The organism is Nocardiopsis halophila DSM 44494 (assembly GCF_000341245.1).
In the GTDB taxonomy this organism is placed as follows: domain Bacteria; phylum Actinomycetota; class Actinomycetes; order Streptosporangiales; family Streptosporangiaceae; genus Nocardiopsis_A; species Nocardiopsis_A halophila.
Genome location: NZ_ANAD01000079.1, coordinates 1 through 92286, shown reverse-complemented (window position 1 = coordinate 92286; position 92286 = coordinate 1). Strand labels below are relative to the sequence as shown.

General features: G+C 74.8%; 79 protein-coding genes and 2 pseudogenes. 43 read left to right on the top strand and 38 right to left on the bottom strand.

From position 1 onward, the window contains the following. Nucleotides 1–144 precede the first annotated feature (144 nt). Nucleotides 145–1620 (top strand): cell division protein PerM, encoded by a 1476-nt coding sequence (locus tag D450_RS0110425; protein ID WP_017538610.1) that lies wholly within the window; start codon nt 145–147, stop codon nt 1618–1620. Nucleotides 1621–1926: 306 nt separating this feature from the next. Here D450_RS0110425 and D450_RS0110420 read toward each other — a convergent pair whose 3' ends face one another. Further along, nucleotides 1927–2334: a hypothetical protein gene (locus D450_RS0110420; protein ID WP_017538609.1), complete on the bottom strand. Its 408-nt coding sequence runs from the start codon at nt 2332–2334 to the stop codon at nt 1927–1929. Nucleotides 2335–2575: 241 nt separating this feature from the next. Here D450_RS0110420 and purN point away from each other — a divergent pair, with 241 nt between their 5' ends. From purN to D450_RS0110400, 3 genes are read left to right on the top strand one after another with little or no spacing between them, the layout of a single operon-like run. Next, the gene (gene purN / locus D450_RS0110410; protein WP_083932594.1) at nt 2576–3208 is read left to right on the top strand and encodes a phosphoribosylglycinamide formyltransferase; all 633 of its coding nucleotides are present in this window, start codon (nt 2576–2578) and stop codon (nt 3206–3208) included. Further along, entirely contained in the window at nt 3205–4776 is a 1572-nt protein-coding gene (gene purH, locus D450_RS0110405; RefSeq protein ID WP_017538607.1) for a bifunctional phosphoribosylaminoimidazolecarboxamide formyltransferase/IMP cyclohydrolase, read from the top strand. Before purN ends, purH begins: the two co-directional genes overlap by 4 nt. A gap of 34 nt (nt 4777–4810) precedes the next feature. After that, a complete protein-coding gene (locus D450_RS0110400) occupies nt 4811–5668 on the top strand; it encodes a bifunctional methylenetetrahydrofolate dehydrogenase/methenyltetrahydrofolate cyclohydrolase (protein ID WP_017538606.1) in 858 nt (285 codons plus the stop codon). A gap of 33 nt (nt 5669–5701) precedes the next feature. On the opposite strand, the gene D450_RS0110395 is transcribed toward D450_RS0110400, so the two are convergent. Then, nucleotides 5702–6307: an FHA domain-containing protein gene (locus tag D450_RS0110395; RefSeq protein ID WP_017538605.1), complete on the bottom strand. Its 606-nt coding sequence runs from the start codon at nt 6305–6307 to the stop codon at nt 5702–5704. A gap of 410 nt (nt 6308–6717) precedes the next feature. Here D450_RS0110395 and D450_RS0110390 point away from each other — a divergent pair, with 410 nt between their 5' ends. Together D450_RS0110390 and D450_RS0110385 are read left to right on the top strand one after the other, a co-directional pair. Next, nucleotides 6718–7050, top strand: coding sequence for a DUF3017 domain-containing protein (locus D450_RS0110390; protein ID WP_017538604.1), 333 nt, complete (start codon nt 6718–6720; stop codon nt 7048–7050). Between the two features lie 89 nt (nt 7051–7139). Continuing rightward, a complete protein-coding gene (locus D450_RS0110385; RefSeq protein ID WP_017538603.1) occupies nt 7140–8357 on the top strand; it encodes an NADP-dependent isocitrate dehydrogenase in 1218 nt (405 codons plus the stop codon). A gap of 314 nt (nt 8358–8671) precedes the next feature. Here the strand turns inward: D450_RS0110385 and D450_RS0110380 are convergent, their stop codons facing one another. Both D450_RS0110380 and D450_RS0110375 read right to left on the bottom strand, forming a co-directional pair. Further along, nucleotides 8672–9841, bottom strand: coding sequence for an LCP family protein (locus D450_RS0110380; protein ID WP_017538602.1), 1170 nt, complete (start codon nt 9839–9841; stop codon nt 8672–8674). A gap of 93 nt (nt 9842–9934) precedes the next feature. After that, nucleotides 9935–10960 (bottom strand): galactokinase family protein, encoded by a 1026-nt coding sequence (locus D450_RS0110375; RefSeq protein ID WP_017538601.1) that lies wholly within the window; start codon nt 10958–10960, stop codon nt 9935–9937. A 97-nt stretch (nt 10961–11057) separates the two neighbouring features. On the opposite strand from D450_RS0110375, the gene D450_RS0110370 reads away from it, so the two are divergent. The 4 genes from D450_RS0110370 to D450_RS0110355 all read left to right on the top strand — a co-directional run bounded on the left by D450_RS0110370 (nt 11058) and on the right by D450_RS0110355 (nt 15406). Further along, nucleotides 11058–12242, top strand: a complete 1185-nt coding sequence (locus D450_RS0110370) for a YihY/virulence factor BrkB family protein (protein ID WP_026124583.1) — start codon at nt 11058–11060, stop codon at nt 12240–12242. A gap of 89 nt (nt 12243–12331) precedes the next feature. Further along, nucleotides 12332–13474, top strand: a complete 1143-nt coding sequence (locus D450_RS0110365; protein ID WP_017538600.1) for a glutamate--cysteine ligase — start codon at nt 12332–12334, stop codon at nt 13472–13474. A gap of 54 nt (nt 13475–13528) precedes the next feature. Then, the gene (locus tag D450_RS0110360) at nt 13529–14770 is read left to right on the top strand and encodes an amidohydrolase (protein ID WP_017538599.1); all 1242 of its coding nucleotides are present in this window, start codon (nt 13529–13531) and stop codon (nt 14768–14770) included. Between the two features lie 39 nt (nt 14771–14809). Further along, nucleotides 14810–15406 (top strand): PH domain-containing protein, encoded by a 597-nt coding sequence (locus D450_RS0110355; protein ID WP_017538598.1) that lies wholly within the window; start codon nt 14810–14812, stop codon nt 15404–15406. A gap of 416 nt (nt 15407–15822) precedes the next feature. Here the strand turns inward: D450_RS0110355 and D450_RS0110350 are convergent, their stop codons facing one another. After that, entirely contained in the window at nt 15823–16626 is an 804-nt protein-coding gene (locus D450_RS0110350) for a purine-nucleoside phosphorylase (RefSeq protein WP_017538597.1), read from the bottom strand. A 301-nt stretch (nt 16627–16927) separates the two neighbouring features. On the opposite strand from D450_RS0110350, the gene D450_RS0110345 reads away from it, so the two are divergent. Next, nucleotides 16928–18304 carry an NAD(P)H-quinone dehydrogenase gene (locus D450_RS0110345; RefSeq protein WP_017538596.1) on the top strand — a complete coding sequence of 459 codons (1377 nt, stop codon included), beginning with the start codon at nt 16928–16930 and terminating at the stop codon, nt 18302–18304. A 94-nt stretch (nt 18305–18398) separates the two neighbouring features. Here D450_RS0110345 and D450_RS0110340 read toward each other — a convergent pair whose 3' ends face one another. From D450_RS0110340 to D450_RS0110320, 6 genes are all read right to left on the bottom strand, one after another. Then, nucleotides 18399–19673, bottom strand: coding sequence for a cbb3-type cytochrome c oxidase subunit 3 (locus D450_RS0110340; RefSeq protein WP_241483111.1), 1275 nt, complete (start codon nt 19671–19673; stop codon nt 18399–18401). A gap of 145 nt (nt 19674–19818) precedes the next feature. After that, complete coding sequence (locus tag D450_RS0110335; protein WP_017538594.1) at nt 19819–21282, bottom strand: dicarboxylate/amino acid:cation symporter; 1464 nt, start codon at nt 21280–21282, stop codon at nt 19819–19821. A 163-nt stretch (nt 21283–21445) separates the two neighbouring features. Beyond that, nucleotides 21446–21520 carry a putative leader peptide gene (locus tag D450_RS35610; protein WP_376769095.1) on the bottom strand — a complete coding sequence of 25 codons (75 nt, stop codon included), beginning with the start codon at nt 21518–21520 and terminating at the stop codon, nt 21446–21448. 129 nt (nt 21521–21649) lie between these two features. Next, nucleotides 21650–23419 carry an acetyl/propionyl/methylcrotonyl-CoA carboxylase subunit alpha gene (locus tag D450_RS0110330; protein WP_017538593.1) on the bottom strand — a complete coding sequence of 590 codons (1770 nt, stop codon included), beginning with the start codon at nt 23417–23419 and terminating at the stop codon, nt 21650–21652. A gap of 40 nt (nt 23420–23459) precedes the next feature. Then, on the bottom strand, nt 23460–23708 hold the full coding sequence (locus D450_RS0110325; protein ID WP_017538592.1) for an acyl-CoA carboxylase subunit epsilon: 249 nt from the start codon (nt 23706–23708) through the stop codon (nt 23460–23462). Further along, nucleotides 23705–25309, bottom strand: coding sequence for an acyl-CoA carboxylase subunit beta (locus D450_RS0110320; RefSeq protein WP_017538591.1), 1605 nt, complete (start codon nt 25307–25309; stop codon nt 23705–23707). The genes D450_RS0110325 and D450_RS0110320 overlap by 4 nt, the downstream gene beginning before the upstream one ends. Nucleotides 25310–25528: 219 nt before the next feature. Here D450_RS0110320 and D450_RS0110315 point away from each other — a divergent pair, with 219 nt between their 5' ends. From D450_RS0110315 to D450_RS0110280, 8 genes are all read left to right on the top strand, one after another. Next, on the top strand, nt 25529–26371 hold the full coding sequence (locus D450_RS0110315; RefSeq protein ID WP_017538590.1) for a nitrilase-related carbon-nitrogen hydrolase: 843 nt from the start codon (nt 25529–25531) through the stop codon (nt 26369–26371). Nucleotides 26372–26382: 11 nt separating this feature from the next. After that, nucleotides 26383–27801 carry a dihydropyrimidinase gene (hydA, locus tag D450_RS0110310; RefSeq protein ID WP_017538589.1) on the top strand — a complete coding sequence of 473 codons (1419 nt, stop codon included), beginning with the start codon at nt 26383–26385 and terminating at the stop codon, nt 27799–27801. Between the two features lie 14 nt (nt 27802–27815). Continuing rightward, entirely contained in the window at nt 27816–28829 is a 1014-nt protein-coding gene (locus tag D450_RS0110305; RefSeq protein WP_017538588.1) for a TIGR03842 family LLM class F420-dependent oxidoreductase, read from the top strand. A gap of 228 nt (nt 28830–29057) precedes the next feature. Continuing rightward, nucleotides 29058–31658, top strand: a complete 2601-nt coding sequence (locus D450_RS0110300) for a phosphoenolpyruvate carboxylase (RefSeq protein ID WP_051063569.1) — start codon at nt 29058–29060, stop codon at nt 31656–31658. Nucleotides 31659–31675: 17 nt separating this feature from the next. Continuing rightward, nucleotides 31676–32518, top strand: a complete 843-nt coding sequence (locus D450_RS0110295) for a biotin--[acetyl-CoA-carboxylase] ligase (RefSeq protein WP_017538586.1) — start codon at nt 31676–31678, stop codon at nt 32516–32518. Between the two features lie 183 nt (nt 32519–32701). Next, nucleotides 32702–33718: an adenylate/guanylate cyclase domain-containing protein gene (locus D450_RS0110290; RefSeq protein ID WP_017538585.1), complete on the top strand. Its 1017-nt coding sequence runs from the start codon at nt 32702–32704 to the stop codon at nt 33716–33718. A gap of 71 nt (nt 33719–33789) precedes the next feature. Then, nucleotides 33790–34896 carry an S-(hydroxymethyl)mycothiol dehydrogenase gene (locus D450_RS0110285; RefSeq protein WP_017538584.1) on the top strand — a complete coding sequence of 369 codons (1107 nt, stop codon included), beginning with the start codon at nt 33790–33792 and terminating at the stop codon, nt 34894–34896. Next, nucleotides 34897–35538 (top strand): MBL fold metallo-hydrolase, encoded by a 642-nt coding sequence (locus D450_RS0110280; protein WP_017538583.1) that lies wholly within the window; start codon nt 34897–34899, stop codon nt 35536–35538. Between the two features lie 244 nt (nt 35539–35782). Here the strand turns inward: D450_RS0110280 and D450_RS0110275 are convergent, their stop codons facing one another. From D450_RS0110275 to D450_RS0110265, 3 genes are all read right to left on the bottom strand, one after another. Further along, the gene (locus D450_RS0110275; RefSeq protein WP_026128474.1) at nt 35783–37069 is read right to left on the bottom strand and encodes a sensor histidine kinase; all 1287 of its coding nucleotides are present in this window, start codon (nt 37067–37069) and stop codon (nt 35783–35785) included. A 69-nt stretch (nt 37070–37138) separates the two neighbouring features. Further along, nucleotides 37139–37807: a response regulator transcription factor gene (locus D450_RS0110270; protein ID WP_017538581.1), complete on the bottom strand. Its 669-nt coding sequence runs from the start codon at nt 37805–37807 to the stop codon at nt 37139–37141. 165 nt (nt 37808–37972) lie between these two features. After that, complete coding sequence (locus D450_RS0110265) at nt 37973–38452, bottom strand: GtrA family protein (RefSeq protein WP_017538580.1); 480 nt, start codon at nt 38450–38452, stop codon at nt 37973–37975. A gap of 79 nt (nt 38453–38531) precedes the next feature. On the opposite strand from D450_RS0110265, the gene D450_RS0110260 reads away from it, so the two are divergent. Together D450_RS0110260 and purE are read left to right on the top strand one after the other, a co-directional pair. After that, nucleotides 38532–39689 carry a 5-(carboxyamino)imidazole ribonucleotide synthase gene (locus D450_RS0110260; RefSeq protein WP_039820325.1) on the top strand — a complete coding sequence of 386 codons (1158 nt, stop codon included), beginning with the start codon at nt 38532–38534 and terminating at the stop codon, nt 39687–39689. After that, on the top strand, nt 39686–40249 hold the full coding sequence (purE, locus tag D450_RS0110255) for a 5-(carboxyamino)imidazole ribonucleotide mutase (RefSeq protein WP_017538578.1): 564 nt from the start codon (nt 39686–39688) through the stop codon (nt 40247–40249). The genes D450_RS0110260 and purE overlap by 4 nt, the downstream gene beginning before the upstream one ends. A gap of 10 nt (nt 40250–40259) precedes the next feature. On the opposite strand, the gene D450_RS0110250 is transcribed toward purE, so the two are convergent. From D450_RS0110250 to D450_RS0110220, 7 genes are all read right to left on the bottom strand, one after another. Continuing rightward, the gene (locus tag D450_RS0110250; protein ID WP_017538577.1) at nt 40260–40811 is read right to left on the bottom strand and encodes a type III secretion system chaperone family protein; all 552 of its coding nucleotides are present in this window, start codon (nt 40809–40811) and stop codon (nt 40260–40262) included. A 68-nt stretch (nt 40812–40879) separates the two neighbouring features. Next, the gene (locus D450_RS29925; protein WP_017538576.1) at nt 40880–41155 is read right to left on the bottom strand and encodes a CoA-binding protein; all 276 of its coding nucleotides are present in this window, start codon (nt 41153–41155) and stop codon (nt 40880–40882) included. A 10-nt stretch (nt 41156–41165) separates the two neighbouring features. Beyond that, nucleotides 41166–42110, bottom strand: a complete 945-nt coding sequence (sph, locus tag D450_RS0110240) for a sphingomyelin phosphodiesterase (protein ID WP_017538575.1) — start codon at nt 42108–42110, stop codon at nt 41166–41168. A gap of 103 nt (nt 42111–42213) precedes the next feature. Then, a complete protein-coding gene (locus D450_RS0110235; RefSeq protein ID WP_017538574.1) occupies nt 42214–43545 on the bottom strand; it encodes a UDP-glucose dehydrogenase family protein in 1332 nt (443 codons plus the stop codon). Between the two features lie 217 nt (nt 43546–43762). Beyond that, nucleotides 43763–44239 (bottom strand): hypothetical protein, encoded by a 477-nt coding sequence (locus D450_RS0110230; RefSeq protein WP_017538573.1) that lies wholly within the window; start codon nt 44237–44239, stop codon nt 43763–43765. A gap of 58 nt (nt 44240–44297) precedes the next feature. Then, nucleotides 44298–44525, bottom strand: coding sequence for a hypothetical protein (locus tag D450_RS0110225; protein WP_017538572.1), 228 nt, complete (start codon nt 44523–44525; stop codon nt 44298–44300). 178 nt (nt 44526–44703) lie between these two features. Then, nucleotides 44704–46251: an LCP family protein gene (locus tag D450_RS0110220; RefSeq protein ID WP_017538571.1), complete on the bottom strand. Its 1548-nt coding sequence runs from the start codon at nt 46249–46251 to the stop codon at nt 44704–44706. Between the two features lie 216 nt (nt 46252–46467). Here D450_RS0110220 and D450_RS0110215 point away from each other — a divergent pair, with 216 nt between their 5' ends. Next, nucleotides 46468–47472 carry a glycosyltransferase family 2 protein gene (locus D450_RS0110215; RefSeq protein ID WP_026128473.1) on the top strand — a complete coding sequence of 335 codons (1005 nt, stop codon included), beginning with the start codon at nt 46468–46470 and terminating at the stop codon, nt 47470–47472. Here the strand turns inward: D450_RS0110215 and D450_RS0110210 are convergent. After that, nucleotides 47459–48214, bottom strand: coding sequence for a glycerophosphodiester phosphodiesterase (locus D450_RS0110210; RefSeq protein ID WP_017538569.1), 756 nt, complete (start codon nt 48212–48214; stop codon nt 47459–47461). The two genes, D450_RS0110215 and D450_RS0110210, sit on opposite strands and share 14 nt — an antisense overlap. Continuing rightward, entirely contained in the window at nt 48211–48936 is a 726-nt protein-coding gene (gene ispD, locus D450_RS0110205) for a 2-C-methyl-D-erythritol 4-phosphate cytidylyltransferase (RefSeq protein WP_017538568.1), read from the bottom strand. Before ispD ends, D450_RS0110210 begins: the two co-directional genes overlap by 4 nt. Nucleotides 48937–49200: 264 nt before the next feature. Here ispD and D450_RS0110200 point away from each other — a divergent pair, with 264 nt between their 5' ends. The 8 genes from D450_RS0110200 (at nt 49201) to D450_RS0110165 (ending at nt 55916) form a co-directional block, all read left to right on the top strand. Next, on the top strand, nt 49201–50055 hold the full coding sequence (locus D450_RS0110200; protein WP_017538567.1) for an ABC transporter permease: 855 nt from the start codon (nt 49201–49203) through the stop codon (nt 50053–50055). Continuing rightward, entirely contained in the window at nt 50055–50873 is an 819-nt protein-coding gene (locus D450_RS0110195) for an ABC transporter ATP-binding protein (RefSeq protein WP_017538566.1), read from the top strand. Before D450_RS0110200 ends, D450_RS0110195 begins: the two co-directional genes overlap by 1 nt. Before the next feature lie 48 nt (nt 50874–50921). Beyond that, entirely contained in the window at nt 50922–51632 is a 711-nt protein-coding gene (locus D450_RS0110190) for a hypothetical protein (RefSeq protein ID WP_017538565.1), read from the top strand. 59 nt (nt 51633–51691) lie between these two features. Beyond that, a complete protein-coding gene (locus tag D450_RS29920; RefSeq protein WP_241483112.1) occupies nt 51692–52282 on the top strand; it encodes a DUF5941 domain-containing protein in 591 nt (196 codons plus the stop codon). 16 nt (nt 52283–52298) lie between these two features. Further along, the gene (locus tag D450_RS0110180) at nt 52299–53030 is read left to right on the top strand and encodes a phosphocholine cytidylyltransferase family protein (protein ID WP_017538564.1); all 732 of its coding nucleotides are present in this window, start codon (nt 52299–52301) and stop codon (nt 53028–53030) included. A gap of 5 nt (nt 53031–53035) precedes the next feature. Further along, on the top strand, nt 53036–54085 hold the full coding sequence (locus D450_RS0110175; RefSeq protein ID WP_017538563.1) for an iron-containing alcohol dehydrogenase family protein: 1050 nt from the start codon (nt 53036–53038) through the stop codon (nt 54083–54085). Beyond that, on the top strand, nt 54063–54833 hold the full coding sequence (locus D450_RS0110170; protein WP_017538562.1) for a CDP-alcohol phosphatidyltransferase family protein: 771 nt from the start codon (nt 54063–54065) through the stop codon (nt 54831–54833). The genes D450_RS0110175 and D450_RS0110170 overlap by 23 nt, the downstream gene beginning before the upstream one ends. Nucleotides 54834–55058: 225 nt before the next feature. Then, the gene (locus D450_RS0110165; protein WP_017538561.1) at nt 55059–55916 is read left to right on the top strand and encodes a glycosyltransferase family 2 protein; all 858 of its coding nucleotides are present in this window, start codon (nt 55059–55061) and stop codon (nt 55914–55916) included. Nucleotides 55917–55932: 16 nt separating this feature from the next. Here the strand turns inward: D450_RS0110165 and D450_RS0110160 are convergent, their stop codons facing one another. The 4 genes from D450_RS0110160 to D450_RS0110145 form a co-directional block, all read right to left on the bottom strand. Next, entirely contained in the window at nt 55933–56541 is a 609-nt protein-coding gene (locus tag D450_RS0110160; protein WP_017538560.1) for a malonic semialdehyde reductase, read from the bottom strand. 121 nt (nt 56542–56662) lie between these two features. Next, the gene (locus tag D450_RS0110155) at nt 56663–57796 is read right to left on the bottom strand and encodes a glycosyltransferase family 4 protein (RefSeq protein ID WP_039820335.1); all 1134 of its coding nucleotides are present in this window, start codon (nt 57794–57796) and stop codon (nt 56663–56665) included. 195 nt (nt 57797–57991) lie between these two features. Continuing rightward, nucleotides 57992–59314: a nucleotide sugar dehydrogenase gene (locus D450_RS0110150; protein ID WP_017538558.1), complete on the bottom strand. Its 1323-nt coding sequence runs from the start codon at nt 59312–59314 to the stop codon at nt 57992–57994. A 559-nt stretch (nt 59315–59873) separates the two neighbouring features. Further along, nucleotides 59874–61583 carry a glycosyltransferase gene (locus D450_RS0110145; protein ID WP_017538557.1) on the bottom strand — a complete coding sequence of 570 codons (1710 nt, stop codon included), beginning with the start codon at nt 61581–61583 and terminating at the stop codon, nt 59874–59876. 122 nt (nt 61584–61705) lie between these two features. On the opposite strand from D450_RS0110145, the gene wecB reads away from it, so the two are divergent. The 3 genes from wecB to D450_RS0110130 all read left to right on the top strand — a co-directional run bounded on the left by wecB (nt 61706) and on the right by D450_RS0110130 (nt 66809). Then, nucleotides 61706–62809: a non-hydrolyzing UDP-N-acetylglucosamine 2-epimerase gene (gene wecB / locus D450_RS0110140; protein ID WP_017538556.1), complete on the top strand. Its 1104-nt coding sequence runs from the start codon at nt 61706–61708 to the stop codon at nt 62807–62809. Then, nucleotides 62806–64488 carry a hypothetical protein gene (locus D450_RS0110135; RefSeq protein WP_026128472.1) on the top strand — a complete coding sequence of 561 codons (1683 nt, stop codon included), beginning with the start codon at nt 62806–62808 and terminating at the stop codon, nt 64486–64488. The genes wecB and D450_RS0110135 overlap by 4 nt, the downstream gene beginning before the upstream one ends. A 68-nt stretch (nt 64489–64556) precedes the next feature. Next, on the top strand, nt 64557–66809 hold the full coding sequence (locus D450_RS0110130) for a glycosyltransferase (protein WP_017538555.1): 2253 nt from the start codon (nt 64557–64559) through the stop codon (nt 66807–66809). 107 nt (nt 66810–66916) lie between these two features. On the opposite strand, the gene D450_RS0110125 is transcribed toward D450_RS0110130, so the two are convergent. Both D450_RS0110125 and D450_RS0110120 read right to left on the bottom strand, forming a co-directional pair. Continuing rightward, nucleotides 66917–68365: an LCP family protein gene (locus D450_RS0110125; RefSeq protein ID WP_017538554.1), complete on the bottom strand. Its 1449-nt coding sequence runs from the start codon at nt 68363–68365 to the stop codon at nt 66917–66919. A 20-nt stretch (nt 68366–68385) separates the two neighbouring features. Then, nucleotides 68386–69198, bottom strand: a complete 813-nt coding sequence (locus D450_RS0110120; RefSeq protein ID WP_017538553.1) for a TIGR03089 family protein — start codon at nt 69196–69198, stop codon at nt 68386–68388. 163 nt (nt 69199–69361) lie between these two features. Here D450_RS0110120 and D450_RS33010 point away from each other — a divergent pair, with 163 nt between their 5' ends. The 4 genes from D450_RS33010 to D450_RS0110100 all read left to right on the top strand — a co-directional run bounded on the left by D450_RS33010 (nt 69362) and on the right by D450_RS0110100 (nt 75086). Then, complete coding sequence (locus D450_RS33010) at nt 69362–70858, top strand: serine/threonine-protein kinase (RefSeq protein ID WP_051063568.1); 1497 nt, start codon at nt 69362–69364, stop codon at nt 70856–70858. Between the two features lie 69 nt (nt 70859–70927). Further along, nucleotides 70928–72985, top strand: a complete 2058-nt coding sequence (locus D450_RS0110110; protein ID WP_017538552.1) for a hypothetical protein — start codon at nt 70928–70930, stop codon at nt 72983–72985. A gap of 29 nt (nt 72986–73014) precedes the next feature. Then, on the top strand, nt 73015–73950 hold the full coding sequence (locus tag D450_RS0110105) for a glycosyltransferase family 2 protein (RefSeq protein WP_026128470.1): 936 nt from the start codon (nt 73015–73017) through the stop codon (nt 73948–73950). Between the two features lie 11 nt (nt 73951–73961). Next, the gene (locus D450_RS0110100; protein ID WP_017538550.1) at nt 73962–75086 is read left to right on the top strand and encodes a glycosyltransferase family 4 protein; all 1125 of its coding nucleotides are present in this window, start codon (nt 73962–73964) and stop codon (nt 75084–75086) included. 458 nt (nt 75087–75544) lie between these two features. Here the strand turns inward: D450_RS0110100 and D450_RS0110095 are convergent, their stop codons facing one another. The 4 genes and pseudogenes from D450_RS0110095 to D450_RS0110080 all read right to left on the bottom strand — a co-directional run bounded on the left by D450_RS0110095 (nt 75545) and on the right by D450_RS0110080 (nt 77791). Then, a complete protein-coding gene (locus D450_RS0110095) occupies nt 75545–75940 on the bottom strand; it encodes a type II toxin-antitoxin system VapC family toxin (RefSeq protein ID WP_017538549.1) in 396 nt (131 codons plus the stop codon). After that, entirely contained in the window at nt 75937–76167 is a 231-nt protein-coding gene (locus D450_RS0110090; RefSeq protein ID WP_017538548.1) for a FitA-like ribbon-helix-helix domain-containing protein, read from the bottom strand. The genes D450_RS0110095 and D450_RS0110090 overlap by 4 nt, the downstream gene beginning before the upstream one ends. Nucleotides 76168–76202: 35 nt before the next feature. After that, a pseudogene (locus D450_RS35730) lies at nt 76203–77098 on the bottom strand (lysylphosphatidylglycerol synthase domain-containing protein). Nucleotides 77099–77119: 21 nt separating this feature from the next. Continuing rightward, nucleotides 77120–77791, bottom strand: coding sequence for a hypothetical protein (locus D450_RS0110080; protein ID WP_017538547.1), 672 nt, complete (start codon nt 77789–77791; stop codon nt 77120–77122). A gap of 117 nt (nt 77792–77908) precedes the next feature. Between D450_RS0110080 and D450_RS0110075 the strand changes: the two genes are divergently transcribed. After that, the gene (locus D450_RS0110075; RefSeq protein ID WP_017538546.1) at nt 77909–78286 is read left to right on the top strand and encodes a cyclophilin-like family protein; all 378 of its coding nucleotides are present in this window, start codon (nt 77909–77911) and stop codon (nt 78284–78286) included. Nucleotides 78287–78311: 25 nt separating this feature from the next. Here D450_RS0110075 and D450_RS0110070 read toward each other — a convergent pair whose 3' ends face one another. Further along, the gene (locus tag D450_RS0110070) at nt 78312–79298 is read right to left on the bottom strand and encodes an alpha/beta fold hydrolase (RefSeq protein WP_017538545.1); all 987 of its coding nucleotides are present in this window, start codon (nt 79296–79298) and stop codon (nt 78312–78314) included. A 93-nt stretch (nt 79299–79391) separates the two neighbouring features. Here D450_RS0110070 and D450_RS0110065 point away from each other — a divergent pair, with 93 nt between their 5' ends. From D450_RS0110065 to D450_RS0110050, 4 genes are all read left to right on the top strand, one after another. Next, nucleotides 79392–80108 carry a class I SAM-dependent methyltransferase gene (locus D450_RS0110065; protein ID WP_017538544.1) on the top strand — a complete coding sequence of 239 codons (717 nt, stop codon included), beginning with the start codon at nt 79392–79394 and terminating at the stop codon, nt 80106–80108. 391 nt (nt 80109–80499) lie between these two features. Next, nucleotides 80500–81186 (top strand): hypothetical protein, encoded by a 687-nt coding sequence (locus D450_RS29900; protein ID WP_241483113.1) that lies wholly within the window; start codon nt 80500–80502, stop codon nt 81184–81186. Next, on the top strand, nt 81183–82361 hold the full coding sequence (locus tag D450_RS0110055) for a glycosyltransferase family 4 protein (RefSeq protein ID WP_017538542.1): 1179 nt from the start codon (nt 81183–81185) through the stop codon (nt 82359–82361). Before D450_RS29900 ends, D450_RS0110055 begins: the two co-directional genes overlap by 4 nt. Nucleotides 82362–82392: 31 nt before the next feature. Continuing rightward, nucleotides 82393–84996, top strand: coding sequence for a bifunctional FO biosynthesis protein CofGH (locus D450_RS0110050; protein ID WP_083932593.1), 2604 nt, complete (start codon nt 82393–82395; stop codon nt 84994–84996). Between the two features lie 84 nt (nt 84997–85080). Here D450_RS0110050 and D450_RS0110045 read toward each other — a convergent pair whose 3' ends face one another. The 4 genes and pseudogenes from D450_RS0110045 to cofD all read right to left on the bottom strand — a co-directional run bounded on the left by D450_RS0110045 (nt 85081) and on the right by cofD (nt 90650). Beyond that, nucleotides 85081–86331: a glycosyl hydrolase family 18 protein gene (locus tag D450_RS0110045; protein ID WP_017538540.1), complete on the bottom strand. Its 1251-nt coding sequence runs from the start codon at nt 86329–86331 to the stop codon at nt 85081–85083. A 213-nt stretch (nt 86332–86544) separates the two neighbouring features. Next, a pseudogene (locus tag D450_RS29895) lies at nt 86545–88120 on the bottom strand (Na+/H+ antiporter). Nucleotides 88121–88398: 278 nt separating this feature from the next. Then, entirely contained in the window at nt 88399–89685 is a 1287-nt protein-coding gene (locus D450_RS0110035; protein WP_017538537.1) for a coenzyme F420-0:L-glutamate ligase, read from the bottom strand. Further along, a complete protein-coding gene (gene cofD / locus D450_RS0110030) occupies nt 89682–90650 on the bottom strand; it encodes a 2-phospho-L-lactate transferase (RefSeq protein WP_026128469.1) in 969 nt (322 codons plus the stop codon). Before cofD ends, D450_RS0110035 begins: the two co-directional genes overlap by 4 nt. A 232-nt stretch (nt 90651–90882) precedes the next feature. Between cofD and D450_RS29890 the strand changes: the two genes are divergently transcribed. Next, the coding region (locus D450_RS29890; RefSeq protein WP_051063567.1) for a hypothetical protein at nt 90883–92286 on the top strand (1404 nt) is incomplete at its 3' end.

Sequence of the window (92286 nt, the reverse complement as noted above, 5' to 3'; positions counted from 1 at the left end):
CGGCGTGAAGGTCGGCAAGACCCCCAGCGAGACGGCCAAGCTCGCACGGGACCTCTTCTAGTCCCCGAGCGGACCGCACGGCACCGCCCCGCCCCGGACCTCCGGGGCGGGGCGTGCTCGTTCCGGGCGCCCGGTGCTGGCAGCATGGGCGGGGTGAGCGCGCCCAAGGAACCCTCGGACCGACGCGGGACCGACCACCGCCCGCTGTACACCGCGGGCGGGCTGGCCGCGGCCTGGGCGGCCGGGGTCGGCCTCGCCGTGCTGCTGACCCTGACCCTGGCCGGGTGGGTGGCCGCCCCGCACGACGCCTTCGGCGAGGAGATCGCCGACGTGGCGCGCACCGCCGTGCAGGCCTGGCTGGTGGGCCACCTGGTCGGCTTCGGCATCCCCGGCGGCGAGGTGATGATGCTGCCGCTGGGCCTGGTGGTGCTGCCCGGGGCGCTGCTGTACCGGGCGGGCCGGTGGCTGGCGCGCACCAGCGAGCTGCCCCGGCTGCGCCACATGTTCCGCGCCGCCCTGGCACTGGCCGGGCCCTACGCCGCCGTCTCGGGCACCCTGGCCCTGGCCGCGCAGACCGAGGTGGTCCGCCCCAGCGTGGTGCAGGCGCTGGTGGCCGGGTTCTGCCTGGCCTTCGTCGCCGGCGGCCTGGGCGTGCTCCGCCAGCAGCTGCGCGACAAGGGCATCGAGCTGCGCCGCATGCTGGAGCTGATGCCCGACCGGCCGCGCTCCCTGCTGGCCGGGGCCGGCGGGGCCACCGCCGTGCTGCTGGCCGCCGGCGGGCTGCTGTTCCTGTGCGGCCTGGCGTTCGGCTTCGGCGAGGCCGCCGCGATCACCCGGGAGCTGGGCCCCGGCGCGGTGGGCGGCACCCTGCTGGTGCTGGCCCAGCTGGCCTACGCCCCCAACGCCGTGGTGTTCGGCGCCGCCTACGCGGTCGGCCCGGGGTTCGCGGTGGGCACCGGCACCATGGTCGCCCCCACCGGTGTGGCGGTGGGGCCGCTGCCCGCCTTCCCGATGCTGGCGGCGCTGCCGGACAACGGCGCCGCCCCGGTGGCCTCACTGGCGGCGCTGGCCGCCCCGTTCGCCGCCGGGGCGGTGGGCGGGGTGCTCACCCAGCGCAGCGCGCCCACCGTGGTGGGGGAGGCGGCGCCGCTGTGGGGGTTCGTCTGCGGGGTGGCCACCGGGCTGGTGTTCACCGCGCTGTCGCTGCTGGCCGGCGGGCCGATCGGGGCGGAACGGCTGGCCGACGTGGGGCCCTCGGCCTGGCAGGTCGGGCTGATCACCGCGCTGGAGGTCGGCCTGGCGGCGGCGATCGCGGCCTGGGTGGCCAACTGGCGCCACTTCCGGCGGACGGCGGCGCGGGAGCGGCCGGAGGACCGGGTGGAGGAGCGGCCGGAGGAGCGGCCGGAGGAGGAGCCGCAGGGGGGCGAGGCGCACGGCGAGGAGGCGCCGGTCGAGGAGGGGCCGCGACCGCGCGGGTTCCGCCTGCCCGCGCTGCCGCGGCCGCGGATGCCGCGGTGGCGCCGCCGGGCGGCCGAGCCCGAGGGCGAGGACCCCGAAGAGCTGTTCGGCATCACCTACGAGGCGGGCCCGGAGACCGAGCCCGCCGAGGACCGCACCTAGTACTGCAACGGCAGGTCGGTCGAGGGCCCGGCGGACGCCGGCCACACGACAGGGGCAAGCACGTCCCCGGGCCCGCCGGCCGGGCGGCGGGCCGCCTGGGGAACCGCCTTTTTTGATCTCGGGGAAGTCGGCCTTGTACCGGCCGGTACAAGGCCGACTTCCCCAAGATCAACAACGCGGCCCGTGAGCGGGGGGTACCTGCTGTTCCGTCGGACGGCGTCCGTTCGCGTCCGTTGCCGGTGTCGGCGGATACCCTGATGGGACCTGGACGTCCGCGGACTCCTCGATCGACCTGTCGTTGCAGTACTAACCGCCCAGCGAGGGCACCTGGTCCTCGGGGACGCCGGTGCGGTCGGCCACCGCCGAGCGCCAGGCCTGGTCGCACTCCTCCTGGGCGCTGACCGTCAGCGCCCGGGTCGAGCACTCCTGGTAGGCGCTGTACTCGTCCCAGAAGTAGATGTAGCCGGCGACGGCCACCACCGAGAACACCACGCCGAACCAGCCCAGCACCACGCTGAGCACGGCCCCCGGCGCCTGGGTGCTGTTCTCGCGGGCCGCGCGGCGGGCCTTGCGCCCCTGCTGGATCCCCAGCACCGACAGCAGCACCCCGAAGGGCGGCAGCATCAGCCCGGCGGCCGACAGGAAGACCCCCCACAGGCCGCCCTTCTCCACGGCGGGAGGCTGTCCGTCGGCCTGCGGCTGCTGCTCGGTCAACGCTGGTCCTTTCCTCGGTCGGGCGGCTCGGGGGGAGGCGCCGGAACAGACGCTACCGGAGGAGCGGCATGCTCACGGCCCCGGTCCCTCCGGCTCCGCGCAGGGAGGATAGGGTTGGGGCGAGCGGGAGCGCGGTGCCCTCCCGCGCATTCCGCCCTCATCGCCTTCCGTGCCCGGATGCTGCGCGTTCCCAACGCGACCCCGGGCAGGGGCGGACCCGCCTTGTCGAGGAGGAACCACACTGTCGGCGCGAGTAGTCGTCCTCATCTCCGGGACGGGGAGCACCATGGCCGCGCTCCTCGAAGCGGCACAGGACCCCGGGTACGGAGCCGCGGTCGTCGCGGTCGGATCGGACCGAGAGAGCGCGGCGGGCCTGGCCCTGGCCGAGAAGGCCGGGGTGCCGGTGTTCACCGAACCCTTCCGCGGCCGCGCCGAGCGCGCCGCCTGGAACGCGGAGCTGGCCTCCCGCATTGCCTCCTACCGACCCGACCTGGTGGTCTCGGCGGGCTTCATGCGGATCCTGGGCCGCGAGGTGCTGGACGTGGCCCCGGTGGTCAACCTGCACCCGGCCCTGCTGCCGTCCTTCCCGGGCGCGCACGCGGTGCGCGACGCCCTGGCCCACGGGGTGCGCGTCACCGGGTCCACGGTGCACTTCGTCGACGAGGGGGTGGACACCGGACCGGTCATCGACCAGGTGGCGGTCCGGGTGGAGCCCGGCGACGACGAGGAGGCGCTGCACGAGCGGATCAAGGCCGTCGAGCGCCGGCTGCTGGTGGAGACGGTGGGCCGGCTGGCCCGGGAGGGCTGGCGCCTGGAGGGCCGGCACGTGCGGCCCGGCGCGGCCGGCAACGAACGAGCAGAGGAGAACCGGTGACGCGGCAGGCCATTCGGCGCGCGCTGATCAGCGTTTACGACAAGACGGGGCTGGAGGAGCTGGGCCGGGGCCTGGCCGAGGCCGGGGTGGAGATCGTCTCCACGGGGTCCACCGCGGCCCGCCTGGCCGAGGCCGGGGTCCCGGTGGTGCCGGTGGAGGAGGTGACCGGCTTCCCCGAGTGCCTGGACGGGCGGGTCAAGACCCTGCACCCGAAGGTGCACGCGGGCCTGCTGGCCGACCGGCGCCGCGCCGAGCACCGCGCGGCGCTGGAGGAACTGGGGGTGGCCCCCTTCGACCTGGTGGTGGTCAACCTCTACCCGTTCCGGGAGACGGTGGCCTCGGGCGCCTCCGAGTCCGAGTGCATCGAGAAGATCGACATCGGCGGGCCGTCGATGGTGCGGGCCGCGGCCAAGAACCACGCGAGCGCGGCCGTGGTGGTCGACCCGGCCCGCTACGGCGAGGTGCTGGAGGCGGTGCGCGCCGACGGCTTCGAGGAGGCCGCGCGCCGGCGGCTGGCGGCGCAGGCCTTCGCCCACACCGCGGCCTACGACGCCGCCGTGGCCGGCTGGTTCGCCGAGGCCTACGCCCCCGACGACACCGCCGGGGCCACCGGCTGGCCGGACTTCCACGCCGCGGCCTACACCCGTGCGGCCACCCTGCGCTACGGCGAGAACCCGCACCAGCGGGCGGCGCTGTACACCACCGACGACCCGGCGGGGCCGGGCCTGGCCGGCGCCGAGCAGCTGCACGGCAAGGAGATGTCCTACAACAACTACGTCGACGCCGACGCGGCGCTGCGGGCCGCCTACGACTTCGACGAGCCGTGCACGGCGATCATCAAGCACGCCAATCCGTGCGGCATCGCGCTGGGCGCCGACATCGCCGAGGCGCACGCCAAGGCGCACGCCTGCGACCCGCTGTCGGCCTTCGGCGGCGTGGTGGCCGCCAACCGCCCGGTGACCGCGGCCATGGCCGAGCGGCTGGCCGACATCTTCACCGAGGTGGTGGCCGCCCCTGCGTTCGAGGAGGGGGCGCTGGAGCTGCTCACCCGCAAGAAGAACGTGCGGCTGCTGAAGGTGGCCGCGCCGGACCGGACCGCGCGCCCGGAGGCCCGGCAGATCAGCGGCGGGCTGCTGCTGCAGTCGGCGGACGCGCTGGACGCGCCCGGGGACGTCCCCGACGGGTGGGAGCTGCGTACCGGCGCCCCGGCCGACCCCGCGGTCCTGGCCGACCTGGCCTTCGCCTGGCGGGCGGTGCGCGCGGTCAAGTCCAACGCGATCCTGCTGGCCGCGGACCGGGCCACGGTCGGTGTGGGCATGGGCCAGGTCAACCGGGTGGACGCGGTGCGGCTGGCGGTGTCGCGGGCCGGCGAGGAGCGGGTGGCCGGCGCGGTGGCCGCCAGCGACGCCTTCTTCCCCTTCCCCGACGGCCTGGAGGAGCTGGCCGCGGCCGGGGTGCGGGCGGTGGTCCAGCCGGGCGGCTCGGTGCGCGACGACGCCGTGGCCGAGGCGGCCGAGCGCGCCGGGGTGGCGATGTACGTCACCGGAACCCGGCACTTCTTCCACTAGTGCAGACCCCGACCGAGGGACAGGGAGCCAGAGCATGAGCGCACAGATCCTGGACGGGAAGGCCACCGCCGCGAAGATCCGGGCGGAGCTGGCCGGGCGGGTGGCCGCCCTCAAGGACGCGGGGGTGCTTCCGGGGCTGGGCACGGTGCTGGTCGGGGACGACCCGGGCAGCCGCTCCTATGTGGGCGGCAAGCACCGCGACTGCGCCGAGGTGGGCATCGCCAGCATCCGCCGCGACCTGCCGGCCACGGCCTCCCAGGCCGAGGTGGAAGCGGCGGTGGCCGAGCTCAACGCCGACCCGGCGTGCACCGGCTACATCGTGCAGCTGCCCCTGCCCGGGGGGCTGGACGAGAACCGGGTGCTCGGCCTCATCGATCCGGTCAAGGACGCCGACGGCCTGCAGCCGGCGAATCTGGGCCGCCTGGTGCTGACGGAGCCGGCGCCGCTGCCGTGCACCCCGCGCGGGATCGTGGAGCTGCTCACCCGGTACGGGGTGGGGCTGGACGGCGCCGAGGTGGTGGTCGTGGGCCGCGGGGTGACCGTGGGCCGCCCGCTGGGGCTGCTGCTGACCCGGCGCAGCGAGAACGCGACGGTGACGCTGTGCCACACCGGCACCCGGGACCTGGCCGCGCACACCCGCCGCGCCGACGTGGTGGTGGCCGCGGCCGGGAAGCCGGGGCTGGTCACCGGCGACATGGTCAAGCCGGGGGCGGCCGTGCTCGACGTGGGCGTGAGCCGCACCGACCAGGGGATCGCCGGGGACGTGGCCGCCGACGTGTGGGACACGGCCGGCTGCGTCTCCCCGAACCCGGGCGGCGTGGGCCCGATGACGCGGGCGATGCTGCTGGTCAACGTGGTCGAGGCGGCCGAGCGCCAGGCCGGCCTGGCCTAGCGGCGGACCGGGGCCGGGGGCGTCCGGGCGGGTTCAGCCCGCCTTGCGCTCCCGGTCCCCGGCCGGCATCGGGCGCACCAGGCCCAGCGCGACGACCTCGTTGGCCAACCGGGTGCGGCGGTTGGGGCCCTCGGGGATGCGGAACTTCTGGTAGAGGCGCAGCAGGTGCTGTTTGACGGCCGCCTCGGTGACCACCAGGTCCTCGGCGATCTCGCGGGCGGTCGCGGGGGAGACGAACGCCTCGTCGGACAGCGCCGGGCGGCACAGCGAGGTGAGCACGTCCAGCTCGCGGCGGGTGAGCTCGGGGGCGGCGCCGCGGCGCAGCTCGACGTCGGGGTGGATGTCCTCGCGGGGGAGCCCGCCGATCTTGCAGCGGGCCGAGCCGAAGCTGACGACGTCGCCCTCCTCCAGGACGCGCCGGGCGATGGGGCGGCCGTTGACCCGGGTGCCGTTGCGCGACAGGCCGAGGTCGACGACGTAGAGGTAGGGGCCGCGCCGCACCAGTTCGGCGTGCAGCTGGGAGACGCTGGGGTCGCTGAGGCGGATGTCGGCGCCCTCGCCGCGGCCGACGGTGGTCACCTCGGCGGTGACGCGGCAGACGTCCCCGGTCTCCTCGACCCTGATGTAGGGCCCGTCCACGGTTCTTCCTCCCGTTGTGGGGCGTGGCCGATGGGACGGTGCGCGGTTGACGTGCTGAGTGGGGTTCATGGGGGGCTGTCCTCGCTCACCGTGGCACTCGTCTCCTGGTTGGTTACCCGGGGCCTGTCGGTTCTACGCGCTTACTCCCCCGTTAGACACCTATCGCGGGAGGTTTACGCCCATCGCCGGGGATGGGGCCACCGGGGCACGCCGGGGCCCCGGGACCGATACGGTGCGGCGTGGGACGTCCGCGCGCGCGGACTCACTAGACTGGTCCTGCGGTGGCCAGTCACGACGAGTGTTCATTGATGGTTCGCTCCACCGTGACCCCGCACCTCCTCCGGGTTTCGGTCACGCCGCCGCGGCCGGTGGCCGGAGTGCGCCACCCGGGGTCGAGCATGAGGTGATCGGTGAGCCGGAATCCACTGGAGGCGGCGGTCGCATCCCAGGAGCAGCACGAGGAGCAGCACGAGCCGCCCGGCTGGCTGGCCCAGGTCCCCTACTTCCTGGTGCTGGCGACCATGGCGGCGGGCATCGTCGTGGTGGCCGCGGCCTATTTCAAACGGGGGCCGGCGATCATCGCCGGGGCCCTTCTGCTGGCCGCCCTCCTGCGCTATGTCCTCCCCGAGGACCGGGTGGGCATGCTCGCCGTGCGCGGGCGCTGGTTCGACATCGCCACCGCGCTGGGGCTGGCCGCGGCGCTGGTGGTCTTGGCGTGGGTGGCACCCGCCCTGGGCACGTGAGCGTCTAATAAGCTTGATATCGAGATATCGCGTACGCCCTTTTTGAGCCGCGCGACGGCCAGCCGACACGAAGGGACAGCCACACAGCCATGGCCAAGATCAAGGTCGAGAACCCCGTAGTAGAGCTCGACGGCGACGAGATGACGCGGATCATCTGGTCCTTCATCAAGGACCGGCTGATCCTGCCCTACCTGGACGTCGACCTGAAGTACTACGACCTGGGCATCGAGGCGCGCGACCGCACCGACGACCAGATCACGGTCGACGCCGCCAACGCCATCAAGGAGCACGGCGTCGGCGTCAAGTGCGCCACCATCACCCCCGACGAGGCGCGGGTCGAGGAGTTCGGCCTGAAGAAGATGTGGCGCTCGCCCAACGGCACGATCCGCAACATCCTGGGCGGCGTCGTCTTCCGCGAGCCGATCATCTGCCAGAACGTCCCGCGCCTGGTGCCCGGCTGGACCCAGCCGATCATCATCGGCCGCCACGCCCACGGCGACCAGTACAAGGCCAGCGACTTCAAGGTCCCCGGCCCGGGCACGGTCACCATCACCTACACGCCCGACGAGGGCGGCGAGCCCATCGAGATGGAGGTCGCGCGCTTCCCCGAGGGCGGCGGCGTGGCCATGGGCATGTACAACTACCGCCGGTCCATCGAGGACTTCGCCCGCGCCAGCCTCAACTACGGCCTGGACCGCGGCTACCCGGTGTACATGTCCACCAAGAACACGATCCTCAAGGCCTACGACGGCATGTTCAAGGACGTGTTCCAGGAGATCTACGACACCGAGTTCAAGGAGAAGTTCGAGGCCGCCGGCCTGACCTACGAGCACCGGCTGATCGACGACATGGTCGCCGCCGCGCTCAAGTGGGAGGGCGGCTACGTCTGGGCCTGCAAGAACTACGACGGCGACGTGCAGTCCGACACGGTCGCCCAGGGCTTCGGGTCGCTGGGCCTGATGACCTCGGTGCTGCGCACCGCCGACGGCCGGACCGTCGAGGCCGAGGCCGCGCACGGCACGGTCACCCGCCACTTCCGCCAGCACCAGCAGGGCAAGCCGACCTCCACCAACCCGATCGCGTCCATCTTCGCCTGGACGCGCGGCCTGGAGCACCGCGGCAAGCTGGACTCCACCCCCAAGGTCGTGGAGTTCGCCAACACCCTGGAGCGCGTGGTCATCGACACCGTCGAGGGCGGCCAGATGACCAAGGACCTGGCGCTGCTGGTCGGCGGTGACCAGGACTGGCTCACCACCGAGCAGTTCCTGGCCGCGCTGGACGAGAACCTGCAGAAGCGCCTGGCCTGAGCCACCGGGCACGTCGGCCGTGAGCGGCCCCGCCGGGGAATCGGCGGGGCCGCTCACGCGTTCGCGCGGGGTGCGGCGGGCAGGGTGCGGCGAAGGCCACATCCGTACCGTTCGCGTAGTTTGAGAGTATTGCGTAGAGTTATGCATGTTCGGGGCGCCCGAGAGGGGCCGCGCCCGGACACCGAGGCCGACGTGCCGGCCGTGCGCCCGCTGGGGGGTAGGCGCGCGCGGTGCGGAACGTCACCAGAAGGGCCCACCGCTCTGTGAGCGGTGGGCCCTTCGCCTTGTCCGGGGGTGCCGTCCGGGCGGCCGCCTCAGTCCCGCATGGCGTCCTCGGGGATCTCCTGCCCCTCGCGCATGGCCGAGAACATCTCCTCGGAGGCGGCCTCGTCCCAGAGCACCACGCTCCCCACGTTGAGCGTGGGGGTGGAGCCCACCGGGACCGAGGTGGTGGCCGGGTCCTCGCGCATCGCCAGCGCCATGCCGCCCAGGTCCATCAGGTGGTCGTCCTGGTCCACCTCGAAGGTCTCGGTGCCCTCCCGGACCAGCGGGACCAGGCGGAAGGGGTTGGCCAGCGTCGAGGCGCCGGTCGCCTTGGAGACCAGGGCGCTGAAGAACTCCCGCTGGCGCTGGATGCGGTCCAGGTCGGCGCGGGCCGAGGCGCGGGTGCGCACGTACCCCAGCGCGGTGGCGCCGTCCATGTCCTGGCAGCCGGCCTCGATGTCCAGGCCCGCCTTGGGGTCCTCCATCGCCTCCTCGGGGCACATCTCCACCCCGCCGACCGCGTCCACGATGTCCACGAACCCGGCGAAGCCGATCTCCACGTAGTGGTCGATCCGCACCCCCGAGGCCTGCTCGAAGGTCTGGACCAGGGTGCTCGGCCCGCCGCCCAGGTTCTCGGCGAAGGCGGCGTTGATCTTGTTCTGGCCGATGCCGGGGATGTCCACGTAGGAGTCGCGCGGCACGCTGACGATGGCCGGGCGCCCGTCCTCGGGTACGTAGACGACCATGATGGTGTCGGTGCGCTTGCCCTCGGCGCGGCCGGTGCGCAGGTCCTGCAGCTCGTCGTCGCTGAGCCCCTTGCGGCTGTCGGAGCCGACCACCATGTAGGTGGTGCCGGGCTGCTCCTCGGGGCGGCCGTCGGCCGGCGGCATCGCCTCCACCCGCTCCAGCCGGCCGTCGGCCCACAGGTAGAACCCGATGCCGAAGACCAGCGGGGCCAGGACCACCAGGGCCAGCACCGCGCCGGTGGTCCGCAGCGCGCGCCTGCGCCGGAGCTCACCGCTCCGGCGCCGCTCGCGCGCGGCGCCGGTCCCGTCGTACTCGCGGCCGCGCGGCCGGTCCCGGACCGAGGGCATGCGGCGGGTGGACCCGGCCGACCGCCTCTTCGAGCGGTACAGCTTCTCGATCTCGTCGTAGCCGCCGGATCCGTCGCGGCGGAAGACCCCCGTGCGCTGGGCGTCGTCGTCTCGGCCGTGGTCCATCGTTCAGTTCGCCCGTTCCCGTCGTCTCGCCGTCTCACCCCTACAGACGCGGCTCATCGTATTCCGGTTCGATCCGGCCGCCGCCGGTCCGGGTCACGGCAGCGCCGTGCGGACCCGGGGGGAGCGCTCCGCCAGTGCGGTGCGGACGGCCTCGGCGGCCGTCCCGGCGCGCTCGGCGGGCACCAGCGCCACGACCGCGTCCCCGGCGCCGCCGGTGGCCCGGGCGCCGCGCGCGCCGGCGCCCACGGCCCGCTCCACCGCCAGGTCCTGCTCGGGGGTGGACATCGCGAAATGGTCGCGCAGGGACAGGTGGGAGGCGGTGAGCACGGTGCCGATCTCGGCCGGCGCCCCGGCCCGCAGCAGGCCCGCCACCGCGTCGAGCCGGTTCTCCTCGGTGACCGCGTGCCGCACCCGCCCGCGCAGCACCGGGTCGCGCAGCCGGGCGAGCGCCCCGGCCAGGTCCTCCACCTCCCGCAGGCGGGACACGCCCAGGCGGGAGGCGGCGCGCGCGCACTCGGCGCGGCGGCGGGCGGGGTCGGCGGCCGGGCCCGAGCGGGTGTCGGCGACGAGCAGCCGCAGCCCGGCGGCCTCCAGGTCGAAGGGCAGGGCGCGGGCGCGCCCGGTGCGCCGGTCCAGGCGCAGGACGGTGCGCTCGGCGAAGGGGAGCGCGGTCCCGGTGCCCAGGGCCGCCCCCAGCGCCTCGGCGAGCGCCTCGCGCCCGCCCAGGGACGCGGGCGCGGGGAGGTCGGTGTCGAAGAGGACGCGTGCCCCGCCGCCCGGCTCCGCGGCCGGGCGGGCGGCCAGGGGCGCGGGGAGGGGGCGCCGCTCCTGCGGTGCGCGGGCGTGCCGCAGCTCCACGGCGCCGTCGCCGGTGGGCGCCCAGGCCAGGTGGACGCCCCAGGGCAGGGCGGCCAGCAGGACCGGGCCGTCCTCCTGCGCGCCGGGGTCGCCCATCAGCGCGACGCGCCCGGGGGCGAACCGTACCCCCGCGGGCGGGGTGCCGTAGACGTCGGCGAAGGCGTCCGCCAGGGCGGTGCCGGCGACGCGTTCGGCCACGGGCCAGTGCAGGGGGCCGCCGGGGCGGCCGCGGGAGCCGAGCAGGCGTGCGAAGAGCTTCACGATGCCTTCATTGTGCCGTGCGTGGCCCGCTTCCGCGCTCTGCGGCGGTGGGGCTACGCTCGGTCCGCGGGCAGGGACGTTCCGGAAGGCGGGGGCGATGGCGGGCCGGGTCGCAGAGCGGGCGAAGGACCTGTTCCGGCGCGGCATGGACGCCTACTGGGCGATGCGCCGCCGCCGCCCCTGGTTCGACCACGCCGTGCGGGCCGCCGAGCGCTACACCGACCAGGACGGCAGCCGCCTGGCCGCCTCGGTCACCTACTTCGGGTTCCTGTCGTTCTTCCCGCTGATCGCCCTGGCCTTCGCCGTGGTGGGGTACGTGGCCGAGTTCAGCCCGGACGCCCGCGACTACCTGGAGACCGCCATCGGCGACCTGCTCCCCGGCCTGGCCGCGGAGCTGCCCATCGACCAGGTCGCCCAGGCGCGCACCGGGGCCTCGGTGGTGGGCCTGCTGGGCCTGCTCTACACCGGCCTGGGCGCCGTGGGCCAGCTGCGTGCGGCCCTGCACCGGATCTGGCTGAAGAACCCCTCCGAGGGGCCCAACGTGGTCCTGGCCAAGCTGCAGGACCTGGCGGTGATGGTGGTGCTGGGCACCGCCCTGCTGGCCTCGGTGGCCCTGACCAGCGTCTCGCAGGCCGCCACCCGCTGGGTGCTGGCCTGGGTGGAGCTGGACGGCTCGGTGGCCGCGGTGGCCGCCACCCGGCTTCTGGCGGTCGCCATCGCGGTGGCCGCCGACACGCTGATCTTCCTGGTGCTCTTCTCCCGGCTCTCCGGGACCCGGCGCCCCTGGCGGATGCTGTGGCGCGGCGCGCTGCTGGCCGCCGCGGCCTTCGAGGTGCTCAAGGCGGCGGGGGCGCTGCTGATCGCGAGCACCCTGAACAACCCGGTCTACGCCTCCTTCGCGGTGCTGGTCGGGCTGCTGGTGTGGATGAACATCGTGCTGCGCGCGGTCCTGTTCGCCGCGGCCTGGACGGCCACCTGGCTGCCGGTGCCGCCGCCCTACCAGGGCGCGGTCCCGCTGGACCTGCCGGTGGGGCTGGTGCCGGGCGCTCCCGGGCGCAGCGCGGTGCGCCCGGCCGACGGGGCCCGCGCCGCCGCGGTGCTGCCGGCCCGGCCCACCGCCGAGGGCCGGGCCCGCTCGCGGGTGCTGACCCGCCGGTGGCTGCTGCGGCGCCGGCTGCGGGCGCTGGCCCCGGCGGCCGGTGCGGCCGCGGCCGGCGCCGCGCTCTGGGCCGTGTTCCGGATTCTGCGGGCCCGGCGGGGCGGGGAGGCGTACCGTGGGTAGTACGCGGGTTGCGGAGCCGAGCCCCCGGGGGTGAAGGTGCCACATGCGCCGGCGAGCGCGCCGGCCGGACCCCTGTTCGGAGGTTGCCCGTGGCCATCCAATTCAACGCCTCTGACCGGACCACCCTGGGCGTGGAGTGGGAGCTCCAGCTCGTCGACGCCCGCACCCGCCACCTGCGCCAGGAGGCCCAGCGGGTGCTGGCCGACCTGCCCGACCTGAGCCGCGGCCCGGGGCGCCCGCCGCTGCGGCACGAGCTCATGCAGTGCACCGTGGAGGTGGTGACCGGGGTGTGCGAGACCGTGCAGGAGGCCGTCGCCGACCTGCGGGGCAGCACCGACCGCCTGCGGGAGGTGCTGGAGCCCCGCGATGCGGTCGCGCTGTGCGCGGGCACCCACCCGGTCGACGACTGGCGCGACCAGACCCTGGCCCCCGTGCAGCGCTACGGGGAGCTGATCGAGCAGATGCAGTGGCTGGCCCGGCGCATCCTCACCTTCGGCGTGCACGTCCACGTGGGGGTGCGGTCCAAGGAGAAGGCGGTGCCGATGGTCAACGCGCTGGCCGCCTACCTGCCGCACTTCCTGGCGCTGACCGCCTCCAGCCCGTACTGGAGCGGGCACGACACCGGGCTGGCCTCGTCCCGGTCGGTGGTCTTCGGCGCGCTGCCCACCGCCGGGCCGCCGCCGCTGCTGGACGATTGGCCGGCTTTCGAGGAATACATGGAGACACTGCTGCGCGCCGGTACCATCGCCAGTATCAAGGAAGTGTGGTGGGACGTCCGCCCGCACCCGGACTACGGCACCATCGAGATCCGGATGTTCGACGGGATCCCCACCCTGCGCGAGGTCGGCATGGCCGCCGCCCTCTCGCAGAGCCTCGTCCGGCTGTTCGACCAGCAGCTCGACCGGGGCTACGGGCTGCCCCGCCCGCCCGCCTGGGTGGTCACCGACAACAAGTGGCGCGCCACCCGCTACGGGCTGGACGCGCGCGTGATCACCGACGGGCGCGGGTCCACCGTCCCGCTGCGGGACGACCTGTACGAGCTCGTGCGCGAGCTCGGACCGGTGGCCGCGCGCCTGGGCTGCGCCGAGGAGCTGGACGCGGTCTCCGAAGTGCTCGACAAGGGCGCCTCCTACGAGCGGCAGCGCGCGATCGTGCGCGAGGGGGGCTCCCTCAACGACGTCGTGGACGCGCTGGCCGCGGAGTTCCGCACCGGGACCCCGGCCGCCGCGTAGCACGGCAGGACGCGACGACACGACCCACGACCGATGACGACAGGGGGCCCACGCATGCAGGGGCGAGATCTGCCGGACCAACTGGCCGCGTTCCTGGCGCGCCGCCAGAGCGGTCTCGTCGAGTTCCGGCGGGACCTGCACATGCACCCCGAGCTGGCGTTCGCCGAGACCCGGACCACCCAGCGGGTGGAGGAGCGGCTGCGCGCCGCCGGGCTGGCGCCCAAGCGGCTGCCCGAGGGGACCGGGCTGGTGTGCGACATCGGGGACGGCGGGCCCACGGTGGCGCTGCGCGGCGACATCGACGCGCTGCCGCTGACCGACGAGAAGGACGTGCCCTACCGCTCCACGGTGCCGGGAGCGGCGCACGCGTGCGGGCACGACGTGCACACCACGGCCCTGCTGGGCGCCGGGCTGTTCCTGTCCCAGCAGGCGCGGGCCGGTGCGCTGCCCGGCCGGGTGCGGCTGCTCTTCCAGCCGGCCGAGGAGCTGCCGGGCGGCGCCCGTGCGGTGGTCGACGCCGGCGGCCTGGACGGGGTGGACCGCGTCTTCGCCCTGCACTGCGACCCGCGCCTGCTGTGCGGGCAGGTGGGGCTGCGGGTGGGGCCGATCACCGCCGCCTGCGACCAGCTGGCGGTGCGGCTCTCGGGGCCGGGCGGGCACACCGCCCGGCCCCATCTGACCAGCGACCTGGTCTACGCGCTGGGCAAGGTGGTGACCGAGCTGCCGGCCGCGCTGTCCCGCCGGGTCGACCCGCGGGCCGGGTTCAGCCTGGTGTGGGGCAGGGTGAGCGCCGGCTCGGCGCCCAACGTCATCCCCGACGACGCGGTGGCCGAGGGCACCGTGCGCTGCCTGGACGACGACGCCTGGCACTCGGCGCCGGACATCGTCAAGGAGCTGGTGGAGACGGTGGTGGGCGGCTACGGGGCCACCGCCGAGGTGGACTACCGCCGGGGCGTGCCGCCCACGGTGAACGAGGCCGAGAGCGTGCGGATGCTGCGCGACGCGGTCGGCCTGGCGCTGGGCCCCGAGGCCCTCGCCCCGACCCCGCAGAGCCTGGGCGGGGAGGACTTCGCCTGGTACCTGGAGCACGTCCCCGGGGCGCTGGCCCGGCTGGGCACCCACCCGCCGGACGCCGTGGGCCCCATGCTCGACCTGCACCGCGGCACCTTCGACGTGGACGAGCGCGCGGTCGGCCACGGGGTGCGGGTGCTGGTCTCGGCGGCGCTGACCGCCCTGTGGGAGGGCGCCCGCGGCCCCGCCGCCGAGGACGCGCTGGGGGACGGCGCGCTGATGTAGGCGGCCGCGGCGGTACCGGCATGCGGTAAGACTGTTCCTGTGGGAGATGACGGAAAACCCCTGACCGCGACGCTGCCGCGGGTCCTTTCCTGGATCTGGGTCGGCGTCGCCGCGCTGCTGCTGCTGGACCTGGCGCTCAACGGCTCCGACACGGCGTCCCTGGTCGCCGCCGGGGTGCTGCTGCTGACCGTGGGCGGGGTCTACGTCCTCTGGCTCCGCCCCCGGGTGGTCCCCGGCCAGGACGGCGTGCGGGTGGTCAACCCCCTGCGCGAGACCTTCGTGCCGTGGTCGGAGTTCACCTGGGCCGACGTGACCGACGTGCTGCGCGTCCACGCGGGCGGCACCGTCGTGCGCTCCTGGGCGCTGCGCGAGACCAAGCGGGCCAAGGTCCGCGAGAACCTGCGCCGGGCCGGCGGGTACTCCGACACCGACCCGGTGGCCGAGTCCGACCCGCGCGAGCTGCGCCCGGTCGAACTGCACGCCAAGCGCCTGCGCGAGATCGCCGAGCGCCGCAAGGCGAGGCCCTCGGGGGGCACAGAGCGGGCCGAGGGCGTGGTGACCGCGGTGTCGCCGGACGCGGTGGCCGCCCTGGCCCTGCCCGTCGCGCTGCTCGCGGCGGTCGCCCTGCTGTTCTGAGACCTCGTCCCGCGGAGGACGGACACAGAGAGGGGAGCCCTTCGGGGCCCCCTCTCTTCGTGTGTCCGGGGGACTTGACGCGGCGGCGGCCAGCTGATTAGGTAAGGCATGCCTAAGGAGAACGGGCGGGGGTCCGGGGATCGCGCGGAACCCTGGGCCCCCTGAAGCCCCTCCCCGGGCACTGCGGGTCAACTGAATAGCGGGAACGCGCGGCGGTGCGGATCGCCACCCGCCCCCACGCGCGCTCGGTGCACACGGGCCCCGCCGGCACGGCCGGACGGCGCCGTCATCCTCGGCCTCGGGATGCTGCTCGCCACGCAGCGCCGACGGCCCGGTGGGCCCCCTTCTGGGCACCCCTCCGACGGGAGGGGCGCCGTTCCCTCGCGCGGAGGGGAGCGGCGCCCCTCCCGGCCTTTTCAGGCCCGCATCAGCACCTCGTGCAGCAGCTCGCCCAGGCGCTGGGTGTGCCGCCGCACCGCGGCGATCGCGCGGTCGGGGTCGAAGGGCTCGAACACCCCGGCCACGGCGTCGTTGCTCACCGTCGCCAGGCCCATCACCTCGGCCTGCATCTCCACCGCGGCGATGGTCTCCAGCGCCAGCGACCGGCCGACCAGGTCGGCCCCGGAGGCGCGGAGCATGCCCAGCTCGGCCGGGGTCATCAGCTCCGGCCCGGTCACCTCGGCGTAGACCCCCTCGGCCAGCGACGGGTCGGCGTCGGCGGCGATGCCGCGCAGCCGCGCCGAGTAGGCCCGCGTCAGGTCGGTGAAGTCCGGCCCGGTCAGCGGGGAGGCCCCGGTCAGGTTGATGTGGTCGCGCACCAGGATCGGCTCGCCCACCGCGTAGTCGGTGCGCAGCGACCCCGCCGACCCGGTGAGCACCACCACCGGGGCGCCGGCGGCGATGCCGGTGCGCACCGGGTGCGCCACCGCCATCGGGTCGTGCCCTTCGCTCAGGTGCGCACGGCCGCACAGCACGGCCACCCGCTTGGCCCCCACCCACAGGCTGCGCAGCCGCCCCGAGTGGCCCGGTGCCGTCGGCGCGGCGAACCCCGGCAGCTCGGCGGAGTCCAGCTCGATGTCGGGCGTGCCCAGGTGGTCGGCCACGTCGGTCCAGCCCGAGCCGAGCACGACGAGGGCGTCGTAGCCGTCGGCGCCGGTGCGGGACTTCAGCTCCTGCGCCGCCGCGGCTGCCTGCTCCTTCGCGTCGGCCGTCGTGACCACGGGGCGGTCTTGCGTGGATTCGCTCACATCTCCGGAGCGTACCCCTGTGCTTCCGATTTGTTACTGAGCGCAACGCCGGGGTGTGTATCGCGGACGTCGGGGCAGGCCGCCGCCGCCGCGGCGCCGACCCGGCCGCGCACCCGGGCCCGCACCGGGCGCGCCGACCGGGGAGCCGCGGAGAATCCGCCCCTGACCATGGCGGACAATGGAGGTGCGACAGGCGAGCAGACATCCGGGCGAACGGCCGAGCGGCGCCGGATCGGCGCCCCGGTCCCGCGCGCCGCGAAGGAGTGGAACAGACGTGACGAAGGTCGTGATCATCGGCGGCGGCCCCGGCGGGTACGAGGCGGCCCTGGTCGCCGCCCAGCTGGGTGCGGACGTGACCGTGGTGGAGCGGGACGGTGTCGGCGGCGCGTGCGTCCTGACCGACTGCGTGCCCTCCAAGACGATGATCGCCACGTCGGTCCGCTCCACCTACGTCAAGGACGCCGGGCGGCTGGGCCTGACCATCAACTCCGGCGACGAGTGCCGGGTCGGTGTCGACCTGGCCGCGGTCAACGGCCGGGTCAAGCGCCTGGCCCGGGCCCAGTCCGAGGACACCGCCGCCCGGCTGCAGAAGGAGGGCGTGCGGATCGTCACGGGCGAGGCCCGGATGGTCGATCCGCGCATCATCGCCGTGGGGGAGGAGCGGCTGCGCGCCGACGTGGTGCTGCTGGCCACCGGCGCCCACCCGCGCGAGCTGCCCACCGCCCGCCCCGACGGCGAGCGCATCCTGACCTGGCGCCACCTGTACGACCTGGAGGAGATGCCCGAGCACCTGGTCGTGGTGGGCTCGGGCGTCACCGGGGCCGAGTTCGCCAACGCCTACACCGGGCTGGGCGCCAGGGTCACCCTGGTCTCCTCGCGCGACCGGGTGATGCCCACCCAGGACGCCGACGCGGCCGAGGTGCTGGAGGGCGTCTTCCGCCGCCGGGGCATGCAGGTGCTCGGCAACACCCGCGCCGAGTCGGTGGTCAACACCGGCGAGGGCGTGCGGGTCACCCTCTCCGACGGGCGGACCGTGGAGGGCAGCCACTGCCTGATGACGGTCGGGATGATCCCCAACACCGGCGGGATCGGCCTGGAGGAGATCGGGGTGCGCCTGGACGGCGGCGGCTTCGTCCAGGTCGACCGGGTGTCGCGGACCTCCACCCCGGGGGTGTACGCGGCCGGGGACTGCACCGGGGTGAACATGCTGGCCTCGGTCGCCGCCATGCAGGGGCGGATCGCCATGTGGCACGCCCTGGGCGAGGCGGTCTCCCCGCTGAAGCTGTCCACGGTCGCCGCCACCGTGTTCACCAACCCCGAGCTCGCCTCGGTCGGCGCCACCGAGGAGGACGTGCGCAGCGGCACGGTGGACGCGCGCATCGTGAACCTGCCGCTGGACACCAACCCGCGGGCGAAGATGGGCGGCAGCAAGGACGGCTTCGTCAAGCTGATCTGCCGCCGCCACACCGGCATCGTGCTGGGCGGGGTGATCGTCGGCCCGCGCGCGAGCGAGCTGATCCTGGGGGTGTCCATCGCGGTGCAGCAGCGCCTGACGGTGGACGAGATCGCCCACACCTTCGCCGTCTACCCCTCGCTGTCGGGCAGCGTGACCGAGGCGGCCCGGTCGCTGATGCAGGCCTCGCCGGAGTAGGGCCCGGGCCCGGGATGCGGGCGCGGACACGGGAAGGGCCCACGGCGCGGTGCCGTGGGCCCTTTCGTGCGTGTGCGCGCCGGGAGGCCGGCGCTCAGAAGTCGAAGCCGCCGAAGTCCATGTCGCCGCCGAAGTCCCCGCCGAAGTCGCCTCCGCCGAGGTCCTCGCCGCCGCCCATGCCCTCCATGCCGGCGCCCATCATCCCGCCGCCCATCATGGACCCCATCATCGAGCCCATCATCATGCCGGAGAACATGCCCATCATCATGCTCATGCCGAAGTAGCCGCCGGCGTAGGGGGCGTAGTCCGGGCCCGCGTCGTAGTAGGGGCGCCGCTCGCCGTCCACCTCGACCAGGCGCACGTCGGGCTGTCCGCCGCTGAGCACGGCCCTGGTGCACACCGCGCAGGCCGGCACCGCGCGCACCGCGCCGCCCGGGGGCGCCCACTGCACGTCCTGCTCGGAGGGGCCGTGCTGGGGGTTGAAGAAGCAGGGCTGGCGCCGCTCGGGCACCGGCTCGCCGTTCATCCGCGCCCGGGTGGCGACCATGTAGTAGCGGCCGTCCTCCAGGGCGGTGGTGACCTGCTGGATGTCCTGCGGCTCACGGATGCCGTCCAGGGTGGCCTTGGCCCGGTCGTAGGAGTCCATGGCGTGGCTGTAGTCGTTCCGGGTGGCCTCGTCCACCTGGGACACGTCGATCTCCAGCCGGGCGATGTCCTCGCCGAGCCGGACCACGTCCTCCTGGGCCATCTGCTTGATCTCCGCGAGCTGCTTGGCCTTCTCGGCCTCGCGCTTCTTGCGGGAGCTGTACACGTAGTAGCCGCCGCCGGCCACCGCCAGCACCAGGAGCGCCAGGAACGCGATGCCGAACATGCCGGAGGCCGCGGCGTCGCCCTCCTGCTCGGCGACGGCGTCGGGGACGGCCGCCAGGGTGTCGACCTCGTTGGCCGGGTCGGAGGCGATGACGTTGTCGCGGATCTCGTTCAGCTCGGACTGCTCCAGGTCCGGGGAGTCCACGAAGAAGTTGTTGGCTCCGCTGCCCATGAACCCGGCGTAGACGCCGTCGCCCACATCGCCCATGAGCTCGTCCATGTAGCCGTCCAGGGCCGTCTGGGAGTCGAAGCTCTCCGAAGGGAGCATGACCAGGTAGACGGGCGACTCGCTCTCGGCGTCCTGCGCGGCCGAGACGAGCGCCTCCTGTTCGGCCTCGGGGATGTTCTCGGTGATGCTCTGTTCGATGTAGAAGTGGTCGGATTCGAGATCCTGGACCGCGTCCCCGGCGTCGGGGACGTCGGCGGCCGCCGGGGCCGCCGCCGCGGCGACGCCAAGGCCCGCTGCGAACAGGGCCGGTACTACCAATCGGCGCAACATGTCGTTCCTCTCGCCTCCCTCATTCGGTAAGGACGAACGGCGGGAGCCGCCGGTTCCCGGAAAGGGGAGACCGGTCCCTGGGGCACAGACTACGGGCGGCCCGCCGTGCCCGGCGGGCCGCCCGTAGTGCGGCGGGTCGCGGGGGTCAGGCGCCCGTGCCCACCTTGGCCTCGGAGTCCTCCTTCGCCGCCGCCTGCTCGGCACCGGCCTCCTCGGCCCCGGCCTGCTCCTGCTGCGCGGCCAGCCGCTCGGCGGCGGTGACGTGGTCGTCGGCGACGAACCCGCCCAGCCCGCGCGGGGCGTGGTAGCGCTCGACGTCGAGGATGCGCTCGCGCTTGGCGACGATCGCCGGGACCAGCGCCTGCCCGGCCACGTTGGTGGCGGTGCGGCCCATGTCCAGGATCGGGTCGACGGCCAGCAGCAGGCCCACGCCCTCCAGCGGCAGGCCGACGGTGGACAGCGTCAGGGTGAGCATCACGGTCGCGCCGGTGGTGCCGGCGGTGGCCGCCGAGCCGATCACCGAGACGAACACGATCAGCAGGTAGTCGGTGAGCGACAGGTCCAGCCCGAAGAACTGGGCGACGAAGATCGCCGAGATCGCCGGGTAGATCGCGGCGCAGCCGTCCATCTTGGTGGTGGCGCCGAACGGCACCGCGAAGGACGCGTAGTGGCGCGGCACCCCGAAGTTGGTCTCGGCCACCCGCTGGGTCACCGGCATGGTGCCCATCGAGGAGCGGGAGACGAAGCCCAGCTGCACGGCGGGCCAGATGCCGGAGAAGTACTTGCCGATGGACAGCCCGTGCACCCGCGCCAGGAGCGGGTAGACGGCGAAGACCACGAGCGCCAGGCCGATGTAGATGGCCAGGGTGAAGGAGCCCAGCGCGCCGATGGTGGTCCAGCCGTAGCTGTAGACGGCGTTGCCCAGCAGGCCCAGGGTGCCCAGCGGGGCCAGGCGGATGACCCACCACAGGACCTTGAGGACGATCTGCAGGGCCGAGTCGGTGAAGGCCAGGAAGGGCTCGGCGGCCTTGCCGGTCTTGACCGCGGCCACGCCGACCGCGATGGCGATGACGATGAGCTGCAGGGCGTTGAAGGTCAGGCCGGTGGACAGGTCCAGGCCGCCGCCGTCGGGCAGGACCTCGCCGTCGGTGGAGGCGGTCAGCCCCAGGAAGTTCTGCGGGACCATGCTCTCCAGGAAGGCCATCCAGGAGCCGGTGGTGCCCGGGTCCTGGACGGCGCCGGCGTCCACGCCGCTGTTCACGCCGGGGCGGACCAGGGTGCCCAGGCCGATGCCGATGGCCACCGCGATCAGCGCGGTGATCGCGAACCACAGCAGGGTCTGGCCGGCCAGGCGGGCGGCGTTGGAGACGTTGCGCAGCTGGGCGATGGAGGAGATGACCGCCAGCAGGATCAGCGGCGGGACGATCGCCTTGAGCAGCGTGACGAAGGTGCCGCCGATGGTGTCGAGGGCGACCGCCAGGCCGTTGGGGTTCTCGGCGTCGCCGCCGAGCTGGCGGGCGGCCACGCCGAGCGCGATGCCCAGGACGAGGGCGGCGAGCACCTGGACGGCGAACGGGATACGGGGGATGCGTCTGAGCGCGGATAGCACGGGAGGGCTCCTGGATCAGGGCAGGCGCCGACGGGCGGAGGTGGTGCCGGGGTCGGCGGGCGGACGAAGCGGAACGGGGCGGCCTGCGCGGGGACGACGCACGGCAGGCGCGCAGCGGTGGGATGCGGGTCGATCGGCGGCTACGGCGGATCGGCTCAGGCGGTCAGCGACACGCCTGGCTGGCGACGCGGCACAGGTCGACGTGCCGTCGCTCGGTAAGGCCCCACAGGTTCGTCACGGTTAGGAACAATAACCGGCCGCGCCCGATTATTCCCCCGCCCGGGGGTGTCAATCCGGTCACGTTCGCCCTGACTGTCCTGTCTTGTNGGGGTGGGGTGCGGCGGACCCCCCGCCGCACCCGGTGCCCTCAGGAGTCCTTGATCTCGCAGACGGCGGTGCCGCTGGAGACCGTGTCGCCCGGGGCCAGCGACAGCCCCGCGACGGTGCCGGCCTTGTGCGCGGCCAGGGGCTGCTCCATCTTCATGGCCTCGATCACCACCACCGTGTCCCCTTCGGCCACGGTGGCGCCGTCCTCGGCCACGACCTTGACGACGGTGCCCTGCATCGGCGAGACCAGCGCGTCCCCGCTCGCGGCGGCCGCCCCGCCCGAGCCCTTCTTCCGCCCGCCCTTCCTGGACCCGGAGCGGCCCGCGGGCGCGGGCGCCGCCGCGGCGCCGAGCCCGCCGGGGAGCACGACCTCGATGCGCTTGCCGCCGACCTCGACGGTCACCGACTCGCGCGGGTCCTCCTCCTCGGCCTGGGCGGGCACGCCCTCGAACGGGGGGACCGTGTTGTCGAACTCGGTCTCGATCCAGCGGGTGTGCACGCTGAACGGCTCGCCCGGGGCCGGGGCGAAGGCCGGGTCGGCCACCACCGCCCGGTGGAAGCCGATCACGGTGGGCATGCCCCCGACCTCGAACTCGGCCAGCGCCCGCGCCGAGCGCTGAAGGGCCTGCTCGCGGGTGGCGCCGGTGACGATCAGCTTGGCCACCATCGAGTCGAAGGAGGCCGGGACGGTGAAGCCCTCCTCGCACCCGGTGTCCACCCGCACCCCAGGCCCGCCGGGCAGGGTGAAGCGGGTGATGGTGCCCGGGGCGGGCAGGAAGCCGCGCCCGGCGTCCTCGGCGTTGATGCGGAACTCGAAGGAGTGGCCGCGCAGCGCCGGGTCCTCATAGCCCAGCTCCTCGCCGTCGGCGATGCGCAGCTGCTCGCGCACCAGGTCGATGCCGGCGACCTCCTCGGAGACCGGGTGCTCGACCTGCAGGCGGGTGTTGACCTCCAGGAAGGAGATGGTGCCGTCGGCGCCCACGAGGAACTCGCAGGTGCCCGCGCCCACGTAGCCGGCCTCGCGCAGGATGGCCTTGGAGGCCGCGTACAGCTCGGCGTTCTGCTCCTCGGTCAGGAAGGGGGCCGGGGCCTCCTCGACGAGCTTCTGGTGGCGGCGCTGCAGCGAGCAGTCGCGGGTGGAGACCACCACGGCGTTGCCGTGCACGTCGGCCAGGCACTGGGTCTCCACGTGGCGGGGGCGGTCCAGGTAGCGCTCGACGAAGCACTCCCCGCGGCCGAAGGCGGCGGTGGCCTCGCGCACCGCCGAGTCGAACAGCTCGCCGATCTCCTCCAGGGTGCGGGCGACCTTCAGGCCGCGCCCGCCGCCGCCGAAGGCGGCCTTGATGGCGATGGGCAGGCCGTGCTCCTGGGCGAAGGCCACCGCCTGGGCGGAGTCCTCCAGGGGCTCGGGGGTGCCGGCGACCAGGGGGGCACCGACCTTGGCGGCGATGTGGCGGGCCTGCACCTTGTCGCCCAGGGCGGTGATGGCCGCCGGCGGGGGGCCGATCCAGGTGAGCCCGGCCTCGGTGACGGCCCGGGCGAAGTCGGCGTTCTCCGACAGGAAGCCGTAGCCGGGGTGGACGGCGTCGGCGCCGGAGCGGGCCGCCACGTCCAGGAGCTTGGCGGCGTCCAGGTAGGTGTCGGCGGGGGTGGCCCCGCCCAGGGCGTAGGCCTCGTCGGCGGTCTTGGCGTGCAGGGCCTCGCGGTCGGGGTCGGCGTAGACGGCCACGCTCGCGATCCCGGCGTCGCGGCAGGCGCGGGCGACGCGTACCGCGATCTCCCCGCGGTTGGCGATCAGGACTTTGCGCACGGTGGGGAATCCTCCTGGTGAACGATCGGGACGGGCCGGGTCAGCCCGGGTGGAAGCTGCGCGCCCAGGCGCCCGGTCCGGGACGGACGGGGCGGCGCAGCAGCCGGGAGCGGTCGCGCCAGGCCGAGCGGGGCCCGGGCGCGGCCTCGGCGGCCGCGCGGGCGGCCTGCGCGGCGCGGGCGCGCGCGGTCAGCACGGCCACCAGGGCGGCGACCTCCTCGGCGGAGGGGTCGCCGCGGACCACGCTCAGGTGCGGCCCGTCCGGTGCGGGGCTCTGCCGGGCGCTCACAGCGGGATGTTCCCGTGCTTCTTGGGCGGCAGCTGCCTGCGCTTGCCGCGTAGCGCCCGCAGCGCCTTGACCACCGACACGCGCGTCTCCGAGGGGAGGATGACCCCGTCGACGTAGCCGCGCTCCGCCGCGGAGTAGGGGTTGAGCAGCGTGTCCTCGTACTCCTCGACCAGCCGGGCCCGCTCGGCCTCCACGTCCTCGGCGGCGGCCAGGGTGCGCCGGTGCAGGATGTTCACCGCGCCCTGGGCGCCCATGACCGCGATCTGGGCGGTGGGCCAGGCCAGGTTGACGTCGGCGCCCAGGTGCTTGGAGCCCATCACGTCGTAGGCGCCGCCGAAGGCCTTGCGGGTGATGACGGTGATCAGCGGGACGGTCGCCTCGGCGTAGGCGTAGATGAGCTTGGCGCCGCGCCGGATGATGCCGTTCCACTCCTGGTCGGTGCCGGGCAGGAAGCCGGGCACGTCGACGAAGGTGAGGACCGGGACGTTGAAGGCGTCGCAGGTGCGCACGAAGCGCGCGGCCTTCTCCGAGGCGTCGATGTCCAGGCACCCGGCGAAGTTCATCGGCTGGTTGGCGACCACGCCCACGCTCTGGCCGTCCACCCGGCCGAAGCCGACCACGATGTTGCCGGCGAAGTGCTCGTGGACCTCGAGGAAGTCCCCGTCGTCCACGACGTGCTCGATGATCCGGCGGATGTCGTAGGGCTGGTTGGCCGAGTCCGGGATGAACGTGTCGAGCTCGGCGTCCTCCGCGGTGGGCTCCGGGTCGGCGGCGCCGGGCGCGGCCGGGGCCTCGTCCAGGTTGTTGTCGGGCAGGTGGTCCAGGAGCTCGCGCACGTAGTCCAGGGCGTCCTGCTCGTCGGAGCCCATGTAGTGGGCCACGCCGGAGCGGGTGTTGTGCGCCCGCGCCCCGCCCAGCTCCTCCATGGACACGTCCTCGCCGGTGACGGTCTTGATGACGTCGGGGCCGGTGATGAACATCTGGGAGGTCTTGTCGACCATCACCACGAAGTCGGTGAGGGCGGGGGAGTAGACGTGCCCGCCGGCGGCGGCGCCCATGATCACCGAGATCTGCGGGACGACCCCGGAGGCGTGCACGTTGCGCTTGAAGATCTCCGCGTACAGGCCCAGGGCCACCACGCCCTCCTGGATCCGCGCGCCGCCGCCCTCGTTGATGCCCACGACGGGACAGCCGTTGGTGAGCGCGTGGTCCAGGACCTTGACGATCTTCTCGCCGTACACCTCGCCCAGGGAGCCCCCGAAGACGGTGACGTCCTGGCTGAAGACGGCGACCGGGCGGCCGCCGACGGTGCCGTGCCCGGTGACCACGCCGTCGCCGTAGGGGCGGCTGGCGTCCAGGCCGAAGTTGGTGGACCGGTGCCGGGCCAGGGCGTCGAACTCGGTGAACGACCCTGGATCCAGCAGGGCGTCGATCCGTTCGCGCGCCGTCATCTTGCCCTTGGCGTGCTGTTTCTCGATCGCTCGCTGCGAACCGGCGTGGACGGCCTCGTAGCGCCGTCGCTGGAGGTCGGCGAGCTTGCCCGCGGTGGTGTGGATGTCGATCTCGTCCGCGGGCAGCGGTTCTGGGGCTTCGGTGGCCATAGAAAGCCAGGGTAGACCTCCCCGCGGGCCGATCGGTGGGGTGACCCCCGTTACTTTCGGGCGGCGGACACCGGCCCCGTCCGTCACCGCTCCGGTCGACCGAAACCCCGGGTCCGGACAGGGCGTGTCGCCCGGGACCGTTGACCCCCGGTGCGGGGCCTGCTTACCGTCGACGCTTCCCGCGGCCAAGGGGGGCCCGGGACGGCGTTAAGGAGGGCCATGCCGCAGATGGTTCGTGCCGCGCTCGTCCAGACCGAGTGGACCGGCGACACCGCGTCGATGACCGACGCCCACGAGCGCTACGCCAGAGAGGCCGCCGCCCAGGGGGCGCAGGTCATCGGATTCCAGGAGATCTTCACCGGGCCCTACTTCTGCCAGGTGCAGCAGGACGCGCACTTCGCGCTGGCCGAGCAGGTCCCGGACGGGCCGACGGTCGCCCGCTTCTCGGCGCTGGCCCGGGAGCTGGGCCTGGTGATGGTGCTGCCGGTCTTCGAGCGGGAGGGGCCGGGCTGGTTCTACAACACCGCCGCCGTGGTCGACGCCGACGGCACCTACCTGGGCAAGTACCGCAAGCACCACATCCCGCAGGTGAAGGGGTTCTGGGAGAAGTACTACTTCCGGCCCGGCAACCTGGGCTGGCCGGTGTTCGACACCGCCGCGGGCCGGATCGGCGTCTACATCTGCTATGACCGGCACTTCCCCGAGGGGTGGCGCGCGCTCGGGCTGGCCGGCGCGCAGCTGGTGTTCAACCCCTCGGCGACCAGCCGGGGCCTGTCGGCCCACCTGTGGAAGCTGGAGCAGCCCGCCGCCGCCGTCGCCAACCTGTACTACGTCGCCGCCATCAACCGGGTGGGCACCGAGGAGTACGGCGACAACGACTTCTACGGCTCCAGCTACTTCGCCGACCCGCGCGGGGCCTTCGTCGGAGACGTCGCCTCGGACCGCAAGCCCGAGCTGCTCGTGCGCGACCTCGACTTCGACGCGGTCGAGGAGGCGCGCACCCAGTGGGCGTTCTACCGGGACCGGCGCCCCGACGCCTACGGCCCGCTGACCGGGGCCTGAGGGGAGGCGGCATGGCGACGACGCCGGAGCGCACCCTGATCCGCGGCGGCCTGCTGGTCACCGCCGCCGAGGAGGCGCCGGCCGACGTGCTGGTGGAGGGCGAGCGCGTGGCCGCGGTGGCGGCCCGGGACAGCGAGGCCGCCCGCTCCTGGGCGCGGAGCGGGGCCGAGGTGATCGACGCCGAGGGGCACTACGTGCTCCCCGGCGGCGTGGACGCCCACACCCACATGGAGATGCCGTTCGGCGGCACCTACGCCAGTGACACCTTCGAGACCGGCACCCGGGCGGCGGCCTGGGGCGGCACGACCACCATCGTCGACTTCGCGGTCCAGCGGGCCGGGGAGTCGCTGCGGGCGAGCGTGGACGCCTGGCACGCCAAGGCCGAGGGCGCCTGCGCGATCGACTACGGGTTCCACGCCATCGTGGGCGACGCGGTGCCCGAGGCGCTGAAGGAGATGGACGCCCTGGTGGACGAGGGCATCACCTCGTTCAAGATGTTCATGGCCTACCCGGGGGTGTTCTACAGCGACGACGGGCGCATCCTGCGCACCATGCAGCGCGCCGCCGCCAACGGCGGTCTGATGATGATGCACGCCGAGAACGGCTTGGCCATCGACGTACTGGTGGAGCAGGCGCTGGCCGAGGGGCGCACCGGCCCCGAGGCGCACGGGCAGGTGCGCAGGGAGCTGCTGGAGTCCGAGGCGGTGCACCGGGCGGTGCGCCTGGCCCAGGTGGCCGGTGCGCCGCTGTACATCGTGCACGTGTCGGCCGAGCAGGCGGTGGCCGAGATCGCCCGCGCGCGCGACGACGGGCTCAACGTCTTCGCCGAGACGTGCCCGCAGTACCTGTACCTGTCCGTGGACGAGCTGGCCCGGCCGGACTTCGAGGGCGCCAAGTACGTGTGCTCCACGCCCCTGCGCCCCCGCGAGCACCAGGAGGCGCTGTGGCGGGGCCTGCGCACCGGCGACCTGTCGGTGGTCTCCACCGACCACTGCCCGTTCTGCTTCAAGGGCCAGAAGGACCTGGGGCGCGGGGACTTCTCCAAGATCCCCAACGGCATGCCCGGGGTGGAGCACCGGATGGACCTGCTGCACCAGGCGGTGCTGGACGGGCGCATCTCGCGTCGGCGGTGGATCGAGCTGGCCTGCGCGGCCCCGGCCCGGATGTTCGGGCTGTACCCGCGCAAGGGCACCGTGGCCCCCGGCACCGACGCCGACATCGTCGTCTACGACCCCTCGGCCGAGCAGGTGCTCTCCGCCGCCACCCACCACATGAACGTCGACTACTCGGCCTATGAGGGGATGCGCGTGACGGGCCGGGCCCGCACGGTGCTCTCCCGCGGGCGGGTGGTGGTGGACCGGGGCGCCTACACCGGCGCGGCGGGGCACGGCAGGTTCGTCCGGCGGGGGCTGTGCGGGGAACTGATCTGAGGAAGGGGGCCGCCGTGGACTTCGGACTGGTACTGCAGACCGACCCGCCCGGCGCGCGGACGGTGGAGCGGATGCGCCGCGCCGAGGAGCTCGGCTTCACCCACGGCTGGACGTTCGACTCCTGCGTGCTGTGGCAGGAGCCGTTCGTCCTCTACAGCCGGATCCTGGCCGCCACCGAGCTGCTGAGGGTCGGGCCGATGGTGACCAACCCGTCCACCCGGGCCTGGGAGGTCACCGCGTCGGCGTTCGCCACGCTGAACGAGATGTACGGCCCGCGCACGGTGTGCGGGATCGGGCGCGGCGACTCGGCGATGCGCGTCGCCGGCCGCAGGCCCGCCACCCTGGCGCGCATGGAGGAGGCCATCGGCGCCATCCGGGACCTGGCCGAGGGGCGCGAGGCCGACGTGGACGGCGCCCCGGTGCGCCTGCCCTGGGTGGAGTCCGGCCGGCTGCCGGTGTGGGCGGCGGCCTACGGGCCCAAGGCGCTGGCGATGGCCGGGCGCGTCGCCGACGGGTTCATCCTGCAGCTGGCCGACCCCTCCCTGACCGAGTGGATGGTCGACGCGGTGCGCCGGTCGGCGCGGGAGGCCGGGCGCGACCCGGACGCCCTGTCGATCTGCGTCGCCGCACCGGCCTACGTCACCGACGGCACCCCCGAGGGGCTCGCCCACGCGCGCGAGCAGTGCCGGTGGTTCGGCGGCATGGTCGGCAACCACGTCGCCGACCTGGTCGCCCGGTACGGCCCGGCGTCCGGGGCGGTCCCGCAGGAGCTGACCGACTACATCCGGGAGCGCCGCGGGTACGACTACGCCCACCACGGCCGCACGGGCAACCCCGACACCGCGTTCGTGCCGGACGCGATCGTGGACCGGTTCTGCGTGCTGGGCCCGCCCGAGGAGCACCGGCGCCGGATGAAGGAGCTGCGCGCGCTGGGCGTGGACCAGTTCGCCCTGTACGCGATGCACGACGCCGTGGACGAGGTGGCCGTCACATACGGGGCGGAGGTGATCCCGGCCCTGCGCGGGTAGACACCGGGGCGCGGCCGGGTAGACCACTTCCCGGCCGCGCCGGGCCGCGCCGCAGGTGGGGACCGAGGCACCCCGGGTGCCCAATGGTCCAGACCACGCCCGCTAGGCTGTCGCACCGACATGCCACCGCGGAACCTGCAACGGCGCCGGCGCGGTGACCCTGCGAGAGGAGATCTGGCGATGGCGAACGACCCCGCCGGCGCCGGGCGCGAAGGCGCCCGGCAGGAGATGCCCGAGCAGTTGCGCAGCGACATCCGGCTGCTCGGCGGCACCCTGGGCACGGTGCTGGCCGAGGGCGGCGGCGAGGATCTGCTCGCCGACGTGGAGCGGCTGCGCACCGCGGTGATCGGGGCCCGCGAGGGCACCGTGGAGGCGGCCGAGATCACCGAGCTCGTCGACGCCTGGCCGCTGGAGCGGGCCAAGCAGGTGGCGCGCGCGTTCACCGTCTACTTCCACCTGGCCAACCTCGCCGAGGAGCACCAGCGGATGCGCGCCCTGCGCGAGCGCGACGACGCGGTGCACCCCCCGCGCGAGTCGCTGGCCGCGGCGGTGGAGGAGGTCCGCGAGGACTGCGGCGAGGACCGGCTGGCGGAGTTCGTGGCCGGCATGGAGTTCCACCCGGTGCTGACCGCCCACCCGACCGAGGCGCGCCGCCGGGCGGTGTCCACCGCCATCCTGCGCATCGGCGCCCAGCTGGAGCGGCTGCACGCCGCCCACCCCGACAGCGCCGCCGAGCGGGAGGCCCGCCGCCGCCTCACCGAGGAGGTGGACCTGCTCTGGCGCACCTCCCAGCTGCGCTACACCAAGCTGGACCCGCTGGACGAGGTGCGCACCGCGATGGCCGCCTTCGACGAGACCATCTTCGAGGTGGTCCCCCAGATCTACCGGTCGCTGGACACCGCGCTGGACCCGGCCGGGACCGGCACCCGGCCGCCGCGGGCGCCGGCCTTCATGCGCTACGGCAGCTGGATCGGCGGGGACCGGGACGGCAACCCGTTCGTCACCCACGAGGTGACCCGCGAGGCGATCACCATCCAGTCCGAGCACGTGCTGCGCAGCCTGGAGGAGGCCTGCGGCCGGGTGGCGCGCACCCTGACCGCCTACTCCAACCTGACCCCGGCCAGTGAGGACCTGCGGGACACCCTGGCCACGGCGCAGGCCGCGCACCCGCGGCTGACGGCCGACATCGCCAAGCGCTCCCCGAACGAGCCGCACCGGCAGATGCTGCTGGTCGCGGCGGCGCGGCTGCGCGCCACCCGCGAGCGCGACGCCGACCTGGCCTACGGGCGGCCCGAGGAGCTGCTGGAGGACCTGCGCACGGTGCAGCGCTCGCTGGACGCGGCCGGCGCCCGCCGCCAGGCCTACGGGGAGCTGCAGCACCTGGTGTGGCAGGCCGAGACGTTCGGCTTCCACCTGGCCGAGCTGGAGATCCGCCAGCACAGCGAGGTGCACGCCCGGGCGCTGGAGGAGGTGCGGGCCGGCGGCGAGCTCTCCGAGGCCACCCAGGAGGTGCTGGCCACCCTGCGGGTGGTCGCCTGGATCCAGGAGCGGTTCGGGGTGGACGCCTGCCGCCGCTACATCGTCAGCTTCACCCGCTCGGCCGCGGACGTGGCCGCGGTGTACGAGCTGGCCGCACACGCCCTGCCGGCCGGCAGGGCGCCGGTGCTGGACGTGATCCCGCTCTTCGAGACCGGCGCCGACCTGGACGCCTCCCCGCACGTGCTGGACGGGATGCTGGAGCTGCCGGACGTGCGGCGCCGCCTGTCCGAGACCGGGAACCGGCTGGAGGTCATGCTCGGCTACAGCGACTCGGCCAAGGACGTCGGGCCGGTCAGCGCCACGCTGCGGCTGTACGACGTGCAGGGCCGGCTGGCCGCGTGGGCCGAGCGCAACGGGGTGGTGCTCACCCTGTTCCACGGCCGCGGGGGGTCGTTGGGCCGCGGCGGCGGCCCGGCCAGCCGGGCGCTGCTGGCCCAGGCCCCCGGCTCGGTGGACGGCCGGTTCAAGGTGACCGAGCAGGGCGAGGTGATCTTCGCCCGGTACGGGCAGAAGGCGATCGCCCACCGCCACGCCGAGCAGGTGGGGCACGCGGTGCTGCTCGCCTCCACCGCCACGGTGCAGGACCGGGCCCGCGAGGCGGCCGACCGCTTCCGCGGGATGGCCGACGAGATCGCCGAGGCGGCCCAGGCGGCCTACCGGGAGCTCATCGACACCGAGGGCTTCGCCGAGTGGTTCTCCCGGGTGAGCCCGCTGGAGGAGCTGGGCGAGCTGCGGCTGGGCTCGCGCCCCTCGCGCCGGTCGGCGGCGCGCGGGCTGGGCGACCTGCGGGCCATCCCGTGGGTGTTCGCCTGGACCCAGACCCGGGTCAACCTGCCCGGCTGGTACGGCCTGGGCACCGGGCTGGCGGCGGCCTCGGACCCCGAGGCGCTGCGCGCGGCCTACGCCGAGTGGCCGCTGCTGGCCTCGCTGCTGGACAACGCCGAGATGAGCCTGGCCAAGACCGACCGGGCGATCGCCGAGCGGTACCTGCGGCTGGGCGGGCGGCCCGAGCTGACCGCCAAGGTGCTGGAGGAGTACGACCGCACCCGGGACCTGGTGTTGCGCACCACCGGGCACACCCGGCTGCTGGAGAACCGCCGGGTGCTCTCGCGGGCGGTGGACCTGCGCAACCCGTACGTGGACGCGCTGTCGCACCTGCAGCTGCGGGCGCTCAACGCGCTGCGCGGACCGGAGGCCGGCAAGCTCGACGAGGAGGACCAGCGCCACCTGGAGCGGCTGCTGCTGCTGTCGGTCAACGGCGTGGCGGCGGGCCTGCAGAACACCGGCTGACCGGTATACAGGGACCCATGAGCGCCACACCGTCCCGCTACTCCGACCTGGACCGCCCGCCGCTGAACGAGGGCGCGTTGAACCGCGCCCTGGTCAGGCCCGGTTCGCTGTGGACCGGGGTGGAGGTGGTGCAGGCGCTGGGGTCCACCAACACCGAGCTGCTGGGCCGCGCGCGCGAGGGCGCCGAGGCCGGGCGGGTGCTGGTCACCGAGCACCAGACCGCCGGGCGGGGCCGCCTGGGACGGGGGTTCACCACCCCGGCCCGGGCGGCCCTGACCTTCTCGGTGCTGGTGCGTCCGCGCGCGGCGGCCGACCGGCTGGGGTGGCTGCCGCTGGCGATGGGTGCGGCCGCGGTGCGCGCGTGCGGCTTCGTGGCCCAGGTGCCGCCGGTGCTCAAGTGGCCCAACGACGTCCTCGCCCCCTCGGGCGGCAAGCTGGCCGGCATCCTGGCCGAGGCCGACTTCTCCCGGGGGGACCCGGCGGTGGTGGTGGGCATGGGGCTGAACGTGTCCCAGCGCCGCGGGGAGCTGCCGGTGGACACGGCCACCTCGCTGGTGCTCGAGGGCGACCCGCAGGGCGACCGGGACCCGCTGCTGCGCGCCGTGCTGCGCGCCTTCGCCGAGGTGTACCGGGGGTGGGAGGAGGCCGGCGGCGACGCCGAGCGCAGCGGCCTGGCCGGCGAGTACCGGGGGTACTGCGCCACCCTGGGCTCCCGGGTGCGGGTGCACCTGCCGGACGGGCGGCTGCTCGAGGGCCGCGCCGAGGAGGTGGACGCCGACGGCCGCCTGGTGGTGCGCCCGGACGGCGGCCCGCCCGAGGCGGTCGGCGCCGGGGACGTGGTCCACGTCCGCGGCGGGTGAGGCGCCCTGCTGGGGGCGGAGCGGGCGTGGCACCATGGAGGCCGTGCCACAAGCCCGGAGGCCGGGGCGTTCTTGACGCGGAGAGGTCCCGCCCGCTAAACCGACAGTGATACACACGTGATCGCGTGGGGCCCGGAGCGTTATCCGAGGCCCGCCACCACCGCAGCGAAGACGAGAGAACGTATGCCCGCGCGTCCGGACCCCGAGCAGATCGAAGCCGCCTTGTTGGGAGGACAGGCGCGCCATACCCGCGCCGAGGCCGTGCGGCTGTCCGGCGCCCCTCCCGAGTTCGCCGGCCGGGTCTGGCGGGCCCTGGGCTTCCCCAGCCGCGGCGAGGACGTCGCGGCGTTCACCGACAGCGACGTCGAGGCGCTGCGCACCGCCGCCGACCTGCTGGCCGCGGGCAAGGTCGACGAGGACGCCGCGATCCGCCTGGCCCGCTCGATGGGCCAGACCATGGCCCGCCTGGCCGAGTGGCAGACCAGCATCCTCTCCGCCCTGGCCTACGAGCGCTCCGGGGACGACGGCGGCGACCTGGGCCCGCTGGTGGGCCTGACCCGCGACCTGCTCCCCGACGTGGAGCGGCTGCTGGTGCACATCTGGCGGCGGCAGCTGGCCGCCTCATCGGCGCGCCGCCTGGCGTTCATGGAGAGCAGCGAGGACGCCGCCCCCACCTACTTCCCGCTCGCCGTGGGCTTCGCCGACCTGGTCTCCTTCACCAACCTCAGCCGCGAGCTGGACGAGGTGGAGCTGGCCGAGGTGGTGGAGGGGTTCGAGTCCACCGCCACCGACATCGTCTCCTCCGGCGGCGGCCGGGTCGTCAAGACCCTCGGCGACGAGGTGTTCTTCGTGGCCAACACCCCCCGCCAGGCCGCCGAGATCGCGCTGCGCCTGTCCGACGGGGTGGCCACCGACATCGAGGTGCCCGACGTGCGGGTGGGCGTGGCCTACGGCCCGATCCTGGCGCTGCTGGGCGACGTCTTCGGCACCACGGTCAACCGCGCCAGCCGGCTCACCTCCTTCGCCCGGCCCGGGACGGTGCTCGTCGACGACGCCATGGCCGAGCAGCTGGAGGGCGAGTCCGCGCTGCGGGTGGCGGCGGTGCGCGCGCGCCACGCCCACGGGCTGGGCCGGCTCCAGCCCTACGCGCTGCGCCGGGTGTTCACCCCCGCGCCGGCCACCCCGGCCACCGGCGCCTGAGGGGGCTTGCGGAGGGGCTCCGCGGGGCATGAGGAGGGGGAAGACCCCGGGCCCGACCCCAAGGAGCGCTGGTGTCCCACGATCCCCGTCCCGCCGGCCGCACCGTGCGCGCGGTCGTCGCCCGCGAGAAGAACGCCCCCGTCAGCCTGGAGACCGTCGTCGTCCCCGATCCCGGCCCCGGCGAGGCGCGGGTGGAGGTGCAGGCCTGCGGGGTCTGCCATACCGACCTGCACTACCGCGAGGGCGGCATCGGCGATGAGTTCCCCTATCTGCTCGGCCATGAGGCCGCCGGCGTGGTCGAGTCCGTCGGCGAAGGCGTGGCGGGCCTGGAGCCCGGCGACTTCGTGGTGCTGAACTGGCGGGCGGTGTGCGGGCGGTGCCGCGCCTGCGCCCGCGGGCGGCCCTGGTACTGCTTCGACACCGCCAACGCCGCGCAGCCCATGCGGCTGGAGGACGGCACGGCGCTCTCCCCGGCGCTGGGCATCGGCGCGTTCGCCGAGGCCACCCTGGTGGCGGCCGGGCAGTGCACCCGGGTCGACCCCGCCGCCGACCCGGCCGCGGCCGGGCTGCTGGGGTGCGGGGTGATGGCCGGGCTGGGCGCGGCGATCAACACCGGGCGGGTGGGGCGCGGGGACACCGTGGCGGTGATCGGCTGCGGCGGCGTGGGCGCGGCGGCGGTGGCCGGGGCCCGGCTGGCCGGCGCCGCGCGCATCATCGCCCTCGACGTGGACGCCCGCAAGCTCCCGTGGGCGGCCCGGCTGGGGGCCACCGACACGGTCGACGCCCGCGAGCAGGCCCCGGTGGCCGCGATCCGCGAGCGCACCGGCGGGTTCGGCGCCGACGTGGTGATCGACGCGGTGGGGCGGCCCGAGACCTTCCGGCAGGCGTTCTACGCCCGCGACCTGGCCGGCACCGCGGTCCTGGTGGGGGTGCCCACCCCGGAGATGACGGCGGAGCTGCCGCTGCTGGACGTGTTCGCGCGCGGCGGCGTCCTCGCCTCGTCCTGGTACGGGGACTGCCTGCCCTCCCGGGACTTCCCGATGCTGATCGACCTGTACCTGCAGGGGCGGCTCGACCTGGACGCGTTCGTGTCCGAGCGGATCGCCCTGGACGACGTGGAGGAGGCCTTCGACCGGATGCGCAAGGGGAGCGTACTGCGATCGGTGGTGGTCCGCTGAATGGCCGAGACGTCCGCCGAGCCCGTGCAGAACCTGGTCACCTCCGGGGTGTTCGCCCTGGACGGCGGCGAGTGGGAGGTGGAGAACAACGTCTGGATCGTCGGCGACGACCGCACCGCGGTGGTGGTGGACGCCGCCCACGACCACGAGGCCATCGCCCGCGCCCTGGGCGACCGGGAGCTGATGGCGGTGGTGTGCACGCACGGGCACAACGACCACGTCAACGCGGCGGCGGCGCTCGCCGACCTGTGCGACGCGCCGATCCTGCTGCACCCCGACGACGCCGAGCTGTGGCACCGGGTCCACCCGGACCGCGAGCCCGACGCGCCGCTGCTGGAGGGGGAGCTGCTGCAGGCCGGCGGGGTCGAGCTCCGGGTGCTGCACACCCCCGGGCACACCCCGGGCGGGGTGTGCCTCTACGCCGAGGGGCAGGGCACGGTCTTCACCGGGGACACCCTCTTCCGCGGCGGCCCGGGGGCCACCGGGCGGTCCTTCTCCGACTTCCCGACGATCATCGCCTCGATCCGGGACCGCCTGCTGGCGCTGCCGCCGCAGACGGCGGTGCACACCGGCCACGGCCCCTCCACCACGGTCGGCGCGGAGGCGCCGCACCTGCAGGAGTGGATCGACCGGGGGTACTGATCCCTAGTAGTACTTCGTTAGGTTCCTGGTTTCTCTTTTCCCTGCCCGGTTCCGCCGTCCGCCCGGTTTGCCTGGTTCTCTCGTTGATCTCGGGAAAAACGACCCTTCCCGCCCGTTTTTAGGGTCGTTTTTCCCGAGATCAACGAGAGAACCAGGCAAACCGGGCGGACGGCGGAACCGGGCAGGGAAAAGAGAAACCAGGAACCTAACGAAGTACTACTAGGGCCTGATCCAGGAAACACCCCTAGACCGGGCCGGTGGCCTTGTCCAGGCCCTCGCCGCCGACCGGCAGGAAGACCGAGAAGGTGGGCGGGTTGGCCTTGACCAGCTCCAGGCGGGCGCCCTCGGACTCGGCGATGTGCCGGGCCAGCGCCAGGCCCAGGCCGGTGCCGCCGGCGCCGCTGACCTCGCGGTCGAAGATCCGGCCCACCAGGTGGTCGGGGACGCCGTCGCCCTCGTCGGCGACCTCGATGCGCACCGAGTGCCCGCCGTCGACCACGTGCACCGTGACCGTGCCCTGCCCGTGCACCGCGGCGTTCTCCACCAGCACGGCCATGATCTGCACCAGGTCCATGGGCACCGTCATCGCGGTCATCCCCTTGGCCCCGGTCAGCCGCAGGTCGCGCCCGTTCCGGCGGAACATCGGCGACCACTCGGCCACGAAGCGCTCCAGCAGCCGGTCCACGCCGACCGGCTCCACCTCGGGGTTCTGGCTCTTGCGGGCCCGCCCCAGCAGGCTCTCCACGGTCTGGGTGAGCCGCTCGGCCTGCTGCAGCGCGGCCTCGCCCTCCTCGCGCACCACCTGGGGGTCCTCGGCCTCGGCGATGATCTCCTCCAGCCGCATGGTGAGCGAGGTCAGCGGGGTGCGCAGCTGGTGGGAGGCGTCGGTGGCGAAATGCCGCTCGGTGGCGATCAGCCCGGCGATCCGCTCGGCGCTGCGGTCCAGCACCTCGGCGACCCGGTCGGCCTCGGGGATGCCGTAGCGGTGGCCCCAGGGGGTGGCCACCCCCGACCCCAGCCGCTCGGCGGTGGCGGCCAGGTCCACCAGCGGCAGTGTCAGCCGCCGGGCCTGCAGCACCGCCAGGCCCACCGCCACCCCGATGGCCAGCAGCGACAGGGAGGCGATGCCGAGCCAGGCGTTGAACACGTTCTCCTGGATGGGGCGGGTGCTGCGCCAGACCTCCACCCGGACCCCGCCGGGGGAGACGGCCTCGGCCTCCATCACGGCGCGGGTGTCGCCGCCGCCGGGGGAGTACCCCCACCCGCCGGCCTCCACCGCCCCGCCCGAGCCGGGGGGCGTCAGCCGGATCGCCAGGTCCGGGTAGACCTGGGCGAAGTGCGGGACGTCGATGCCGCCCTCGTTCTGCAGCTGGGCGTCGGCGTCGGCCGCGATGACCTCGGCGTCCTGGTGGAGCGCGCGCCCGGCCTCCTCATAGGCCGACCGGTAGACCAGGGCGCCCAGGGGCAGGCCGAGGAGCATGACCGCGATCACGGTCACCACGAGCGTGGAGAACAGCATCCGCCTGCGCATGTCGTCCCTTCTGGTCGGGCCCCCGCTCCGGCGGGCGTCCGCGGCGCAGGCGGGTCGTCGGCCGCGCGGTCAGTCCCGCTCGAACCGGAACCCGACGCCGCGCACGGTGGTGATGTAGGAGGGCTGGTTGGCGTCGTCCCCGAGCTTGCGGCGCAGCCAGGAGATGTGCATGTCCAGGGTCTTGGTCGAGCCCCACCAGTTGGTGTCCCACACCTCGCGCATGATCTGCTCGCGCGTGACGACCTTGCCGGCGTCGCGCACCAGGACCCGCAGCAGGTCGAACTCCTTGGTGGTCAGCTGCAGCTCCTCCTCGCCGAGCCAGGCGCGCCGTGAATCGTTGTCGATCCGCACCCCGTGCACCACCGGGACCTCGGCCCCGCCGCGGCGCAGCAGCGCCCGGACCCGGGCCAGCAGTTCGGCCAGCCGGAACGGCTTGGTGACGTAGTCGTCGGCGCCGGCGTCCAGCCCCACCACGGTGTCGACCTCGTCGGCCCGCGCCGTCAGGATGAGGATGGGCGTGGTGTGCCCCTCGGCGCGCAGCCGTCGGGCGACCTCCAGCCCGTCCATCTCCGGCAGGCCCAGGTCCAGGACCATCAGGTCGATGTCCCCCGCGCGGGCGCGGTCGAGGGTGTCGGTACCGTTGACGGTCACGTCCACCGTATAGCCCTCGCGGCGCAGTGCGCGGGCGAGCGGCTCGTAGATGGAGGTGTCGTCTTCGGCCAGCAGAACGCAGGTCATGGTGCAGATCGTAAGTGCCGCCAGGGCAATTCACTATTATGCGCGCCGTATGGAGCAGGGGCGGATGAAATCACCGGCGCGCGGCCCGGACGATATCGGGTGTGAAGGGCGTCCGGTACCTGCCTTTGCCGTTCTTTGAACGGGGATTGGCCGAAAACGTGCGCCTCAGGCCCCCTGGCGCTCCTGCGCACCGGGCTCCTCCGGCGCGTCCCGCCGTTCGGGAAAGACCCAGGTGCGATAGGACCAGAAGCGGAAGAGCGACCCCAGTCCCACGCCGATCACGTTTCCGGCGATATTGCGCGCGAGGGGGCCGTCCTGCCCCAGGCCGTGCACCGCCGCCCACAGGCAGCCGAGTTGGATCAGCAGTCCGATCCCGTTCATGATGAAGAACAGGACGTATTCGCGGCCGAGGCCGGTGCGGGCGCGGTGGCCGAAGGTCCAGTAGCGGTTGCCGAGGAAGGCGACCAGCGTGGCGCACACGGTGCCCGCCGCCTGGCCGGCCAGCGCGGGGGCGTCCAGGGCCGACCACAGCAGGTTGGTGGTGGCCAGCTGCACCGCGTAGGCGACGGCGCCCACCGTCCCGAACTTGGCCATCTCGTGGACCAGGTGGGCGAACCGGCGGTAGAGCCCGGTCACGAATCGCATGGTCGCTCCGATCCTGGCCGCGGGCGGTCATTAGACTGCGTTCGGCATGCCGGCCGATCAGTGAGGCGATGAGGGAACAGTGAGTGAGCTTAACCGCACGGTGCCCCGTGTCGGAATGGTGGGGGGCGGACAGCTGGCGCGCATGACCCACCAGGCGGGCATCGCCCTGGGGGCGGACTTCGCCGTGCTGGCCGGGTCTCCGAGCGACAGCGCCGCGCTGGTGTGCGGGGACGTGCGCCTGGGCGACGACCGCGGACTGGAGGACCTGCTGGCCTTCGGCAAGTCCTGCGACGTGCTCACCTTCGACCACGAGCACGTGCCCGAGCCGGTGCTGCGCCGCCTGGAGGAGGAGGGCGTGGCGCTGCGCCCGGGCCGGGACGCGCTGCGGTTCGCCCAGGACAAGCTGCGCATGCGGGTGCGCGCCGGCGAGCTGGGGGCGCCGTGCCCCCGCTGGCGCCCGGTCACCGAGACCGCGCAGGTGGAGGCGTTCGCCGCCGAGGCCGGCTGGCCGGTGGTGCTCAAGGCGGCCCGGGGCGGCTACGACGGCAAGGGCGTGTGGGTGGTCGGCGGCGCCGGCGAGGCCCGCACCGTGGTGGAGCGCGCGGCCGCCGAGGAGGTGCCGCTGCTGGTGGAGGAGAAGGTGGACTTCTCCCGTGAGCTGGCGGTCCAGGTGGCCCGCTCGCCCTACGGCCAGGTGGCCGCCTACCCGGTGGTGGAGACGGTGCAGCGCGGCGGCATCTGCCACGAGGTGGTGGCCCCGGCGCCCGGCCTCGACCCCGACCTGGCGGTGCACGCCCAGGAGCTGGCCATCGAGCTGGCGCACGCGCTGGGCGTGGTGGGCATGCTGGCGGTGGAGCTGTTCGAGACCGCCGGCGGCGTGGTCGTCAACGAGCTGGCGATGCGCCCGCACAACTCCGGCCACTGGACCATCGAGGGCGCCCGCACCTCCCAGTTCGAGCAGCACCTGCGGGCGGTGCTGGACCTGCCGCTGGGCTCGCCGCGCACCGCGGCGCCGGTCACCGTGATGGCCAACCTGCTCGGCGGCGAGGACCCCGACGTCTACGGGCGCTACGTCCACGTCATGGCCAAGGACCCCGGCCTGAAGGTGCACTTCTACGGCAAGCAGGTGCGCCCGGGCCGCAAGATCGGGCACGTCACCGTCTGCGGCGACGATCCCGCCGAACTGCTCGCCCGCGCCCGCGACGCGGCCGCCTACCTCAAGGGAGACCCCCAGTGACCGAGCACGAGTCCGCGCAGCAGGAGACGGCCCCGGCCGTCGGCATCGTGATGGGCAGCGACTCCGACTGGCCGGTGATGCGCGAGGCCGCCGCCGCCCTGGAGGAGTTCGGCGTGTCCTACGAGGCCGACGTGGTCTCGGCGCACCGGATGCCGCACGAGATGATCGAGTACGGCTCGCGGGCGGCGGAGCGCGGCCTGAAGGCGATCATCGCCGGGGCGGGCGGCGCGGCCCACCTGCCGGGGATGCTGGCGTCGGTGACGCCGCTGCCGGTGGTCGGCGTGCCGGTGCCGCTCAAGCACCTGGACGGGATGGACTCGCTGCTGTCCATCGTGCAGATGCCGGCCGGGGTGCCGGTGGCCACCGTCGCCGTGGGGGCGGCCCGCAACGCCGGGCTGCTGGCGGTGCGGATGCTGGCCTCCGGCGACGAGGCCCTGCGCAGCCGGATGGAGGAGTTCCAGGAGGAGCTCAAGCGCCTGGCCAAGGCCAAGGGCGAGCGGCTGCGCAAGGAGGCCGCGTCCGGCGCCCCGCAGGTGGGCTTCGGCGGCGGGCAGGGCTGACCGCGGGGCTCTAACCGGTCCGCTGCGGCCGGCCCCAGCGGGTCCAGACCTCGTCGGGGATGTGGCCGGCCAGGTCGCACAGCGCGTCCAGGCGCTCCAGCAGGGCGCCCGGGGCGGGCCCGCCGCCGGTGCAGATGAGCGCGGCGCCGTCCACCACCAGGTCGGCGATGCCGGCGCGGCGGATGTCGGCGCGCACCGCCCCGTCCAGCAGCGCCGCGGGGTAGTCGCGGTCGCGGGCCTCGGCGTACAGGTCGTGCGCCCCGCCCCCGCGGTCCTGCACGTAGGCGTAGGGAAGCCGCAGCGGCAGGTCCAGGGCGTGCACCACCAGGGCGCGCGGCCCGGTGCCGTGCAGGTAGTCGAAGAGGCGGAAGGCGCGGCCCCGGTGCACCCCCGAGACCTCGTCCACCACCCGGCCCAGTGGCCCCGGCGGGAGCGCGGTGCGCGGCCAGCCCCGCAGGGCGGGCGTGTCGTTCGGGGTGTAGTCCCACCCGTGCTCGGCGGCGAGCGCCCGGCGGGCGGAGGAGCGGTCGGGGGAGCGGTCGGGGGTGCTCGGTGCGCGCATGCGTCGGTCCTACCCGGGTGCGCCCGGGCCGAACAGCCGCGGCCACTCGATCGCCGGGCAGCGGTCCATCACCATGGTGCGCCCGCCGCGCGCACCCGGGCGGCCGCCTCGGACCGGCGGAAGACGTCGACGGCGTCGACCCGGCCCCCGACCTCGGCGAGCGAGGCGTGGCCCCGCTCGCCGAGCACGGTCGCCGCCGACGGGTGCACCGGGACGATGCGCTCGCCCCGGGACCGCAGGAAGCGGGCCACGCGGTCGGCGGGCCGCGCGGGGGCGCCGCCCAGGCCGATGACGGCCCACACCTCGCACCCGCGCAGCACGTCCCGGACCTCCTCGTCGTCCACGGCGGGGTGCCTACCCGCCGAAGACCGGGTAGTGGTCGCTGTGGTCGGTGTAGGTGTACTCCCGGCCGCCGGAGGTGACGGTCCAGGGGGCGCTGTGCACCTCCTCGGTGCGGTTGGTGTAGGCCTGCGGCGCGGCGCCGTTGGCGATGGGCAGCACGTGGTCGAGCTGCTCGCCCGGCCAGTCGCCGTAGCGGTCGGCGGCGACGGAGTTGGTGGCGGTGTCGAAGGAGAACTCGGCACCGGTGTACTCCGGCTCGACGGCGCCGAGCTGGCCGATCATGTCGGCGTACTCCGGGGAGCCGCCGATGACGTTGAGGTCCCCGGCCACGTAGACCGGCTCGTCGTCGGGGACGTCCTTGTCCTGCAGCACCCGGTCGATCCGGTCCAGCTGGGACCAGCGCACGTGCCGGTCCAGGTCCTCGGAGCAGCCGTCGTCCTCGGACTGCAGGTGGGTGCCGACCACGTGCACCGGTCCGTCGGGGGTGTCCAGCTCCACGTAGGCGAAGCCCTTGTTGGAGAACCAGTCCCCGCCGCAGGCGTCGGCGAAGATGTGCTGCTCCTGGCGGACGATGGGCCAGCGGCTGAGCACGGCGACCCCGCCGTCCTCGGAGGTCTCCCAGCGGTAGCCGGTGGTGGCGTCCCAGCCGGAGGAGGAGCGGCCGACCACGGGGGTGGCGTAGGGGTACTCCTCGGACAGGCCGTCGATGAGCCGCTCGGATGCGGAGTTGTCGAAGGCCTCCTGGAGCACGACCACGTCCTGGCCGGCGACCAGGCCGTCCTCGGTGATCAGGTCGGCGCGCTGCTCCTGCCCCCAGTTGGGGTACAGGCTCTGGGACATGAAGAAGACGTTGTAGGTGGCGATCCTCGGAGCGGCCGGGGTCTCGGCGGCGGCCGCCGGAGGGGCGGCGGCCGGCGTCGAGGCACCGAGCGCGGTGCCGAGGGCGAGGGCGAACATGAAAGAGTTTCGCTTTCTCATGTCCGCCCAGCCTCCAGGGGCGGGGTCTCCTCTCGGTTACCAGCGGGTAGCCAAGGGGTATCGGCTCAGGGGCGGCCCGTGCTCAGGGACGGCCCAGTGCGCGGTAGGTCCACCCGCGGGCGCGCCAGTGCTCGGGGTCGAGCACGTTGCGCCCGTCGACGATCTTGCGCTCGGCCACCACCTTGCCCAGCTCGTCCGGGTCGGCGTCGCGGAACTCCGCCCACTCGGTGAGCAGCAGCACCACCTCGGAGTCGCGCACCGCCTCCAGCATGGAGCGGGCGTAGTTGAGCTCCGGGTGCTCGCGCTCGGCGCGTTCCAGCGCCTCGGGGTCGTAGACGGTCACGCGCGCGCCCAGCGAGGCGATCGTGGAGGCCACGTCGAGCGCGGGGGAGTCGCGGATGTCGTCGGAGTTGGGTTTGAAGGCCGCCCCCAGCACGCCCACGGTCCGCCCGGCGAACCCGCCGCCGATGAGGCCGCGGGCGATGTCCACCGTGCGCGCGCGGCGCCGCTGGTTGATCGCGTCCACCTCGCGCAGGAAGGACAGCGCCGGCTCCACGCCCAGCTCGTCGGCGCGGGCCATGAAGGCGCGGATGTCCTTGGGCAGGCAGCCGCCGCCGAAGCCCAGGCCGGGCCCCAGGAACTTGCCGCCGATGCGGTCGTCGAAGGACAGCGCCTTGGCCAGCTGCATCACGTCGGCCCCGGCCGCCTCGGAGACCTCGGCCATCGCGTTGATGAAGGAGATCTTGGTGGCCAGGAAGGCGTTGGCCGAGATCTTCACCAGCTCGGCGGTCTGCAGGTCGGTCACCAGGAAGGGGATGCCCGCCTCGATCTGCGGGGCCGAGACCTCGCGCATCGCCGCCTCCACCCGCGGGGAGTCGGTGCCGATCACGATGCGGTTGGGGCGCAGGGTGTCCTCCACCCCGAACCCCTCGCGCAGGAACTCCGGGCTCCAGCCCAGCTCGACGGCGTCCCCGGCGGGGGCCAGCCGGCGGATCCGGGCCGCCAGCACCGCGGCGGTGCCCACCGGCACGGTGGACTTGCCGATCACTACGGAGGGCCGCCGCAGCCGGGGGGCCAGCGCCTCCACCGAGGCCTTGACGTAGGACAGGTCGGCGGCGCCCGAGTCGTCCCGCTGGGGCGTGCCCACGCAGATGAAGTGCAGGTCGGCGAAGGCGGCGGCCTCGTCGTAGTCGGTGGTGAAGCGCAGCCGCCCGTTGTCCAGGTTGCGGGCCAGGACCTCTTCCAGGCCCGGCTCGTAGAAGGGGACCCGTCCCGAGGCCAGGGTCTCCACCTTCTCCCGGTCGACGTCCAGGCCGATGACCTCGAAGCCCAGTTCGGCCATGCACGCGGCATGGGTGGCGCCGAGGTAGCCGGTGCCGATGACCGAGATCCTGGTGCGCGCTGCTGAGACCAATGGTCCGTCCTTCCTTACGACCGGCAAAGCATCGTAGTACCGGCGCGGGCGGTCGGTCCCGGGGCCCCGTCGACCCGGTCGCTGGATGGCGTCGTACAGGAGCATTTCCGGTACCGGGGCGGGGGCAACCTCGGGGCGCGCCAAGAAGCGCCAAGGGGGCGCGGAAAGCGGGGCGGGGGAGGGGCCGCGTGTGTCCTGCGGCGGTATGCGCCCCAGGCTACCCCTTGCGGGAGAACGGAATCGTCGTCTTGTCCGCGCCCTGGTCCCCGGCGCCGACGGGGCCGCCGGGCTCCACCGCCGGCGGCGGGACGGGTCCGGGCGCCGGTGCGGGGCGGCGCCGCCAGCGGGACGGCGGGAGCGCCGCGATCACCAGCAGGGTGCCCAGCAGCAGGGCGAAGGGCAGGGCCGGGCCGTCCGGGTGGGCGAGGCCGTCGGGGATCCATCCGGGCACGGTCTGCGGGGCGACCACCGGCCACAGGCCGTAGCCCAGCAGCGGCAGGCCGCAGGCCAGAGCCCCGACCGGCGGGATCCGGGCCCCGGCCAGGAACCCGGCCGCGGCGCCCGCCGCCATCAGCACGCCCAGCGGCGCCCCGTCGGCGGCCCCCGGCGCGGCGTCGGCCGCCCAGGCGGCGCCGAACCAGATCGCGGGGGCCAGGGCCAGCCCGGCCAGGAAGGTGAACAAGTGGCGCAGCACGGCGACCTCCGGGCGATCGGGGCCGGGTCGGTGTCCACGGTATCGGCTCGCGCCGGGCTCAGGGCGCGCGCTTGGCGGCCCCGCCGAAGGCGCCCACCGCCGCCCCGAGGGCGAACATGGCGGCCTCGTCCTCGCTCATGTGCACGATGCCCGAGACGAGTTTGACCGCATACGGGCGCGGCCCCGCCGGGCCGATCTCGATGCCGTCGATGACGCCCTGGGCGTGCAGCAGCTTCAGAGCCTCGCCGACCTGCCTCGGGCGGTCTCCCTCGGATAGCAGCGCCATAGGCCGATCCTAGATTAGGATCGGCCCCACGATCGGGCTGATCGGTCGGCCGTCTTGCGGGGGGCGTGTGCGGTGTGGTCGGCGATGACGCGGTGGGTGTGCGAGAGCTGTCGGCGCCCCAACCCGGAGAAGTGGGACTACTGCACCTACTGCTTCAACCCCAAGCCCTGTTTCGGGCTCACCCGTCGCAGACGTTCTCCCGGGCGGTAGCGGTCGAGGGCCCGGTGCCGTCCGCCCCCTGCTCCTGCCGCTCCGGCGAGGGCTCCGGGGCCGCCACCGGCTCCACCCCCCGGTAGTCGAACCCGAGCACCAGCTGCACCTCGCCGCTGAGCGTGTCGTCGGTGCGCGGCTCGGCGCCGGGCACGGCGGAGGCGACCAGCTCGGCGGCGGCCTCGTCGCCGGGCGCGTGCCGCACCGTCGTGGTCTCCTCGTCCCGCGAGCTCCAGTTCTGCGCGTCCCCGGGCACCGCGAACCCGGTCGCGCGCAGCTCCCGCGCCGCCTTCGCGCCCAGGCCGGGGGTGCCGATGCCGTTGAACACCTGCACCCGCACCTCGCCGGGCACCGGGTCGTCCTCGGGCTCGGCGGAGCCGGTGGGCCCGCCCCCGGCCTCCGCCCCGTCCAGCGGGCGGTCCGCGGCCACCCGGGCGAACATCTCCTGGGCCGCCTCGCGGTCCCAGGTCACCGCCACGTCCCCGCGCGGGGTCCAGTAGGCCGTGTCCTCCACCGGGACCTGGGCGAAGGTGACGTCGTCCAGCCCCACCGAGCGCAGCTGCGAGCCCAGCTCGTTGATGGCGGCGGTGTCCAGCTCCCGGTCCACGGTCACCGAGCCCAGCGCGGTCTCCAGGAACGCCGAGAACCGCGCCGGGTCGCCCAGCGTGTCCGTGCTCAGCGCGCGGTCCAGCAGCGCCGCCATCACCTGCTGCTGGCGGTCGATGCGGTCCAGGTCGCCGCCGGCGGTCTTGCGGGTGCGGGCGAAGGCCAGCGCCTCGCGCCCGTCCACCTCGTGGGTCCCGGCGGCCATGTCCAGCTTGGCCTTGTCGTCGGTGATCGGCTCGGCCAGGCACACCTCGATGCCGTCCAGCGCGTCCACCACCTCGGTGAACCCGGTGAAGTCGATCTCCACGTAGTGGTCGATGCGCACGTGGGTGGCGGCCTCCACGGTCCGCACGGTCAGCTGCGGGCCGCCGTGGGCGTAGGCGGCGTTGATCTTGTCCTTGCCGATCCCGGGCACGTCCACCCAGGAGTCGCGGGGGATGCCGACCACGCTGACGGCGTCCCGCTCGTCATTGACGTGCACCAGCATCATGGTGTCCGAGCGGCGCCCCTCGGCGCTGCCCACGCCCAGGTCGCTCTTGGCCGCGCGGTCCATGCCCTCCCGCGAGTCCGACCCGATCACCAGGAAGTTCAGCGCGCCGGTGGGCCCGGCCTCGGGCCGCTCGCCCAGGTCGGAGAAGACGTCGAACCGGTTGATCTGGCCCGACATCCAGCCGGTGAGCGCCCAGGCGGTGCCGGAGGCCAGCAGCACCGCCACCGACATCGCCCCGGCCAGCAGCAGTCCCAGCCGCCGGCGGCGCACCGACCGGTCCGGCAGTACCGGCCCGCGCGGCGCGCGGGCGGGGGAGGGCCCGGCCGGGGGCGTGGGGGCGGACCGCACCCTGCGGAACTCCCCGCCGCGCCCGCCGGCGCCGCGCCCTGTACGCCCCTCGTCTGACCTGCGCTCGCCCACTGGGTTCCTCCAGCCCCCGTGCCGGCGGCCCTCCGGCCGCCGGATTCCAGGTTGTCATCGAATCCACCGATGGGTCGGCCATGTCGGCCCCGGCGTGTTGTCGTCCGGTGTCGGTCGGGCTTCCCACCGGGGGCGCTCGTCCCACATGGCGGGAGCGCGCCGCGGGTTGCAGTACCGTTACGGTCGAACCCGACCGAGTGACCCGTGGGAAGTCCTGTGAGCTGGCCGGCCGTATCCGTAGTCATGCCCGTGCTGAACGAGGAGCGCCACCTGGAGGCGGCGGTCCGCCACGTGCTCGCCCAGGACTATCCGGGCGAGCTGGAGGTGGTGCTCGGCGTCGGGCCCTCCCGGGACCGCACCCGCCAGGTCGCCGACGCGCTCGCCGCCGACGACCCGCGCGTGGTCGTGGTGGACAACCCCACCGGCCGCACGCCCTCCGGGCTCAACGCCGCCATCGGCGCCTCCTCCCACGGCATCGTCGCCCGCATCGACGGCCACGCGATGATGCCCTCGGACTACCTCAAGGTGGCGGTGGAGACGCTGGAGGAGACCGGCGCCGACAACGTGGGCGGGATCATGGCCGCCGAGGGGGAGACCCCCTGGGAGCGCGCCGTCGCCGCGGCCATGACCTCCAAGGTCGGGGTGGGCAACGCGCGCTTCCACACCGGCGGCGAGGGCGGCCCCGTCGACACCGTCTACCTGGGCGTCTTCCGCCGCTCGGCGCTGGAGCGGGTGGAGGGCTACGACGAGGCCTTCCTGCGGGCCCAGGACTGGGAGATGAACCACCGCATCCGGACGACCGGCGGCACGGTGTGGTTCCAGCCCCGGATGCGGGTCTCCTACCGCCCCCGGCCCAACGCCGCCCGGCTGGCCAAGCAGTACTTCCACTACGGGCGCTGGCGGCGGGGGGTGGCCCGCCAGCACAAGGGCACCATCAACCTGCGCTACCTGGCGCCCCCGGCGGCGGTGGCCGCGATCGCCCTGGGCCTGGCCGTCGGGTTCCTCTTCTGGCCGGCCTGGCTGGTCCCCGGCGCCTACGCCGCCGCGGTGGCGGCCGCCTCCGTGCCGCTGGGCCGGGGGCTGCCGGCCGCCGGGCGGCTCGCGGTGCCGGTGGCCCTGGCCACCATGCACATGTCCTGGGGCCTGGGCTTTCTGACCAGTCCGCCGAGCCTGGGCGCCGACTCGCGCACCGCCCGGGCGCAGCGCGCTACCCGCGCTTGAGCGCGGCCACCACGCCCGGCACGTCGTCGGCGACCACCGCGTCCACCCCGGCCTCGGCGAAGCGGGCGGCGTCCACCGGGTCCGGGCACCAGGAGAGGACCTCCAGGCCGGCCCGGTGGGCCACGCCGACGGTGTAGTCCACGCTGCGCCGCCCGGGCCGGGGCGGCTCCCCGGTCAGCCCGAAGGACCGGGCGTCGACCGCCACCGCCGCGCACCCCATCCCGGCGGCCCCGGCCACCGCCTGGTCCAGCGGGTTGCGCACGTACGGCATCCAGGCGGTGGGCACCCCGGGCGCCTCCTCGGCCACCCGCAGCAGCAACCCCGGGTCGAAGGAGCACACGAACACCCGGCGCCGCGCGGCCTCCCGGCGCAGCACCGGCACCAGCAGCGCGGCGGTGCTGCGGGAGGGGGCGTGGCAGGCGTCCTCCATCACCGACTTGACGTCCACGTCCAGCCCCGTGCCCTCGGGCAGCGCCTCCAGTGCCTCCTCCAGGCGGGCCAGCCCGTGCCGGGCGCACTCGGCGGCGGTGGCGTCCACCACCGGCCGCCCGCCGGGCAGCGCGGCGTCGTGGTGGAGCACCAGCGCGTCGTCGGCGGTGCGGCGCACGTCGATCTCCACCCAGGCGGCCCCGGCGCGCACCGCCTCCAGGTAGGAGGCCACGGTGTTCTCCCGCAGCCCGTCCCGCTCGCCGCGGCCCGCGCCGCGGTGCCCGATGACCTCGGTGGGGCGGAAGAGGCTCATCGGGCGGCCCCCTGCGAGCCCAGGCGCAGCAGCGCCTCGGCGACCTCGACGTCCCCCGGGTGGGTCACCTTGATGTTGGACTCGGTGCCCGCGACGATGTGCACCGGCTCGCCGGGCAGGTAGCGCAGCACCACCCCGCAGTCGTCGGTGGCCACCAGGTCCGGGTCGGCCAGCGCGGCCGCGAAGGCGCGGCGCAGCACCTCCAGGCGGAACCCCTGCGGGGTCTGCATCCGGCGCAGCCGCGCGCGCGGCGGCACCTCGGCCACCGCCTCGGCGCCGCCCTCGCCGGGCTCCACCCGCACCACCGTGTCGGAGGAGGGCACCGCCACCCCGACCGCCCCGGCGTGCTCCAGGGCCGCGACCGCCGCGGCGATGGTGGAGCGGGCCACCAGCGGGCGGGCGGCGTCGTGCAGCAGCAGCAGGTCCGACCCGTCGCGGCCCTCCACCGCGCGCAGCGCCGCCACCGAGCTGTCGGTGCGGGTGGCGCCGCCCGGCAGCACCGCGCGCACCTTGGGGAAGCCCGCGGCGATGCGCTCGGCCTCGGCCATGTGGTCCGGCGCCATGACCACCACGACCTCGTCCACCTCCGGGGCCTCCTGGAAGGCGGCGACGGCGTGCGCCAGCACCGGGCGCCCGTCCAGGGGCAGCAGCTGCTTGGGCAGGGCCCCGCCCATCCTCGTCCCGGTGCCCCCGGCCAGGACCGCGGCACTCACGTGCGGCATCGCGCACCTCGGCTTTCCGTTCGCCCGTCTCCTGCCACCCGAACCTATGGCAAGAACCCGAGCGGACCGGGCGCCCGCCGCCGACCGGTACCCTTGTGACGCCCCGGGGACGGCGTCGGCCGCCAGGCGCGCCCGCAGCGCGGAGCGCGCGGCGACGCCGGGTCTGCCCCGCGCGGCTCTCCAACGAACGTCCCCCGGCCGGAGCGCACCCCCGCCGCGACCGGCCGCAAGGTCTCACGACTGCACACCCCCAAGGAGGTGGCGGTGGCGTCAAGGGCGCTGGCCGTCTGGCAGAACCGTCAGGTCGTTGGCCTCCTGGTCCGGCGCGACCTGAAGGTCAAGTACCAGAGATCGGTCCTCGGATACGCCTGGTCGATGCTCGAACCCCTGGCCATGGCCGGGGTCTACTTCTTCGTGTTCGGGCTGATCTTCAACACGGACCGGGGGGTGCCCGGCGGCGACGACGCCCCCGGCGGCTACCTGCTGTTCCTGATCTCGGGACTGCTGCCGTGGCTGTGGTTCAGCACCGCGCTGAACGAGGCGCCCAAGGCGCTGATCTCGCAGTCCAAGCTGATCACCACGATGAAGGTGCCCCGGGAGATCTTCCCCATCGCGGTGGTCACCCGCGGCTTCGTGGACTACCTGCTCACCTGGCCGGTGCTGCTGCTGTTCGTGTTCTTCCTGGGCGGGCGCACCACGCTCATGGGCGTGCTGGTCTGGCTGCCGGCCGCGCTGGTGGTCCAGTACGCCTTCACCCTGGGCGTGACCTTCCTGCTGTCCTCGGTCAACGTGCTGGTGCGGGACGTGGAGCGGGTGGTGCGGATCCTGAACCGGATCCTGTTCTACGCCTCGGCCATCATCATCCCCTCGGGCATGGTGCTGGCCGCCGACTCCTCCTTCCCGGAGTGGTTCAAGTCGCTCTTCCAGCTCAACCCGCTGCTGGGGATCTTCAAGATGCACCACGCCGTCTGGTACCCGGCCGACGCGCCCGGCTTCGCCGCCCCCAGCGACGCCGGAGGGTTCGCACTGACCACGGCCCTCGTCGGTGCGTTCGCGTTCCTGGTTGTCGGATACTGGGTGTTCCGGCGCCTGGAGACGGCCGTCCTTAAGGAGTTGTGATGGCGGAGCCGATCATCGAGGCCGAGGACCTCGGCATCAGTTTCGCGGTGAACCGCCGGCGCAAGCGCAGCCTGCGCGAGATGTTCATCCACGGGACCAAGCGCGACCCCAACCCCACGGGGGCCGACTTCTGGCCGCTGCGCGGCGTCTCCTTCCAGGTCTCCGAGGGCGAGTGCGTCGGGATCGTCGGCAAGAACGGCACCGGCAAGTCCACGCTGCTCAAGATGATCGCCGGGGTGCTCATCCCGGACGAGGGGCACGTGCGGGTCCGGGGCCGGGTGGCGCCGCTGCTGGAGCTGCGGGCCGGCTTCAACGACCAGCTCACCGGGCGGGAGAACGTCTACCTGGTCGGGTCCCTGCACGGCATGGACACCGAGACCATCGACGCGCGCTTCGACGAGATCGTGGAGTTCGCCAACATCCGCGAGGGCTACATCGACATGCCCGTGCGGCACTACTCCAGCGGGATGAAGGTCCGCCTGGGCTTCGCGCTCATCTCGCAGCTGGAGCACCCGGTCATGCTGGTGGACGAGGTGCTGGCCGTGGGCGACAAGGCCTTCAAGAAGAAGTGCTACGAGGCCATCGAGCGGATGCTGGGCAACAACCGCACCATGGTCCTGGTCTCGCACAACGAGAACGACCTCAAGCGCTTCTGCGACCGCGGGCTCTACATCCGGGACGGCGCGCTGGCCATGGACGCCGACATCACCTCGGCGCTGGAGGCCTACAACGCCGACACCAAGGCCGAGGCCGAGGAGCGCAAGAAGGCCGCCGAGGAGCGCAAGCGCCGGCAGAAGGGCGGCGGAGAGGCCGCCTGAGGCGTGTCGGAGCTTGCCGCGGCCTCCCCGGGAGGGGAGGCTCGGCGGGTGACCTCCGCCGTGCTCACGCGGATCGCGCCCGTGCCGGCCGCCCTGGCCGCGGTCTGGTTCTCCGCGGGCGATGCCCGCGGTGCCCTGGCGGGCGCGGCCCTCCTGGCCGCGGTGCTGCTCTGCGAGCACCTGCGGACGGCGGCCGCCGCCGGGAGCCGGGACGCCCTCCAGGAGTGGCTGGCCGCGGTCCTGGGGCGGCTGGGCGAGTACGCGGTCTACGCCGGCCTGGCCGCGGGCGGCGCGGCCGCCGGCGACGCGGACGCCTGGACGTGGGCCGCCGGGGCGCTGATCGCCCTGGCGCTGCGCGACAGCGTGGCCGAGGGCGAGGCGCGCCGGGCCGTTCCGGCCCCCGGGCCGGTGCCCGACCCGCGTGCGGGCTCCCCGCTGGCGCGGCTGCCCGGCATGCCGACCGCCCGGGAGCCCGGCGACGCCGGCCTGACCGAGGAGCTGCTGGGCCCGGACCGCCGGAGCGCGCGCCCGCACGACCCGCACGGACCCGGGCGCCCCGCGCCCGCGCGGCGGACCGGGGCGGCGGCCGCGGCCCGTGCGGCGGCGGCCTTCCCGCGCCCGCTGCGGTTCGCGGTGATCGCCGCGGGCGCGCTGGCCGCCGACGCGCGCGTGACCTTCATCGCACTCATGGTGGGGTGCGCGATCGCGGTGACGGCCGCCCTGGTGGACCCCCGTCCGGGGCCGGGGCCGGGCGGCTAGCGTGGACGGCTTCCCCCCGCCCCCCGTGTCCACACGCGTCGACGTGCGGTTTCTGCGTGATGATGGTCACCTCGCGCGGCTGTTGGGGCGCCTGGCGGGCGGCGCGCNCCTCCCCGCCGCTGCCGCCCGCGGCCGCCGCGGCGCTGGTGACCGGTGTGCTGCTGGCGGCCGGTCTGGGGTCGGTGACAGGCATTACCCTGTTCGCACCGGTGGCCGCGCTCCTGCTGGCCGGGGCCGCCTCGGCGCACCCGCACGGCGGCCGCCACGACCCCCTCGCGGTCCCCCTCCTGCGGGGGGCCGAGTACCTGTACCTGCTCGCCCTGGGCACGGGCGGCGGCGTACCGGGTCCCCTGGTGTTCGTACTCTTGGTCGTGGTGGCCCTGCACCACTGCGGTACCGTCTGCCGGGCACGCCAGGGGGCCGGTCCGCCGGACCGGTCCGCGCGGGCGATGCTCGGCTGGGACGGGCGCATGCTGCTCGCCGCCGCGGGAGGCGCCCTGGGCTGGCTCCCGTTCGCCTTCGGCGCGCTCACCGGCTACCTGGCCGTGCTGCTCGCCTACGGGGCGGCGGCGCGCTGGGCCCGCACACCGGTGGCCGCCCCGGCGGACACCGGCGACGACCCGGGAGGCGCAGGCGCCTCCACGACCTAAGGAGGAACGCGCGTACATGCTCGGTATGGTTCTTGCGGCCGGAGCCGGCCGGAGGCTGCGCCCCTACACCGACACGCTCCCCAAGGCGCTGGTGCCGGTCGACGGCGAGACCACCATCATGGACATCTCGCTGCACAACCTGGCGGCGTCCGGACTGACCGACGTCGTGGTCGTCGTCGGCTACCGGTCCGAGGCGGTCGAGGAGCGCAAGGAGGCGCTGGAGCGCCGCCACGGCGTGAAGCTGACCCTGGTCCACAACGACAAGGCGGAGGAGTGGAACAACGCCTACTCCCTGTGGACCGCGCGTGAGTACTTCTCCGAAGGCGTCCTCCTGGTGAACGGCGACACGGTGCACCCGGTGAGCGTCGAGGAGACGCTACTGGCCGCGCGCGGACCGGAGCTGCTCCTGGCGGTGGACAACGCCAAAACGCTCGCCGACGAGGAGATGAAGGTGACCCTGGACGCCTCCGGGCACCTGGAGCGGATCACCAAGCAGATGGACCCGGCCTCGGCGGCCGGCGAGTACATCGGGGCCACCCTCATCGACGGCGCGGCCGCCGGCCGCCTGGCCGACGCCCTGAAGGCCACCTGGGAGCGCGACCCGCAGCTGTACTACGAGGACGGCTACCAGGAGATGGTCGGCCGCGGCGGCAAGATCGCCGTCGCCCCGATCGGCAGGGTCGACTGGGTCGAGGTCGACGACCACGACGACCTCGCGCGCGCCCGGGAGATCGCATGCCGCTACTAGCCCGGATGCTCCCGTCCCCGCTCACCATCGACGTGCGCCGGGGCGCCATCGCCTCCCTGGGGTCGGTCCTGTCCGACCGCCGCATCGCCGCCGAGGGCCGGATCGCCGTGGCGGTCGGCCCCGGCCAGGGCGAGCAGATCGCCGCGGACCTGGACATGCCCGACTGCGAGGTGTTCCAGGTCGAGGGGGGCAGCGTCGACACCGCCACCGAGCTGGGCAAGAAGCTGCGCTCGGGCGCCTATGAGGCGGTCGCCGGGATCGGCGGCGGCAAGACCATCGACGTGACCAAGTACGCCGCCTCCATGGCGGGGGTGCCGATGGTCGCCGTGGCCACCAACCTGGCCCACGACGGCATCTGCTCGCCCACCGCCTCCCTGGAGCACGAGAGCGGCAAGGGCACCTACGGGGTGTCCATGCCCATCGCGGTGGTCATCGACGTGGACTACGTGCGCGCGGCGCCGCAGCGGCTGGTCCGCTCCGGGGTGGGGGACGTGGTCTCCAACCTCTCGGCGATCGCCGACTGGGAGCTGGCCGGGCGCGAGCAGGGCGAGCCGGTGGACGGCATGGCCGTGACCTTCGCCCGGGTGGCCGCCGAGGCGGTGCTCTACCGCCCCGACTCGGTGGAGTCCGACGAGTTCCTCACCGTGCTGGCCGAGGCCCTGGTGCTGTCGGGCATGGCGATGTCGGTGGCCGGGTCCAGCCGCCCGGCCAGCGGCGGGTGCCACGAGATCCTGCACGCCGTCACCCACCTGTTCCCCGGGGTGAGCAACCACGGGGAGCTGGCCGGGATCGGCGCGCTGTTCGCGTACTTCCTGCGCACCCGGCACCTGGGCGAGGACGAGCGGCGGATGCGGGACATCCGCGCCTGCCTGGTCCGCCACGGGCTGCCCCTGACCCCCGGGGACGTGGGTCTGGACGAGGAGAAGTTCGCCCGCGCGGTCGCGCACGCCCCCGCCACCCGGCCGGGGCGCTACACCGTGCTGGAGCACCTGTCCCTGTCCGAGGACGAGATTCGGCGGAGCGTCGGTGAGTATGTCCAAACCGTCGGTCGCTGAGGTCCGCGCCGGGGGCCAGCCCGAAGGCGTCAAGGAGCGCGTCAACGAGGAGCACTGGGCCGGCCGCCTGTACATGCGCGACGTGTCCCCCTACGTCAGCACGGTCTTCGTGCGCATGGGCGTGCCGCCCAACCCCATCACCTACCTGATGATGGCCTTCGGCGTCCTGGCCGGCGCCGTGGTGGCCTTCGGGGGGCTGTGGGCCGCGCTGCTGGCCTTCGCCATGGTCCAGGTCTACCTGCTGCTCGACTGCGTCGACGGCGAGGTGGCGCGCTACACCGGCCGCACCAGCGTGGCCGGGATCTACCTGGACCGCATCGGCCACTACGTGTCCGAGATCGCCCTGCTCATCGGGCTGGGCGTGCGGGCGCAGGGGTCGTTCGAGGCCGGGGGCTGGGTCGTGGCCGGCATGGCCGCCGCCATCGGGGTGGCGCTGATCAAGGCCGAGACCGACAACGTGGTGGTGGCCCGGGCCAAGGCCGGGCTGCCGGAGCAGATCTCCCAGGAGGCCATGCGGCCCCGCTCGGCCGGGCTGAGCCTGGCCCGCAAGGCCGCCTCGGCGCTGCGCTTCCACCGCGTCATCCAGGCGGTGGAGCTGTCCCTGCTGCTGGTGGGCGCCGCCGTCGTGGACGCGGTCCGCGGCGACCTGGCCGCCACCCGGGTGCTGGTGGCGGTGTGCGTGGCGGTGGCCGTCCTGCAGACCGTGCTGCACCTGGTCAGCGTGCTGGCCTCGCGGCGCCTGGAGTAGTCGCGGGCGGCGCCCCGGCACGTCGGGCGCCGCCCCCTTCCCTGTGCGCGCGGGGGAAAACGATCCCTTATCTCTTCGTTATCGGGTTCGCGGGACGGTAATGTTCCGTCCACCCGCCGTCCACGCCTACGAACGGTTGCCATGAACCGACACGTGTCCGAGGAAGCGCCTCGTGAGACCACCGAAGGGTCTCTCGCGCCGGCGTCCAGCGGAGGTGCCGAGCGCTTGAAGATCTCGTGCGTCGTGCTGACCATGGGCAACCGCCCGGCGGAGCTGCGCCGCGCGGTCACCAGCGTGCTGGAGCAGCGCGGGGCCGACGTCGACGTGGTGGTCGTGGGCAACGGCGCGGACCTGCCCGAGCTGCCCGAGGGCGTGGCCACCCTGCGCCTGGCCGAGAACCTGGGCATCCCCGAGGGGCGCAACCAGGGGGCGGCCGCCACCGACGGCGACATCCTGCTCTTCCTCGACGACGACGGCTGGTACCGCTCGCCGGAGCTGTGCCGGCGCCTCGTCGACCGGTTCGCCGCCGATCCGGGGCTGGGGGCGCTCTCGTTCCGCATCGCCGACCCCGACGGCGGGCCGGACCAGCGCCGCCACGTGCCGCGGCTGCGCGCGGGCGATGCGCGCCGCTCCAGCCGGGTGACCACCTTCCTGGGCGGGGCGTGCGCGATCCGCCGCGCGGCCTTCGAGGCCGGCGGGGGGCTGCCCGGCGGGTTCTTCTACGCCCACGAGGAGACCGACCTGGCCTGGCGGATCCTGGACGCCGGCTACCACATCGAGTACGACGCCGAGTCGGTGATGTACCACCCGGCCACCGCGCCGACCCGGCACGCCGACTTCTACCGGCTCAACGCGCGCAACCGGGTCTGGCTGGCCCGGCGCAACCTGCCCTGGCCGCTGGCCGGGCTCTACCTGGCCAACTGGGTGGGCCTGACGGTGCTGCGGGAGCGCTCGGGTCCGGCGCTGCGCGCCTGGTTCCAGGGGTTCGCCGAGGGGTGGCGGACCGAGGCCGGCCCGCGCACCCCCATCTCCTGGGCGACGGCCTGGCGGATGGCCCGCGACGGCCGGCCGCCGATCCTCTAGGGGGCGCTCACCGCGCTCACAGCTCGGTCCACACGTCCTCGTAGTCCAGGCGGGGCAGCCGCGGGAACTCGTGCGGCCCGGCGGGCTCGCCGATGTTGACCGCCATGAAGGCGTGCAGCGCGGTGCCGGCGAAGAACTCGGCGTCCACCCCGGCGTGGTCGAAGCCGTTCATCGGGCCGGCGGCCAGCCCGGCCGCGCGCACGCCCAGGAGGAAGTAGCCGGCCTGCAGGTGCGCGTTGAGCTCGGCGGGGGCCCGGCGGCCCTCGGCGTCGGCGAAGACCTCGCGGACCATCCCGGCGCGGTCGGGGAAGAAGTCCTCGGCCCGCTCGTGGAAGTCGGCGTCGTAGGCGAGCACGGCGGTGAGCGGGGCGGCCCCGGTCTTGGCCCGGTTGCCCTCGGCCAGGTGCGGCAGCAGCCGCGCGCGGCCCTCGGCCGAGCGCAGCAGCAGCACCCGCAGGGGCTGGACGTTCATCGCCGTCGGCCCGTGCTTGACCAGGTCGTGCAGGGCGCGCAGCTTCTCCTCGGCCACGGGCCCGGGGCCGAAGGCGTTGGCCGAGCGGGCCTCGCGGAAGAGCAGGTCCTGAGCGTCCTTGGACAGGGCCAGCGGGTCGGCGCTCGCGGTCATGGGGTCTCCTCTCGTGCCGGGTCCGCGCACGATGTCCATGCATTTGCATGGAATCCGCGGACACCGGGGAAACCCCGCCCCCGCAGGGGCTATTCCGGCCCGGCGGCCGGTGTGGCGCACGCTACACCGGGGCGGGCGTGCGGCGCGGCAGGGTCCGCAGCCCCGGCTCGGCCCGGGCCCACTCCTCCAGCTGCCGGACGAACGCCTTGGCCTGCACGGGCCAGTGGTAGTGCTCCCGGGCGATCTCGTGGCCGGTCCGGGCGAACCGCGAGCGCAGCTGCGGGTCGCCGCGCAGCAGCAGCGCCGCCTCGGCGGCGGCGCGCGGGTCCCCGTGCGGGACCACCACCCCGCAGGCCCCCTCCGCCCGGCCGGAGACCAGCGCCTCGGCGGCCGGGGTGGGGGTGGTGATCACCGGCAGGCCGTGCGCCATGTACTCCACCACCTTGGTGGGCAGCGAGTGCCGGTAGTTGGGGGTGTCGTGCAGCAGGCTCACCCCGGCCATGGCCCCGCTGACCATGCGCAGCGCCCGGTCGTTGGGCACGAACCCGTACCAGCGCACCGCCCCCTCCTGCTGGGCCTCGCGCAGCAGCGGCCGCACCTTGGGGTCGGCGGCGCCGATCACGTCCACCCGCACCCCGTGCGGGCGCAGCATGCGTCCGGCCTCCACCAGCTCGCGGGCGCCCCGCGCCTCGGACAGGTGGCCCAGGTAGACGATGCGGTCGTGGCCGGGCTGGCGGGCCGGGCGCTCGGGCACCCAGGTGGTGTTGGGCACCACCGGGTGGTCGGCGGCGAACCGGGCCCGGTAGCCCTCCTCGGCCAGCACCAGGTGCATGCGCCGCTCGGCGCGGCGCTCGAAGGAGCGCACCAGCGGCGCCAGCGGCCGGCGCAGCGGCCGGGGCACCCACGGCTTGGTGAGCAGCGCGGCGGCCGCGTCCTCGTGCACGTCCCACACGGTGGCCGGGCGGCGGCGGGGCAGGGCCAGCAGCAGCTCGGGGTCGTGGAAGAGCAGCAGGTCGGCCTTTGGCGCGTGCTCGGCCAGGGCGGCCCGGGCGGCCCGCAGGGCGCGCAGCCGGCGCCGGCCCGCCGCGCGCGGCAGGTCCACCGCCTCCAGCTCGGGCCAGGGCGTCACCCCGCGCTCGCGGAAGGGAGCGGCGTAGGTGACCGAGTGGCCGGCCTCCAGCAGCGCGCGGACCTGCCGGTGCAGGATGCGCGCGTCCTCCGGGTGGTGGACCACGGTGGCCACGAGTGCGTGCATGAGCGCCTCCGCCTGATGCTCCATTTCCCGGGCCGGAGGAGAACCCGCCCGGGCGGGCGGCCGACCTTGTGGGGCCAACCTAGGCGCGGGCGGGAAACGGAGGGTGAATCCCGCGGTTACGCCCGGGGGTGGGGGCGATGAAGAAGCGGGGCCGCCCCCGGGTCCGGGGGCGGCCCCGCCGTGCGGGCGCGGGCCCTAGAGCACCTGCACGCCCTTGCGCTCGATCGGCGCGGTGGTGCGGCCCTGCGTCGGCACCTGCGGGTCCAGCCGGCGCAGCACGCCGCGGGTGTCCAGCAGCAGCCGGGCGTGCTCGGTGAGCAGCTTGGGCCGGTAGTCGGGGTGGTCGGTCAGCAGCACGGTCAGGTCGGCCTCGCGCAGCGCCTCCTCCAGGTCCAGGGCGCGCGGCACCGCGGAGCCGTTCACCGTCCACTCCTCCACGTAGGGGTCGTGGTAGGTGAGCGCGGCGCCCTTCTCGACCAGCTTGCGCGCCACCGGCCGGGCCGGCGACTCGCGCTGGTCGGCGATGCCGGCCTTGTAGGTGACGCCGAGCAGCAGCACGCGCGAGCGGGACAGCGCCAGCCCGGCGTCGTTGAGCAGCTCCTGGGCGCGCTGCATGACGTAGGAGGGCATGCGGGCGTTGATCTCCTGGGCCAGCTCCACGAACCGGAACGGGTAGCCCAGGGTCTTGACCTTGTAGGACAGGTAGTTGGGATCGATGGGGATGCAGTGCCCGCCGACGCCGGGGCCGGGGTAGAAGGCCTGGAAGCCGAACGGCTTGGTGGCGGCGCAGGCGATGGAGTCCCACAGGTCCACGCCCAGCTCCTGGCAGAACACCGCCATCTCGTTGACCAGGGCGATGTTGACGTGCCGGTAGGTGTTCTCCAGCAGCTTGGCCATCTCGGCCTCGCGGGTGCCGCGGGCGCGCACCACCTGGGAGACGAAGGCGCCGTAGAACCGGGCGGCCAGCTCGCCGCAGCGCTCGGTCATCCCGCCGACCACCTTGGGGGTGTTGGCCACCCCGAAGGCCGGGTTGCCGGGGTCGATGCGCTCGGGCGAGAAGGCCAGGTGGAAGTCGGCGCCGGCGACCAGGCCGGACTCCTCCAGCAGCGGCCGCAGCACCTCCTCGGTGGTGCCCGGGTAGGTGGTGGACTCCAGCACCACCAGGGTGCCCGGGCGCAGCCGCTCGGCGATCAGGCGCCCGGCCGAGGCGACGGCGCCCAGGTCGGGGCCGCCCTCGTCGGAGAGCGGGGTGGGCACGCAGACCACGATGGTCGAGGCGCGGCCCAGTACGTCGGGGTCGGCGGTGGCGGTGAAGCCCGCGCGCAGCATCTCGTCCACGTCCTCGGGGGACAGGTCGTCGATGTGCGAGGTGCCGGAGTTCAGACCGTCGACGACCGCGGGGCTGACGTCGAAGCCGGTGACCGCCATGCCGGCCCGGACGGCCTCCTGGGCCAGCGGGAGGCCGACGTATCCGAGGCCGATGACGGCCAGATCCGTTGTCGGGGTAGCGGCGTCCACAGGGCCCCTCACCTTCTTGGAAGCGGTGCTCGAAAGCAGCGGTGGAAAATCGATGGGTCGGGCGGTGTGTCGGGGTACGGTGCTCGCTTGGACTAGGGGGTGTTTCTTGGGTCAGGCCCTACTGCGCGACGCCCAGGCACGGCCCTCGCTGCGTTCTCATCAGTCGACGGCGCACCCGGGCCGACTCCTTCTTCGGCCTTGCGATGACCGCACCTGGACGCCGCTCGCTACGGACCTGACCCAAGAAACACCCCCTAGACGCCCGAGCGTAGTTCCGGGAGGACGCCGCACGGGTGCGGCGGCCAGCTCCGGACATCTCGCCGATGGGTGCATATCCGCTCCCGCGGAGCGGTATATGCGCGCCGTTCCGTCGGTCCCGGCGCTCCGGTGCAGGCGTCCGTCCCTGCAGGTCCCACAGGTCCCACGACGGTCACCGGTGTCCGTTTCGGTGTCCGATTTCTGACTGTACGGCGGTTTTCCCTGGTGGGTCCGCCGGAATTCCGTTCCGCCCGGAGGAATTAACTCGGGCGTCACTCAGGATTCCTTTCCCGCCCACGTTTCACACGGGCCGAAGGTCCGTGAACGAGCGGTAGGCCGTCGAATACCGCTCGGCCGCCGCCGCCCATGTCCGGTCCCGGCCGACCGCCGCGCGGGCCCTTGCGCCCAGCCGGGCGCGCTCGCCGGCGTCGCCGGCCAGCGCCCCCAGCAGGTCCGCCAGCGCCCCGGCGTCCTCCGGCGGCACCAGCGCCCCGGCCCCGCCCGGCTCCACCAGCTCGCGCAGCGCCGGCAGGTCCGAGGCGACCACCGGCAGCCCCCCGGCCATCGCCTCCACCGGCTTGAGCGGGGTGACCAGGCGGCACACCCGCTCGTCGCGGCGGGGCACCGCGAACACGTCCAGCGCGGCGTGGTGGGCGCGCACCCGGTCGGCCCCGACCCGGCCGGTGAAGTGCGCCGCGCCCTCCAGCCCCGCCTCGGCGGCCCTGCGGCGCAGCGCCGGCAGCTCGGGGCCGTCGCCGACGATGAGCGCGTGCGCGTCGGTGCCGCGCCCGCGCAGCACCGCCACCGCCTCCAGCAGGGTGTCCAGCCCCTCGTACCCGTAGCAGCTGGTGGTGGTCCCGGCCACGAAGGCGTCCGGGGCGATGCCCAGCCCCCGGCGCACCGGGGCGCCGTCCGGCAGCGGCTCCAGGAACGCCTCGTCGACCGCGTTGGGCACCACCAGGATCCGCTCCTCGGGGACACCGCGGGCGGCGATGTCGGCGCGCATCGCCGCGCCCAGGGTCACCACCAGGTCGGCCCCCAGCATGCACGCCGTCTCCTGGGCCCGCTCGGCCTGGTAGAAGGCGTCCGCGGGCGAGCGCGAAGGGTCCCGGGACAGCCAGGACTCCTCCAGGAAGCCCCGCACCTCGTAGACGACCGGCAGGCCGCGGGCGCGCCCCAGCTCCAGGGCGAGCCGCCCGTTGCGGTGGTTGGAGGCCGCGTGCAGCACCTGCGGGTCCAGCCGGTCCGCCAGCGCCCCGGCCAGGCGCACCCCGGCCCGCAGCTCCGCGCCGGCGCCGGCCGGGGCCCGCCAGGGCACCAGCCGGTGGTAGGCCACCCCGTCCACCAGCACCCGCGGCCGGGCGTCGGGCACCCCGGCCGAGACCGGGTGGCCCACCCGGGTCGCCACGTGCGGCTCCCACCCCGCCCCCCGCTGCGCCACCGCGATCCGGTGCGTCCGCTGGGTGTAGCCGGCGTTGGTGTGCGGCAGGGCGTTGGTCACCAGGTGCAGCACCCTCCCCCCGATCTGTGCTGATCGCCCACCGTTCACCGCGCCGTCGCGCACCGTTCTCCGCCCCCGGGCTACGGTGAGCGAGGGCGGGCGGACCGGCTCCGACGCCGAGGGGCCGGCGGCCACCGCGCGCCCCGACAGCAGGGCCGAGCGGCGCTCCAGCGACGCCCGGCGGCGGCCCGGCGGCAGCGCCGCGGCCAGCTCGTCGGCGAGTGCGGTGTCCCGCACGGCCAGGGCGAAGGCGGCCATCCGCGCCGCGGTGCGCGGCGGCGCACCGGCGCAGGCGCGCCGGGCGGTGCGGGCGGCGCCCGCGGCGTCCCCGGCGTCGGCGCGGGCGTAGGCGCGGCCCAGCGGTCCGCCCCGCGCGGCGGCTCCGCGGACGGCCCGGCGGAGCGGGGAGGGGAGGACGCGCAGCGCCAGCAGCGGGGCCCGGGCGGGCTCCTCGCGCAGGTGGCGCCAGGCCAGGGTGGCGGCATAGGAGGCCGCTCTGAGGGTGTGCAACACGATCGGTAGGCAACCACGCGGCGGTGTCGGCGCGGTGACGCCCGGGCGTCCCGCGCGCGTCGCAGGAGGAAAACACGCCGGTCCCGCGCGGACCGGGTGGGGAGCGAGGGAAGAGGTCGATGGCATTCCTGCACATCGTGGGCGCGCGCCCGAACTTCGTGAAGGCGGCACCGGTGGTGGCCGCCCTTGACCGGCGCGGCCAGGCCCAGCAGGTGCTGCACACCGGCCAGCACTACGACGAGCGCATGTCCGCGGTGTTCTTCCGCGACCTGGGGCTGCCCCGCCCCGACGCCGACCTGGGGGTGGGGTCGGGCTCGCACGCCGAGCAGACCGCCGCGCTGATGACCGGGCTGGAGCGGGAGTTCATCCGCCGTTCACCCGAGACGGTCATCGTCTACGGGGACGTGAACTCCACCGTGGCCGCCGCGCTCACCGCGGCCAAGCTCGGCATCACCGTGGCGCACGTGGAGGCCGGCCTGCGCTCCTTCGACCGGACCATGCCCGAGGAGGTCAACCGGGTGGTGACCGACCGGCTCTCCGACGTGTGCCTGGCCACCAGCGCCGACGCGGTCGCCCACCTCGCCGACGAGGGGCTGCCGGTGGACAGCGTCCACCTGGTGGGCAACCCGATGATCGACACCCTGACGGCCAACCTCGACCGGTTCGACGCCGACGCGCTGCGTGCGCGCCACGGCCTGCCGCAGGACTACGTGGCGGCCACCCTGCACCGGCCCGCCAACGTCGACGACCCCGAGGCGGTCGCCGGGCTGGTCACCGCCGTGCACGGGGTCGCCGACCGGGTCGACGTGGTGATGCCGGTGCACCCGCGCGGCAAGGCCGCCTTCGACGCCGCCGGGCTCGGCTCCCACCCCCGGGTGCACCTGCTGGAGCCGCTGGGCTACATCGACTTCGTGGCGCTGGTGCGCGGCGCCCGCGCCGTGGTCACCGACTCGGGGGGCGTGCAGGAGGAGACCACTATCCTCTCAGTGCCCTGCCTGACGCTGCGCCCCAACACCGAGAGGCCGGTCACCATCACCCACGGCACCAACCGCCTGGTCTCCCGGGAGGAGTTCGCCGAGCTGCCGGCCCTGGTCGCCAAGGCGGTCGCCGGCGAGCCGGTCAACGGCGCCCCCGCCGGCGCCGTCCCGCCGCTGTGGGACGGCCGGGCCGGGGAGCGCATCGCCGACGTGCTGTCCACCGTGCAAGGTAGGAAGAACCCGTGAAACGGCGAGAACAGTCCCAGACCGAACAGCTGCGCCGCGCCCTGAGCGAGCGCGAGGCCCAGCTCCAGGAGGCCCAGGCCCGCCTGGCCGCGCTGGAGGGCTCCACCTCGCTCCAGGTGGGCCGGGCGCTGACCTCCGCGGCCAAGCGCCCCGGCCGCGGCCTGGTGCGGCTNCCCCCCCCCCGGCCCCCCGCCCGCCGCAGGCCCGACCCGGTGCGCTCCTATGAGACCGAGCGCGAGGAGGCGCGGCTGCTCAGCGGCGCCCCCGGCGCGCCCGACGGGCGCCTGGCGGTGGCCGGGGTGCTCTCCGCCGAGGCCGCCGAGGCGGTGCGGCCCTACGTGCGGGTGGTCCCGCTGCTGCCGCACGACGCCCAGCCGGTCTTCGAGTCGGTCGACGTGGACGCGGTGCTGGTGAGCGCCTCGGCCGCGGCGCCGGGCGGGTGCGGCCCCTGGGCGCACACCGGGGACCCGGCCGCCGCCGACCGCACCCGCGCCCTGGCCTGGGTGCTGGAGGCGGCCGCGGCGCGCGGCGTGCCCACCGTGCTGCTGGCCGACGCCCCCGCCCCGCCCGCCCTGGCCCGGCTCGGCTTCGACCTGGTGCACGAGGGCGGCGCCGGGGTGCCGCTGCACCGGTTCAACCCGATCGCCGCCGACCCCGAGCGCTCCGCCGAGCCGGTGCGCCTGGCCGGGCCCCGCCCGGCCGGCGCGGCCGCCCGCCGGGTGCTCGGCGCGCTGGCCGAGGACGGGCTGCGCCCGGCCGAGGCGGCCTGGCAGGACCTGCCCGAGGTGCTGCGCTCCAGCTCGCTGGTGGTCGTGGAGGACGCCGGGGCCGCCGACCGCGCGCTGGCCTGCGGGGCCCGGGCCCTGCTGGTGGGCCGGCCCGGCGACGGCCCGGAGCGGGCGGCCGCGGTGCCGCCCGGCCCCGCCGGCGCCGATTCCGCCGCCCGCGAGCTGGAGCGGCTGCGCGCCGCCGGGCCCCTGCCGCCCGAGGAGGTGCGGGCGGTGCTGCGCTCGGTCTTCCTCACCGACGCCGTACCGGTCCGGCTGGCCGAGGTGTTCGGCCGGCTGGACTTCGCCCCCGGCTCGGCGGGCGCCTCGGCGGTGCTGGCCGGGCGCCGCGCCGCGGTGCTGGCCGCGCCCGCCGACGACACCGCCGCCCTGGCCCTCGCCGACGACCTGCTCAACCAGGACCTGGCCCCGGCCGAGGCGGTGGTGCCCGCCGAGGCGGCGCACCTGGCCGGGGTGGAGCGGCTGCGCTCCTTCGGGGTGCCGGTGCGCACCGCCGAGGGGGTGCCCGCCGACGGCCCCGGGCACCTGCGCTGGGCGGCGCTGGCCCGGGCCGCCTCGGCGCCCTGGGCGGTGCTGTGGCGGGAGGCCGGCGGGCCGGCGCTCCTGGCCGACCTGCTGTGCGCCGCCGAGTGCTCGGGGGCCGACGCGGTGGGCGCGGCCACCGTCCCCGGGGGCGGGGACGGCGCATGGGAGGCGGCCACCGCCGACCAGGACTACGTGTTCGTCGGCGCGGTCCGGCCCGACCTGGCCCGCACCGAGCTGGCCGGACGGGGCCTGGACCCGGGGCTGTGGAACCGGCACGGGGCCCGGCTGCTGGCGCTGGGGCCGCACCGCCGGGCGGGGGAGGCGGCCGGGGCCCCACAGGCGCGCAGCGCTCCCGGCGCGCCCTGAGCGTGCCCCGGGTGGAATCGGACGTTCCGCGGCGGCGGGCCCGCCGCCGCGGCCGTGAAAGGGAAGACGTGGACGACAATCGGCAAGGCCCCGAGGATCCGGGGCGCGGGCTGCGGGCCCTGGTGTACGGCGACGTCGACATGAACATCATGGACGGCTCCGCGGTGTGGGCGCAGTCCATGGTGCAGGCGCTGGCCGCCGCGGGGTGCGCGCCCACGCTGCTCCTCAAGGCCGAGGTCTCCACCGACCGGCTGACGGCGCCGCTGGAGCGCGACCCGGCGGTGGCCCTCCGCCGCCCCTACGAGGAGCGGCTCCTGGACGGCCTGGGGCCGCGCGGGCTCACCCCCGAGCAGGCGGTGGAGCTCATGGAGCGGCTGGACGCCCGGGAGCGCTTCGACCTGGTGGTGGTGCGCGGGCGCCGGCTGGCGGTGCTCGCCGCGCAGAGCGAGCGGCTCTCGGGGCGGCTGTGGACCTACCTGACCGATGTGCCGCAGAGCGTGCCCGAGCTCACCGCCGGCGCGGTCTCCGAGCTCACCGACATCGCCGTGGCCTCCCGGTTCCTGCTGTGCCAGACCGAGGAGCTGCGCGGCTTCCTGGAGGGCGCGGTGCCGGCCGCCTGCGGCAAGAGCGTGCTCTTCCCGCCGGTGGTGGTGCTGGAGCAGGACGCGCCCCGGGCGCGGCCGGCCGCCGCCCTGGACGGGCCGCTCCGCCTGGTCTACACCGGCAAGTTCGCGCCGCGCTGGAACACGCTGGAGATGGCCGGGCTGCCCGCGGCGCTGGCCGAGCGCGGCGTCCCCGCCGAGCTGCACATGGTCGGCGACAAGGTGCACCGGGACTCCCCGGAGTGGGCCCGCCGCATGTCCAAGGCGCTGGAGGGCACCGAGGGGCTGGTGGCGCACGGCGGGGTGCCCCGCGCCGAGGCGCTGCGCCTGGCGGCCGACTGCCACGTCGGGCTGTCCTGGCGCGACGAGGAGATGGACGCCAGCCTGGAGCTGTCCACCAAGGTCCTGGAGATGGGGGCGCTCGGGCTCCCGGTGGTGCTCAACCGCACCCCGATGCACGAGGCGCTGCTCGGTGAGGACTACCCGCTGTTCGCCGAGCCGGGCGCGGACGCCGAGGAGGTCGCCGACGCCCTGGCCCTGGCCGCCGACCCCGCGCTGCGCGCCGAGGCCGCCGAGCGGTGCCGGGCCGCGGCCGCCCGCTTCACCCTGGAGCGCGCCGCCGAGCGGCTCGGGTCCCTCCTGGAGGCCGCCTGCCCGGGCGGCCCCGAGGGCACCGACCCGCGCCGCCCGCTCAAGGTGGTCATCGCCGGGCACGACCTGAAGTTCTTCACCCGGCTGGCCGAGCACCTGACCTCGCTGCCCGGCCTGGACGTGCGCCTGGACGAGTGGGAGTCGCTGCGCGCCCACGACCAGTACCGCAGCCGGGAGCTGGCGTCCTGGGCGGACGTGGTGATCTGCGAGTGGTGCGGCCCCAACGCGCTGTTCTACGCCGAGCACAAGCGCCCGGGCCAGCGGCTGCTGGTGCGGCTGCACCGGTTCGAGCTCTACGCCGAGTGGCCGCGCAAGCTGGACATCGAGAAGGTGGACGCGGTGATCTGCGTCAGCCCCTACTACGCCCGGCTGACGCGGGAGCTGGCCGGGTGGCCGGCCGACAAGGTGGTCGTGCTGCCCAACTGGGTCGACACCGAGCAGCTGGACCGGCCCAAACTGCCCGGCGCCGAGTACACGCTGGGCATGATCGGCATCGCGCCCTCCCGCAAGCGGATCGACCGCGGCCTGGAGGTGCTGCGCGAGCTGCGCCGCCGGGACCGGCGGTTCACCCTGGCGGTCAAGTCCAAGCAGCCCTGGGACTACTGGTGGATCTGGAACCGGCCCGAGGAGCGCGAGTACTACGAGCGCGCCTACCGGGAGCTGCGCCGGGACCCGCTGCTGGCCGAGGGGGTGGTGTTCGACCCGTTCGGCCCGGACGTGGCCGCCTGGCTGCGCAGGATCGGCTTCACGCTGTCCACCAGCGACGACGAGAGCTTCCACCTGGCGCCGGCCGAGTGCGCCGCCTCCGGCGGGGTGCCGGCGGTGCTGACCTGGCCGGGCGCGGACACCATCTACTCGCGCCGGTGGCTGCACGAGGACCCGGCGGCGATGGCCGAGGCGATCCACGCCACCGTGGCCGAGGGGCGCTTCGACGCGGCGCGGCGCGCGGCCCGGGCCGAGATCCGGGAGAACTACGCGCTGGACAAGGTGTGCCGGATGTGGACCGGCCTGATCGTCAAGGGCGCGGTCCCCGAGCCGGTCGTCCTGGACCGGCCGGTCCCGGCGTGAGGACGGCAGCGTGACGACGGCGCTGTGACGACAACACCGTGACGACGGCGCAGGGCCCGCACCCCCCCAGGGGGTGCGGGCCCTCGGCGTTCCGGGTGCGGCCCGGGTCAGCCGCAGTCGACCTTGGCGTCGGCGGCGCTCTTGGAGTCGACATCGACACCGCCCGGGCCGTCGCCCCCGCCTCCGCCGGAGGAGGCCTTGAAGCCGTCCCAGTCCTGGGAGACGATCACCTGCACCGTCTCGCCGAGGGCGGGGTTCTCCTCGGTGGCGGCGTTGGTGAACGTCTCGGCGACCGCCTCGGCGGCGGCCTTCTGGCCGGACCCGTAGTAGACGGTGGTCTGCGGGGGCACCTGCCCGGTGGGGTTGCCCGTGCCGGCGGGCTGGAAGCCTCGGGTGGTCAGCCCGGTGGAGACCTCGTCGGCCAGTCCGGGGATGCCGGTGCCGTTGAGCACCTCCACCGAGACCTCGGAGGGGTCGGCCTCCTCCTTCTCGCCGCCCCCGCCGGAGCCGCCCTCCTCCTCGTCGGGGTCCCCGCTGATCTCGTCGGCGGCGACCTGCTTCCACAGCTCGGTGGCCTTGGGCTCGGACCAGATGACGCGGTTGGGGTCGGCCGGGTGGGGGCCGTTGGGCACGGTGATGAACTGGACGTCGCCCAGGTCCACCTCGCGCATGGCCACCGCGATGTCGCCCATGGTGGACACGGTCAGACCGTCGTCGGTGGTCAGCGACTCGGCGACCGACCCCATGAAGCTGTTGACGGTGGTCGGGCTGGAGAGCGTGTCACCGCTCATCACCTCTTTGAGCATGGCGCCCATGAAGTCCTGCTGGCGGTCGATGCGCGCCAGGTCGCTGCCGTCGCCCTGGCCCTTGCGGGAGCGCACGTAGCCCAGCGCCTCCTCGCCGTCGAGCGTCTGCTCGCCGGCCTCGAGGTTCAGGTTCCCGGCCTTCTTGTCCCGGACCGGCTCGGGGATGCACATGGTGACCCCGCCCACGGCGTCCACCATGTCCTTGAAGCCGACGAAGTCGAGGCTGACGAAGTGGTCGATGTGCACGTCGGTCAGGTCCTCGACGGTCTTCCACAGGCACTGGACGCCGCCGCTGTTCATGGCCTCGCCGATCATGGCCGTGTGCGCCTGCTGGCCGGGCTTGTCGCCCTTGGGCTCGCAGGCGGGCATGTCGACGATGGAGTCCCGCGGGATGTTGACCAGCGTGGCGGTCTCCTTCTCCGGGGAGATGTGCGCGACGGCGAGCACGTCCGGGCGCTCCCCCTCGGCGTCGCCGTAATCGGCGTTGTCACCGCTGCGCACGTCGGAGCCGATGATCATGATGTTCATGACCCCGTCGACGCGGGTGGGGCGGTCGCCCCACTCGTCGAAGTCGATCTCCTCCTGGCTGATCTTGTTGTAGATGTTGAAGTAGACGCCGTAGCCGGCCAGCAGGCTGCAGATGACCAGCCCGGTGGAGACCATGGCGATGATGCGGGCGGGCGAGGCGGCCCGCCGGGCCGCGGCGTGACCCCGCGTGGAGCCGCGTGAGGAGGGGCGTTTTCTCGGCATCGGGAACCAATGACTAGACGTCAGGACAGAGGCCTGATGCCGCCCGAGGGCGCGGGGGTGCCGGGCGGTGCGCCGACGAGGGCCGTGGCGCGCTCCATATCAAGCCGTGATTGCAGGTTAGCCGAATCGATACTCGGGGTGAGGACGAGCGGCACGGCGCGGGAGAGGGGGGCGAGGAGCCGCGACAGGTCGGTTCCCAGTGCCCCCAGGGGCTCCCGTGCCGAGGTGATGATAGCCACACGGTCGCCGTCGGTCAGCTCCCAGGTCCGCGCCAGCGCGCGGGCGGCCCCGGTCAGCTCGGCCGCGGTGAACGTCCGGCCGCCGGACTCCAGGGCCGGGCGGCCGGGATCGGCCGCGGCGGGGACCGGCGTGTGGTGGTCACCGTACCCGCGCACCTCGTCGGCGTAGTCCAGGGCGGCCGGGGGGCAGTCCGGCAGCGGCGCCCCCAGGGGGTGCAGGGAGGCGGCGACCGCCTCCCGCGCGCCGCCGTCCAGTGCGGCCCCGATCCGGTCGGCGTCGGCCACCGCGATGTCGGCGTCCGGGACCGTGCCGGCGTCGGCGGGCAGTACCGGGACGGCCCCCACCGACCAGCACGCCACCAGCCAGGCCAGGCTCTGCCAGTGCACCGGCAGGGCCAGGGCCACGCGCTCGCCGGGGACCGTGCCGAACCCGTCGGCCAGCATGTTGGCGGTCTTGGCGACCCAGTTGCCGAAGGTGGCGCCGGACAGCTCCACACGCCCGCCGGCGGGGCCGTCGTAGGCGGTCACGAAGGGGCGCGCCGGGTCGCGGGCGAGGGCGTCGCGCCACAGCTGGGCAGGGGTGTCCGCGGGCACAGGAGGGTCCTCCGCTGGTTCGGCGTCCCCGCCGGGGCGGGCTGGGGGAGGGCGGGGCCGGACACATGCTACTGGCCCGTCGGCCCATGATCACGCCGGGGCGCGCGCGGACGTGGGCTACCGTCGCAGTGGTGCACCGACGACCCCCGGGAGGACCGCAGCCGTGCCCGAGCCCCGCCCCCTGAGCGACGCCGATCCGCGCCGGATCGGGCGCTACCGGATCATCGGCCGCCTCGGAGAGGGCGGCCAGGGCACCGTCTACCTGGGCGAGGCGCCCGACGGCGCCCGCGCGGCGGTCAAGACGCTGGGCGCCCGCTCCCTGGAGGACCCCTCGATGCGCGAGCGCTTCACCCGCGAGGCCGAGGCGGCCCGCCGGGTGGCGTCGTTCTGCACCGCGGCGGTGCTCGACGCCGACTTCGCGGCCGAGCCGCCCTACATCGCCAGCGAGTACGTGGACGGGCCGTCGCTGGCCCAGGCGGTGCGCGAGGGCGGGCCGCTGTCCGGCGGCGACCTGGAGCGGCTGGCGGTCAACACCGCGACCGCGCTGGTGGCGGTGCACGAGGCGGGGATCGTCCACCGGGACCTCAAGCCCGAGAACGTCCTGCTGGGGCAGGGCGGGGCGCGGGTCATCGACTTCGGGGTGGCGCAGGTGCCGCTGGCCGACGGGCGGCGCACCGCCACCGCGATCGGCACCCCGGCGTTCATGGCCCCCGAGCAGGTCTCCGGGGCCGTGGTGGGGCCGGCCGCCGACGTGTACGCCTGGGGCGCGGTCACCGCCTTCGCCGCGACCGGCAGGGCGCCCTTCCGGGGGGACACCGTGCCCGAGGTGCTCCACCGGGTGCTGCACGGCGCGCCCGACGTGGAGGGGGTCCCCGAGCGGCTGCGACCCCTGGTGGAGGCGGCCCTGGCCAAGGAGCCGGAGCGGCGCCCGGGCTCCGAGGACCTGCTGATGGCGCTGCTGGGCCGCAGGCCCGCCGCGCCCGCGGCGGGCGCCACCGCGCCGCTCGCCGGGGGCGCCGGGACCACCGCACTGCTTCCCGAGGAGCCCCGGGAAGGCGAGCACCGGGGCCGGCGGCGCACCGGCCCGTGGATCGCCGCGGCGGCCGGGGGCGTCCTCGCCCTGGCCGCGTTGGCCCTGGTGTCGGCCATGGCCGCCGGCCTGCTGCCGCTGCCCGGCGGGGCCCCGAGCGCGTCCGAGGAGACCCCCGACGCCGCCGGGTCGGGCACGCCGGAAGGCTCCCCGGAGTCCTCGCCGGAGCCGTCGCCGGAGCCCAGTGCGGAACCGTCCCCCACGCCGACCGGACCGTCGTCGGCACCGGTGCCGGCCCCGGTGTTCACCGCGGACTTCGAGGGCGACTGGCAGGGCAACGCCGGAGTGGACCTGTGGGAGATGCAGATCGACGAGGGCGAGCGCACGGCGGTCCTGGAGAGTGCCGAGGACGGCGACTGCTACCGGGAACTGACCCTGGTGCGCGGGTGGCAGGACCCCGCCGAGGGGTTCGTGGCCGAGGTCACCGAAGTCGGCGAGGGCGAGGAGGGGGAGTGCGCCGCCGCCACCGGCGGGGCGACCCGCCTCACTCTGGAGGACGAGGTCCTCACGGTCACCACCGACGGCCCCGACTCGACCGAGGGCGACCTGCTCATGCGCCGTGAGGAGTAGTCCCTCTCCTTCGTTCCGCCCAGCGGGGCGGAATCGGCCTGTGCGGCCTTCAGTGGCACAGTAACCTCCATGCCCCGCAATCCCGGCCGCCTGTTCGCCCGTGCCACGGTGCTGCCCGCCTTCGCCCTGGCGGGGTGGTTGCTGGTGGCCTTCCCGCTGCTGCTGATCGGATGGTTCACCCCTCTCGCGGGGCTGGCCGCCGGGGTCCCCGCCGTCGCCCTGGCCTCCTACGCGGCCGTGCGCTGGACGCCGGACCCGCAGGGGGAGCCGCCGCCCTGGTGGCCCGTGGCCGCGACACTGCTCGTCGCGGCGGCCTTCACGGCCGTGCAGCTCGCCTACCACGCCGAGGCGCTGGTGATCCGCCGCGACCCCGCCTCCTATGCCCAGTACACGATCTGGATCGCGCAGCACGGATCGCTGCCGATCCCGCAGGGCCGTGAGCTCATCGCCGGGGACGACCCCGGGCTGAGCTACGGCAGCCTCGCCTACTACGAGGTGGGCGAGGAGATCTGGCCGCAGTTCCTGGCCGGGGCGCCGCTGCTGTACGCGGTCGGTCTCTGGATCGCCGGCCCGGCCGGCATGGTGCTGGTCCCGCCGGTCGTCGGCGGGCTGGCCGTGCTGGCCTTCGGCGGGCTGGCGGCCCGCCTGGCGGGCGCGCGCTGGGCGCCCCTGGCCGCGCTGGTGCTGGCCCTGGCGCTGCCCGAGCAGTGGGCGAGCCGTTCCACCTACAGCGAACCGGTGGCCCAGCTGCTGATGCTGGGGGCGCTGGCGGTGGCGGTGGACGCCCTGGCCGAGCGGGTGCCGCTGCGCGGCCGGTGGGGGCGGCCGCACCTGCTGGCGGGCGCCGCCGGACTGATGTTCGGGCTGGGCCTGGTCGTGCGCATCGACATGCTGCGCGACGCCCTGCCGGTGGTGGCCGTGGCCGGCCTGCTGCTGCTCGCCCGGCGCGGGCAGGCGGTCCCGCTGGCGCTCGGGCTGGCGGTGGGCACCGGGTACGGCCTGGTGGCCGGGTTCGGGCTGTCCCGCCCCTACCTGGACCACCTGTCGGCCTCGCTGGACCCGCTGCTGCTGATCTGCGCGGCGGTGGCGGCCGCCACCGCGGTGGCCGCGGCCCTGCTGTGGAGGCACGGGGGGCCGCGCACCGACCGGCCGCCGTGGCTGCCGACCGCCGCCGCGGTGCTGGTGGGCCTGGTGGCGGTCGGGCTGGCGCTGCGCCCGCTGCTGTGGCCCGAGTACGGGCACGGGGACGAGGCCACCGCCTCCTTCGTCGGCCAGCTGCAGCGGCTGGAGGGCCTGGAGTACGACCCGGACCGCAACTACGAGGACATGAGCCTGTACTGGGTGGGCTGGTACCTGGGGCTGGGCACGGTGCTGTTCGGGGTGCTCGGGGCCTGCCTGCTCACCCGCAGGGTGCTCCAGCGGCGCGAGCCGCACTGGGTGCTGCCGCTGGCGGTGGCGGCCTGGTCGGTGGCGGCCACGCTGGCCCGGCCGGCGATCACCCCCGACCACCCGTGGGCGTCCCGGCGGCTGGTGGTGCTCGTGCTCCCGGCGTTCGTGCTGCTGGCCGTGTGGTTCCTGGCCTGGGCCGGGCGCCGGGTGGAGGAGCTGTCCCGGACGGGGGCGGGCTCCGGCGGGCGGGCGGTGGTGCCCGTGGTGGCCGCGGCGGGCGCGGCGGCAATGCTCGTCCCGACCGCCGCCACCGCCGCGCGCGGCCTGGACTACCGCTCCGACGCCGGCACGGTCCGGGCGGCCGAGCGGTTGTGCGCCGCGATCCCCGACGACGCGAGCGTGGTGCTGGTCGACGGGGTCGGCCACTACTACGGGCAGCTGATCCGGGGGATGTGCGACGTGCCGGTGGCCGCGGCGGCCGACGGGGCGGCCGTGGTGCGGGCCGCGGAAGGCATCGACGCGCGCGGGCGCACCCCCGTCCTGGCGGCGGAGAAGGAGGGGCCGCTGCGCGCCCACGCGCCGCCCGGCGCGCGGATCGAGCACCCCTTCCATGTGCGCGCCGACCAGGACCCGAGCACCCTGATGGAGCCGCCGTCGGGGCCGTGGGCCTTCCACGGCGACGTGTGGGTGGCGGTGCTCCCCGACGAACTGCCGCCCGCCCGAGGGGAGGGCCGGTGAACGAGGACGGAAAGAGCCCGGTGGAACCAGTGGAACAGCGGCCCGCGGAGCAGGGGGCCCAGGAGCAAGGGGCCCCGACCCCCGATGTGAGCATCGTGCTGCCCTGCTACAACGAGGAGACCCATGTGGTGGCGGAGGTGGAGCGCATCTGCGCCGCCATGGACGCCTCGGGCTACACCTACGAGCTGCTGGCCTTCGACGACGCCTCCGGCGACGGCACGCTCGCGCAGCTGCGCGAGGCCGAGCGGCGCCTGCCCTGCCTGGAGGTGATCGCCTTCGGGCACAACGGCGGGGCCGGGACGGTGCGCCGGATCGGCAGCCGGCGCGCCCGCGGCGAGATCGTGGTGTGGACCGACGCCGACATGACCTACCCGAACGAGCGCATCCCCGAGCTGGTCCGGACGGTGCTGGAGGACCCGGCGGTCGACCAGGCGGTGGGGGCGCGGCGGCAGGAGGCGGGCTCGCACCGGCTGCTGCGGATCCCCGCCAAGTGGGCCATCCGCAAGATCGCCGAGCGCCTGACCAACACCCGCATCCCCGACCTGAACTCCGGGCTGCGGGCGTTCCGCCGGAAGGTGGCGCTGCCCTACCTGCGGCTGCTGCCGCCGGGGTTCTCCTGCGTCACCACCATCACCCTGGCGTTCCTGTCCAACCAGCACCGGATCGTCTACGTGCCGATCGACTACGCCAAGCGGTCGGGGGACTCCAAGTTCCACTTCGTGCGCGACGCCTACCGGTACATCCTGCAGGTGCTGCGGATGGTCATGTACTTCAACCCGCTCAAGGTGCTGATGCCCCCGGCGCTGTGGCTGCTGGGGATCGGCACCGCCAAGTTCGTCTTCGACCAGGTGCGCAACCCGCTCTACATCCCCAACAACACGGTGATGCTGCTGATGACGGGGCTGATCGTGGGGGCCATGGCGCTGCTGGCCGACCTGATCGTGCGCTCGCGCAACGGCGTGTAGGGGAGGGGCGCGTGCAGGTGACGCTGGTGGGCCCGGCCCACCCCTACAAGGGCGGCGGGGCCCGGCACACCACCGAGCTGGCCCGCCGGCTCGCGGCCGCCGGGCGCCGGGTGGTGCTGGAGTCGTGGCGGGCCCAGTACCCGGCGCTGCTCTACCCGGGGCGGCAGACGGTGGAGCAGGCCGAGGGGGAGCCGTTCGCGCCCACGGTGCGCGCGATGGCCTGGTACCGGCCGGACACCTGGTGGGCGGCGGGGCGGCGGGCCGCGGCGCGCGGCGGGCTCCTCGCGGTGGCGGTGCTCTCCCCGGTGCAGGTCCCGGCCTACCTGGTGCTGCTGGCGGCGGCGGGGCGCCGGGTGCGCACCGCGGTGGTCGCGCACAACGTGCTCCCGCACGAGCCGCGCCCCGGGGACCGGCCGCTGATGCGGGCGCTGCTGCGCCGGGCGGACACGGTGCTGGTGCACTCCGCGGAGCAGGCGTCGCTGGCGCGGCGCCTGGCGCCGGGGGCGGACGTGCGCGTGGCCGACCTGCCGCCGCACTTCCCCGATGCCCGCGCCCCGGCCGGGCGGGGCCCGGCCCCCTCCCGCCCGGAGGGCTTCCCCCACTACCTCTTCTTCGGCCTGGTGCGTCCCTACAAGGGGGTGGACGTGCTGCTCCGGGCGTTCGCGAAGGGGGCGCCGCCGTCCGCGCGCCTGACGGTGGCCGGCGAGTTCTGGACCGGCGCGGACGCCTACCGCGCCCTGGCGGCCGAGCTGGGGGTGGCCGACCGGGTGGAGCTACGCGAGGGGTACGTCCCGGCGGGGGAGGTCCCGGTGCTGCTGGACGCGGCCGACGTGCTGGTGCTGCCGTACCGGTCGGCGACCTCCACGCAGAACGTGCGGCTGGCCCACGAGCGCGGCCTGCCGGTGGTGGCGACCCGCGCCGGGGCGATGGCCGGGCAGGTCCGCGACGGCGTCGACGGCCTCCTGTGCGCGCCGGACGATCCGGACGACCTGGCGCGGGCGCTGGCGGCCTTCGCGTCTCCGGGCAGGGCCGAGCAGCTCCGCAAGGGCGTCCGCCCGGCCGACACGGACGCGCTATGGAAGGTCTACACAGAGCAGCTGACCGGTTCCCGGGAGAACGTGAGCGGGGACGGCTAGTAGTACTTCGTTAAGTTCCTGGTTTCTCTTTTCCCTGCCCGGTTCCGCCGTCCGCCCGGTTTGCCTGGTTCTCTCGTTGATCTCGGGAAAAACGACCCTTCCCGCCCGTTTTTAGGGTCGTTTTTCCCGAGATCAACGCGGAGCGCCCGGCGGCCTGCGGGCCAGCCGGGGCCGGTGAGCGGGGTGCCGGCCGCGTGGTCGTTGCCGCTGCTGGCGGACCGCGAGGGGCTTGGCGGACGGCAGCGCTGTGGGGCACGCCGCGTGGACGGCGGAACCGGGCAGGGAAAAGAGAAACCAGGAACCTAACGAAGTACTACTAGTATCGCCGCATGGAAGATGCGCATGCCCGGCGGAGGGAGTTCGTTCCCGAGGGGGAGCTGGGGCGTTCTTCCGCCCGAGTGCCGAGCATCGATCTCGACCGCCTCAGGAGCGAGATGGACGAGGTCCTTGAGGCAGGACTATTCGAACACCTCGATCGCGCATCGCGCCGCGCCGCTTCGAGCGATCCGAGCGTCGCTGGTGATTAAAGTTGCGCCGAGGACCTCAGCCAGCGCGACGTAAGTGGCGTCGCAAGCGGACAGGTTCGCGTGGAGCACCTTGATCCGCGGCCACAATGGAGCGGTCTCGTACCGGTCGATGGGGAGTGCCTGGTAATGCGCCATCGCGGCCTCCGCCTGTGGTTCGGAGAGCTTCCGTCCCCGGACCAGGCCGAGAAGTGCCGACATGACTTCGGTGTCCACCAGGTAGGGCGCGGCCGCCTCCTCTTCCTGTGCCGCTCGGGACTTCACCCCCTCGCCCACGGGGCCCTTGATCGCCAGCATCTCCACGAGGGCCGAATTGTCGAGAACGATCACCGCTGGCCTCGTGCTTCATCGATGACGTCGAGGACGTCCTTGACACTGAGATCGGCATCGGCGGTCCAGCGCGCCCTCTCGACGGCCTCGGCGAGCGTCGGCTTCGCGGCTTCGCGTGTGAGGATGCTGCGGACGTAGGCCTGCAGGGACTTGCCGTCCCGAGCCGCTCGGGTCTTGAGCTCCCTCACGGTCTCTTCGGGCATATCGCGGATGGTGAGCGCAGTCATGCCTGCATTGTACATTCAGTGCCTGCAAAGTGCAGTCAAATTGTGGTGGCCGCTCGTCCCGCCCACCCCGCAAGGCCTGCCGCCATCAGGTCCGCCGCCGTCATCACCAATCGGGACAGGGCCGCGACCACCAGGGCCGCGCCAGGGGAAAGGACCGGGGACAGCGCCACCACCAGCACCAGCTCGCGCACGCCGACGCCCGCCGGGGCGATGACGAACAGCACGCCGAGCGTCCAGGCGAGCGCGTAGGCCCCGGCCGCGACCGGCAGGGCGCGCCATCCGGCCCCGTCCGCCCCCGCCGCCAGGGCGCCGATGTGCAGGGACAGCGGGATCCACGCCGCCAGCGTCCACCCCAGCGCCGCGGCGGTGGCGCGGCCGTCGACGTGCACCTCCAAGGGGCGCTTCAGCAGCCGCATCGCCGTGCCCAGCACCGCCTCCACCACCCGGGGGTAAAGTCCGGCCAGTAGCACCGGGGCCAGCAGCAGCACCCACCACCAGCGCCGGGTCGNCCCCCCCCCCCCGCCAGGTTCGCCGCCAGGGTCACTGCCACGGCCTGCACGGTGGCCGCCGCCCCGCGGTGGCGGGGCACATCGTGGTCGCGGGCCAGCTCCACCTGGGCGGCGAACGCCCACACCGACCCCGGAAGGTACTTGCCGAGCTGGCCGACGAACATCGCCCGCGCCGCCGTGGCCGCCGGCAGCGGTGACCCGAGCCCGGCCAGCAGCGACCGCCAGGCCATCATCTGGCCGCCGAGCGCGGCCAGGGCGCCGGCCAGGGAGGCCGGCAGCGTCCACGGGGGCAGCGCTGCGAGCGCGTCGCGCGCCTCGTCCCACCGGTCGGCCAGTGCGAGGGCGGCGAACACCAGCGCGGCGGCGAGGACGGCCAGGCGCACCCTGCGGTCGGAGCGCACGCGGGCGAGGAGGCTGGGCACGGGGCCAGCGTAGTGGGCGGCTCACTCCAGCTCGGTCCGCGACGTCACCTCGCGCGAGAGCAGGATGACCTTCTCCCGCTCGGCGGCGGTGAGCACGGTGAGGAACTGGCTGCCGTTCTTGATGACGTACCCCTCGACCTCCCGGTCGCCCAGTGCGATCCGCTCCCGGGGCACCCACACCTCGTCGCTGATCGCCGAGGCGGCCAGCACCGCGGCCAGGGACAGCAGCCCCACGCGGGCCACGAGCGGGCGGAACAGGTCGCGGGAGGGGCCGTCCCGCAGGTCGACGGCGACCAGCACGGCGAGCCAGACCAGGGCGGCGGCCAGCGCGGCCCAGGCGGCGAAGGCCGCGACCGCCGCCGCGAAGACCGCGGCCAGCGCCGCCACCACCAGCAGCGAGGAGGGGGAGGGGCGGCCTTCGCGCAGGTGGCGCAGGTGCCCGGCGGCCGTCAGCGGCACCAGGGCCGCCAGCAGCCAGGCGGTCACCGGGCCGGCCCCCAGGAAGGTGCCGACCGCGATGGTCACCGCGTCGCCGAAGTCGACCGCGTCGGCCAGGCCGAAGGCGGTGCCCCAGTCGTAGTGGGCGACCGCCATCAGGCGCAGCAGGATGAACATGAACGCGGCCCCGGCGGCCGTGGTCCCGGTGGACCAGAGGGCGCCGGAGCCGCCGCCGGAGTCGGGGCCCTCGCTCATGCCGGGGGCGTTCCCCGGTCCGGGGCGCGGTTCCCCCAGTGGCCGGTATATTTCGAGATGCGAAAATAGAAAATCGCATTATGGACATTGTGCGGCGTGGTGCGGTACACACTCCCCATGCGCATCCGAATCTCCTGGAGCGGCGGCGACGTGAGTGCCGCCCTGAAGCCGACCCCTACCGCCGAGCTCCTCTGGGACGCCCTGCCGTTCTCGGGAACGGCCGCGACCTGGGGTGACGAGGTGTACTTCCCGATCCCGGTGGAGGCCGACCCGGAGCCGGGCGCCGCCGAGGTGGTCGAGCCGGGGGCGGTCTGCTACTGGCTCGCCGGCTCCGCCCTGGCCCTGCCGTTCGGCCCCACGCCGGTCTCCGCGGACGGCGAGTGCCGCCTGGCGAGCGCCGCCAACGTCATGGGCGCCCTCGACGGCGACCCGCGGGTCCTGGAGTCGGTCCGGGCGGGCGAGCGCGTCCGCGTGGAGCGCGCCGAGGAGGACTGAGCCCGGACGGAGCCCGGCCGGGGGCTCAGGCGCCGACCTCCTCCAGGAAGGACGTGATCGCCCCGGCGACGTCCTCCGGACGGGCGACGTGGGGGCCGTGCGCCGCCCGTTCGAGGGGGCGGGCCCGCAGCAGCGGCGCGGTCCGGGACAGCTCGGCGGCCGCGGCCGCGCGCACCACCTCCGGGTAGCGGGCGGGCGCCCCCGGGGGGCGGGGGACCGGGCCGGTGCTCACCAGCGCCAGCACCGGTACCAGGAGCCGGGCGTAGACGCGGTCCGGTGCGAACTCCGCGAAGGCCTCCAGGGCCGCCCGCACGGCGCGCGGCCCGGGCCGGGGCGCGCGCAGCCCGTCCGCCGCCACCGCGGACCGCGCCGCCGAGGCCGCCAGGGCCGACCCCGCCGTCCCCATGGCGCGCAGGCCCTCCAGCACGGCCGCGAACTCCTCGGCGCCCAGCGGGGTCCGGAACGCGGCCGCCTGCTCGGCGGAGTAGGCCCGCGCCAGGTCGACCTGGACGCCCGCCTCCTGCGGCCCCAGCCCCAGGGCGCCGGCGGCGTGCTCGGCCGTCGGCCAGGCGAGGCCGTCCACGTTCACCGCCCCGGCCAGGTCCGAGCGGCGGGCCGCGGCGCAGGCGGCCGCAGCGCCGCCCAGGCCGTACCCGGCCACCAGCGGCCGGTCGGCGTCCAGGTGGCCGATCAGGCGGATCAGGTCGTCCACGAACCCGTCCAGCGACCACGGCGCGTCCCCCGACAGGCCGTGTCCGCGCAGGTCCACGGAGTGGACCGGGCGGTGCTCGGCCAGCAGCCGGGCCACCGGGTCCCACTCCTCCAGCGTGCCGCCGATCCCGTGCAGCAGCACCACCGGCGTGGGCGGCGCCTCCCCGCCGGCCCGGGGCCGGGGGCGCCGGCGCCGACCGTACTCGCGCACGGCCAGCGCCGGCGCCCCCGGGGTCCGCAGCTCGCGCGTGCGCGCCGCCGCGTCCGTCGGTGCCGCCTCCGCCGGTGTCGTCTCCGCCATGGACCGTCCCTCCTGTGCCCGGACACGCTACGGCCGCGCCCGGCCGCCGCGCTGACGGATCGCTGACGCCGGACTGAGGTAAGGTCGGCGCCCGTGGCCCTTCCCGCTCTCGATGACCTCGTCGCCTTCGCCGGACACCGCGTGCACGTGTGCCGGCTCCGCGAGGCCGGCACGCTGCTCGACTGGCTCGGCCGCGACCTGGACGGCCGGGTGGTGCTCGACGTCGCCGGCGGGGACGGCTACTGGGCCGGCCAGGCGCGCAGGCGGGGCGCCCGGGCGGTCTCGGTGGACCTGGCGCGCGGCAAGATGCTGCGCGGCGCGCGGCTCCGGCACGCCCCCGGGCTGGTCGAGGGCGACGCCCTGCGGCTGCCCCTGCGCGACGGCTCGGTGGACGCGGTGATGTCGGTGTGCGCCATCGAGCACTTCGCGGACGGCCCCGCCGCCCTGGACGAGATGGCGCGGGTGCTCAAGCCGGGCGGGCGCCTGGTGATGTCGGCCGACTGCCTGTCCCGGCGCGAGGCCTGGCCGCGGCTGTTCGCGGCCCACCGGCGCCGGTTCCACGTGCGGCGCACCTACACCCACCGGGAGCTGGGCGGGCTGCTCGCCGAGCGCGGGCTGCGCGTGCGCGGGCACTCCTACCAGTTCCGCACCCGCGCCGCCGAGCGCGCCTACCTGTCGCTGTCGGCCCACGGCGGCCGCTACGGGTTCAACGCGGCCGCGCCGCTGGTCCCGCTGGTGGCCCTGGCCGACCGGGCCGCCCCCAACACCCGCGGCAGCATCGTGCTGCTGCGTGCGGTCAAGGAGGCCTGAGACCGCCCGCCTCCGGGGGCGTCGCGCAGACCCCGCTCCGGGTTCACACGCGTCACGCGATCGTCCGCATCCGGCCGGGACGGCGTCCGCGGCGAACCTTCGCCCGCCCGCGGCGCGTTCACCACCAGGCGAGACCGGTGTCGATCGTGACGAATGTCGGTTTCGTCGTGGTTGTCAGATTAAAAGTTCTTTAACCGTCGACGGGTAGCGTGCGGCCTGCGGTGTGGGGGCACCGCGGCGCCGGGCGCGCGTGGACATGGGGGGTGGACGTGCAGGCCGATCTGACCAGAATCGACGCTGCCGACGTGCTGGAGCTGCGGACCTCCGAGGTGGGCGAAGGGGGACTCGCGCTGCGCCGGCACGGGNGGGGCTCCTGCCGGTCGAGCGGGTGGTGCGGTCCGGACGCAGCCTGCGGGCGCCGCTGGGCGGGCTGCCCCTCGAGGACGGGGAGTGGGACGTGCTGTGGGTGGGCCGCGACGGGCGCGCCGACCCGGTGGACACCACCGACCCCGGGGTGCACCTGTCCGACCGCGCCGACTACCTGCGCCGGCCGCGCAGCCGCGAGCTGCGCGCGATCCGCGACGCCGAGGGGCGCCTGCTGCTGCGGGCGACCACCGTCGAGCCCTACGCCGAGGTGGACTGGGTGGAGGTCCCCGCCCCCGGCGGCGACACGGTGACGGTCCGCGGCGTGCTGGCCTACGCCCCCGACCCCGACGGTGCAGGGGCGCCGATGGTCACCGCCCGCCAGCGGGGCCTGGACGGCGTGCTGGAGGCCCCGGCCGAGCTGAACGGGCGCGCGTTCTCCTGCGCGGTCCCCCTGGAGCCGGCGGCGCTGCTCTTCCGCCCTGAGCGCCCGCACAACGAGTGGGACCTGTGGCTGCGCCTGCCCGGTGGGGCCGAGCTGCGCCTGGCCGCCCACGCCGACGACGTCGTCGGCAAGAAGCGCAAGGTCGTCTTCCCCGGCACGGTGCTGGCGCGGGGCGCCGGCCCGGTCCGGGTGCGCCCCTATTTCACCGCCGCCGACGAGCTGTCGCTGCTGGCCACCGCCGCCGGGCCGGCCGGTGGGGGCGCCCGGTGAGAATCGCCTTCGTCATCGCCAACGCCTACGGCATGGGGGGCACCGTCCGCACGGTCTTCAACCTGGCCGAAGGGCTGGCCCGGCACCACGAGGTGGAGATCGTCAGCCTCACCCGGCACAAGGCCGCGCCGTTCTTCGCCGTCCCCGAGGGGGTGCGGCTGCGCGCGCTGTCGGCCACCGGCGCCGCCGCAGAGGAGGAGGGGGCGGACCGGCCCGGCCCGATGGCGGCCTGGTGGCACCGGCGGGCCCGGGCCGTGGTGCCCGAGGCCGAGCGCGAGCGGAACAAGAGCTACTCGCCCGAGGCCGTGGCCGGGCTGCGCCGCTACCTGGCCTCCACCCGCGCCGACGTGGTGGTGGGCACCCGGCCCGGGGTGAACCTGCTGCTCTCGGCCTGGGCGCCCGCCCGGGTGCTGGCCGTCGGCCAGGAGCACATCAACCTCGACGAGCACGCCCCCGAGGTCCGGGCGGCGATCACCCGCCGGTACCCGCGCCTGGGCGGGATGACCGTGCTGACCTCGGCCGACCGCACAGCCTACCGGGAGCTGCTCGGGGCCGGCGACGACTGGCTGGAGGTCATGCCCAACCCGCTGCCTCCCCGCCGCCTGCCCCGCTCCACCCTGGACAACCCGATCATCGCGGCCGCCGGCCGGCTCTCCCCGATCAAGCAGTACCCCAAGCTGCTGGAGGCCTTCTCCTCCGTGGCCGGGAAGCACCCCGAGTGGCGGCTGCGCATCTACGGGGGCGGCAAGGCCGAGGACCGGCTGCGCTCGGAGATCGTGCGCCGAGGGCTGAGCAACCAGGTGCACCTGATGGGACGCACCAAGGACATCACCGGCGAGCTGGCCAAGGCCTCCCTGCTGGCGGTCAGCTCCCGGGTCGAGGGGTTCGGGATGACCATCATCGAAGGGTTCTCGGTGGGGGTGCCCGCGGTGAGCTTCGACTGCCCCTACGGCCCCCGCGAGATCATCGACCACGAGCGGAACGGGCTGCTGGTGCCCGCCCAGGACACCGACGCCCTCGGCGGGGCGCTGCTGCGCCTGGTGGAGGACCGTGAGGCCCGGGTGCGGATGGGCGGCCAGGCCCTGCTCTCCGCCGAGCACTACGCGCTGGAGGGCGTCGTGGAGCGGTGGGAGGACTTCCTGCGGCGGCGCCTGGCCGCGGCGGGCCGGGCCTGAGCCCGCCGGGGCCGCGGCGTATCGTGCCCCCATGACGACGGGTACACCCACGAGCACGCCGCCGACCCCATCCGCGATGCGACGCGCCCTGGCCCGCGCCCGCGACGGCAAGGCCCTCGACCCCTCCGAGGCCGAAGTGCTGCTGCACGCCCGCGGCGCGGACCTGGACCGGCTCCTGGAGGCCGCCGGCCGGGTCCGCGACGCCGGCCTGGAGGCCGCCGGCCGGCCCGGGACCGTCACCTACAGCCGCAACGTGTTCGTCCCGCTCAGCCGCCTGTGCCGGGACCGCTGCCACTACTGCACCTTCGCCACCGTCCCCGGGCGGCTGGAGGCGCCCTTCCTGGAGCCCGACGAGGTCCTGGAGATCGCCCGCCGTGGCGCCGCCGCCGGCTGCAAGGAGGCGCTGTTCACCCTCGGCGACCGCCCCGAGGACCGGTGGGAGGCCGCCCGGGACTGGCTGGACGAGCGCGGCTACGACGACACCCTGTCCTACGTCCGCGCCATGGCGATCGCGGTGCTGGAGGAGACCGGCCTGCTGCCCCACCTCAACCCGGGCGTGCTGTCCTGGGCCGACTTCCAGCGGCTCAAGCCGGTCGCCGGGTCCATGGGCATGATGCTGGAGACCACCTCCGAGCGGCTCTTCACCGAGCGCGGGCAGCCGCACTACGGCAGCCCGGACAAGGACCCGGCGGTGCGCCTGCGGGTCCTGCAGGACGCCGGGCGCTGCTCGGTCCCCTTCACCTCCGGCATCCTCATCGGCATCGGGGAGACCCCGGCCGAGCGGGCCGACTCGGTGTTCGCGCTGCGCCGGGCGCACCGCGAGCACGGGGCGGTGCAGGAGGTGATCGTGCAGAACTTCCGCGCCAAGCCCGGCACCGCGATGATGCACCGCCCCGACGCCGACCTGCAGGACCTGGCGGCCACGGTGGCCGTCACCCGGCTGGTGCTGGGGGCCCGGGCGCGGGTGCAGGCCCCGCCCAACCTCATCGGCGACGACTACGGGCTGATGCTGCGGGCCGGGATCGACGACTGGGGCGGCGTCTCCCCGGTCACCCCCGACCACGTCAGCCCCGAGCGCCCCTGGCCCCAGGTGGAGGAGCTGGAGCGGCGCACCGCCGAGCACGGGTTCGCCCTGGCCGAGCGGCTCACCGCCTACCCCGAGTACGTGCGGGCCGGCGAGCCCTGGCTGGACCCGCGGCTCTCGGCGCACGTGGCGGCGCTGGCCGACCCGGACACCGGGCTGGCCCGGCCCGGTGCCGTCCCGCACGGCCTGCCCTGGCAGGCCCCCGACCCCGCGCTGGCCGCGGCCGGCCGCACCGACCTGCACACCGGCATCGACGCCGAGGGCCGCACCGCCGACCGCCGCGGCGACTTCGACGCGGTCTACGGGGACTGGGAGGCGCTGCGCGGCCGGGCCTCGGGCGCCGCGGCGCCCGCCGCCGCGGGCGATGCGCAGGTGCGCCGGGCGCTGCGCTCGGCCGAGCGGGACCCGGCGGGCATCACCGACGACGAGGCGCTGGCGCTGCTGCGCGCGGACGGCCCGGAGCTGGAGGAGCTCGCGCGGCTCGCCGACCACCTGCGCCGCGAGGCGGTCGGCGACGCCGTCAGCTTCGTGGTCACCCGCAACATCAACTTCACCAACGTCTGCTACACCGGCTGCCGCTTCTGCGCCTTCGCCCAGCGCCGCACCGACGCCGACGCCTTCACCCTGTCGCTGGAGCAGGTCGCCGACCGGGCCGCCGAGGCCTGGGAGGCCGGCGCCGGCGAGGTGTGCATGCAGGGCGGCATCCACCCGGACCTGCCCGGCACCGCCTACTTCGACCTGGCGCGGGCGGTCAAGGAGCGGGTCCCCGGCCTGCACCTGCACGCCTTCAGCCCGATGGAGGTGGCCAACGGGGCGGCCCGCTGCGACCTGCCGGTGCGGGCGTGGCTGGAGCGGGCGCGCGAGGCCGGTGTGGACTCGCTGCCCGGCACCGCCGCGGAGATCCTCGACGACGACGTGCGCTGGGTGCTGACCAAGGGAAAGCTCCCGGCGGCGCAGTGGATCGAGGTGGTGACCACCGCGCACGACCTGGGGATGCCCACCACCTCCACGATGATGTACGGGCACGTGGACCGGCCGGACCACTGGGTGGCGCACCTGCGGCTGCTGCGCCGGCTCCAGGAGCGCTCGCTGGAGCGCAACGGGCGCCCGGGGTTCACCGAGTTCGTGGCGCTGCCGTTCGTGCACACCAACGCGCCGGTGTACCTGGCCGGGCTGGCCCGTACCGGGCCGACCGCGCGGGAGAACCGGGCGGTGCACGCGCTGGCGCGGATCCTGCTGCACGGCGCGGTCGACAACATCCAGTGCTCGTGGGTGAAGCTGGCCGAGGACACCTGCCGGGACCTGCTCCGCGGCGGGGTCAACGACGTGGGCGGCACCCTGATGGAGGAGACCATCTCCAGGATGGCCGGGTCGGACCAGGGCTCCTACAAGACGATCGGCGACATCCGCGCGCTGGTGGAGCCGACGGGGCGCCCGCTGCGGATGCGCACCACGCTCTACGGGGACGTCCCCGAGGAGCGGCGCCGGGCCGCCGAGGCCGCCGACGGGGTGGCCGCGAGCGTGCGCCGGCCGCGGCTGCCGATGGCCTGATCAGGACGGCCTGAGCAGGGGGGCGCCCCTGCCCCCGCACACCCGGGGCAGGGGCGCCCGGCCGTCAACGCGCCGGGAGGAGGGCTAGCACGCTCCGACGGCCTTCCAAGGGCCCCACTCGGAGTCCTGGGGCGTGTCGCCCCGGGTCCAGTGGCGCGCTTCGTACACGGTGCCCTCGTAGGAGACGCGGTCGCCGCCGGTGTAGACGGTGCCGGAGTCCCAGGCGGGCTCCTCGCAGTCACCGGGCGGGTCGGTCGTGGGGGTCGGCGACGGCGACGGACTGGTCGTGGGGGTGGGCGAGGGGGACGGGCCGCCGCCCAGCCGGGCGGAGATGTCCCGGGCGAACCGGTAGCCGTTGGTCGCGTCCCAGTTGATGGACCAGGTCATCACCCCGCCGATGGGGCCGTAGGGCTCGGCGGGCGTGAAGGAGCCGCAGTTGCTCCCGGTCTCCAGGCAGTCCAGGGCGGCGATGACGTTGGAGGTGGGCTGGTGCCCGCCGCCGGCCGCCTGCGGCGTGGCCGGCAGGCCGAGCCCGACCTGGTCCGGGCGCAGTCCCAGCTCCAGCTGGATGCAGGCCTGGGCGGTCAGGAAGTCGACCGTGCCCTGGCTGTGGACCTGGTCGTCGCAGCCCATCATCGACCCGGAGTTGTAGTACTGCATGTTGACGATGGTCAGGATGTCCGGGATGGCCTGGGCCAGCTTGTAGTAGTCGTAGCTGGGCGCCTGGAAGTCGATGGTCTGCGGCGCCATCGTGATGATCGTGTCGCCGCCGGCCCGGGAGTGCAGGTCGCGCAGGGCGTCCTCCATGTACCGGGCGTTGATGCCGTGCTCCAGGTCGATGTCGATCCCGTCGAACCCGTACTCCTGCATCAGGTCGTGGGCGCTCCGGGCGAACCCGGCGGCCTGCTCGGCGTTGGTGACGTCGACGTGGCCCTTCTGGCCGCCCACCGAGATGATCACCTTGCGGCCCTCGGCCTGGATGCCGGCGATGTCGTCCTTGAACTGCTGCTCGGTGTAGCCGCCGAGCTCGTCGGAGGCCAGGTTGAAGGTGATCCCGCCGGGAGTCCCGGCGAGGTTGTCGGCGAAGGCGACGGCCACCATGGTGTATTCGGACGGCACCTCCGACAGCGGCAGGGTCGTCGACCCGTTGTCGAAGTTGTGCCAGTAGCCGGTGAGCCAGGGCCCGGCGGCGGCCTCGGCGGAGGTCTCGGAGGCCAGCGCGGCGTCGGTGGCCGGGGCCGGGGCCGGTAGGAGCGAGACGGCGGCTGCGATGCCTGCGGCGGCGGCCGCCAGGGCGGTGGCGGCTGCGGCGCCGCGCGTGCGGAGGGGACGCATGGGGGATACTCCCTTGTCCGTTTTCCGTGAGCGGGATACGGCCGTGACAAGCGGTTCTGTGCTGCGCAGCGGTGCCTCCACCGGCACTCTCCCCCCGGCGCCGGAGGGATGTGGGACGCCGGTGAACCGCAAGAAACGTAAGCGGCGCGCGGGGTGGCCGTCAATGGAACAGAAAAGAAAGTTTTCCATTAAAAGGGGGCGGGCCCTTCCCCGTCACGCCCCGCCGGTGTGCCCGGGGGGGTCGCGCAGGTCGATCTGCCGGCGCACCGCCTGCAGCGTCTCGTGCCCGATGGCCCCGTCCCGGTAGAGCCGGTTCAACGCCTCCCGCTGGGCCCGCGCCAGCTCGTGCCGCAGGAACAGGTCGCCCCGCACGTGCCTGCTCACCCGTGAGCGGGCCTGCTCGTCCTCGCCCAGGACCGCGCGGGCCTGACGCACCTGGACCTTGTGCACCTGGCGGTGCCGCTCGGCCGCGCGCTCGTCCACCCGGCCCTGTGCGGTCAGCTCGTCCAGCCGGGACAGCGCCGCCCGTCCCATCGCCTCCTCGGCCACCGCGTACTCGCGCCGGGTGTCCTCCCCGCCCGCCAGCCCGGTCCAGCGCAGCACCAGCGGCAGCGTCGCTCCCTGGCCCACCAGCGTGCCCAGCACGACCACCGCCGCGAAGTACAGCAGCACGTTGCGGTCGACGAAGTAGTCGCCGTCCAGGGTCTGCGGCAGCGACAGCGCGATCGCCAGCGAGATCGCCCCGCGCATCCCGCACCACCCGATGACGAACCGCTCGCGCGGCGCGAGCGCGCCGGTGGCGTCCGCGCCGCCCGGCCGCACCCGCCGCACCAGAGGCGGCACCAGCATCTCCCAGGCCAGCCGGACCGCCACCGCCGTGCCCAGCACCGCCGCGCCGCCCAGCGCCAGCCGCACCCACGACAGCCCGGCCACCGCCTCGAACACCGCGTGCAGCTGCAGGCCCAGCAGCACGAACAGCACCGACTCCAGCACCATCACCAGGCCCCGCCACACCGTCTGGCCGGTGACCCGCACCTTGGCCGGCAGCATCCCCTCCACCCGGGTGCCCAGGTAGAACCCGGCGACCACGGCCGCCAGCACCCCGGAGAACCCGGCGATGTCGGCCGGGATGTAGGCCACGAACGGGACCATGAGGGAGAGCACCAGCTGGCTGTTGGGGTCCCGCAGGCGGCGCCGGAACCAGGCGGTGCCCACCGCGACCCCCGCGCCCCACACCACCCCGCCGACGACCACCTTGGCCAGCTCGACCGTGCCCGCGGCCACCGTGAGCGGGGTGGACATGGCCGCCACCGCTAGGGAGAACAGGGTCAGCGCCACCCCGTCGTTGATCAGGCTCTCCCCCTCCAGCAGGGTGACCACCCGCTTGGGGGCGCCGACCCGCTTGAGCACCGCCGCCGAGGCGACCGCGTCGGTCGGGGCCACCGCCGCGCCCAGCGCGATCGNCCCCCAGCCACACCCCCCCGGCGATGGCGAACGCCGTGACCAGCGTCATCACCACCGCCAGCGCGATGATGGGGCGCGCCTCGGCGCGGATGTCGCGGGGCGAGGAGAAGAAGGCGGCGCTGTAGATCAGCGGCGGCAGGAACACCAGCAGGATGACGTCGGGGGACAGCCGCACGTCGGACAGGCCGGGCACGAACCCGGCCGCCGCGCCCAGCGCGACCAGCACGATCGCCTCGGGGATGCCCAGCCGCCCGGCCAGCAGCCGCCCGGCGAAGACGGTCACCCCGATCAGCACCGCGGCGAGGATCAGCAGATCGTCACTCACCCGCGCGTCCCCCCTGTGCTCGCCCCGCAGGCCCAGGGTGGCACCGGGGCGCGCCCGGCGCCCGGCGCCACGGCGGCGACCGGGCGGAACGGGCGCGGATCACACCGGGCCGCCAGGGCGGGCTCCTTGGACCGGGCCCGACCGCGCGGTGTTCGGGCGCCGCCCCCGCCGCGCACTCCTCAGGCGGGGCTCCGCCGGCGACGGCGCACCCGGGCCGCGGCTCCCCCCCTCCGCCTCCGGGAACTCCGCCCGCTACGGCCCCGAGCCGATGAACACGCCTAGCGCACCGCGATGAACGCCTCCGGGTCCCTCGGCGGGCGGTCCTTGGGAGGCTCGGCGGCGCGGCCGACCGCGACCGAGCCCATCGGCTGCCAGTCCCCGGGCAGGTCGAGCACGGCGCGCACGGTGTCCGGGCAGAACATCGTGGAGGAGACCCAGGCCGACCCCAGGCCCTCCATCGCCAGTCCCACCAGCAGGTTCTGCACGCCCGCGCCCATCGCCACCAGGAACATCGACCGCTCGGCCGAGGCCCGCCGCTCGTCTGGGTAGGGGTGGGCGCCGTCCGCGACCAGGCAGGGCACCACCAGGTAGGGGGCGTTGCGCAGCACGTCCCCGCGCCGGGTCCGGCGGGCGATCGCCTCCTCGGAGAACCCGTCGGCCCGCAGGTCGGCCGTCCAGTCGGCGTGCATGGCCTCCAGCAGGCGCTTGCGCGTCCCGGCGTCCTCCACCAGCACGAACCGCCACGGGGTGGTGTGGTGCGGCGCCGGCGCGGTGATCGCGGCCGCCACCGCCCGGCGCACCGCGGCCGGGTCCACCGGCTCCCCGGTGAAGGCGCGGACCGTGCGCCGCGCGGGGACCACGTCGCGCGAGCCGTAGCGGAACAGGTCCTCGTCGGCGGGGCGCACCAGCGCCGCCGCGCCGGGGCCGTCCTCCTCGGTGACCAGCCCCTCCAGGCCGCGCACCAGCGCCACCGGCACCCCGGAGGCCTTGCCCTTGACCAGCTCGCCGGCGGCGGCGATCTCGTCGGCCACCGCGTTCACGGTGGCCTCCAGCAGGTTGCCGTGGCCGTCCCGGCCGCCGCGCAGGTCCAGCAGCGGCACCAGTCCGGCGGCGCCGATCGCCACGTCGGTCTGGCCGTTGCGCCAGGGGCGGCCGAAGGTGTCGCTGACGACCACGCCCACCCGCGCGCCCGTGCGCGCGCGCAGGCCGGACCGCAGCCGCCGCGCCGAGGCGTCGGGGTCCTCGGGCAGCAGCAACACGTGGCCGGGGGCGACGTTGGAGGAGTCCACCCCGGCCGCCGCCATCACCAGCCCGGTGCGGGTCTGCACGATGCGGGTGTCCCCGCGGCGCGCCACCACCCGCTCGGTCTCCTCGGCGACGGCCGCGTCGCGGTCCTGGCGCCGGATCCGCCCCTCGGCCTTGCTGAGGATCTTGGAGGTCACCACCAGCACGTCGCCGTCGCGCAGCTCGGCCGCGCCTGCGATGAGCGCGGCCACGTCGTCGCCGGGCGCCACCTCGGGCAGCCCGGCCACGGGGCGGACCCCGACCGGCCCGGGGGCGCTCATCCGCGCCGCTCCTTGATCCGCAGACCCAGGTCGAGGGCGGCGCGGGCGATCCCGGCGGTCGCGTCCGCGTCCGTCATGTACAGGGGGCGGGACTCCACCTCGATGCCGGCGGCCTCCACCCCGGCGTCGGCCTCGTCCACGAGCCAGCCGTCCAGCAGGCCGGGGCCGTAGTGCTCGGCCACGGCGCGCGCCGAGGTCTCCACCCCGATCGCGGCCAGGCAGGCGTCGGCCATGCCCCGCACGGGCGCGCCGCCGATGATGGGGGAGACGCCGACGACGACGGCCTCCTCCAGGGCCTCGCGGATCCCCGGCACGCCGAGGACCGAGCCCACGCTGACCACGGGGTTGGACGGGGGCAGCACCACCAGGTCGGCCTCGCGCACCGCCTCCAGCACCCCGGGGGCGGGCCGGGACTCCTCGGCGCCCACCGACACGATCTTCTGCGCCGGGAGCCGCGCCCGGTGCCGGATCCACCACTCCTGGAAGTGGATCGCCCGGCGCCCCTCGCCGTCCTCGACGACCACGTGCGTCTCCACCTGGTCGTCGGTCATCGGCAGCAGGCGCACGCCCGGCCGCCACCGCTCGCACAGCGCTTCGGTGACCGCCGAGAGGGGGAACCCCGCGGCGAGCATCTGCGAGCGCACGATGTGCGTGGCGGTGTCCCGGTCGCCCAGCCCGAACCAGGTGGGCTTCATCCCGTAGGCGGCGAGCTCCTCCTTGACGGTGAACGACTCCTCGGCGCGGCCCCAGCCGCGCTCCTCGTCGATCCCGCCCCCGAGGGTGTACATCACGGTGTCCAGATCCGGACAGACCCGGAGTCCGAACAGGGTGATGTCGTCACCGGTGTTCCCGATGACGGTGATTGCCGATTCGCTCTCTCGGCCCGATACGATCCCCAGCGTCGCCTTGAGGCCGCGGAGGAACCGCGCGCCTCCGATGCCGCCGGCCGGCACGACTATCCGCATGGGGCCAAGTCTGGCAGGCTGTGGCCCGCATGTGCGCGGCGGACCCCTGTGACGCCTGCGACGGCGGGGGCGCACCGGACGCCGCCGCCCCGTCCCCGCACCTTTCCGGGGCCGCGGTCCGGATCACCCCTTGGGGCTCCTCTCGCCGGGGAGACGGCCGGTGGGCTTGACAGACTGTCCATATGCAAAGCTTCCACCGTCGCGACAGCGAAGCAGCGGAGGGGAACCTCTCTTGAACAACGACGCAATCAACGGCTTGCGGGTACCCGCCGCCTGGGCGCTGCTCGGCGCCGTGGCAGCGCGGATGCTCGGGGGCTTCATCAGGCTCTTCGGCGGAGAGGACGTCGTCCACAGCTTCGCCGGTGCCGGCACGGTCTTCTTCGACCCGATCACGGTCGGGCTGGTCGCCCTGGCGGCCGTGCTGGTCGTCACGGCGCCGAACAGGACGGCCGCGAACTTCCCGATCGTGCTCACCGGCATGATCATGCTCGGGCTCGGGGCGCTGATGGCCCTGCTCACGCTGATCATGTCCTTCGTGAGCGCCTCCGAGCTCGGCATGATGGCGAACGGGTTCGCCTCCCTGTTCGAGATCGCGGGGAGCGCCGCGATCCTCGCCTTCGCCTTCATCTACCTGATCAAGGTCTTCGGCGACCCGAGCCTGGTGGTGCGCTCGCAGCCGGCCCCGCAGATGGGGCCGATGGGCCAGCCGGGCCAGCCGCAGGGGTACGCGCCGCCGACCGGCGGGCAGCCCGCCTTCGGCGCGCCGAACCCGACGGAGACCTTCTCCGCCCAGCCGCAGGCCGGCTACGACCCCTACGCCCCGCAGGCGCAGGACCCGCAGCAGGCGCAGCAGATGTACGGCCAGGACCCGGCTCAGGCGTACGGGACCGGCGGCCAGCCCGCTTACGGTGACGCTTACCAGCAGCAGGACCCGTACCAGCAGGCCTATGCTCAGGATCCGGCTCAGGCGTACGGGACCGGCGGCCAGCCCGCTTACGGTGACGCTTACCAGCAGCAGGACCCGTACCAGCAGGCCTATGCTCAGGATCCGGCTCAGGCGTACGGGACCGGCGGCCAGCCCGCTTACGGCGATGCTTACCAGCAGCAGGACCCGTACCAGCAGGCCTATGCTCAGGATCCGGCTCAGGCGTACGGGACCGGCGGCCAGCCCGCTTACGGTGACGCTTACCAGCAGCAGGACCCGTACCAGCAGGCCTATGCTCAGGATCCGGCTCAGGCGTACGGGACCGGCGGCCAGCCCGCTTACGGTGACGCTTACCAGCAGCAGGACCCGTACCAGCAGGCCTATGCTCAGGATCCGGCTCAGGCGTACGGGACCGGCGGCCAGCCCGCTTACGGTGACGCTTACCAGCAGCAGGACCCGTACCAGCAGGCCTATGCTCAGGATCCGGCTCAGGCGTACGGGACCGGCGGCCAGCCCGCTTACGGTGACGCTTACCAGCAGCAGGACCCGTACCAGCAGGCGTACGCTCAGGATCCGGCTCAGGCCTACGGCACGGGTGGTCAGCCGGCGTACGGGGACGCGTACCAGCAGGCCTATGCTCAGGATCCGGCTCAGGCCTACGGCACGGGTGGTCAGCCGGCGTACGGGGACGCGTACCGGCAGGCGTACGGC

Bases quoted from the DNA above. Each gene is read 5' to 3' on its own strand.
- D450_RS0110425 (WP_017538610.1), top strand. From the start codon at position 145: ATGGGCGGGGTGAGCGCGCCCAAGGAACCCTCGGACCGACGCGGGACC.
- D450_RS0110400 (WP_017538606.1), top strand. From the start codon at position 4,811: ATGAGCGCACAGATCCTGGACGGGAAGGCCACCGCCGCGAAGATCCGG.
- D450_RS0110385 (WP_017538603.1), top strand. From the start codon at position 7,140: ATGGCCAAGATCAAGGTCGAGAACCCCGTAGTAGAGCTCGACGGCGAC.
- D450_RS0110380 (WP_017538602.1), bottom strand. From the start codon at position 9,841: ATGGACCACGGCCGAGACGACGACGCCCAGCGCACGGGGGTCTTCCGC.
- D450_RS0110370 (WP_026124583.1), top strand. From the start codon at position 11,058: ATGGCGGGCCGGGTCGCAGAGCGGGCGAAGGACCTGTTCCGGCGCGGC.
- D450_RS0110360 (WP_017538599.1), top strand. From the start codon at position 13,529: ATGCAGGGGCGAGATCTGCCGGACCAACTGGCCGCGTTCCTGGCGCGC.
- D450_RS0110340 (WP_241483111.1), bottom strand. From the start codon at position 19,673: ATGTTGCGCCGATTGGTAGTACCGGCCCTGTTCGCAGCGGGCCTTGGC.
- D450_RS0110320 (WP_017538591.1), bottom strand. From the start codon at position 25,309: ATGGCCACCGAAGCCCCAGAACCGCTGCCCGCGGACGAGATCGACATC.
- D450_RS0110315 (WP_017538590.1), top strand. From the start codon at position 25,529: ATGCCGCAGATGGTTCGTGCCGCGCTCGTCCAGACCGAGTGGACCGGC.
- hydA (WP_017538589.1), top strand. From the start codon at position 26,383: ATGGCGACGACGCCGGAGCGCACCCTGATCCGCGGCGGCCTGCTGGTC.
- D450_RS0110300 (WP_051063569.1), top strand. From the start codon at position 29,058: ATGCCCGAGCAGTTGCGCAGCGACATCCGGCTGCTCGGCGGCACCCTG.
- D450_RS0110295 (WP_017538586.1), top strand. From the start codon at position 31,676: ATGAGCGCCACACCGTCCCGCTACTCCGACCTGGACCGCCCGCCGCTG.
- D450_RS0110290 (WP_017538585.1), top strand. From the start codon at position 32,702: ATGCCCGCGCGTCCGGACCCCGAGCAGATCGAAGCCGCCTTGTTGGGA.
- D450_RS0110280 (WP_017538583.1), top strand. From the start codon at position 34,897: ATGGCCGAGACGTCCGCCGAGCCCGTGCAGAACCTGGTCACCTCCGGG.
- D450_RS0110275 (WP_026128474.1), bottom strand. From the start codon at position 37,069: ATGCGCAGGCGGATGCTGTTCTCCACGCTCGTGGTGACCGTGATCGCG.
- D450_RS0110270 (WP_017538581.1), bottom strand. From the start codon at position 37,807: ATGACCTGCGTTCTGCTGGCCGAAGACGACACCTCCATCTACGAGCCG.
- D450_RS0110265 (WP_017538580.1), bottom strand. From the start codon at position 38,452: ATGCGATTCGTGACCGGGCTCTACCGCCGGTTCGCCCACCTGGTCCAC.
- D450_RS0110250 (WP_017538577.1), bottom strand. From the start codon at position 40,811: ATGCGCGCACCGAGCACCCCCGACCGCTCCCCCGACCGCTCCTCCGCC.
- sph (WP_017538575.1), bottom strand. From the start codon at position 42,110: ATGTTCGCCCTCGCCCTCGGCACCGCGCTCGGTGCCTCGACGCCGGCC.
- D450_RS0110225 (WP_017538572.1), bottom strand. From the start codon at position 44,525: ATGGCGCTGCTATCCGAGGGAGACCGCCCGAGGCAGGTCGGCGAGGCT.
- D450_RS0110210 (WP_017538569.1), bottom strand. From the start codon at position 48,214: ATGAGCCTCTTCCGCCCCACCGAGGTCATCGGGCACCGCGGCGCGGGC.
- ispD (WP_017538568.1), bottom strand. From the start codon at position 48,936: ATGCCGCACGTGAGTGCCGCGGTCCTGGCCGGGGGCACCGGGACGAGG.
- D450_RS0110195 (WP_017538566.1), top strand. From the start codon at position 50,055: ATGGCGGAGCCGATCATCGAGGCCGAGGACCTCGGCATCAGTTTCGCG.
- D450_RS0110180 (WP_017538564.1), top strand. From the start codon at position 52,299: ATGCTCGGTATGGTTCTTGCGGCCGGAGCCGGCCGGAGGCTGCGCCCC.
- D450_RS0110175 (WP_017538563.1), top strand. From the start codon at position 53,036: ATGCTCCCGTCCCCGCTCACCATCGACGTGCGCCGGGGCGCCATCGCC.
- D450_RS0110170 (WP_017538562.1), top strand. From the start codon at position 54,063: ATGTCCAAACCGTCGGTCGCTGAGGTCCGCGCCGGGGGCCAGCCCGAA.
- D450_RS0110160 (WP_017538560.1), bottom strand. From the start codon at position 56,541: ATGACCGCGAGCGCCGACCCGCTGGCCCTGTCCAAGGACGCTCAGGAC.
- D450_RS0110155 (WP_039820335.1), bottom strand. From the start codon at position 57,796: ATGCACGCACTCGTGGCCACCGTGGTCCACCACCCGGAGGACGCGCGC.
- wecB (WP_017538556.1), top strand. From the start codon at position 61,706: ATGGCATTCCTGCACATCGTGGGCGCGCGCCCGAACTTCGTGAAGGCG.
- D450_RS0110125 (WP_017538554.1), bottom strand. From the start codon at position 68,365: ATGCCGAGAAAACGCCCCTCCTCACGCGGCTCCACGCGGGGTCACGCC.
- D450_RS0110110 (WP_017538552.1), top strand. From the start codon at position 70,928: ATGCCCCGCAATCCCGGCCGCCTGTTCGCCCGTGCCACGGTGCTGCCC.
- D450_RS0110090 (WP_017538548.1), bottom strand. From the start codon at position 76,167: ATGACTGCGCTCACCATCCGCGATATGCCCGAAGAGACCGTGAGGGAG.
- D450_RS0110080 (WP_017538547.1), bottom strand. From the start codon at position 77,791: ATGAGCGAGGGCCCCGACTCCGGCGGCGGCTCCGGCGCCCTCTGGTCC.
- D450_RS0110075 (WP_017538546.1), top strand. From the start codon at position 77,909: ATGCGCATCCGAATCTCCTGGAGCGGCGGCGACGTGAGTGCCGCCCTG.
- D450_RS0110070 (WP_017538545.1), bottom strand. From the start codon at position 79,298: ATGGCGGAGACGACACCGGCGGAGGCGGCACCGACGGACGCGGCGGCG.
- D450_RS0110050 (WP_083932593.1), top strand. From the start codon at position 82,393: ATGACGACGGGTACACCCACGAGCACGCCGCCGACCCCATCCGCGATG.
- D450_RS0110045 (WP_017538540.1), bottom strand. From the start codon at position 86,331: ATGCGTCCCCTCCGCACGCGCGGCGCCGCAGCCGCCACCGCCCTGGCG.
- D450_RS0110035 (WP_017538537.1), bottom strand. From the start codon at position 89,685: ATGAGCGCCCCCGGGCCGGTCGGGGTCCGCCCCGTGGCCGGGCTGCCC.
- cofD (WP_026128469.1), bottom strand. From the start codon at position 90,650: ATGCGGATAGTCGTGCCGGCCGGCGGCATCGGAGGCGCGCGGTTCCTC.